Source organism: Pseudarthrobacter sp. As-47 (genome assembly GCF_058215595.1).
Map to the genome: position 1 here is coordinate 2,265,608 of NZ_CM177088.1, position 115,343 is coordinate 2,380,950.

The following is a 115,343-nucleotide window of genomic DNA, read 5'->3' on the forward strand; positions in this document are numbered from 1 at the left end:
GGGTCAGCGCTTGGATCCTATTCCGGCCCCTACCAGCGCTCCGACGCCAAGACCTAGCGCAAAACCGAGAAACGGGCTGTCGAAGACAGCCAGCCCAAGGGTGATGCCCACGGCGGCGCCAAGCAGGGAGCAGATCCAGAGCGGCTTGTTCACAGGGCTCCCCTTGTCATCGCCGCACCGGCGGCGTCAGCCGTCATAGGCCCTCTGGAGCTCCGCGATGTCCAGCTTCCCCATACCCAGCATGGCCTGCATCGCCCGCTGCGAGCCGTGCGGGTCGGGGCCGGCGATCAAGGACGGCAGGATCGACGGAACAATTTGCCATGACACTCCAAAGCGGTCCTTCAACCAGCCGCACTGGCTTTCGGAGCCGCCGTCGGTAAGTGCTTCCCAGTACCGGTCCACCGCGGACTGGTCCTCGCAGTCCACCACGAAGGAGACAGCTTCCGTGAAGCTGGAGCCCCGCGCACCGTTCAGCGCAGTGAATCCGCGGCCTTCTAGTTCAAAGTCGACGGCGATAGCCTCACCTGCCACACCCGGTCCGCCCTCCCCGAAGCGCGAAACGTTCAGGATTTTCGAATCGTCGAAGACCGAAGTGTAGAACTGTGCCGCTTCTTCCGCCTGGTTCTCGAACCAGAGGCAGGTACCGATTTTCCGTGGCATACGTGGCTCCCTTCCGGCTCGAGCCTAGTGCCGCATTCCACACCGCACAACGGCTGGCATTAGGCTCGAATCCATGAGTCCCCGCGCTGTTAAAGCTCCAAAGCCGCCCACCATGCCCCTGCTGCTCGGTGCCGCAGCAGCCGACGTCGTCCTGATCCTGGTGTTCGCAGCTGTGGGACGCGACGCACACCAGCGCGGCGACATTCTGGCCGGCGTCCTGCAGACGGCCTGGCCGTTCCTCGCGGGCGCGGCCCTGGGGTGGCTGGTGGCAAGGGCATGGCGGGACCCGTTGTCGGTGCGCCGGGCCGGGCTTGCCGTGTGGCTCGGCAGCGTGGCGGGCGGGATGACCCTGAGGGCCGTGACGGGGCAAACCGTAGTGCTCCCGTTCGTCATCGTTGCTTTGCTCAGCCTTGGAGTCTTGCTGGTTGGCTATCGTCTGCTGCTTGCAGGCGCGAGGCGACGCCGCCGTACGTAAGCGGCCGGACGCGGTGTGCTCCAGCAGCACCCCGGTGCTGATGTAATAGGCTGGCAGCAGAAGCCGGCCGGGCACTGCCACGGCGCAACAGATCCGAAAGGGTTCAACGTGATCACCGCATTCGTCCTGATCAAGACCGACGCTGCCCGCATCCCCGAGACGGCCGAGGAGATCTCGGCGATCGAGGGCATCAGCGAGGTATATTCCGTCACCGGCGAATGGGACCTCATTGCCGTCGCCCGCGTGCACCGGCACGAGGACCTGGCCGATGTCATTGCAGACCGGCTCTCGAAAGTGCCGGCAGTCGTCCACACCACGACGCATATTGCTTTTCGCGCCTACTCCCAGCATGACCTGGACGCGGCGTTTTCCCTGGGCTTCGAGCAGTAGGCAAGCCGCCCTCAGCGGGCGGTAAGGGAAACCCATTTCTCCAGGACAGCTGCGGCGGCGCCGGAATCAATCGATTCGGCTGCACGGACAAAGGCCGTCCTCATCCGGTCCAGGAAGGGCCCGTCGGCGTTTTCGTCGAAGGCCACCAGTCCAGCGGCAGCGTTAAGCAAAACGGCATCACGGGCGGGGCCTTCCTTGCCCGCAAGGACGTCCCGGACAACCGCCGCGTTCACTTCCGCGTTGCCGCCGCGAAGTTGCTCCACCGTTGCCAGGCTGATGCCAAGGTCCTGCGGCGAAAATGTCATTTCGCTCACAGCCCCGTTCCGAATCTCCCAGACGGTGGACGGCCCGGTGGTGGTGAGCTCATCGAGGCCGTCATTGCCCCGGAAAACCAGTCCCCTGCTCCCCCGCTGCGCCAGGACGCCCGCCACCAGCGGCGCCATCCTGGCGTTGGCGACGCCGACAGCTGAGGCCTGCACCTTGGCCGGGTTCGTGAGGGGGCCCAGGAAGTTGAACGCCGTGGGAACAGCCAGTTCCCGCCTGGGGACCGCGGTGTGGCGGAACGACGGATGGAACACCTGCGCAAAGCAGAAGGTGATCCCCGCCTCCTCGGCGTTGCGGGCAACCTCATCAATGGTCAGGTCCAACCGGACACCCAAGGCCTCCAGCACGTCGGCAGAACCGGACGACGACGACGCCGCACGGTTGCCGTGCTTGACGACCTTGGCGCCGGCGCCGGCAGCGACCAGGGCCGCCATCGTGGAGATGTTCACCGTGTTCAACTGGTCTCCGCCGGTGCCGACGATGTCGAGTTTTTCGCCCGAAATGCTGATGGGGTTTGCGTGGGCAAGCATGGCATCCACCAGGCCGGAGAGCTCCTCCACCGTCTCACCCTTGGCGCTGAGGGCGACAAGGAATCCCGCGATCTGCGCCGGCGTGGCCTCCCCGGACATGATGGTGTCCATCGCCCACGACGTATTGTCGGCAGTGAGATCTGTCCGGCTGATCAGTGCCGAGATCAGGCGGGGCCAAGAGTTGCCGGTCGGTGCGGAAGCCTGTGAAGTCACCTCCTGATGCTATCGAGCGTTGGCGCGGACTGACCAATATGAACCCCTGCGGGAACTTTTCCGCGCGAATTCGCGTCTTTGTAGAAAAAGTCCCCCGAAAAGGGCGGTTTGCGTTGGGCAGCACGGACTTTTACAGACATAATGTCTATGTGACATCTGCGACCCATGCCCCCAGTACCCCGGCGCACCCCACGCTGAACCGCCCCAACATGGTTTCCGTTGGAACCGTTGTGTGGCTGTCGAGTGAGTTGATGTTCTTTGCCGGTCTCTTCGCCATGTACTTCACACTGCGCTCCACAAGCGCACAGATGTGGGCGGACGAGACAGCCAAGCTCAACTTCCCCTTCGCGCTTGCCAACACGATTGTCCTCGTGGCCAGTTCGTTTACCTGCCAGATGGGCGTCTTCGCCGCCGAGCGCCTGCAGCCGCGAAGGACCGGGGGTGTGTTCCAGTTCGCCCGCTGGGGAATGAACGAATGGTTCACCCTGACCTTCCTCATGGGTGCCTTCTTCGTCGCCGGGCAGGCCACGGAGTACGCGATGCTGGTCTCTGAGCACGTATCGCTCTCCTCCAACGCCTACGGCTCCGCCTTCTACATGACCACCGGCTTCCACGGCCTGCACGTCATTGGCGGGCTCGTTGCCTTCCTGCTCATCATGGGCCGGTCTTTTGCCGCGAAGAAGTTCGGGCATTTCGAAGCGACTTCGGCGATTGTCACTTCTTACTACTGGCACTTCGTGGATGTCGTGTGGATCGGCCTCTTCCTGGTCATCTACGTACTCAAGTAGCCAGCTTTGATTCTTTTTCTACAAGAGGCAGAATTTCAGGTAGCGGCTCCCGGAGCCGGCGCAGGATCGAATAAAGGAACCACCACGTGAAGGCACTCTCACAAAAGCGGCGTCACCCACTTGCAGCAATAGCGCTGCTCCTGATGGGGCTCCTCATCACGGGTGGGCTCTACGCCGTGGCTACCACCGTCAACGAGGCCAAGGCTTCCACCACCTCCTACAGCGCCGACGACGTTGAGGAGGGCGGCAAGCTCTTCGCCGCCAACTGCGCCACGTGCCACGGCATGGGTGCCAGCGGCACCGATGCGGGTCCGTCGCTTGTTGGTGTGGGAGCAGCCGCTGTTGACTTCCAGGTGGGCACCGGCCGCATGCCGATGCAGATGAACGGTCCCCAGGCGATGAAGAAGCCTGTTCAGTTCAACGATGAGCAGACCAACCAGCTGTCAGCGTATGTCGCTTCCCTGGGCGCAGGCCCGGCGATTCCTGAAGAAAGCCTGCTTGACGAAGGCGGCGACGCCGCAGCCGGTGGCGAGCTCTTCCGCGTGAACTGCGCCATGTGCCACAACGCTGCCGCTGCCGGTGGCGCCCTGACCCGAGGTAAGTTCGCACCCGCCCTCGCAGATGTATCGGGTAAGCACATCTACGAGGCCATGGTGACGGGTCCCCAGAACATGCCCGTGTTCAGCGACTCCAACATCACTCCTGAAGACAAGCGCGACATCATCACCTTCCTGAAGCAGATCGAGACCACCGGTTCCCCGGGCGGTGCCGACCTTGGCTCTTTGGGGCCTGTGGCTGAAGGCCTGTTTGTCTGGGTCGCCGGCCTTGGCGTCATCATCGCTTTCACGATCTGGTTGACCTCCCGGACATCCTGACACCTGCGCCACCGCACACTTCTGCTGATCCGTCAGCAGCTTGATATTAGAAACTAACCCGGTATCCGCCGGGACGAGAGAAGGATGAGGCGAATTATGGGCAACCATAGTGACGGCAGTCCGAACCACTCGGGCACCGTAGCTACGGCTGGTCAGAATGAGGTGGAGAAGTTCCAGGATCCTGGAATTCCTCCGCACCGTTTGCGCCTGGCTGACACGGACCCGAAGGCCGCAAAGCGGGCAGAACGGCAGGTCGCCTTACTATTTGGCATCTCTGTTGTTGGAACCCTGATCTTCCTGGTGGCGTACTTCGCCATCGACCTGGGAGCCGAAGAGTCAAGCATTGCAACCATCCGGCTCCAGAACATGCTGCTGGGCCTGGGAACCGCGTTCGCGATGCTCGGCATCGGCACCGGCATCGTTCACTGGGCCAAGGCCCTGATGCCGGACCACGAAGTTTCCGAGGAACGCCACGCGATCCGTTACGAGGAGGACCGCCAGGCGGCTGTCCGCATCGTCGACGACATCGTTGAGGAGACGGGCATCAAGCGCCGTCCCCTTATCCGGAACACGCTCCTGGGTGCGGTTGCCCTTGCACCGCTGCCGGCAGTTGCCATCTTCGGCGACCTCGGTCCGCGTCCCGACGACAAGCTTGCCCACACCTTGTGGGCACCCCAGGAGGGCAAGCTCAAGCGGCTGGCTCGTGACCCCGACGGAACGCCCATCAAGGCATCCGACGTCACCATCGGTTCGGCGTTCCACGTCATCCCCGAAGGCCTCAATGACCTCCACGAGGGCAAGCTCAACGAAAAGGCCAAGGCCGTCGTGCTGCTCATGCGTCTCGACCCGGCATCCCTGAACCCGTCCGAGGGCCGCGAGGACTGGGGCTACAACGGGATCGTTGCATACTCCAAGATCTGCACCCATGTCGGTTGCCCTGTTGCTCTGTATGAGCAGCAGACGCACCACCTGCTGTGCCCGTGCCACCAGTCGACCTTCGACCTCACGCAAGAGTGCAAGGTAATCTTTGGCCCGGCCAGCCGGCCTCTCCCCCAGCTGCCCATCGCAGTTGATGACGAGGGCTACTTGGTCGCCACCAGCGACTTCAAAGAACCTGTAGGACCAAGTTACTGGGAGCGTGATATGCATGAGCGCAGCATCAACAGCTGAGCCCGCTTTCGTCGCCAAAACCAAGACAGGCCGGTTTACCGACTTTGTCGACCAGCGTGTTGGCGGTTCCGGAATCCTCCGCGAATTCGGCCGAAAGGTCTTCCCGGACCACTGGTCCTTCATGTTCGGCGAAGTGGCGCTGTACTCCTTCGTCATCCTCCTGCTGTCCGGTACGTTCCTGACGTTCTTCTTTGATCCGTCGATGGCGGAGACCCACTACGACGGTTCCTACGTCCCGTTGAAGGGCGTGGAGATGTCCGTGGCGTACAGCTCATCGCTGGATATCTCCTTCGATATCCGTGGCGGACTGTTCATGCGCCAGGTGCACCACTGGGCTGCCCTGCTGTTCGTAGCCTCCATCGCCGTGCACATGCTGAGGGTCTTCTTTACCGGAGCTTTCCGCAAGCCCCGCGAAATGAACTGGGTTGTGGGCAGCGTACTGCTCATCCTCGCCATGGCCGCCGGCTTCACCGGCTACTCCCTTCCCGATGACCTGCTCTCCGGCAACGGCCTGCGCATCATCGACGGCGTCATCAAGTCCATCCCGGTCATCGGTACCTACATCTCGTTCTTCCTCTTCGGCGGCGAGTTCCCGGGTACGGCTGTCATCGGCCGCCTTTACATGCTGCACATCCTGCTGGTTCCGGCACTGATCCTGCTGATGATTGTCCTCCACCTCTTCATGGTGGTGGTCCACAAGCACACCCAGTACCCCGGCCCCGGCCGCAACGACAACAACGTCGTCGGTTACCCGCTCGGACCTGTATATGCTGCCAAGGCCGGTGGATTCTTCTTCATTGTTTTTGGCGTCCTGGCGCTCATGGCAGGTTTCTTCACGATCAACCCGATCTGGAACTACGGCCCTTACGACCCCTCCCCCGTGTCCGCGGGTACCCAGCCTGACTGGTACATCGGATTCGTTGACGGCGCCCTGCGCCTGATGCCCGGGACCCTTGGGGACTGGCAGGTGGAGCAGACCTGGCTTGGCTTCGTCTTCTCGTTCAACGTCCTGCTGCCCGCCCTGGTACCGGCCGGAATCCTGTTCACCGTGATGTTCATGTACCCGTGGATTGAACGGTGGATCACCAAGGATGACCGTGAGCACCATGTGCTGGACCGCCCCCGCAACGCCCCCACACGGACCGCCATCGGTATGGCCGGCTTCGTCTGGTACTGCGTCATGTGGGCCGCGGCCGGCTCCGACCTCATCGCCACCCACTTCCACGTCTCACTGAACGACGTCACGTACTGGCTGCGCGCACTGTTCTTCATCGGCCCGATCATTGCCTTTATCGTGACCAAGCGCGTCGCCCTGGCCCTTCAGCGGAAGGACCGCGAAATCGCACTCCACGGACGGGAAACAGGACGCATCGTCCGGCTCCCGCACGGCGAGTTCATCGAGGTGCACGCACCGCTGGACGAGTACAAGCGCTACAAGCTGGTTGGCTTCGAGTCCCCTGAGGTCCTCCCCGCCGTACCCAACGAACACGGCGTGGTGACCCGCAAGGAAAAGCGCCGCGCGTTCCTCTCCAAGTGGTTCTTCGAGGACCGCGTCGCCCCGGCCACCCCAGCTGAGCTGGAAGCCGCCCATGGCCATGGCCACGAGGCAGTCGAGGCACCAGAAGCAGCAAAGAGCCTGTCCCACTAGGTTCTGCAATAGACAATGAAGGCCCGGTCCACGAGGACCGGGCCTTCATTGTTTAAGATCGTGCCGGAAGCGCAAAACTGTGTTCGGGCATCCCCTCAACCGTCGGAGGCGCCTAGTGGTTTCGAGCCCGGCGCGCACCGGGCCGCTGCAGCGGAACCCACAGCTTGTATCTGTCAGCGCGGTAGTATGACACGGAGTAGTCCACCATCGCCCGGGCAACAAAGGCGTGGCGCTGGATCTTCAGCAGGGGTGAGCCCACCTCCACGTTCAGCAGGCGGGCTGTGGAGGGCGACGCAGCCGTAGCCTCGATCATGTCCTCGCCCCACTCCATCACCAGGCCGAACTGTTCACTCAGGACGTTGTAGAGCGACGTGGGCGGTTCCCCGTCCAGCAGTCCCGGCACGCGGTGCGCGGGAATGAAGTTCTCATCGACACTCATCGGCTCACCGTCGGCCAGGAGCAGGCGGCGAAACCGCACCAGCGGCGTCCCTTCGTCCAACTGCAGTTCCCGTGCCAGGAACGCACTCGCAGCGATTTGCTCAAAGCTCAGCACCTTCGCGGCCGGCACCATCCCGCGCCGCTGCATCTCCTCGCTGTACGACGTCAGTTTGACCTGGAGATCCAGTTTTGGCCTGCGGACGAACGTCCCCAGTCCAACCACCCGCTCGATTACCTCTTCACCCACCAGGGCGTCGATGGCCTGCCTGACCGTCATCCGTGCCAGGCCGAAGCGCTCGGCAAGATCGCGCTCCGAGGGCAGGGCCGATCCGGGCGGGCAGGACTGTGCAATATAGGAACGCAGGATTTCACGGAGCTGCACGTAGATCGCTGTTCCACTGGTCCGGTCGATGTCACCGGTGATGGCTGCCGCGCTAGGAGCCATGGCGGGTCTCCCCTGGATTCGAATTCACCCTCCAATTTTAGGGCAGGTCTAGACCAGTGCGGTCCCTACGCCCGCCGCTTCGTGGAGCGGGACTCAGGGCAGCTATATTTGTCAGGAAAATGTCACCGGCGGCGGTGGACCGCCACAAAAGAGGAGTTTCCCTTGCCAGTACACAAGGCCGTGGTCAAAGCCTCGGTGGGCCTGCACGCCCGTCCCGCCGCTGTCTTCGTACGGGCTGTCACAGAAACAGGCCTGCCGGTCACTATTTCCAAAGACGGTGCCCGGCACGTGGATGCACGCTCGCTTCTGCAGGTGATGACGGCCGACTTCGAGCACGGCTGCGAAGTGGAATTGGGTGTCAGCGAAGCCGTGCTTGACGGGTCGCAGAGCCGCCGGGACGCTGAGGAGGCACTCCGCGTGCTCGGCAACCTCCTGGAGTCGCAGGGGGCCGCCTGAGGCGCGCTGGAGACACTGCAAACAACGACGTCGGGCCCCACCTTTAGGTGGGGCCCGACGTCGTTGTTTATGCTTCGGTGCTGCTAGTGGGCGTGGTCTCCACGGCTGTACTCGTAGACCCAGCCGATCAGCGCTACAACGGCCATGCCGGCCGCGATGTAGACAATCCAGAAGCCCACGGCAAGTCCCAGGAAGCCCGTAGCGCATGCAAGGCCCAAGAAGAGCGGCCACCAGCTCCAGGGGCTGAAGTGCCCCTGCTCGCCGGCACCTTCGTGGATCTCGGCGTCGCTGCGGTCCTCGGGACGGAGGCCTACGCGCTTGCCGGTGAACCCGAGGTATCCACCGATCATGCCGGCAAGGCCGCCCACGAGAAGGATGCCGAGGATGCCAACCCACTCGCCCCAGTTGGTGAGGAAACCGTACACCAGGGAGATCGGAACGAAGAAGAAGACTCCGGCACCAAAAATCCAGGATTCAATTTTCATTGTCAGTTGTCCCTCTGGTCGGCGTTTCCGAGCGTTTTGGCTGCGGGAGCGGGTGACTCAACGGTGTGGACCTGGCGAAGTTCAGGGTGGTGCAGGTCCAGTGCCGGGCGCTCCGAGCGGATCCGGGGCAGCGACGTGAAGTTGTGCCGCGGCGGCGGGCAGGACGTGGCCCATTCCAGGGAAGCACCGAAGCCCCAGGGATCATCCACCTGCACCTTCTCGGCGCTGCGCCAGGTGATGTACACGTTCCAGAAGAACGGGATCAGCGATGCACCCAGGACAAACGAGGCAACCGTGGAGAACTGGTTCATCCAGGTGAAGTTGTCTTCCACCAGGTAGTCGGCGTAGCGGCGGGGCATGCCCTCAACACCCAGCCAGTGCTGGATCAGGAAGGTGCCGTGGAAGCCCAGGAACAGGAGCCAGAAGTGGATCTTGCCAAGGCGTTCGTTGAGCATCTTGCCGGTGAACTTGGGCCACCAGAAGTAGAAGCCGGCGAACATCGCGAACACCACGGTGCCGAACACCACGTAGTGGAAGTGCGCCACCACGAAGTAGGAATCGGAGACGTGGAAGTCCAGCGGCGGGGAGGCCAGGATGATGCCGGTCAGGCCGCCGAAGAGGAACGTGACCAGGAAGCCGATGCTCCACAGCATGGGCGTCTCGAAGGTCAGCGAACCGCGCCACATGGTGCCGATCCAGTTGAAGAACTTCACGCCGGTGGGCACTGCGATCAGCATCGTCATGAACGCGAAGAACGGCAGCAGCACCGAGCCGGTCACGTACATATGGTGGGCCCAGACGGTGACGGACAGCGCGGCAATGGCTATGGTCGCGTAGACCAGGCCCTTGTAGCCGAAGATCGGCTTGCGGCTGAACACCGGGAAGATCTCGGACACGATACCGAAGAACGGCAGGGCGATGATGTACACCTCGGGGTGGCCGAAGAACCAGAACAGGTGCTGCCAGAGGACTGCGCCGCCGTTCTCCGGGTCGAAGATGTGGGCACCGAAGCGCCGGTCGGCACCAAGTGCGAACAGAGCAGCTGCCAGCGGCGGGAAAGCCATCAGGACCAGGATGGCCGTGACGAGGATGTTCCAGGTGAAGATCGGCATCCGCCACATGGTCATGCCCGGGGCACGCATGCAGATAACGGTGGTGATGAAGTTGACCGCACCCAGGATGGTTCCAAAGCCGGACAGCGCCAGGCCGAACACCCACAGGTCACCGCCGATGCCCGGACTGAAGGTGGTGTTGGACAGCGGCGCATAAGCGAACCAGCCGAAGGACGCTGCACCCTGCGGGGTGATGAAGCCGGACACCGCAATGGTGGAGCCGAAGAGGAAGAACCAGAAGGCCAGCGCATTCAGTCGCGGGAAGGCAACGTCAGGTGCGCCGATCTGCAATGGCATGATGACATTCGCGAAGCCGGCAAACAGCGGCGTTGCGAACATCAGCAGCATCACGGTGCCGTGCATCGTGAACAGCTGGTTGTACTGCTCCTTGGTCTGCAGGATCTGCATGCCGGGCTCGAACAGCTCAGCGCGGATGAGCAGGGCCATCACGCCGCCGAGGCAGAAGAACACGAAGGACGCGATCAGGTACATGTACCCGATGGTCTTGTGGTCGGTGGAGGTGATCCAGTTGACGACGATGCGCCCCTTGGACTTCGGAACCACGGGAGCTGGAAGGACTCCGGTGGGTGCGGATTGAGTGTACGTAGCCACGTCGCTCCCCTTACTTAATTTCGTTCACGTTCGGGTTGCGGTCGTACTCGACGCCGAGGAGACCCGTGTTGCCTGCTTCGCGCAGTTCGTCCATGTGGGCCTGGAATTCGGATTCCGACACCACCTTGACGCGGAACAGCATTTCGGAGTGGTACTCGCCGCAAAGTTCGGCACACTTGCCGTCGTAGGTGCCCTCTTTAGTGGGGGTGAACCTGATGTAGTTGGTCTTGCCCGGGATCATGTCACGCTTCTGCAGGAAGGCGGGAACCCAGAAGGAGTGGATGACGTCGCGTGCATTGAGCTCGAGGTCAACCGACTTGTTCACCGGCAGGTACAGCGTGGGGAGCTGTTCCTTGTCGATGGTGTTGCCGGTGAGGTTGGTCTGCACGCCTGCTTCGTAGACGTCCTCTTCGATGACGTCGCCGGCCTTGTAGTTGAAGTCCCAGGCCCACTGCTTGCCGCGGACGTCAACAACGACGTCGGCGGGCTCTGAGCGGTTGTCGATCGCCTGCTGGTCGCGGTCGGTGAAGTAGAAGAACACCACAACCATGAACAGCGGGATGGTCAGGTAAAAGACTTCCAGGGGGAGGTTGAAGCTGGTCTGCCGCGGGAACCCAACGGTGCCCTTGCGGCGGCGGTATGCGACCAGGCACCAGACGATCAGGCCCCAGGTAATGATGCCCACAACCAGGGCGGCAATCCATGAGTTGACCCAGAGGTCCATGATGCGGTCGGTGTTGCTGGTGGTGCCACGTTCCGTGGGCAGCCACCCTTTCTCTACCTCTGGCGAACATCCGGTCAAAACCAACGCGCCGGCAATTGCCAAGCTTGAGATCGTTGTGATCGTTTTGCGTCGGCTGCCGGTTCGGTTCTGCGAACTCACAGACGGCCCTTCCTACTTGTTGCTGCTGTCCGGGAAGACTCGGCCGCCCCGGGCACACTAAAAGTTTTACTACTCGGTGTAGAGCTTACCGCTCCGCCGGGCGTTTCGCCCACATGTCGGCGCCGTGCCCCCGTACCGATATTTTCGGCAGGTGGCCCGGCGCCGGCATCGGGCGAAATAACCGGCTTAGTGGAACGAATCCCCACAGGCACAGGAGCCGCCGGCGTTGGGGTTGTCGATGGTGAACCCCTGTTTGGAGATGGTGTCCTCGAAGTCAATGGACGCACCACTGAGGTAGGGAACGCTCATCTTGTCCACAACAACTTCGACGCCGTCGTAGTCCCGGACGGCGTCTCCGTCCAGGAGCCGCTCATCGAAGTACAGCTGGTAGATCAGCCCGGAGCAGCCGCCGGGCTGCACAGCAACCCGGAGGCGCAGGTCCGTACGGCCTTCCTGCTCGAGAAGGCTGCGTACCTTGCCTGCGGCGACGTCGGTCAGTTTGACCTCGTGGACGGGCAGTTCATCGCTGGCCGTGCTGGTGGTTCCGGTGCTGTTCTCATTTGTTGCGGTGCTCATTGGCCTACCTTCTTAGGACGGTCTGGCGGCGCCGCGCTGGCGGTGCCTGCCCCTACGGTTTCGGTATGGGCTATAGCTACATGCTACGCGGGGCGGACGTGTAGCTCTAACTCCTGACGTAACCATGGTTGGGCCCCTCTTGTTCCCGGGGAAAGCCCCTGATCCGGCCCCGGAGAGGTACCGGCAGCCGCCCCGCGGGAAGACCCTACAGCCCGTGTTCGTTGATCCGGGCGAGGAGCAGCGCCTCCGCCAGGATGGCTTTGCGGAAGTCGCCAAGGTGCAGCGACTCATTGGCGCTGTGAGCCCGGGAGTCCGGATCCTCAACCCCGGTCACGAGGATCTGCACGTCCGGGTACAGCTCCGTCAGGTCGGCGATGAAGGGAATGGAACCGCCTATGCCGGTTTCCACCGCGGGTACGCCCCAGGCCTCTCCCAGTGCCCACATCGCCAGCGAGGCCGCCGGCGAGGAGGTGTCGGTCAGGAACGGGTTTCCGCTCTCCCCCGGCGTGAAGGTGACCCGCGCTCCGAACGGAGCATTCGACTCCACATGCCTGCGCACGGCCTCCATCGCCTCCTCCGGATTCTGCCCCGGCGCCAGTCTTAGGCTGAACTTCGCCCGCGCGCGCGGCAACAGGGTGTTCGAGGCAGCGTCCACGGAAGGTGCGTCGAACCCGATGATGGAGAGGGCAGGCTTGGTCCAGAGCCGTGAGGCGATGCTCCCTGACCCGGCAAGCCGTACGCCGTCGAGCACTGATGCGTCAGCCCGGTAATCCTCCTCCGGAAGTTCCACGGCCGCCGTGTCCCTTGCCACCAGTCCCCCGATGGCGACATTTCCTTCGTCATCGTGCAACGTGGCAATGAGGCGGGACAGCAGGGTGGGTGCATCCAGCACGGGCCCGCCGTACATGCCCGAGTGCACGGCGTGCTCGAGGACCTGGACTTCGATGGTCCCGTCCACCAGGCCCCGCAGGCTGGTGGTCAAGGCCGGAATGCCGACTTTCCAGTTGCTCGAATCGGCGACCACGATGACATCGGCACGGAGCAGCTCACGGTTTTCCTCCAGGAATCTCCGGAAAGTGGGTGATCCTGCTTCTTCCTCGCCCTCAAAGAAGAACGTCACGCCGAGACCGAGCGAGCTGCCAAGTACCTCCGAAACTGCCGCATAGGCGGCGATGTGGGCCATGATCCCGGCTTTGTCGTCCGCTGCGCCCCGCCCGTACAGGCGCCCGTCCTTCTCGACGGCGGTGAATGGTTCGGTCTCCCACAGCCCGGTATCCCCCGTGGGCTGGACGTCGTGGTGCGCGTAAAGGAGGATCGTCGGCTTGCCGTCCCTGGCAGGCCTGCGGGCGACGACGGCGGGACCTCCCGGGGTGCCGTCCGGCTTGTCGCAGGCAAGGATCCGCACATTGTCCAGGCCGGCGCCGTGCAGCAGTTCGGCTACGGCTTCGGCACTGCGCTCCAGGGGCCCGCGGTCAAAACTTGGCCATGCAATGCCGGGGATGGCGACCAGCGCCTTAAGCCTTTCAAGGGTAGTGCCGAAGGACCTGTCGATGGCGGCACGGAGATCCTCCGTCGAGCTGTTTCCGGCAAAGCCCTGGGGTGGGTGGGCACTGGGATTCTGCGGCATAGCCGCGGGCGATGAAGTCATGCCAAAAACATTACCCGCGTCACATCCTCCGTTGTGGGGGCGCGGTGGGCCTTACAGCAAATCCTGGGCCTGCCGCAAGGTATTCTGTTCAGGTGTTCGGACGTAAAAAGGAAGCGCCCTCGGCGCAGCAAACAGTAGACCAACAAGCTGCAGAGGCGGCGGCGCGGGCCAACGGATTGAGCGGCAAGGGGGCCCCGACCCCCACCCGCAAGGCACAGGAAGCTGCCCGCAAGCGCCCGCTAGTCCCTGAGGACCGCAAGGCATCGAAGGCTGCCGAGCGCCAGGCCATCCAGGACCAGCGCCTCAAGATGCGCCAGGCGCTGGACACCGGCGACGAGAAATTCCTGCCGCTGCGTGACAAGGGCCCGCAGAAACGCTTTGCCCGTGACTACGTCGACGCGCGCTTCAGCCTCGGTGAATACCTCATGTTCGGTGCCCTGGTTTTCGTCCTGGTGTCGTTGGTGGTCCCGGCATCCAGCGACATGATGATTTACGTCCTGGGCGGGTTCTGGGTGATGTTCCTGGCCGTCTTTGTGGACGTGTTCATCCTGTCCCGCCAGCTCCGCAAGCGGCTGACGGCCAAGTTCGGCGAGGTGGAGCGCGGCACCGTCTGGTACGGCTCCATGCGGTCCCTGCAGTTCCGCAAACTCCGTCTTCCCAAGCCCCAGGTCAAGCGCGGGCAGTATCCCGCCTGACCGGTAACGGTCTTCATAAGCGCGAAACCCCGGCGGTCGATCCGCCGGGGTTTCGCGTTTAAAGGATGAGGGCGCGCAGGGCGCCGCGGTCCATGGGTCAGGACCGGGGCTTCCTCGCCAGTTCGCGGTTGATGCGTGCGGCCCAGAACGGCCCCTCATAGAGGAAAGCCGTGTAGCCCTGGACCAGCGTTGCCCCGGCGTCGAGCCTGTCCTGGACATCCTCCGCTGTTTCCACGCCGCCCACCGCCACCAGGGTGAGGGCGTCGCCCGTGACATCCTTCAGCCTGCGCAACACCTCGAGGGAACGCTTCTTCAGCGGGGCGCCGGAGAGCCCGCCCGCACCGCACTTCTCCACCTGGTCCGCCGGCGAGGCCAAACCGTCCCGGGCGATGGTGGTGTTGGTGGCGATGATGCCGTCCAGCTTGAGATCCAGCGCCAGGCGGGCGACGTCGTCGATATCCTCGTCGCTGAGGTCAGGCGCGATCTTCACGAGCAGGGGGACGTGGCGTCCGGCAGCCCGGTCAGCTTCTTCGCCCACGGCGGCCAGCAGCGGACGGAGCGACTGCACATCCTGGAGCAGGCGCAGCCCGGGTGTATTGGGCGAGCTCACGTTGACCACCAAGTAATCGGCGGCGGGTGCAAGGCTGCGGGCACTCACAAGATAGTCATCCACGGCGTCCGCCAGTTCCACCGCCTTGGTCTTGCCGATGTTGACACCGATGACGGGGCGCACGTCCGGGTGCCGGCGCTGCAGCGCAGCGCGGGCGGCCCTGAGCCGCGGGGCCACGGCCGTTGCGCCGTCGTTGTTGAAGCCCATCCGGTTGATGACGGCGCGGTCCTGGACCAGGCGGAAGAGCCGCGGCTTCTCGTTGCCGGGCTGGGCCTGGCCGGTGATGGTCCCTACCTCAACATGGCCGAACCCGAGCTCGGTCAGCGCCTCGATGCCGTGCCCTTCCTTGTCGAACCCGGCAGCAAGCCCGAACGGTGACGGAAAAGTCACGCCGAAAGCCGTGGTCTGCAGGGACGGTGCGGGGGCAGTGAGCTTTTCCAGGACCTTTCCCGCGCCGGAGCGGTGCGCCAGCCTGATGGCCTTGAACCCGATTTTGTGGGCGCGCTCGGCGTCCATCCATGAAAAGGCAAGCCTGAAGAATGTGGGGTAAACGCGCATGACTCTAGTTTTCCGCCTTGGAGGGCCCAGACCAAAATGGGCAGGTCAAACCGGCAGCGGATTAGCATAATCCCATGGAGTGGCAGCAGGACATCCTGGGCGAGGACTTTGAGTCACACGCCTTTCAGGCCATGGGACCGGACAGTGTGGAGCGCACGGCCACACTGGTCCGCTTTCGCCCTGCCGTGGCAGCGTTGACCTCCTCCCCCGGACGCCGCAGGGTGGTCCTTTTCCTGCATGGCTGGAGTGATTATTTCTTCAACGTAGACCTCGCCCGCTTCTGGTCATCGGCCGGGTACCACTTCTACGCACTGGACATGCACAACCACGGACGGAGCCTGCGGCCGGAGTCGCCGGGCGGCTATGTGTCGGACCTCGGGGATTATGACGCCGAAATCGACATGGCGTGCCGGCTGATCGCCCAGGACGGGGCAGACCTGTCCCTTACCCTTATGGGGCATTCGACGGGTGGGCTGGTGGCCGTGCTCTGGGCAAGCCGGCATCCAGGCCGGGTGGCACGGCTGGTCCTCAACAGCCCCTGGCTGGAGATGCACGGCAGTTCACTGGTGCGGCGTGCCACGGCGGGCATGGTGGGACCTGTGGCCCGGTTCCGGCCCGAAGCCGTGCTCAGGCTGCCGGAGCGGGGCTTTTACTGGCGGACCATCAGCAGTTCGGCCGACGGAGAGTGGACGCTGGATGACCGCTACCGTCCCCCCATGGCTTTTCCCGTGCGGGCGGGCTGGCTCAGTGCCGTCCTGGCCGGGCATTCACGGGTGGCGCGGGGACTCAACATCGAGGTCCCCATCCTCGTCCTGCTCTCCAGCGGCAGCGCCAACGGACTCTTCTGGTCTGAGGAGATGCGGCGGACGGATGCCGTCCTCGACGTCAACATTATTGCTGCCCGTGCCCTGACCCTGGGCCGGACCGTCACCGTGGAGCGGATCGACGGCGCCCTGCACGACGTGTTCCTCTCCCCCGCCGCCGTGCGCGCCGACGCGTACGCCCGGCTTGCGCGCTGGCTCCGGGCTTACGGGGACGGGGAGCCGGACCCATCCCTCAGCGGAGGCAGCGGATGACCGGCGCACAGGTGGGCAGGGATACGGACCCGGCCCTCTGGACTGCCGACATCCTGGGGCCGCGTTTCGAGCAGCGTGTCCTTCCCCTCGCCCCGGACGATGAGGGCGACGTCTGTGCAACGCTTGTCCGCTGCGTCGCCAGGGAGCCGGCGGCATTTCCGACGACGGCGGAGCAGCCTGCGGTTAACGCGGTGTTGTACGTCCACGGCTGGGCGGACTACTTCTTCCAGGAGGAGCTGGCAAAATACCTGACCGACGCCGGGTTCCCCTTCTACGCCGTGGACCTGCGCAAATTCGGCCGCAGCCTCCGGCCCTGGCAGACGCCGGGTTTCACTGATGACCTGGCGGTCTATGACGAGGACCTCGCCGCGGCCCTCGGGGCGATCAGGGAAGACCTCAAGGACCGCCTGGGCCCGGGGGTTGCACCCACTGTCCACGTCCTGGCGCATTCACTGGGCGGGCTGATTACCGCACTGTGGGCTGACCGCAACCCGACGGCGCTGGGCACCCTGATCCTGAACGCGCCGTGGCTGGAACTGCAGGGCAGCAGTATCATTCGCACAATTGCGATGCACCTGGTGGACCCGCTGTCCAGGGCCGACCCCCGGCGTCCCCTATGGCTCCCGGAGATGCCCGGCTACTGGCAGAGCGTCAGCAGCGAGGCCTACGGCGAGTGGCACCTCGACCCCCTGTGGCGGCCCAGGGCATCATTCCCCATCAGGGCCGGCTGGGCCAAGGCGGTGCTTGCCGGCCATGCCGCGGTGGAGCGCCGGCTGGACATCCGGGCCCCTGCGCTGGTCCTGCTCTCGCACCGGACCCGCATCCAGATCGAGTGGTCGGCGGAGATGATGGAGGCCGACGCCGTAATCGACGTCGAGGAAACAGCCCACCGCGCGCTGCGCCTGGGACGGCGGGTGGCGGTCTTCCGCTATCCGGGCGCCATCCACGACGTCTTCCTTTCCCGCCGCGGCGTACGGGAGGAGGCCTGCCGGGATCTGGCGGCGTGGCTCAGGGCCTACTCCGCCTGAATGCCGCCCCCTGCTTGGCCCGCGGGTCTTTGGGTACGCTGCCTGCGCGGCCTCGAACCTAAGAACCCGCAGGTGCGGCCGCGTCCACGGCCCCGCCGTAGCGGCGGTCCCGCTGGGCGTACTCCTCCACTGCCGCCCAGAGCGTGCGCCGGTCGACGTCGGGCCACAGGGTGTCCATAAAAACGAACTCGGCGTAGGCGGACTGCCACAGGAGGAAGTTGGAGAGCCGCTGCTCCCCCGAGCTGCGGAGGAACAGGTCCACGTCCGGCAGGTCCGGCTCGTCAAGGTACTTCTGGATGGTCCGTTCCGTGATGGCACCGGGTTTGAGCCTGCCGGCGGCCACCTCGGCCGCGATGGCGGAGACGGCATCCGTGATCTCCGCCCGGCCGCCGTAATTAACACACATGGTCAACGTGCAGGTGCTGTTGCCCGCCGTCAACTCCTCCGCCTCTTCAAGCTCGCGGATGACCGAACCCCACAGGCGGGGCCGCCGGCCCGACCACCGGACCCGGACGCCCCACTCGTCGAGCTGGTTCCGCTGCCGGCGCAGCACATCCTTGTTAAATCCCATCAGGAAGCGGACTTCCTCCGGGGACCGGCGCCAGTTCTCGGTGGAGAAGGCATACACGCTGACGTACTCGATGCCCAGCTCGATGGCACCTGCCATCACGTCCAGCAGTGCAGGCTCCCCTGCCTTGTGCCCTTCAATCCTGGGCAGGCCCCGCTGGTTGGCCCAGCGGCCGTTGCCATCCATCACGATCGCCACATGGCGGGGAATGAACTCAGCCGGGATGGAGGGCGCAACGGCCCCCGAAGGGTGCGGGTACGGTGCGACCACCGGGTGGGTGCGCTTCCTTGAGGCGGTGTTCTTTTTGCCGAGGGCCACTGTCAGCTACGCTCCACATGTTTAAGGGACTTCAGCACCCGTTCGAGGTGCCATTGCAGGTATGCGGCCACCAGGCCCGCGGCCTCTTTCCGGTGCACGGGAAGGGAGCCGTCCGCCGTAGTCCAGTTACCGGTCAGCAGCGCCGCGAGCAGCACCACAGTCTCCGGCGCCGGGGCCGGGGAACCAGGCGGCCTGCATCCGCTGCAGACCATTCCTCCCAGGGGAGCCGAAAATGCCGTGTGGGGGCCCGGCAGGCCGCACCGGGCGCAGTCCGTGAAGCTGGGTGCCCAGCCGCCGGTGGCCAGTGCCCGCAAAAGATAGGAGTCGAGGATCAGTCCGGCGGCATGTTCATCCCTGCTGAGGGACGCCAGCGCACCCACCAGAAGGTTGTACTGTGCTGTCCCGGCCTCGCCGTCCACGTCGGTCAGCTTCTCGGCTGTCTCGGTCATGGCCGCCGCCACCGTGTAACGGCCGTAGTCTGCGGCAATGTTGCCGCCGTAGGCGCCCTTGGCCACGGCCTGGGTCACGATGTCCAGGGTTTTGCCCGACACGAGCTGGAGGTCCGCCACCATAAACGGCTCAAGCCGCGCGCCGAAGCGGCTGCTGGTGCGGCGGACCCCTTTGGCGACCGCCCGGACCTGGCCATGGTGCTTGGTCAGCAGGGTGATGATCCGGTCCGCCTCACCCAGCTTGTGGGTGCGCAGCACCACGGCGTCGTCCCGGTACGCGCGGGAGGCGAAAGAGTGTTGGGCCACGCCTTCTATCTTCCCATTCTTTGCCGGCACAGCCGTGCCGCATGCTGCCGTGCCGCCGGAAGCGTCCGGCGGCACGGCAGTGCGGTGCTTAGGCCTGGGCGTCCCGGATGGCGCGGTTCACGGCGGAGATGACTGCCTTCAGGGAGGACATGCTGGTGTTGGCGTCGATGCCGACGCCCCAGAGCACCCGCTCCCCCACGGCGCATTCGACGTAGGCGGCGGCCATGGCGCTGCCGCCCTCGGACAGGGCGTGCTCGCTGTAGTCGAGCACACGGACGTCCACGCCGTCTTCCCGCAGGATGCCCAGCAGCGCTGCGATGGGACCGTTGCCCGTGCCGGTACGGCTGACCTGCACACCGTCAATGGTGAGGGAGGCGTGCAGCGTCATGCCGCCGTCGTCGTCCGTTTCCGTCTTGACGGCACCCAGGGCGTAGCGGCCCCACTGGCCGTCAGTCCTGCCGGAGGGCAGGTACTCGTCCTGGAAGACCTGCCACAGCTGGGCGCCGCTGACTTCGCCGCCCACCGTGTCCGTACGCTTCTGGATAACGCCGGAGAATTCGATCTGGGCGCGGCGCGGCAGGTCCAGGCTGTGCTCATTCTTGAGCAGGTAGGCGACGCCGCCCTTGCCGGACTGGGAATTGACCCTGATGACGGCCTCGTAGCTGCGTCCCAGGTCCTTGGGGTCGACGGGCAGGTACGGGACCTGCCAGGTGAAGTCGGCAACATCCTTGCCCGCGGCAGCGGCGTCCCGCTCGAGGGCCTCGAAGCCCTTCTTGATGGCGTCCTGGTGGGAGCCGGAGAACGCCGTGAACACGAGGTCGCCGCCGTAGGGTGAACGCTCCGGGACGGGCAGCTGGTTGCAGTACTCCACGGTCCGGCGGACGTCGTCGATATTCGAGAAGTCGATCATGGGGTCGATGCCCTGGACGAACATGTTCAGGCCCAGGGTGACCAGGTCCACGTTGCCGGTCCGCTCGCCGTTGCCGAACAGGCAGCCTTCGATCCGGTCCGCCCCGGCCATGTAGCCCAGCTCGGCGGCGGCGACGCCGGTACCACGGTCGTTGTGGGGGTGCAGGGAGAGGATGATTCCCTCGCGCGGGTGCAGGTGGCGGCTCATCCACTCGATGGAATCGGCATAGACGTTGGGCGTTGCCATTTCCACCGTGGCGGGCAGGTTGATGATGACCTGGCGGTCCGCGGACGCTTCGAAGACATCGGCGACGGCGTTGCATACCCGTACCGCGTACTCCAGCTCGGTCCCGGTGAAGGACTCCGGGGAGTACTCGTAGGTCACGTGCGTGTCCGCGAGGGTTTCCTCGTACTTCTTGCACAGCCGGGCGCCCTGGAGCGCAATGTCCAGGATTCCGTCCTCATCCTGGTTGAAGACCACGCGGCGCTGCAGCACGGAGGTGGAGTTGTAGAGGTGGACGATGGCCTGCCTGGCACCCACCAGCGACTCGTACGTGCGCTCGATCAGGTGCTCACGTGCCTGGGTCAGGACCTGGATGGTGACGTCCTCAGGAATGTGGTTGCCCTCGATCAGCTGGCGGACGAAGTCGAAGTCCGTCTGCGAAGCGGAGGGGAAGCCGACCTCGATCTCCTTGTAGCCCATCCGGACCAGCAGGTCGAACATCTTCATCTTGCGGGCCGGGCTCATCGGGTCGATCAGTGCCTGGTTGCCGTCGCGCAGGTCCACCGCGCACCAGCGGGGGGCCTTGGTAATAACCTTGTCCGGCCAGGTGCGGTCCGGCAGTTCAACCTTGATCTGGTCCTGGAACGGCGTGTAGCGGTGGGCGGGCATTCCTGAGGGCTTCTGTGCGTTTCGCATTACTATCGGGGCCTTTTCTGTGGTTCAACGTTGAAAGGGTGGCCGGGCAACACAAACTCCGCAGCGAGGGTGGGCCTTGCGCTAGATCGCGTCTGAGGCCTCGCCGCGGCAGCTAAGAAGAAGGAGCTCTGCACGCACCTTTTGAGGGTAACACGGGTGCGTAAGATGAAAGGGCACTACCGTCAGTAAAGTCCACCATGCAGACGCTGCGCGCTGTTCTTCCTGCCGCCGCTCTCCATCAGAAGGAGTTTCAGTGCCCATTTCGGGGATCGACCTGTCCACCATTGATCACACGGTCCGGCCGCAGGATGACCTTTACCAGCACGTCAACGGCGCATGGCTGAAGGCCACGGAAATTCCCGATGACCGGCCGCTCGAGGGCACCTTCACCGCCCTCCGGGACGGTTCCGAGATCGCAGTCCGCAACATTATTGAAGAAGCCGCGGCCAAGGGCGGTGCCGCCAGCGGGATTGAACGGAAAATCGGGGACCTTTACAGCAGCTTCATGGACGAGGCCACTGTTGAAGCGAAGGGCCTTGAACCGATCCGCCGGCGGCTTGAAGAGGTGTTCGCCACCACTTCCGTGGCGGACCTCGTGTCGCTGGCGGGCCGCCTGTTCCGGGCCGATGTCAGTGGGCTCTTCTACATCTACCCAGCACCGGATGCTGGCAACCCGGACCGGATTCTGCTGTATACCGGGCAGGGCGGCCTCGGATTGCCCGACGAGTCCTACTACCGGGAAGACAAGTTCGCGCCGATGGTCACCGCGTACGCCGCGCACGTGGAGACGATGCTCGGCCTGGCGGGCGTTGCCGATGCGGCGTCAGCCGCCGGGCGTGTGGTTGCCCTGGAGAGCAGGCTCGCGTCCCACCACTGGGACAACGTCACCCTTCGGGATCCTCAAAAGACGTACAACCTGAAAACGGCGGAGGAGGCATCAGCGCTGTTCCCGCTGCTGGCCACCTGGTTTGAAGCCGCCGGCATCGATGCCGGCAAGCGGCAGGAGATCGTGATGAGCACTCCTCCGTTCTTCGACGGCGCCGCTGCCCTCCTCGAGTCCGAGCCGCTGGCCCACTGGCAGGAATGGCTGGCGATGCGGGTGGTGGGTGCAGCCGCACCGTACCTTTCATCCGCTTTCGTGGACGCCAACTTCGCCTTCTACGGGACCACCCTCAGCGGCACCCCCCGGAACAAGGACCGCTGGAAGCGCGGGGTGGCCGTCGTCGAAGCGGCTTTGGGAGAAGCTGTGGGGCAGATCTACGTGGCCCGGCACTTCCCCGAGACCCACAAAGCCAGGATGCAGGCGCTCGTCGCCAACCTGACAGAGGCGTACCGCCAGAGCATCACGGCCGTCGGCTGGATGGGCGACGCCACGAAGGCCGAGGCGCTCCGGAAGCTGGAGGGCTTCCGGGCGAAGATCGGCTACCCGGACCAGTGGATTGACTACTCCGCGGTCGAGATCGACCCCACCGACCTCCTGGGCAACGTTGAGCGGGCGCACAACGCCGACGTCGACCGGCACCTCGACGAGGTGGGCAAGCCGGTGGACCGCAACAAGTGGCTGATGACCCCGCAGACGGTCAACGCCTACTACCACCCCATGATGAACGAGATCGTGTTCCCGGCAGCGATCCTGCAGCCCCCGTTCTTCACGGCCGACGCCGATGATGCCGTTAACTACGGCGGCATCGGCGCCGTCATCGGGCATGAGATCGGCCACGGATTTGATGACCAGGGGTCCCAGTTCGACGGCGGCGGGGCGCTGCGGAACTGGTGGACTGAAGAGGACCGGCAGGCGTTTGAAAAGCTCACCGCAAAACTGGTTGCCCAGTACGATGCACTTTCGCCCTACGCAGCCCCCGGACACACCGTCAACGGGCGCCTCACCCTGGGTGAGAACATTGGTGACCTGGCGGGCCTCGCGATTGCCTACAAGGCATACCTCATCAGCCTGGACGGGAAGGAACCGGACGTCCTGGACGGCCTGACCGGGGAGCAGCGCTTCTTCGCCTCCTGGGCGGCGGGCTGGCGCCAGGTCATCCGCCCCGAGGAAGCCATCCGCCGGCTGGCAACGGACCCGCACTCCCCCAACGAGTTCCGCACCAACGCCATCGCGAAAAACCTGGATGCTTTCCACGACGCCTTTGAGGTCTCGGAACAGGACGGCATGTGGATGCCACCGGAGGAGCGCGTCAGTATCTGGTAGCCGAACGCCAAAAGGCCGGCACGTCGAACTGCTCCCGGGAGCCGGGCTGAAACCCGGGTCCGACTCCTGGGGCGCAGTTTCACCTCCCGCTCCGCCGGAAACGGAGCTGTAACGGCTGAGCCGCGGGAATGAGCGCGCTTGGAGATCCGCGCGGACAGCCTTCTGCAGCGACGCGTGATCCGCCGGATAGCGGTGAAGGTGGCCGAGTGGGATAATTTGGTCATCCTTCGAAAAGGGGGCCATCATGGCCGGCCTTGGTGCTCTTCGCCCAGGCCGCCGCTCCCGGGCATCCACACCCCGGCTCCTGGCGGCTCTACTTGTGCTGGCGCTCGGCGTGCTGTTCGCCCCACCCGCACGAGCAGTCGACTACGGACACGACTTTTCGTGGCCACAGTGCCCAGGCGGTCTTCCGATGCCGCCGGAAGACACGGAGTTCGTGATCGTTGGGCTAACGCGTGGACTCGCGTTCACCGAGAACCCCTGCCTGGACGGGCAGTTCCAGTGGGTGCTCGACCAAGGCGTCCGGGCTCAGGCCTACGCAATGGCTACGTTCCCCACCGCCGCGCAGTACGACACCTACGGCGACGACGGCCCTTGGCCTGTAGACACCAGGCCGGACCGGCTGCGCAACGTCGGGTACGCCGAGGGTCGCGCGGCTCTTGCATCTCTCAACGAGGTGGGATGGCGGCCGGAGAGAATCTGGGTCGACGTCGAGCCCCGCCCGCAACAGCCCTGGCCCAGCTCGACAGCAGCACAACGGCAGGAGAACCGGTACGTCATCTCCGGGCTCCTGGCCGCACTGTCGCATGCCGGGTACCCACACGGGATCTACTCCTATGTGAGCGCTTGGGAGGCTATCACCGGATCGTGGCAGCTTCCCGACGTGCCCGTCTGGTCACCGGCAGGACATCTCGATTTCGCCAGTGAAGCGTCCGACCTCTGTGTGAACAACAGCTTCTCCGGCGGCACCGTCCACATCTCACAATGGACCGACGGCACCTACGACTATGACATGACGTGCATTGGGGTCTATCAGGCCCACGTCGCGACGATCGGCTGGCAGCCGAGCGTCCTGGACGGTGCCTCCGCAGGAACTACCGGACGGTCACTGCCAATGGAGGCGTTGCGGCTGTCGGTGGCAGGAGACCGACTCTCGGGCGACATTCTGTGGAGGGGGCATGTCCAGAACATCGGCTGGCAGCCGTGGACAACGTCGGCGGCCCCGATTGGAACCACGGGGCTCGGTCTGCGCCTTGAAGCGTTCGAGCTGCGGTTGACGGGGGATCTGGCCTCGCAGTACAGCATCAGGTATCGCGCCCACGTACAGAACATCGGCTGGCAGCCGTACGGGGTCGACGGAGCTACGGCTGGCACCGTCGGACAGGGTCGGCAGGTGGAGGCAGTTTCGATCGAGCTGGTTCCGAAGCTCGCACCGGCATTCACTGCCGTGTATGCCGCCCACGTTCAGAACCTCGGCTGGACGGCGGACGTTTCGGATGGGACCGTCGCCGGGACTACGGGCAGGTCCCTTCGGGTTGAGGCGTTGCACCTCACCGTGTCCAGCACGGCTTATTCCGGGGACATCGAGTGGCGGGGGCATGTGCAGTCGATCGGCTGGCAGCCGTGGACATCCTCGGCCACTCCGATTGGCACGGTTGGGCAGGGGCTACGCCTGGAAGCGTTTGAACTCAGGTTGACCGGTGAGATGGCGAACCATTACAAGATCCACTACCGCGCCCATGTGCAGGATGTGGGCTGGCAGTCATGGGTCGCTGACGGCAGAACGGCGGGCACATCAGGCCTGGGCAAGCGGATCGAGGCCGTCCAGATCCTCCTGGCGCCCAGGACCGGTGGCTAACCCTGGACGATCAGTGCCGGGTTGGCCTGCTGGCAGGACGCATCCTTCGCCGTCTGGTTGACGATATCGTCCGGGAGCGCGGCTGGAGCCCCGTAGGTGATCCCGGTGGTGAAGTCGGTGCCCAGGTAGACCTGGACACCCGCGATGTTGGGGGCGGGCACCATCTGCGCGGCAGGGATCCCCAGCACGGCGGCGACATCCGCAGCCACGTCCGCGAAGTCCGTGCCGTAGTACACCACCGACTGCTCCACCGCTGTGGCCTCGAACTGGCCGGCCTGGGTGAAGCCGCCCGAGATCAGGGCCTGCACGATTTCCTGTGCGCGGCCGGGAACCCCGGTGCCGTTGGCCACGGTGACGGGCTGTACGGCCTTGTCGTAAGGCGGCAGCGGAGGAGCCGTCTCGGTGGGGGCTGCCGTGGGGGGTGCGGAGGTTTCCGAAGGGGACGGGGAAGGCGCCGTCGGATCAGTCAGATCGACGTCCTGCCGGAGGGCGGCGAACAGCTGGGAACCGGCGGGCTCGGCGATCTGCAGCCTGTTGGGATCGGCCAGCGCCGGCGTGGTGGGCACGGCCACGAAGGCGACCTTGCTGATGTCGATGTCCTTGAGCCGGTTGCCGATGGTGAGCAGGCTCGGCACAGAGGCCAGCCCTTCATCCACGGTCAGGTTCTGGGTGACGACGTCGGCGATCTTAAGCATCCTGCCGGGATCGGACAACGTCCCGTCGTCCTTGATCTTGCGGGTCAGGGAGGACAGGAAGCCCTGCTGGGCCTTGATCCGGCCCAAATCGCCGCCGTCGGCAAAGGCGTGGCGCGTCCGCAGGAACGCGAGGGCCATTTCCCCCTGGACCGCTGACGTGCCCGCGGGCAGCCGAAGGCGCGAATCGGGATCGTAGACGGCGTCGCTGATGCAGACTTCGACGCCGCCGACGGCGTTGGACAGTTCCTTCACTGCGGTAAAGTCGGCCATCATAAAGTGGTCCACCTCCAGGCCGGTGAGCTGGTTGACGGTGTCCACTGCGCAGCCTATGCCGGCTTCGGCCATGGCCTCGTTGATCATCACGCCGCTGCGTGCGGGATAAACCTGGTTGGTTTCCTCATCCTTGCATTCCGGAATGTCCACCAGCAGGTCCCGGGGGAAACTGATCACGCTGACGCGCTTGTTGTCCTCGGAGATGTCCATCATCATCATGACGTCCGACTTGCCGTAGCCACGGGAATCGTCCGCGGTGCCGTACTCGGCGTTTTCACCGTCGCGCGTGTCCGAACCGAGAATCAGGATCTGCATCCGTCCGGTCGCGTCGCTCACCTGTTCGTTGTTGCCGCCGCCGGCGTTCAGCGGGGCCTTGGAGATGTTGTTCTGGAGCCGAAGGAACCAGAAACCGGCGAATGCAATGCCGCCAATCATGGCAACGGAAACGACGGCGGTAACAACCTTCAGCCACACCGGCATGCCGCGCAGGTGCCCCAGGTGGCGGGCGGCGCCAAGGGTGCCGCCTTCCGAGTGCCGGGACACGGGTCCCCCGGATGACACTTCAGCTCCGTCGTCGCGCTTCTCGCGGCCTAGCCCCACGTGGTGAACCTTCCTCTAAATTCGAAATCCGGCCCATTTTAGTGGTCGAGGCTGGGAAATTGCCGGGCGGTCCAGCGGCCGCGCCTTGTAAAGGGCTCAGAAGCCCAGCTTCACCAGCTGTTTAGGGTCCCGCTGCCAGTCCTTCGCCACCTTCACGTGGAGGTCCAGGTAGATGCGTGTACCCAGGAGCGCCTCGATGCCCTTGCGCGCATTGGTGCCCACCTCACGCAGACGGCTGCCGCCCTTGCCAATGATGATTGCTTTTTGGGAAGGACGCTCCACATAAAGGTTCACCCGCACGTCAAGCAGCGGGCTGTCGTCCGGCCGGTCCTCCCGGGGAACGATTTCTTCCACCACCACGGCGAGGGAGTGCGGCAGCTCATCCCGCACGCCTTCGAGGGCCGCTTCCCGGATAAGTTCCGCCACCATCACGGCTTCCGGCTCGTCGGTGAGTTCACCGTCCGGGTACAGCGGAGGAGACGGCGGCATATGGCTGATGAGGACGTCAGCGACGGTGTCCACCTGGAAGCCGTCAGTGGCGGAGACGGGAACGATGTCCTTCCACCCCTCCTCCCCCAGCACTTCCCGGCCGAGGGCGGCCACGGCCAGGAGCTGTTCCGTCAGGGCCTGGCGGTCCACAGTGTCGGCCTTGGTGACGATGGCGATCACGGGCTTGCGGCCCACGGCGGCCAGCTGCGCGGCGATGAACTTGTCGCCGGGGCCGATCTTTTCGTTGGCGGGGAGGCAGAACCCGATCGCATCCACCTCCGCCAGTGTGTCGGCAACGAGGTCGTTCAGGCGCTTGCCCAGGAGTGTGCGGGGGCGGTGCAGCCCCGGTGTGTCAACCAGGATCAGCTGCGCGTCCTGCCGGTGGACGATGCCGCGGATGGTGTGCCGGGTGGTCTGGGGCTTAGCGGACGTGATGGCCACCTTCTTGCCCACCAGCGCGTTAGTCAGGGTGGACTTGCCCGCGTTGGGCCGGCCTACCAGGACCGAGAACCCTGCGCGGAAACCACCGAAATCGTCGTGGCTTTCGCCCTTATTTTTCTTGCTCACGTGAAACTCCCTGCTGGGTTGCTTCCGCCTCTTGGAAGAGGTCCTCAAGGTCAGTGTCTTCTTTTGCCACCCGCGCCGCAATGATATGGCTGACGCGGTTGCGGCGGCCTTCCAGCCGGTCGGCCCGCAGGGACACGCCCTGCACTTCCACCGCGCTTCCCACGATGGGTACGCGGCCCAGCGCTTTTGCGAGCAGGCCGCCAACGGTGTCCACTTCATCATCATCGAGTTCGATGTCGAACAGCTCGCCCAGGTCATCGATGCCCATGCGGGCGCTGACCCGGTAGGATCCGTCGTCGAGCTCCACGGCCTCGGCACTTTCGGTGTCGTACTCGTCCACGATTTCACCCACGATTTCCTCGATGAGGTCCTCCAGGGTGACAAGTCCGGCAGTTCCGCCGTACTCGTCGATCACGATGGCAACATGCGTGGACTCCTTCTGGAGCTCCCGGAGCAGGTCGCTGACGGGCTTCGATTCCGGCACATACCGTACTTCCCGGGCGAGCGACTCCACCAGCGGCGGTTCCTCGTGGGGTGCCAGTTCGTGAATGACGGCGGCAACGTCCTTCAGGTAGATGATGCCGAGAATCTGGTCCGTGCTGTCGCCGATGACCGGGATCCTGGAGTAGCCGGAGCGGAGGAAGAGGGACATCGCCTGCCGCAGGCTGGACCCCGCTTCGATGGTGAGGATGTCCGTGCGCGGCACCATCACGGCACGGACAAGCGTGTCACCGAAATCGAAGACGGACTGGATCATTTCCGCCTCGGTGTCCTCGATCATGTCGGACTCGCTGGCACGTTCAACAAGTTCACGGAATTCCTGCTCGCTGAAGAACGCCTCGTCCCCGCCGGGGGCTCCGGGGGCAGCGGTACTGCCAAGCGTCACCAGCCAGCCTGGAATTGGCCCCAGGACCCAGGTCAGGAAGCGGATCATCGGAGCGGTGGAGCGCACCACGGCAGCGGAATGCAGCCTGCCAAGCTGGCGCGGAGAGACACCGACGATCACAAATCCCAGCAAGGCCATGATGCCGGTGGCGGCAAGGCCGGCAAGCCACACGTTGTCCAGCAGGCTGTAGAGCAGCACGGCGACGGCAACGGCGGACGCCATCTCGAACCAGATACGCCAGAAACGCAGCGCCCGGATGTGCGCCACCGGATGGGAGAGGATCTGCCGCAGGGCGGTCCCGCGGCTCTTCAGCAGGGCGTCTTCCGCGTCATGCCGCGGAATGAAGTTGAACGCCGCTTCGGCCGCAGTCAAGACGGCCGCAACAGCCAGGAAAGCCAAGGCCATTGCGACGAGGAGCAGAGGCGTCACTGGGTGGTCTCGGCGGGCGCTTCTTTGCCGGTGAAGCCGGACAGGAGCTCACGCTGGAGTCCGAACATCTCGGCCTTCTCCTCGGGTTCTGCATGGTCGTATCCCAGCAGGTGGAGGATCCCGTGCGTGGTGAGCAGGAGCATCTCGTCCTGCAGTGAGTGGCCGGCGTTCTTGGCCTGCACCCGCGCAACCTGCGGGCAGATGGCAATGTCGCCAAGCATGCCCTGGGGGGTGGGACGGTCCGGCGTCCCGGGAGTCAACTCGTCCATGGGTACGGACAGGACATCGGTGGAGCCGGGCTCATCCATGAGCTCGATGTGAAGCTTCTCCATCGCGGGCTCGTCCACCAGCAGGACGGACAGTTCAGCCTGCGGATGGATATACAGCTGTTCAAAGATGTACCGGGACAATGCCACGATTTCCGCTTCGTCCACCTGGACGCCGGATTCATTGTTGACCTCGATGCTCACGCGTGTTCCCCCCGTTTAGCGGCGCCGGCCGAATGTTTTACCCGGCTGCGCTGGGTTTCATCCCAGATGCTGTAAGCGTTGACGATGTCACCCACCAGCCTGTGCCTGACGACGTCTGCGGCGTCGAGGACCGAGAAGCTGACGCCCTCGATGCCCTGGAGGATCTCCTCCACGATGCGGAGTCCGGAGCGGGTGCCGAAGGGCAGGTCAACCTGGGTGACGTCCCCGGTGACCACCATCTTGGATCCGAAGCCAAGCCGGGTAAGGAACATCTTCATCTGCTCCGGCGTGGTGTTCTGGGCCTCGTCAAGAATGATGAAGGCGTCATTGAGCGTCCGGCCGCGCATGTAGGCGAGGGGCGCCACTTCAATGGTGCCTGCTGCCATCAGCCGGGGAATGGACTCGGGGTCCATCATGTCGTGCAGTGCATCGTAGAGCGGGCGCAGGTACGGATCGATCTTGTCGCTCAGGGTCCCGGGGAGGAAACCCAACCGCTCTCCCGCCTCAACGGCGGGGCGGGTCAGGATGATGCGGCTGACCTCTTTTTGCTGCAGTGCCTGGACAGCCTTTGCCATCGCGAGGTAGGTCTTGCCTGTACCTGCCGGACCTATGCCGAAAATCACCGTATTGGTGTCGATGGAGTCAACGTAGGTCTTCTGGTTCAGCGTCTTCGGGCGGATGGTTTTTCCGCGGCTGGACAGGATGTCGTGGGTCAGTACGTCAACGGGGTTTTGCAGGGACTGGGTACGGAGCAGTGCAACAAGCTGCTGCAGCACCGCCGGGCTGATCACCGTGCCGCGGGCCACGAGCCCCCGGACCTCGTGGAGGAGGCGCATGATGCGGGGAACGTCGCTGGCAGGCCCTGTAATCGAGAGCTCATTGCCCCGGACATGGAAGTTGACGGCCGGAAACTGTTCCTCGATATACCGCAGTGCCTCGTCATGGCTGCCCAGGGACTGGACCATCTGGTCGGAGTTGTCGAAAAGGACTACCTCGGTCCGGCTGCCGGGGAGGGAATGGGGAAATTCCCCCGCAGCGCCTTCTCCCGTGTTGAGCCGGCGCTTGCCATTCGCTGATTCAGTCATAGTGGTGGCCCGCAGGCCCGTGATCCCCTCAAAGTACCGGACAATTCCCGCTGCTGGCGGCCGGCGACAGGGCCCTTCGACGATGGACCGGTTGCGCCTCGACCAGCGATCCTTCCATCTTACGCCAGGACCCCATCAACCTCTGAAAAGGGGAACGGCAAGACCCTTCGGGAAGCCTGGACGGCGCCGCCCGTTCCGCCATTAGGTATCAACTTCATATCGGCCTCATATCGTTCCCGTTGCAGTTCCTCCCCGAGGCCCGTATCCGGCCTTTCAGCTCCGGGCCCTGTGCCATGCTGGAAATCCAGCCGCTGCTGGATTGCCGCTTGGGGAGCGGCCAGCCATTCATGGAAGGACAGGCAACAAACGTGCCGGAATCTGCTGCGCCCCGCAGGGCAGGACGACGTGGCGGCATTGTGCGCCCTGCCGTCCTGGCAGTGGTTCTCTTGGCGGCTCCGCTCCTGACGGGCTGCCTGGCCGAGCCGGACCCCTCCCCCACTACCCTTCTGGGCTCTGGCCCTGCCGCCACCGGCACCGCGCCTTCCACGAGCGCGCCGCTCGAAACCACGCAGTCGTCCAACAAGGCCCCGGTCTACTGGATTGGCCGGAGCAACAGCAGCATCTTCCTTTACCGGGAATTCAGGGATGTGCCTGAGCAGGAGAATCCGGTAACGAGGGCCCTGCGGGCCATGATGTCGGACAAGCCCCTTGACCCGGATTTCTTCACCCCCTGGCAGAATCCCGGCAAGCTGGCCACGTCCATCTCCGGCAAGGACGTCATCACGGTGGATGTGTCTGAGGACGCCTTCAACAGCAACCTCGACGCCGATATGGCCGGCCGCGCTGTCCAGCAACTTGTGTATACGGCCAGCGCTGCTGCGGCCAGTTCAGGGCTTATCGATTCCGGGCAGCAGATCCGCGTGCGGATCCTGGTGGACGGGCACACGGACTACGTTGCTTTCGGCCATATCCAGCTGGGTGACCTTATGACGAGGGCCGCCGGCATGGTGGCCCCAGTCTGGATCATTGATCCGCAGGAGAACTCAGAAGTGGCGGCCGGGAGCGTCAAGATCACCGGCCGCAGCACCCTGTCCGGAGGCAAGCTCCGCTGGCAGATCCTGCGGACGGAAGATGACGGAAGCAAGGTCCCGTTCCTGACTGGGGAGACGACGGCGGCCGCCGAGCCAGGGCAGGCAGGACTGTTTACGCTGGCCCTCACACTTCCGGCCGGGGACTACGAATTGAAGGTGGCACAGGCCGGTACCGGGGATCAGCCGGACCAGAATGAGGATTCGCGGGCTTTCAAGGTCCGGTAGCCTACCCGGCCGGGACACGCCTGGCTGGTCAGGGTGAGGGGGCGGTCCACCGGCCCAGGATGTCGCTGGCAAGCACGACGGCGGCCGGTCCGGCCGTTGACGAGCGCAGGACATGGTGCCCCAGCAGGGCGGTGACGGCGCCTTTCCCGCAGAGCCTGGTCACTTCCCTGGGGCTGATGCCGCCTTCCGGCCCGACGATCAGCAGCACTTCACGGGGTTCCGTTCCGTCCGCGACCAAAGAGGCTTCCAGAACCGCGCGCAGGGGGCGCACGGCGTCCTCATGCAGGATGACTGCCAGCCCCGCGGCCTCCACTAGGCCGGCCAGCGCGGCGGTGTCGACGGCGGGACGCACCTCGGGGACCCACGCGCGGCGCGCCTGCTTTGCTGCCGCCGCCACCACCGACTGCCACTTCGCGTGGGCTTTGGCCGCCCGGTCGCCCTTCCACCGCACAATGGACCGTTCGGACTGCCAGGGTATAACGGCGTCGATCCCGAGTTCAGTGCCCGTTTCGATGGCGAGTTCATCCCTGTCGCCCTTGGCCAGGGCCTGCACCAGCACCAGCCTCGTGGACGGCCGCTCCTCAACAGCCACTGAGGCGCACTCCACCTCCAGTCGTGCGGGCGTGGCCGCAAGCACCCGTCCGCTCATCCGCGTTCCGGCTCCGTCAACGATGTCGAGCGGCTCACCCGGGGTGAGCCGCTTGACCGTGACGGCGTGCCGCGCCTCGGTCCCCTCGAGGACGAAGACCTGCCCCGCCACCATGTGGTCCAGGGACCCGGGCGGGGTGAAAAAGACAGGGTTGCTCACCGCTACAGGTTACCGAGCCGGTCCCGGAGCTTGGCGAACATGCCGCCGCTGGCCGCAAGCTTGCCCTCTGTGATCTGTTCACCGCGCATCTTGGCCAGCTGCCGCAGGAGCTCTTCCTGTGCGGCATCAAGCTTGGCGGGCGTCTCAACCTGGAGATGCACTTTGAGGTCACCGCGGCCGTAACCGCGCAAGTGGGTGACGCCAAGTCCACGAAGAGTGATGATCTCACCGGACTGGGTCCCGGGCTTGACGTCGATTTCCTGTGGCCCGTCGAACGTTTCCAGGCTCACTTCGGTGCCCAGGGCGGCCGCCGTCATCGGAATGTGCAGGGTGGCGTGGAGATCGTCGTTGTCGCGTACGTAGGTGGCGTCGTTGTTCACGCGGATCTCAACGTAAAGGTCACCGGACGGTCCGCCGGCCGGGCCTGCCTCGCCCTGGCCGGAAAGCTGGATCCGCGTTCCGGTGGCAACGCCGGCGGGAACCTTGATGGTCAGCGAACGGCGGCTCCGGATGCGTCCCTGGCCGCTGCACTCGGTGCACGGGTCCTTGATGACGGTGCCGAAACCTTCGCAGGTTCCGCACGGGGCTGCCGTCATGACCTGTCCCAGGATGGAACGGACGGCGCGCTGGACCTGGCCGCTGCCGCCGCAAATGTCGCAGCGTTCAGGATGGCTGCCGGGCTGGCAACAGGAACCCTCACAGGTTGGGCACGTGACGGCGGTGTCCACATCGAGCTTCTTGTTCACACCGAAGACAGCGTCGCGGAGTTCGATCCGGACGCTGATGAGGGCGTCCTGCCCGCGCCGCACCCGGGAGGCCGGGCCGGTGGAACCGCCGGCACCAAAGAAGGTGTCGAAAATGTCCTGGAAAGCGAACCCCTGGCCGGCGTATCCGCCACCGCCGAAGCCGTTGTCCGTCCCGTTTTCGTTGCCCGTGGTGTCGTAGACCCGGCGTTTCTGGGGATCCGACAGGACTTCGTAGGCGTGGGTTACTGCCTTGAAGCGGTCCGACGCATCCTCACCCGGGTTGACGTCCGGGTGCAGGGTGCGTGCCAGCTTGCGGTAGGCCTTCTTGATCTCTTCTCCCGTGGCCTCCGGTGAGACTCCAAGGACGTCGTAGTGGCTGCTCAAAGTTCGTATCTCTTCCTTGTTGTACTGCCTGCAGTTGGACTGCTGGAAATGCTGTGGGTGTCCAGTGGTCCCGGCCGGGCCTCAGGGGCCCAGGATCCGGGAAAGGTAGCGGGCGACGGCCCTGACCGCGGCCATGGTGGTGGGATAGTCCATGCGTGTTGGTCCCAGAATGCCGATCTTTGCTGCGCTGTCCGGGCCGTAGCCGGTGGCCACCACCGATGCCTCGGCCAGTCCGTCGTAGGGATTCTCGCGGCCGATGCTGACAGCCACTCCGCGGTGGTCCTGCGCCATCTCGCTCAGCAGGCGGAGCATGACCACCTGCTCCTCCAGGGCTTCCAGCACCGGGCCGATGCTCAGTGGGAAGTCCACGTTGGACCGCGCCAAATTCGCTGTGCCGGCCATGACCATGCGTTCCTCGCGGCTGCTCTGCGCCAGGGCTTCCAGGCCGATAGCGAGGGCCTGCGCCGCCTGCCTTTGCCCCGGGGCAGCCGTGGCCACCACGGCAGGCAGGGACTGGGAGAGCTGGCTCAGCGGCGTTCCGGCAAGCGATCCGAGGAAGCGTGCCCGCAGGCCCGCCAAGGCGTCATCCCCCAGGTCCTGGCCGACGTCGATAACGCGCTGCTCCACCTTGCCGCTGTTGGCGATCAACACCACCAGCACCTTTCGCGGGGCGAGGAGGACAAATTCGATATGCCGGACCAGGGCCCTGCTCAAGTGAGGGTACTGGACCACGGCAACCTGGTTGGTCAGCTGGGACAGGAGCCGGACAGTGCGGTCCAGGACATCGTCCAGGTCGTCCGATCCTTCCAGCAGGGACTGGATGGCGCGGCGCTCCGCCGGGGAGAGCGGCTTGACGGCAGAGATCTGGTCCACGAAGAGCCGGTATCCCTTATCTGTCGGAATCCGCCCGGCGCTGGTGTGCGGGGCCGTGATCAGGCCCTCTTCCTCCAGTGCTGCCATGTCATTCCTGATGGTTGCGCTGGACACACCGAGATGATGGCGCTCCACCAGGGCTTTGGATCCCACGGGTTCGCGGGAATGGACGTAGTCCTCCACGATGGCACGGAGTACTTCAAGTTTGCGTGGCTCGCTCACACTCCACCTCCATCCAGGGTTGGGGCGGCAGCGCCGCCCGCGCTGTGCCGCCCATCGTTTAGCACTCGACATGCCCAAGTGCTAACAGTCTATTATGCCTCTGCCCGTTGCTAGCATTGGTACCGCTCCGGGCGAAATTCCGGACCTGTGATCGAGCGCTAGGCGGAGTGAATCAATGCATTACCAGAACTGGGGACCCCAGGACATGTCCGCTCCGTCCAGGGCTGCCCTGCCTGAAGTGCCTGTTGAGCGCGGAATGGTGCTGGAGGACGTCCAGTCCGGCTGGGTGGGCGCCGTGACCCGCGTGGAGAAGTCCGGCGGCATGCATGTGGTGGCACTCGAGGACAGGCGCGGCAAGTCCAGGTCTTTCCGCCTGGGGTTCGGCTTCCTCCTCGAAGGGCAGGCTATCAAGCTCCTCCCGCCGGCGCCCCGCCAAGCTCCCGCCGCTGCAGCCGGCCGGACAGCCTCGGGTTCGGTCCGGGTGGCCAGCCAGCGGGCGCAGGTCGCCAAGGCCAGCCGGATCTGGGTTGAGGGAAAGCACGACGCCGAACTGGTGGAAAAGGTCTGGGGAGACGACCTTCGGGTGGAAGGCATCGTCGTCGAACCCCTCCACGGCATCGACGACCTTGCCGGCGCGGTAGCCGAGTTCAGGCCCGGACCGGGCCGGCGCCTCGGAGTTTTGGTGGACCACCTGGTGCCGGACTCCAAGGAATCGCGCATCGCGGACGCCGTCATGGCCTCGCCGGGTGCTGCCGGGAACGTGCTGATCGTAGGCCACCCCTATGTGGACGTCTGGCAGGCGATCCGGCCGGCTGTCCTGGGCATCGAAAAATGGCCTGTGGTGCCGCGCGGGCAGGACTGGAAGACCGGTATCCTCGCCGCGTTCGGCTGGCCCCATGCCACCAAGGAGGACATCGGTCTCGGGTGGCAGAAGCTGCTGGGTGCGGTCCGCACCTACGCGGACCTGGAAGCCTCCCTGCTGGGGAGGGTAGAGGAAGTCATTGATTTCCTCACGGTTCCCTGACAGGTACCCCGTTGCCGCTGCGCCTGGAGCCCAAGGCAACTTCTGGGCGTCCAGCCAGTATTCTTGGTAGTGCGGAACCTGCGGTAGTTGCAGGCTGGCGCAACCTCTATGCACTCTTAGCCATCTCCATTGCACTTTCAGAAGGAACAGACTGTGGCAGAAAACGCACGCGATCACAGGGACACCCAGGGCGGCCAGGGCCGTTCGGAATACCATGGCGTTCCGGCGAATGCGCTGCCCCTGACAGCCAGCGAGGACCGGCAGTGGGCCACCATGGCCCATTTCGGCGGAATCCTGGGCTGCGTTCCGGCTCTGCTGATCTACCTGATTTTCCGGGACCGGGGCCCTTTCACGGCGCAGGAGTCCAAGGAAGCGCTCAACTTCAGCCTGCCGCCCACCATCGCTGCTGTGGTGGCGAACATCCTGGTGTTTGTTCCGGTGGTCGGCAACATTTTTGCCGTGATTGCCACCCTCATCTGGATCGCCTTGACCTGCTTCTCCGTGGCAGCCGGCATCCATGTCAACAAGGGCCAGCCGCACCGCTACCCGTACAACCTGCGCTGGATCAAGTAGTCCCCGCCGGCTCCCGGCACCGGTTCCCGGCCTACAAACTGCTAGTCCGGCAGGACCCGGCGCACCACCGCGTCCGCCAGCAGCCTGCCCTTCAGCGTGAGGACCAGCCATCCCGCGAAAGCGGCGGCAGGATCCACCAGTTCCTCCGCGATCAGCCCGGCGACCTCGCGCCGCCCTGTGGCGCCGAGCGAAGCGATCTCGAGGCCGGAGTGGAGGCGGACCTCAAGCATCACCCGCTCCATATTCCGGGTTTCCGAATCCAGGGTTTCCCTCCCCGCCGCCGGTGACATTCCTTGTGCAAGGCGTCCGGCGTAGGCAGTGGGGTGCTTGACGTTCCACCAGCGGACACCGCCCACGTGCGAGTGGGCTCCGGGCCCGATCCCCCACCAGTCGTCGCCGCGCCAGTAGGCGAGGTTGTGGCGGCAGGCCTGTCCGGGCGTGCGGGCCCAGTTGCTGACCTCGTACCAGGCAAGGCCTGCTTTGGTGATCAATTCATCGGCGAGCTCGTACTTGTCGGCGTGGTCGTCGTCGTCGATCCCCGGAACTTCACCACGGCGGATCTGTGCCGCGAGCTTGGTCCCGTCCTCGATAATCAGCGCGTAAGCGCTGATGTGGTCCGGCTGGTAGGACAGGGCGGTCTCGAGCGAGTACCGCCAATCGTCCAGCGACTCCCCCGGCGTGCCGTAGATGAGGTCCAGGCTGACGGCCAGCCCGGCGTCCCGGGCCCACTGCACTACCTGCGGCACGCGGCTGGGCGTGTGGGTCCGGTCAAGGACCTTGAGGACGTGCGGAACGGCTGACTGCATGCCGAACGAAATCCGGGTGAACCCGGCCTCCTTCAGGACGGCAAGGGATTCCGGGGTGACCGAGTCCGGGTTGGCCTCCGTAGTGACCTCGGCGCCGTCCTCGATGCCCCACTGGTCGATGGCGCGCCCCAGGATCAGGGCCAGGTCCTCCGCGGGGAGCAGGGTTGGCGTGCCGCCTCCGAAGAACACTGTGCTGAGCGGCCGCGCGGGGAGGCCGGATTCTGCAAGGATGCTGGCCGCCAGGGACACTTCCGAGGCCGCGGTGGCGGCATAGGCATCCTGCGAGGCGCCGCCACCGAGCTCCGTGGCGGTATAGGTGTTGAAGTCGCAGTAGCCGCAGCGGACGGCGCAGAACGGGATGTGAACATAGAGCCCGAATGCCCGGTCCGCCGCACCGTCGGCTGCCTGGCGGGGCAGCAGACCGTCCGACGGCGCCGGGTCGCCCAGGGGAAGAACGCTAGGCACTGCAGGGTCCTCCTGCACTGCCGGCCGCTGTAACCACTACTTCCTGGCCTTGTCCTTGGACTCGTCTGTGGTGAGCGCAGCGATGAAGGCTTCCTGGGGGACTTCGACGCGGCCCACCATCTTCATGCGCTTCTTGCCTTCCTTCTGCTTTTCCAGCAGTTTGCGCTTACGGGAGATGTCACCGCCGTAGCACTTGGCCAGGACGTCCTTGCGGATGGCGCGGATGCTTTCGCGGGCGATGATCCTGGAGCCGATGGCCGCCTGGATGGGCACCTCGAACTGCTGGCGGGGAATGAGCTCGCGCAGCTTGGTGGTCATCATGACGCCGTACGCGTAGGCCTTGTCGCGGTGGGTGATGGCGGAGAAGGCATCAACCTGCTCGCCCTGGAGCATGATGTCCACCTTGACAAGGTCGGCCACCTGGTCGCCGTCGGCCTTCCAGTCCAGGGAACCGTAGCCGCGGGTCTTGGACTTCAGGATGTCGAAGAAGTCGAACACGATCTCGGCCAGTGGAAGGCGGTACCGGATTTCCACCCGGTCCTCGGACAGGTAGTCCATGCCGCCCATCACACCGCGGCGGCTCTGGCAGAGCTCCATGATGGCTCCGACGAATTCGTTCGGGGCCAGGATGGTGGCGGCCACCATTGGCTCACGGACCTCGGAGATTTTGCCGGAGGGGTATTCGCTGGGGTTGGTCACGTGGACCACTTTCTTGTCCTCCAGCGTGACCTCGTATTCCACGTTGGGGGCGGTGGAGATCAGGTCCAGGTTGTACTCGCGCTCCAGCCGCTCGCGCGTGATTTCAAGGTGGAGCAGGCCCAGGAAGCCAACACGGAAGCCGAAGCCAAGGGCGGCGGACGTTTCGGGCTCGTAGACCAGGGCGGCGTCGTTGAGCATCAGCTTCTCCAGCGCATCGCGCAGCACCGGGTAGTCCGTGCCGTCCAGCGGGTACAGACCGGAGAAGACCATGGGCTTGGCATCCGCATAGCCGGGAAGCGAGTCCGCGGCAGGCTTGGCAAGGTTGGTCACGGTGTCGCCCACCTTGGACAGGCGGACATCCTTCACACCCGTGATGAGGTAGCCCACTTCTCCGACGCCCAGGCCCTTGGAGGGGGTTGGTTCCGGGGAGCTCACCCCGATCTCAAGGAGTTCGTGCGTGGCCCGGGTGGACATCATCTGGATGCGTTCGCGCGGGTGCAGCATGCCGTCCACCACCCTGACATAGGTGACCACGCCGCGGTAGGTGTCATACACCGAGTCGAAGATCATGGCGCGCGCAGGGGCATTGGCGTCGCCCTGGGGAGCCGGCAGGTCGCGGACGATCTTGTCCAGCAGCGCCTCCACGCCCATGCCGGTCTTGCCCGAAACGCGCAGGACGTCCTCCGGGTCTCCGCCGATCAGGCTGGCCAGCTCCGCCGCGTACTTCTCCGGCTGCGCTGCCGGGAGGTCGATCTTGTTCAGGACGGGGATGATCGTGAGGTTGTTTTCCATGGCCAGGTACAGGTTGGCGAGGGTCTGGGCCTCGATGCCCTGGGCAGCGTCCACGAGGAGGATCGCCCCTTCACATGCCGCGAGGGAGCGGGAGACCTCATACGTGAAGTCAACGTGTCCGGGTGTATCGATCATGTTCAGCGCGTAGCTGGTGCCGTCGAGTTCCCACGGCATGCGGACCGCCTGGGACTTGATGGTGATGCCGCGCTCGCGCTCAATGTCCATCCGGTCCAGGTACTGGGCCTTCATGTCCCGGGACTGGACCACGCCGGTGAACTGCAGCATCCGGTCGGCCAGTGTGGACTTACCGTGGTCAATGTGCGCGATGATACAGAAATTCCGAATAATGGCCGGATCTGTCGCGGCGGGCACCGGTGCGGTGCGGGCCATGGGAGACACGCAGGGGTCCTTACTCTTGGCATTCACACGGCCATCCGCCTGGGCGCGCCGTGGGCGGCCCGCGGGCTGGCCGCACATTTTCAACCTCCAGTGTCCCACGTCAAGGCCTGCCGCACCGCATCCTAAAGGGAGTTCCCGCCAGCATTCCTCCGCGCGGGAGGCCGCTATAGGGTGGCTGGATGGTTTTCAATCTCCGATCACTGCAGGACGCGGTCAGGACGGGCCTGCGAACACTCCACAAGGTGCGAAGCGCTGCAGGGGCAGCCGGCCGCCGCACCCCGGGCCGGCCTGGACCGGCTTCCGGCGACGGGCAGGTCCAGGGCAGGTCAAACGCCGCTGCTGGCTACCCCGGGGACTTCCACGGGAAATTCACTATCCGGTATGCGGCCAGGCCGGATGGTGAACCGGATCCCGGGGAAGTGGTGTGGGCGTGGGTGCCGTACGAGGAAGACCACAGCCGCGGGAAGGACCGTCCTGTGCTGCTGGTGGGCCGCAACGGCCGCTACCTGCTCGGACTGATGCTGACCAGCAGGGACCGTGTTCCCGATTCTGCGGCATCAGCGGATTACGTGGACATCGGAGTTGGCGGCTGGGACCGGCAGGGCCGGCCCAGCGAGGCCCGGCTGGACCGCGTCCTCCAGCTCCGCCCGGACGGCATCCGGCGGGAGGGTGCCGTGCTGGACCGTAACCGGTTCGATCGGGTGGCCTCCTCCCTGCGCCGGCGACACGGCTGGGCCTAAGCCCTGGAATGGCAAGAGCTGCCGCTGACCTGCTACTCTTTATAGCTGTGTGTCCGTGCAGGTCGACGGCCACTGATGGTTGGCCGCCATAGGTATCCCCACGCCGCTCAGTCAATGGCCAGCTTGAAAGCCCTCTAGACCATTTCCGCATTAAAAAGAGAGTTCACACGTGGCGAATATCAAGTCCCAGAAGAAGCGCATCCTCACCAACGAGAAGGCACGCCTGCGCAACAACGCAGTCAAGTCCGAGCTGAAGACGGCCATCCGCGCCGTCAACACCGCCGTTGAGTCCACGGACAAGGATGCAGCTGCTGCTGCCCTGGTAGCTGCCAGCCGCAAGCTGGACAAGGCTGTCAGCAAGGGTGTTCTGCACAAGAACAACGCAGCAAACCGCAAGTCGGCGATCTCCAAGAAGGTCAACGCACTGTAAGGTTTCCAGTTCGCTTGAACTGATGGTTGTGGCCGGCACCCTCGGGTGCCGGCCACACATCTTTAAGCGCAGCCCCCGCCCCTAAATCCTGGGCTGGTGCGCGGATCAGAGCCTTACAGGTGCGCGCAAGCCTGAGGACCTTCGCGGACAGGCGCCCGAGCAGGGGATCCCGCAGGCCTGCTGAAAGGTCAGCGGCCCTGGACGGACATGGCGATGACCGTGACCGCGTGCTCCACCGCGTAGACGGGGTCGCGGGAGAGGCCTTTGACCTGCGCGTCGGCTTCGGCGGTGGCCTGGATGGACCGGACAAGCCCCTCCGGCGTCCATCGCCTGACATCCCGTTGCGCCTGCTCAACCAGCCAGGGCTGCATGCCAAGCTCCGCGGCTATCTGGGCGGAGGATCCGGATGCGCCGGCAACCCTCGCAACCGTTCGAAGCTTTGCGGCCAGCGCTGCCACCAGCGGTACGGGATCCGCTCCCGTGGCGAGGGCATGGCGGAGCGTGGACAGGGCCAAGGGAGCATTGCCCGCCATGGCAGCATCAGCCACCTTGAAAGCTGTCGCCTCGATACGGCCGCCGTAGTAGCGGTCCACAACCTCCGAGGTGACGGTGGTTCCTGCATCCGCGATGAGCTGGCTGCACGCGGCGGCAAGTTCAGAAAGGTTGGCTCCCACCGCGTTGACCAGCGCCTGGACGGCGTCCTGCTCAATACGGCGGCCGCCGGCCTTGAATTCGGCCGCCACAAAGGCCACCTTGTCTGCGTCCTTCTTGAGGGGCTGGCAGTCCACCACGGGCCAGCCGCCCTTCTTTACGGCGTCCAGGAGCTTCTTCCCCCTGACTCCCCCGCCGTGCCGGAGAACCAGGACGGCATCGGGTTCCGTGTGTTCCACGTACCGGAGCGCATCGGCGAGGAAAGCGTCGTTCATGGCCTCGACGGCCTCCACCTCAATGAGCTTGCTCTCCCCGAAGAGCGAGGGGCTCACCTGCATCAGCAGGGTGCCCGGCTCATAGGCAGCCGCGTTGATGCGGCTGACCTCAACGTCCGGGGCTGCAGCCCGCACCTGCGCGCGGACGCGGTCCATGGCCCTGATGCCCAGGTACTCTTCCGGACCGCTGACCAGCACCACCGCTGCGGGTGTTACGTCCCGCCAGGTGGCAGCGTTTGATGCCGGGGAACGGGTTGCTCGCTTCTGCGCAGCGGCCATCGTGGGTTCCTTCCGGAAAGATTTGTGGAGTATCCCAGCCTGCCACGTCCCGCTCCCCGCTCCAAGCCGGGAGCGGGCCTCCGCGCCGGCTTCCGCTTCGATCGGGGCCCCTGCCGAAAGCCGTGGCGGTGGAGCGTCAGGACTGACCACGTCTCCATGACTTCGATAAGCGAAACGAGACGCCGGTGGCAGGACAGTACAAGCCGGCAGGCCTGGCGGGGCCGGGCACAAGCCCAGACGGTTCCATACGTCAGAACAGACAGGAACAGCATGGTCAGCAGCCCGTGAATGCCTTCCGGCCAGGGCAGCGATGCTCCCGGGAGCTGGGACGTGAACCTTGCCGTGGCGGCGACGCCGGCACTGAACGTTCCGGCCACCGCGATGAGGGCCGTTGCCGCCCACGGGGCAAGAACCATCAGTGGAACAGCTGCCGTCCCCAGCAGTGTCACAGGGGCCACCAGGGGTGAGGCAATGACATTGGCCAGCAGCGAGTAAGTAGAAAACTGGGGTTGCAGGAGCACGATCACGGGACCGCACAGCAGCTGCGCCGACAACGGGACGGCCACCGCCGCAGCCGCCCAGCGTGGAACGAACCCCGGCGTCCAATCGATGATGCGCCGGCCAAGGACAATGATTCCCAGGGTTGCCAGAACGGACAGGATGAATCCAAAACTGGATCCCAGTCCGGGTTCCGTCAGCAGCAGGCCGATCACCGCCAGGCACAGGAAACTGAGGCCGCGTCCGGACCGCCCACTTGCAAGCGATACGACAGCCACTGCGCCCATGAGGGCTGCCCGCAAAACGCTCGCGTCCGGCCCCACGAGGAGCACAAAGAGCCAGAGGCCGGCACCGGCCAGGGCAGCGGCGGCAAGGCGTGGCAGGCGCAGGCTCCGGCAGGCCAGCAGCAGGGCCCCAATGACCAGGCTGCAGTTGGCGCCGCTGACGGCCGTCAGGTGCGTCATGCCCACCGCCTTCATGGCAGTCTCCAGGCCCTCGTCCAGCGCTGTGGTATCTCCGGTGACCATGCCCGGCAGCAGGCCGCGGGGATCGGGGGCGAGGAAGGAGGACGCGGCCACGAACTGTTCCCGCAGTTCCTTGGCCGATCCCTCCAGGATTGGCACCCCGGTAGCCGGGCCTGGGCCTGAGGAGGCTGTGAGGATCCCCGCTTCCCGGGTTCCCTGCTCTGGTGGCCGAAGCTTTCCCGTTGCGCGGACCAGCTGCCCGGTCACCGCAGTGCCCCAGTCCCCGCCGCCCGTCACCACGAGCTGAGCCCTGGTCCGGAGCACGACGCCCCCGGTGCTGACCTCGCGGGTCCAGACCGGCACTGACCAGCGTTCCGGCGTTCCCGCCTGGCCTGGTGCTGTGAGCGCACGGGGGTTCCCGGCCACTTCGACGACGGCCACTACTGATTTCCCCGCCGCAACAGCCTCCGCCAGGGGCCCCTCGAACCGCTGGCTTGCTCCCGCGGCCGAGTGGGCAGCCGCGGCCGCTGCCAGGAAGAGTGCTGCCGCGCTGGTGGACAGGAAACTGCGCCGGGCGGGCGGGCGTTCTCTCCCGAGTGCCGTGCAGCGGAGTTTGCCAGGTGGGAAGAGATGCCTGCTCCGGCAGATCAAGAGCGTTCCCGCAGCAGCAAAAGCACAACAGAGTACCGCCAGGGCCACCGGGTGCAGCCAGAGCCCGGCGATGGAGGCTGCCCACACTGCCACCGCCGGAACGGCGAGGCGAACGTCAGTGCGGCGGCGTGGCGCCCCGCTGCCGGGGGCCGCGCCGTTCCCTACGGCCTCCGTCCCCGCTCCCTGCCAGGCTGAATCCCACATCCCGCCCCATTGCTCCTGGAGCCGGCGCCGGAAGGTGGCCGGACGTTCGAGATCCAGCCGCCGTCCTGGCTCTTTCCCGCGGCCCTCAGCCGTCCTGTTCCCGCCGTGCGGTGCGCTGCCTTCGGTGGACGCGGTGCTGCCCGCGTGTCCCGGCACGGCTGCAGGTGCCCTGACTGCAGACTCCACATACCTCTGCCAGGGGCTCGTCGGCGGCTTCTCCCTGCGGCTACCCATCAGATACCGCCCTCACCCGGGACACCTCATACCGTCACCAGCGGCAACAATGCCTCAAGCATCTTGGGACCGACGCCGTCCACTGCGTCCAGCTCCTCGACGCTCTTGAAAGCCCCATGCTCTGTGCGCCAGTCCACGATGCGTTGGGCAAGCACGGGTCCGACTTTCGGCAACGTATCCAGTTCCTCCATACTGGCCGTGTTGAGGTTGATTTTCCCTCCCGCAGCGTTTCCGGTGTTGCCGGCATCGGCCACACCGCCGCCGGGTTGCGGACCTCCGCCACCAGTACCTCCTGCAGGTAACGCCTCGCCTGCCCGCGGCACGTGGATCTTTTGGCCGTCCTCCACCATGACGGCCAGGTTCAGCCGGTCAAGGTCCGCGCCGGGGACTGCGCCTCCGGCGGCCGTGATGGCCTCGTGCACGCGGCTTCCCGCCGGCAGCCGAACCACTCCGGGGCTGGTCACCGCGCCGGCCACGTGGACCACCACCGCAGCGGCGGCTTCAGCCTTCGGGTCCCCGATGTCCGGCCCGCTGCCACCGGTCCCCTCATCTCCCGTGGCAGCAGCCTCGGCTGAGGGGCCGGCCGCAGGGGTGCCCGGGCTGACACCGCTGAGGGGGAGGATTTCCGGCTGGCTCGCTGCCGCCTGCCACCAGAACCACGCTGCGGCAGCCACGCCAAGGACACCGAGAAGAACCGCGAGGCGGGTGCCCAACCGCCAACGGAATGCCGGTCCCAGCGCAGTGGACGCCGGATCTGGATCCTGTCCGTTTTCACCGGCCGTCACCACATGGGAGGCGTCCGGTTCGTGGCCCCCGGAGCCCTTGTACTCGAAGATCTGATTCCCAACGGTCTCCAGCAACAGGCCGGACGGCGCCTCGCCGAGGGCTGCCTGCAGCCGGGTCCTGGCATGGCGCGCCGCATGGCCTGCTGTTCCAGCGTCCCGGCGTGACATAACTTCACGCTAGGGAACGCCGGGTTGAGGCAACAGGGCAAACGCCTGTTATGTGGAAAGCATCCCCGCCTCAAGAGTGCCGCATGGGATCGCCACCCGCGCTGGACGGAAAGCCATGCAGTCTGCCTAATCCTGTGCAGCTCCGGTCAACGTCCCGGATCGGGCAAATGACCGGCGGATACCCACGATCCTGACAGCGACTCCTGTCAGGACCAGGCCAATTCCGAGCGCCATCAAGATCCACACCGGTACAGAAGCGGCATCGATGTTCCGGTAGCACTCCGCCGCCAGCCCGGTGGTCCGCATCTGGATGTCGGCCTCTTCAGCAGCACTGCTTTGCGGAAGCAGCGGGCTGCCGCACAGCGGCCCCACTGTCTTCATTCCGATAACAAAACCCAGGATGTAGAAAGCGAACCCGACGGCGATTGTCAGAATCCAGCCGCGCCGCTGGCTCAGCTCCTGGTTGATGTCCACGGTCGAATTTCCCGGCGAGTCCCGAACCTCCATGTTCAGAGCCTAATGGAAGTTCCCCACGGAGACGCCGTACCGTATTTCCACAGGCCATGTGAGAGGTGTGAGAGGCATCCGTCCTGGAGGAAACGCTGGACCAGGCAGTGCAGCGCTTCACCGGAGCTCTTGCCGAGGCTGCGCCCCAGACCTCTTCAGCAAGGCGGGCGCAGCCAGCCGCCGGGCCGGTATCCGCTAAGTGGACAAACTTCCGGTTGCTGCCGGTTCCTCCCCCACAATGACAGCGAGCACCCCAAGCCCTGCGTGGGCAGCCAGTACAGCGGGGAGGGAGCTGGCCTGGGCCGGAGGGCACTGCGGCAAAGCGCGGGCCAACCGTTCGGCCAGGCCTTTGGCCTCGTCAGGGTTGCCAAAGTGGTGGACTGCGAGTCGGACGGCAGGGGCCGGACGGCCGCCGGCATCGGCGGCAACAATCTCTTCCAGGCGGGCAACAGCCTTTGCAGCCGACCGCACCTTCTCCAGCGGAACGATCTTCCCCCCGTCCACTGCCAGGATGGGCTTGATGGCCAGCATCGTTCCCAGCAGGGAGGCAGCGGGACCTATCCGTCCCCCGCGGCGCAGCTGCTCCAGGCTGGGAACGTAGAAATACACTTTGGTCCGCGCTGCCTGGTCGGCCGCGGCAGCGGCAACAGAGGCCGCGTCGCCGCCGTCGGCAGCTGCCCGGACACCCGCCTGGACCGCCATGCCCAGGGCCATCCCGACCGTCCGGGAATCCACCACCTCCACCGGGATACCGACACGGGCCGCTGCAAGCCTGGCCGCATCCGCCGTCCCCGACAGTTCACCGGAAATGTGGACAGACACCACCGCCTCGAAACCGCGTTGCTGGGCCGAGCGGTAGGCCTGCTCGAACTGGCCGGGTGACGGCCGCGAGGTCTTCACTGGCGTTCCGCTCGCCAGCGCCAGGGCAATGGTCTCGGAGATGTCGTCTTCGCCTTCACCGTAGATCTCATCCCCCACCATCACGGGCATCGGTATCACGGTCAGCCGGCCGTCACCGCTGAGTCCTGCAGTCCAGTCGGCCGGCAGCGCCGCCGCGGAGTCGGTCACCACGGCAGTGCGTACGACGGCGGCAGCCTGGGTTGCGGGGGCTTCCTGCCCGCGGCGGCGTGCCGGCAGGCGTGCACGGACCCAAGGCCAGGCGGCGTCACGGTCGGGCAAGGGGGCCTCCTGGGGTCACAGCGGGCCGCCGGAGGATACCGGCGGCCCGGTCCGGCCTAGGCCGGGACGATGTTGACCAGTTTAGGGGCGCGGACAATGATGGTGCGGATGCCGCGGCCGTCAAGGGCTCGCTGGACATTCCCGGAGGCCAGCGCCAGCTCCCGGAGCTCGTCCTCGGTCACGGAGGGGGGAACTTCCAGCCTGTCACGCACCTTGCCCTGAACCTGGACGACGGCGGTGACGGTGTCCTGCACCAGCAGGGACTTATCGTGGGCCGGCCAGCCCGCATTGGCCACCGAGGCGGGGTGCCCCAGCACGTTCCACATGTCCTCAGCCGTGTAGGGGGCGAACAGGCTCAGGATCACGGCAACCGCCTCGGCCGCCTCACGGACCGCAGGGTCCGTTCCGGCGCCGGGAGCTGAGTTGATCGTCTTGCGGGTGGCGTTGACCAGTTCCATCAGCTTGGCCACCACCACGTTGAACTTGTTGGCGTCCAGGAGTTCGGCGGCGTCGGCAATGGTCCGGTGCGTGACGGATCGCAGGGCGCGGTCGCCCGTGGTCACGTCGACGCCGGGTTCGCTTGCCACGTCCTGGGCGAGGCGCCAGGCGCGGGCCAGGAACTTTGCAGAGCCCGACGGCGAGACGTCCGCCCAGTCGACGTCGTCCTCCGGCGGGGAGGCAAAGATCATGGTCAGGCGCACGGCGTCCACGCCGTACTTGTCCAGCTGCTCACCGAGATCCACTCCATTGCCCAGCGACTTGCTCATCGCCTTGCCACCGTTGAGGACCTGGCCCTGGTTGAGCAGTGCCGTGAAGGGCTCGTTGGCCTCGATCAGGCCGAGGTCGTTGATGACCTTGGTGAAGAACCGGGCGTACAGCAGGTGCAGGATGGCATGTTCCACGCCGCCCACGTACTGGCCCACCGGCATCCAATCGTTGATCTTCTGCGGGTCGAAGGGGCCCTCGGTGTAGTGCGGCGAGACAAAGCGCAGGAAGTACCAGGACGAGTCCACAAAGGTGTCCATGGTGTCCGTGTCGCGTTTGGCCGGGCCGTGGCAGGTGGGGCACTCGACGTTGACCCAGGCCTCGGCCGCGGCCAGGGGCGAGGTGCCCTTCGGCGAGAGGTCCTCGCCGCGCAGGTCGGACGGCAGGGTGACGGGCAGCTGCTCGTCCGGGACGGGAACCTCGCCGCAGGACGGGCAGTGGATGATCGGGATGGGGGTACCCCAGAACCGCTGGCGGCTCAGCAGCCAGTCCCGCAGCCGGAAGTTGACGAACTTTTCGCCCGTGCCCTGCTGCTCCAGCATGGCGATCGCGGCCGGGATGGCTTCGGACTTGGGCAGGCCGTCGAGGTCGCCGGAGTTAATCAGGGTCCCCTCCCCTGCCGTGGCGGTGCCGGATGCGGCGGGGTCTTCCTCGCCGGTATCCAGGACTGCCCGCACGGGCAGGTCGAACTTCCGGGCGAAGTCCAGGTCGCGCTGGTCGTGGGCGGGGACGGCCATGATGGCACCGGTGCCATAATCAGCGAGGACGTAGTCCGCGGCCCACACCGGCAGCTTCTCGCCGTTCAGGGGGTTGACGGCGTACCGGCCGGTGAAGACGCCGGTCTTTTCGCGTTCGGTGGACTGGCGTTCGATTTCGGTGAGCGCCTTGACCTGTTCGCGGTATTCGTCCAGGGCTGCGGCGTGCTCGTCGGTGACGAGCTCGACGGCGAGCGGTGCGTCTGCGGCCACGACAAAGAACGTTGCGCCGTACAGGGTGTCCGGGCGGGTGGTGAAAACCGTGACCTCCTTGGCGGGCTTGCCGCCGTCGGCCTCGATCACGAAGTTGACGTGCGCGCCCTCGGACCGTCCGATCCAGTTCTTCTGCATGGCCAGCACGCGCTCCGGCCAATGCCCGCGCAGCTGTTCCATGTCATCGAGCAGCCGGTCCGCGTACTCGGTGATCTTGAAGTACCACTGGTTGAGGGACTTCTTGGTCACGGTGGTGCCGCACCGCTCGCAGGCCCCGTTGACAACCTGTTCGTTGGCCAGGACGGTCTGGTCCTTCGGGCACCAGTTGACCGGGGAGTTCTTCCGGTAGGCCAGGCCGCGCTCGTAGAACCGCTTGAACAGCCACTGCGTCCAGCGGTAGTACTCGGGGTCCGAGGTGTGCAGCCGCCGGGACCAGTCGGCAGAGATGGCGTAGCGCTTGAAGGAAGCCGCCTGGGTGTCGATATTGGCGTAGGTCCACTCGCTGGGGTGGGCATTGCGCTTGATGGCGGCGTTTTCGGCGGGCAGGCCAAAGGAGTCCCAGCCGATCGGGTGGAGGACGTCGTAGCCCTTCTGGCGCAGGTAGCGGGCTACGACGTCGCCCATGGCGAACGCTTCCGCGTGGCCCATGTGCAGGTCGCCGGACGGGTAGGGGAACATGTCCAGCACGTACCGGCGCTCGCGTGACCCGTCGTCGAGGGGCGTGAAGACCTTGAGGTCTTCCCACACCTGCGGCCATTTGGCCTCCATCGCCGCGAAGCTGTAGGTGCCCTCCTCGGGCACGTCCGCTGACACTGTTGCTGCTGTTCCGGTCTCTGTCTCCGGCTGAACGCCCACTGCTGCCCTCTTCTGTTCTGTTACGGCATCTGTGCTGCCATAACGGCCTGATCCCCCTGCTGCCACCGGGAAATGCTCCCGGACACACAAAAGCCCCTCGCCATGGAGGGGCTGCCGCACGCTATCCGTTGTTTCGGATACCGGGCGGCTGGCTAAGCAGAAGGATCGCACGCATGCAACCACTTTAGCGCACCCACAAAGTCTCCCGTCGCAAACGGGCGGCTGAAGCAGCAGCGAAGACCCTCTGTTCGTGGATAAGGGTGACTACAGCGAACGCAAGGAAGGCGGCCCCTCGCCCGGGTGTGGTGGGCACCGCGAAGCGGGCGGGGCAGGGGCCGCCTTCCTTGCGTGGTGAGACGGGGGCCGCCGCAACCACGAACTGCTGTCTAGCTGGCTACTTCACGTCCTCGTCGACCCAGTCCATGGATTTGGTGACGGCCTTCTTCCACAGCCGCAGCTGGCGGTCCTGCTCCGCCTGGTCCATCTGCGGTTCCCAGCGCTTGTCCTCGGACCAGTTGGCCGAGCACTCCCCCAGGTCCTTCCAGAAGCCGACCGCCAGGCCGGCTGCGTACGCCGCACCAAGGGCGGTGGTCTCCACAACCTTCGGCCGGATCACGGGAACGCCCAGGATGTCCGCCTGGAACTGCATCAGCGCATCATTGGCCACCATGCCGCCGTCGACCTTCAGCTCGGTGAGCGGAACGCCCGAGTCCGCGTTCACGGCGTCCAGCACCTCCCGGGTCTGGAAGGCGGTGGCTTCCAGCGCGGCGCGGGCAATGTGGTTCTTGTTCACGAACCGGGTCAGCCCAACGATCGCGCCGCGGGCATCCGAACGCCAGTATGGCGCGAAGAGGCCGGAGAAGGCGGGCACAATGTACACGCCGCCGTTGTCCTTCACCGACGCGGCGAGGGTTTCCACCTCGGGCGCGCTGCTGATCATGCCCAGGTTGTCCCGCAGCCACTGGATGAGCGAGCCGGTGACGGCGATGGAGCCTTCCAGGGCGTAGTGCGGCGCAGCATCGCCGAGCTTGTAGCCCACAGTCGTCAGCAGCCCGTTCTTGGAATGGACAATCTCCTCGCCGGTGTTGAAGATCAGGAAGCAGCCCGTGCCGTAGGTGTTCTTGGCCTCGCCGGCCTCGAAGGCAGCCTGGCCGAACGTGGCCGCCTGCTGGTCGCCGAGGATGCCGGCCACGGGGACCTCGCGCAGGAGCTGGGAGGTGTGCACGGTGCCATACACCTCCGAGGAGGACTTGATCTCCGGCATCATGGTCCGGGGAACACCGAAGATGCCGAGGATCTCGTCGTCCCATTGGAGGGTTTCCAGGTCCATGAACAGCGTGCGTGAGGCGTTGGTGACGTCGGTGACGTGGACTCCGCCGTTGACGCCGCCAGTCAGGTTCCACAGGACCCAGGAGTCGGTGTTGCCGAACACCAGGTCACCGGCTTCGGCCCTGGCGCGGGCGCCCTCCACGTTGTCGAGGATCCATTTGATCTTGGTACCTGAGAAGTAGGTGGCCAGCGGCAGCCCCACCTTTTGCTTGAAACGGTCCGGCCCGCCGTCCTTGGCGAGCTGATCCACAATGTCCTGCGTGCGGGTGTCCTGCCAGACGATGGCGTTGTAGACGGCCTCGCCTGTGGTCTTGTCCCACACCACGGCAGTTTCGCGCTGGTTGGTAATGCCGACGGCGGCAATATCGTGCCGTGTCAGGTTCGCCTTGGACAGTGCGGAGGCAATGACCTCCCGGGTGTTGTTCCAGATTTCAGCGGGGTTGTGCTCCACCCACCCGGCCTGCGGGAAAATCTGTTCGTGTTCCATCTGCCCCGAGGACACGATGCTGCCGCTGTGGTCGAAGATGATTGCCCGGCTGCTGGTGGTTCCCTGGTCAATGGCGATTACGTACTGGTTCATGATGGACGTCCTTGTCTATATGGGTGTTTAGGCAGGAGGAATTTCTTGATGGGTCAGGCTGCGGCGGTAACGATGATGGGGGCAATTTTGGCCACGATGCCGCCAAGGGCTCCGCCAACCAGCGGGCCCACTACCGGGATCCAGGAGTATCCCCAGTCGCTGGAGCCCTTGCCCTTGATGGGCAGCAGGGCGTGGGCGATGCGCGGACCGAGGTCACGGGCCGGGTTGATGGCGTAACCGGTGGGCCCGCCGAGTGACACGCCGATGCCGACGACGAGCAGTGCGACGGCCAGCGGGCCCAGGCCTGAGGGGGTTCCGCCAAGGGTGAGGATGACGAAGACCAGGACGAAGGTGCCGATGATCTCGGTAACCAGGTTCCAGGGAGTGGACCGGATGGCGGGCCCGGTGGAGAAGACGCCGAGCTTGCTGGCAACCTCGGGTTCCGCATCAAAGTGCTGCTTGTATGCGAGCCAGCAGACCACGGCGCCAAGGAAGGCGCCCAGCAGTTCGCCGCCGAAGTACGTCAGCGTGGAGGCGACATCTACTGGGACATCCGGCGCATATGGCCGCTTGCCTTCGACCAAGATGCCGAGCGTTACGGCGGGATTCAGGTGGGCACCGGATTTCGCGGCAACGAAGACGCCGGCGAACACGGCGATGCCCCATCCCCAGGTGACCATCAGGAACCCACCGCTGTTGCCTTTAGTCCCCCGTAGGGCAACGTTGGCGACGACGCCGCAACCCAGGAGGGTGAGCATCGCCGTTCCGAATACTTCGGAAAGGAAAACTATTCCAAGAGACATCTTTGACTCCTTATTTTCTGATGGAGGTCCTTCGCGGGTTGAAGGACCGTGGGCCGGGGCGGGTTGCCGCCCCGGCCGGCAGCCGGGTGCTAGGCGACCAGGCTGTGGGTTTCTACACGGTGGAACCTCTGCAGCACGTCCTGCGCGTGCTTGATCTCTGCCGCACGGACCTCGGCGTTCCAGCCAAGGGGTACCGACAGCACATCTGCCACTTCGTTGAGCAGTTCGCCCGTCACCAGGCCCCTGAAGGCCAGGGAGGTCCGGCGGATGAGGACGTCCACCAGGTGCCCCACCTGCTCGCGGGCCGCCATGAACTCAAGTTCACGGACGCTCAGTTCGCGGGTGGAGTGCAGCAGCCTGTCGGGCCCGGCGTCGAGGTACTCCATGACATCCTCGGCACGGGTCCCGTACCTGGTCAGGAGTACCGCGGTACGGTCGGCGTCACGGCCCGAAGCCATGTGCGCCTTGATCCACTTCTGCACGCCAGGCTCATCAGCGGGAAAGCCTGCGCCGCCGCCAATGGGGAGCTGTGCGGTGGAGACTTTGCGGGCCATCCCGATCTCGGCGAGCACGTCGTTGGCCAGGTGTTCGGCGAGGGCCCGAAAGGTGGTCCATTTGCCGCCCACCAGGCTCAGCACCACGGCGCCCTTTCCGTTCCCGTCCTGGACGGGTTCGCGGCGCTCGATGCGGTAGTCGCGGGAAACGAAGCCGGGCTGGGTGGCATCGTGGCGTGGCAGCGGCCGCACTCCTGAAAAGGTGTAGACGATCTGTTCACGCGTGACGGGGAGGTCCGGGAAGACGTGCCCGATCAGGTCGAAGAAGTACTCGATTTCCTCATCCGTGCAGACGGCATCCTTTGCCATGTCCGCGTCCACATCAGTGGTGCCCACCAGGACCCGGTCCCCCATGGGGTAGATCAGGACGATCCGTCCGTCCGTGTGCTCGAAGAAGATCTCCCGGCCGCGGCAGGCTTCCAGGAGCGCAGGGTTGTCCAGCACAATGTGGGAGCCCTTGGTGCCGCCCATGAATCTGGAGGCAGTTCCCATTGCTTCGTTGGTGAGGTCCACCCAGGCGCCCGTGGTGTTCACAATGACGTCGGCAGTGAAATCGAATTCCTCGCCCGTGAGTTCGTCCCGCAGCCGGACGGTGCTTCCCCTCCCCGTGCCCGGATTGGGTTTGCCGGTCATGGACTGCAGGGAAACATAGTTGCTGGCACGGGCCGTGTAGCCCTGGGCATTGCCTTCGCCCACAGCCGAGCGGCCGGCCTTCTCCCCGTCCTGGAGGACGTCCAGGGTCAGGCGCTCAGGGTTGTGCACGGACGCGTCAAAGTAAGTGGCGGTGTACTTGACGTCCGGGCGGAGTGCGGGAAGTTCCGCACGGGCCCGCTTGCCGCTGCGGAACTGGTGCCGCGGTACCGTGCCGCCGTCGCGGGAGAACGAATCGTAGAGGCTGAGGCCGAGCTTGATCAGGAAGGCGCCGCGCTCCTTCGGCTTGCCCTGCTGCTTGTGCGTCAGGAAGCGCAGGGGCGCGGACAGCACGCCGGAGAAGGTGCTGAAGATGGGAATGGTGGTCTGCAGCGGCTTCACATAGTGCGGAGCGATGCGGAGCAACCGGTTGCGCTCCACGACAGATTCCTGGACCAGGCGGAATTCGCCGTTTTCGAGGTAGCGGATGCCGCCGTGGATCATGTGGGAGGAGGCGCCGCTGGCTCCCTGGCAGTAGTCGCCGCGTTCCACGAGGGCAACGTCAACGCCCTGCAGCGCGAGGTCACGGAAAGTTCCTACGCCGTTGATGCCGCCGCCTACCACCAGCACCTTTGCATGCGGACGGCGCCGCAGATGGTGGACGGAACTGCGCTCAGCTCCCTGCTTCTCCGCAGGTGTTGCGGAAGGTCGGCCGGTTGAATCCTTGGGTCCCAAAACGACTCCCTTGGGCTTTGTGTGGCGCGGGCAACCGAGTGGGCGGGCCCGCCGTTCTCCACTATTGTTTGGACTAATGGAAAATGGAGTCAAGCACTATGCACAAACGTGCACAAGGGAGCGGTAATGGACCCGTCAAGGCACTCAGAAGCGCTGCGGGCTGCACAAATGTATTACCTGCAGGACCTGACCATGGATGCGATAGCCCGGGAACTCCGTACCTCCAGATCCACCGTGTCCCGGCTCCTGTCCTCGGCACGCGAATCGGGCCTGGTGCAGATCCAGATCCGCAATCCCCTGGATACCGGCCCGGAGCTTGAAGGCAGGATCCGGCAGCGCTACGGCGTGGATGTCCACGTGGTGCCGGTCCTGGAAACACTGAATGACGCCGAGACACTGGACAGGGTGGCCATGCAAGCAGCGCGCACCATCGGTCCCGTGGTGGACTCCAATGCGATCATCGGGGTGGCCTGGGGATCCACCCTGAGCGCCGTCAGCCGCCACCTCACCCGCAAGATCACCCACGACAGCGTCATCGTGCAGCTGAACGGCGCCGGCAACATGCACACCACCGGCATCACGTACGCCAGCGACATCATGCGGCGGTTCGGAAGCGCCTACGGGGCCCGGGTTGAACAGTTCCCCGTACCGGCCTTCTTTGACCATGCCGCCACAAAAACCGCCATGTGGAATGAGCGCAGCGTGCAACGGATCCTGGAACTCCAGGCGAAGATGAGCATTGCCATCTTCGGTGTGGGTTCCGTGGATGCGGACTACCCCAGCCACGTCTACGCCGGAGGGTACCTGGACGAGATGGACCTCAATATCCTGGCCACGTCCGACGTCGTGGGTGACGTTGCCACAGTCTTCTTCCGGGGCGACGGATCCTCCGACGGCATCATCCTGAACGAAAGGTCCACGGGCCCGGCCCTGGCAGAGCTGCGGCAGGTCCGTCGGAGGATCTGCGTGGTGTCCGGGGTTTCCAAGATCAAGGGGCTCCGCGGTGCCCTGGCCGCCGGCCTGGCCACCGACCTGATCCTGGATGAGGCCACAGCGCGGCGCCTGGTGGATTACGAGGGCCTCCCGGCGGCTAATGGGTAGAGTCGTGGCTATGAGAACCTCACCGCGGCTCAGCCTGAACAACGGCGTGCTGATCCACCAACTCGGCTTCGGGCTGTACAAGGTCCCGGCCGCGGATGCGGAAGGGCTCGTTGCCACCGCGCTCGCCGCCGGCTACCGCCACTTCGACACCGCGGCCATGTACGGCAACGAAACCGGCGTGGCCCGCGGGATCAGTTCCCAGCTGGGCGGGGATGCAGGCAGCGGAGGGTCGGGCGAACTCTTCCCGTCCCTGTCGAGACAAGACGTGTTCATCACCACCAAGGTGTGGAACGACCATCACGGCTACGACGCCACGCTGCGGGCCTTTGACGACTCCATGGTCAACCTTGGCCTCGATTACGTGGACATGTACCTCATCCACTGGCCCTGCGCCAGGCGCGGGCTGTTTCCCGATACATACCGGGCCCTGGAGACCCTGTACCGGGAAGGGAAGGTCCGGGCCATCGGGGTCAGCAACTTCCAGCCGGCCCATCTTGACCGGCTTCTCCAAACGGCAGAGGTGGTTCCCGCCGTCAACCAGATCGAGCTGCACCCGTGGCTGCAGCAGGCGGAACTGCGGACGCTGCATGACGGGCTCGGCATCAGGACGGAGGCCTGGAGCCCCCTGGGCCGCGGCCAGGTCCTCGCAGATCCCGTGGTCCGTGCCTGCGCCGCTGAACACGGCAAGACCCCGGCCCAGGTGATCCTGCGCTGGCACATGCAACTGGGCAACATTGCCATCCCCAAGGCCAGCACGGAGGCCCGGATCCGGGAAAACCTCAACATCTTCGACTTCGAGCTCTCGGACCGGGACATGGCTGCGCTTGCAGGGCTCGACCGGGGGCACCGCACCGGCTCGCACCCCGACCACGTCAACTAAGGCCACGCAGATGACCACAGCACACCCCGGGCCCGCCTCGCCCGCCTACTTCAGCCGCGGGCTTGCGGCCCGCACGTCGTCCTCTTCGGTGGAGATCGACGGCGGCAAAGTTGCGTTCTGGACCTACGAACCGCTGCATGCCGGTCCTGAAACGCGGACCATCCTGGTGATCCATGGCTTCCGCGGAGACCATCACGGACTCCTGCGCGTGGCAGACCAGCTTCCCGACATGCGCATCATCATGCCGGACCTGCCCGGCTTCGGCGACTCGGAAGCGTTTGCGTCCGGTGAGCATTCCGTTGAGCGGTACGGCTCGTTCATCACCGGGTTCATGGCAGCCCTCGGCCTGGGCCCGGACACGGTCCTGCTGGGCCACTCCTTCGGGTCCATCATTGCCGCGCACTTCGTGGCCTGCCACCCGGGAACCGTCAACCCGCTGATCCTCATCAACCCGATCGCCGCACCGGCCCTCGAGGGTCCGAAGGGTGTGATGACCCGGCTCGCGGTCCTCTACTACCGGCTTGCCGCGCGCCTTCCCCGGCAGCTGGGACTGGCTTTGCTGCGGAGCCCGCTGATTGTCAGGGTCATGAGTGAGACCATGGCCAAGACAGCCGACAGGGACCTGCGCCGTTTCATCCACGACCAGCACAATGCCTACTTCAGCGCTTTCGCCAGCCGTGACAGCCTCCTTGAGTCCTTTACCGCGTCGGTCAGCAGCCACGTGGCCGAGGTGGCCGGCCGGCTCACCCTTCCGGTGCTGCTGATCGCCGGCGAGAAGGACGAGATCGCGGTGCTCCCCGACCAGCACCGCCTGGCTGCGCTGCTGCCGGACGGCGAACTCAAGGTGATTCCCGGCGTCGGACACCTGATCCATTACGAAACCCCCGAACCGGCAGCCTCGTTCATCCGCAGCTTCCTTAAGGACCACCCCGCGTGAAGATTGTCATCGACGCACGTTTTACCCGGACCGACCACCACGACGGCATCAGCCGTTACGGGGCGAGCCTGATCGCAGCCACCGCGAAAATCGCGGACGTTTCGATGCTGGTCTCGGACGTCCGGCAGCTGCCCCTGCTCCCGGATGTTCCCTACACGCTGATCAGCAGCCCGTTGTCGCCCAGGGAACTGTTTGTGGCGCGAACCGTTAACGCGCTGGGCGCTGACGTGGTGGTGTGCCCCATGCAGACGATGGGCACCTGGGGCCGCAAGTACGGCCTGGTCCTGACGCTCCACGACCTTATCTACTACGAACACCCCGCCCCGCCGGGATTCCTGCCCGCACCCGTGAGGCTCCTTTGGCGGCTGTACCACAAGGCTTTCTGGCCCCAGCGCCTGCTCCTCAACCGGGCCGACACCGTAGCCACCATCAGCCGCACCACCGAAGCGCTGATCGCAAAGTACCGCCTGACCCGCCGTCCCGTGCGGATCATCAGCAATGCCCCCCAGCCGGAGCAGGAACACGGACCGCGCCCCGCTGGCGCCGGTGAAGACCGCGCGCTCGTCTACATGGGCTCCTTCATGCCGTACAAGAACGTGGAAACCATGGTGGCGGGGATGGCGGGCCTGCCCGGGTACACCCTCCACCTGCTCAGCCGCATCACGCCCCAACGCCGCGCCGAACTGGAACGCCTGGTTCCGCCAGGGGCACACGTGGTGTTCCACAACGGCGTCACGGACGAGCAGTATCACGGGTTCCTGCGCTCTGCTGCGGCGCTGGTCACCCTGTCCCGGGCTGAAGGCTACGGGCTTCCCCTGGTGGAGGCCATGGCACTCGGCACCCCCGTTATTGCCAGCGACATCCCCATCTTCCGGGAAGTCGGCGGGGACGCCGCGCTCTACGTTGATCCCGAGTCCCCGGAACAGTTTGCCGATGCCGTGCGCACGCTCCAGGACAACGGTCACTGGGAGGAATTGTCGCGGCGCTGCGTTGCGCGTGCACAGGAGTTCACCTGGGACGAGTCGGCACGACAGCTGGTGGAGGCGGCACACGAAATCATGGCCCGGCGCCGGGGCCGCGTTAGGGGACGCCCCTAAAGGACGTCGATGCCGTCCAGCCGGAGCTGGAAAGGCTCGCTGGAGCGTTTCGCAGCGGCCGCAGCCCTGGTGACCCGCAGGACGCGGGTGACGGCCGCAGCCTGTCCGTAGGGGAAAAAGAGCAGGGTGCGCACATCCTCCGCTGAACGGCGGGGCGACGGCGGACCACTGAGCACCACGGGTGCGGGCCCGGCGGTCCGCAAGGTGATCCCGCTGGAGGCAAGTTCCGCTGCCACGGCACCGGTGTAATGTTCGACGGCGGCGCGCGGCCCGGTGACGGAGGCGATGCGGACCGCGGGGGGAAGCTGCAGTTCCATCCGCAGGGAAAGTTCCCGTTCCGCATAACCCGCGGGGTCCCAGCGAAGCAGTGCGCCCACGGCAGCTGTATCCGCGGCCGTGACCACCACCAGCCCGCCGTCCGCCGCCGGACGCACCAGCGCGGCCGCGTTGAACCACCGCCGCACCGTATCCTCGCCGGCGCGCAGTGTCTCCCGGCGAAGGAGTGAATCACCGTCCAGGAGCAGTGCCGCCGCGTATCCCCCGTCGGCTACCGGTTCGGCACCCACCGTGGCCACCACCAGTGCCTTGACCGGACCCACCCCGGCCTTTACCTGGTCTCCCGAGGAAGTAACCACGGTCTTCCCGGGAAAGGCGCGGCCGAGTTCCTCAGCTGTCCTGATCACTCCGGTGGCACCTTTGCGCAGGCGCCTGCCGCCGCAGTGCACGCAGTGCCAGTCCGGCGCCGGGGTGGAGCACCAGCGGCATTGGGGCATGGCGGACGTGCCGCTGGCGCCCGCCACGGCCAGTGGTCCCTGGCAGCTGCCGCAGCGCGCCGGCTCCCGGCACATCTCACAGGCCAGCGACGGCGCATAACCGGCGCGGGCCACCTGGACCAGGACCGGTCCACGCTCCAACCCCTCCTTGGCGGCCCGCCACGCGGCGCCGGGCAGGCGGGCGATCCTGGCCAGCGGATCCCGCTCCTGTTCGAAGCTGTCAGCAGTGTTGACGATGCGCGGAACTGTCCTCCGGACGTCAGGGCGGCCGGCCTCGACCGCACGTGCCCAACCCGCCTCCACCAGCCGCTGGGCTTCCGTGCTTCGGGAGTGGCCTGCAAGGAGGCACGCGGCGTTTTCCTGCCCAGCCCGCAGGAGCAGCACCTCGCGGGCGTGCGCATACGGGGCGCGCTGCTCGATGTGGAGGTCGTCGCCGTCGTCCCAGCAGGCCACCAGGCCCAGGTCCCGGACCGGGGCAAAAGCTGCGGACCTGGTGCCGATGGCAACCCGGGCAGTCCCCGCCAGCAGCCGCAGGAAACTCCGGTAACGCGGGGTGGGACCGTGGTCGGCAGTCAGCCGGGCAACTGCGTCTTCGGGCAGCAGCCGGTGGAGCGCCTCTTCAAGGCGGTCAAGGTCGCGGTAATCGGGTACAACCACCACGGCGCCCCGCCCTGATGCGTACGCGGCGGCCACGGCCTCCGCCAGCAGCTGGGGCCACCCACCCGGACCGAATCCCTGCAGCGGGTTGAGCACGGCCCTGGGCGAACCGCCACCGGCCAGGTGCTGCAGGAAGGCCTGGCCGTTATGGTAGGCCGCCCATGCGCCCGGCAGGGCGTCCTGCGCGGGACCGGCCTGCAGGGCAGTGGCCTCGCGGGGTTCTGCCTGGTCCGGGACTGCCTGCCACTCCGGTTCCGCCGACGCGAACTCCTTGTCCAGCCTGGCCACCCTGGGCGGCACGGCGACGCGGAGGACATCGCTGACCGTCCCGGCGTAGCGGGCGGCGACGGAGTAAACCAGCTCCCGGACGGCCGGCGTCAACACCGGCACCGGGGACACAACCTTCGCCAACGGCACCAGGGTGTGTCCGGCGTCGGATTCCGCCACGCGTTCCATCAGGAACCCGTTGAGGTCCTGGCCGTTGAATTTGACCTTGACCCTGACGCCCGGCGTGGCGGCATGGTCCAGGGTGTCCGGAACCCCGTAATCGAAGAGCCGGTCCAGGTGCGGCAGGGAGGATTCCACCAGCACCCTGGCCACGGGCAGGTGCCCGACCAGCTGCGGCCCGGCAGGCCGGGCGGGGGCCGGAAAGCCCTGCAGCAGAGACGGCTGCACTGCACCGGGGAGACCCAGGGACGCCTGGACAGGCCTGTCAGCAGCGATTGCAGTAACCTCCCTTCGGCTCCCGGATGAACAAGCCCAGCCAAGCACATGGCACTGACATGTTGCCGGAGGCAAAATACAGGCAAAAGAATCAGGCAAAGATACAGGCCGGAAGCGGGCCTGCAGCCCGGGGCCTAGGCGTTGAAGAACGCCTTCAGGTCGTCCACGCGGTCCAGCCGCTCCCAGGTGAAGTCCGGTTCATCGCGGCCAAAGTGGCCGTGGGCGGCGGTCTTGGCGTAGATGGGCCGTTTCAGGTCCAGTGCGTCGATGATGGCGCGGGGGCGCAGGTCGAAAATCTCCGCGATGGCGGCGCTGATGCGGGCCGGATCAACCGTTTCCGTGCCGAATGTTTCCACGTACGTGCCCACCGGACGGGCCTGGCCGATGGCGTAGGCGATCTGGATTTCCGCACGCTTGGCCAGCCCTGCGGCCACCACGTTCTTGGCAACCCAGCGCATGGCGTACGCGGCAGAGCGGTCCACCTTTGACGGGTCCTTGCCCGAGAAGGCGCCGCCGCCGTGCCGGGCCATGCCCCCGTAGGTGTCCACGATGATCTTGCGCCCGGTCAGGCCGGCGTCGCCAACGGGGCCGCCGATGACGAACTCGCCGGCGGGGTTGAGGATGTTGCGGGCGCGGGAGAGGTCAAGGTTGGCCCCTGCCAGCACCGGCTTGATGACGAGGGCGGCGAGGTCCGCGCGGAGCTGGTCCAGGCTTGCGCCTTCGGCGTGCTGGCTGCTGATCACAACGGTTTCGACGGAGACCGGGACATCCTTGTCGTAGCCGACAGTCACCTGGGTCTTGCCGTCCGGGCGGAGGTAGGCCAGTTCGCCCGATTTGCGGACTTCGGTGAGCCGCTCGGACAGTCGGTGCGCAAGCCAGATGGGCACCGGCATGTGAGAGGGAGTTTCGTCGCTGGCGTAGCCGAACATCAGGCCCTGGTCGCCGGCGCCCTGGAGGTCGTAGTCGTCCTCCTGCCGCCCTTCGCGGGCTTCCAGCGAGTTGAACACGCCGCCGGCAATGTCGTTGGACTGCTGGCCGATGGACACGGACACGCCACAGCGGGCGCCATCGAAACCGTTGGCCGAGGAGTCGTAGCCGATGCCCAGGATGGTCTCGCGCACGATCTGGGGGATCTCGACGTAGGCATCAGTGGTGACTTCACCTGCAACGTGGACCAGGCCTGTGGTGGCCATGGTTTCCACCGCTACCCGCGATTCCGGGTCCGCAGCCAGCAGCGCATCCAGGATGGCATCACTGATCTGGTCGCAGATCTTGTCCGGATGGCCCTCGGTAACCGACTCGGAGGTGAAGAGCCGAAGCGCGTTGGGCGTGGCCCCGGACGTGTGGGGAAGGTGCAGCGGTAAAGTCACTCAACTACCTTACTGGTTGGAATACGGACACCCGCCAGGAGACATCAGGAGATGTCTTCGTGCTAAGCAGACGTGGCCTGAAACACACTCAGGTGCGGGGCGAAACGGAATTCAGTTCAGCGGAGATCCGGCTGATGATGGCTGCCGAAACCTCCGTCTTGGTCCCGGACGCCTCCTGTGGTTCGGAGCCGGAGCGGGCCAGGATGACCACCGAATTGGTGTCCTGCCCGAAGACCTTGTCCGTGCCCACATGGTTGACCACCAGGAGGTCGCAGCCTTTGCGCTGCAGCTTCGCCCGGGCGTGCGCCAGGACGTCACCGTCGCTGTCCCCGGTCTCAGCCGCAAAGCCGACGATCAGCTGCTGCCGCCTGCCCGGGGCCGCGCTGTTCCGGAGATCCACCAGTTCGTGCAGGATGTCCGGGTTGCGGACCAGCGTGATGACGGGGTCCTCCCGGTCGTCGCGCTTCTTGATCTTGGTGTCGGAGACGGCCGCGGGACGGAAGTCCGCCACCGCAGCGGACATGATAACTACGTCGGAGTCAGCTGCCGCGGCAAGGGCGGCTTCCCGCAGTTGCAGGGCTGTCTCCACAGGCACCACCTCGACGCCGGCCGGCGGGGGAACGTCCATATGGGCTGCGAGCAGGCGGACGGTTGCGCCGGCGTTCCGGGCTGCGACGGCCAAGGCGACTCCCTGCTTTCCGGAGGACCTGTTGCCCAGGAAGCGGACCGGATCCAGGGGCTCGCGGGTTCCGCCGGCGCTGATGGTGACGGTGCGTCCGGCCAGCGGCAGCTGGAAATCCGACTGCCCCTGCACCAGGGCCATGGCGGCGTCGAAAATGGCTTCCGGTTCGGGGAGCCTGCCCGGACCTGAATCGGCGCCCGTCAGCCGGCCGCTGGCGGGTTCCAGAACGGCTGCACCGCGGCTGCGCAACGTTTCGACGTTGGCCCGGGTTGCCGCGTGCTGCCACATTTCCGTGTGCATGGCGGGCGCGAACAGCACAGGGCCGCGGGCCATCAGCAGGGTGTTCGTCAGCAGGTCCCCGGCCTGTCCGGTGGCCGCCTTGGCCAGGAGGTCAGCGGTGGCCGGGGCGATGACGATCAGGTCAGCCTCGTGGCCCAGCCGGACGTGGTTGACCTGGTGGACGTCGTCGAAGACGCTGTTGCTGACCGGATTTCCGGACAGCGCCTCCCACGTGGCAGTGCCAACGAACCGGGTGGACGCCTCGGTGGGGATCACCGTGACGTTGTGGCCGGCTTCAGTAAAAAGCCGGAGGAGCGATGCCACCTTGTAAGCGGCAATCCCTCCCCCGACTCCGAGGACTATGCGCACGTGACCTCCGTCAACAGCAAGTCAGTTCGGCGGCAGTTTTACTCTGCAGCTTCGATCGGCGTGGAAACCAGCTTGCCCTCGTTGATCTCGCGCAGGGCGATCGACAGCGACTTCTCGTTCAGCTTGGTGTCAACCAGCGGGCCGACGTATTCGAAGAGGCCCTCATGCAGCTGGGCGTAGTAAGCGTTGATCTGACGAGCACGCTTGGCACCGAAAATCACCAGGCCGTACTTGGAGTCGGCTGCCTCGAGCAGCGAGTCGATCGGCGGGTTGATGATGCCTTCAAGGTTCGTGGACACGAATTCTCCAAAGTTCTAGCGGGCTGACGGTTCCGGCGCTCCATGCGGGTGCGGGGTCAGCCCCATGAGTGAAACAAGCTCGTCCGCTGCCCGGCGAACGTCGTCATTGATGACGGTGTAGTCGAACTCCGGTTCAGCAGCAAGTTCCAGTTTAGCGGTTTCCAGCCGGCGCTGCTGTTCCTCCGGGGTTTCCGTGCCGCGGCCCACAAGCCGGCGGACCATTTCGTCCCAGCTGGGCGGGGCCAGGAAGACAAATTGTGCATCCGGTACGGCCGCCTTCACCTGCCTGGCACCCTGGAGGTCTATTTCCAGGAGCACGGACCGGCCCTCGGCAATGGCCTGGTTGACGGTGCTTTTCAGGGTCCCGTACGTGTTCTGCCCGTGGACCACGGCCCATTCGAGGAGCTCGCCGTCAGCGACAAGCTGCTCGAACTCGTCCTTGGACTTGAAGAAGTAATGGACGCCGTCCTGTTCGCCGGGACGGGGTGCCCGGGTGGTGGCGGACACGGACAGCCACACCTCGGGATAGTTGTCGCGGATGTAAGTGGACACGGTGCCTTTGCCAACAGCCGTCGGACCAGCGAGGACTGTCAGTCCAGGTTTCTTGCTCACGTATTCCTTTGCCGGGGTTTGGGGGGTGGGCGGGCTTCGGCCCGCCCTAACTCTCGTCTATAAAATCTACCAGCGCGCGGCGCTGGTGGATGCCCAGCCCGCGGACCCTGCGGGACGCCGCTATCCCCAGCTGGTCCATGATGGCAGCGGCCCGCACCTTTCCGATGCCGGGAAGCGCCTCAAGGAGTTCGGAGACCCTCATCCGTGCGAGTGCCTCGTCCTGCAGCGCGGAGCTGATGATGTCCGCGGCAGACCTCTCGCCGTTTTTAAGGCTTTCCTTGGCCGCCGCACGGGTGGCCCTGGCTGCTGCTGCCTTGTTCAGGGCCTCAGCCCGTTCCGATGCGGATAACGGCCGCAGGACCATGGTGCACACCCCCGGATTCGGTGGACGGGTCCAGGGGCGACCGCCCTTGGACCTGTCCTGAAACTACCCTTTGGTGCTGTCCGAATCAATGCATCAGCTCAAACGGGCCACTATTCGCCGCGGAGTCCGTCCAGGGTCCGTTGCGCCGCGTCCCTCAGGCCGCGCTGTTCCGGCCCGGCAGACAGGATGTCCCTGCTCGAGGTGCCGAGGACCTGCGGGTAGGCGGCGCCGAACGTGGCGCGGAGGTCGGCGGGCGTGGCCCCCTGCGCTCCAAGGCCCGGGGCCAGGAGCGGTCCGCGCACAGCGGCCAGGTCCAGGTCCAGTTCGGTAAGGGCCGACCCCACGGTCGCACCCACCACCAGGCCCACGGAGCCGAGGTTTCCCTGGTAGCGGCGGTTTTCCGCCGCAGCCGACTGCGTGATCCTGCGGGCCACGGAGTCCGCTCCCCCGACGTGCTGGACGGAGGCGCCCTCGGGGTTGGACGTGAGCGCGAGGACGAAGACGCCGCGGCCGGTCCGGGCTGCCAGGTCCAGCGCGGGGCGCAGTGACTCGAAGCCAAGGTAGGGACTGAGCGTTACCGAGTCCGCCGCGAGGGGGGAATCGTCCCGGAGCCAGGCGTCGGCGTAGGCCGCCATGGTGGAGCCGATGTCACCGCGCTTGGCGTCGGCGATGGTGAGTACCTTCTCGTCGCGGGCTTCGGCAAGAAGCTCTTCAAGGACGGCCATCCCGGCGGAGCCATGGCGTTCGTACAGCGCCACCTGGGGCTTGATGGCGGCAGCGAGGGAACCCACGGCCTCCAAAACCGTCAGCGAAAAGCGCCTCAGCCCTGCGGCGTCGTCGTCCAGCCCCCAGCCCTTCAGCAGGGCTGGGTGCGGGTCGATGCCGACGCAGAGGGGCCCGCGGGCGGCCATGGCGGCACCCAGCCGGGAGCCGAACGACTCCCGGCCGGGTGCACCGGCGGACGGCACTGCCTGCTCAGGCATGCTGCAGGGCCGCCTTCTGGGACTCTGCCAGCGATGCGGCGTGCTCCTGCAGGCTGGTGACGGACCATTCGTAGGTCCGCATCGCCTCGATGGCCTGCACGGCGGCGTTGAACTCCGCCACCGTGGTGATGCAGGGAATGCCGATGGAGGTGGCCGCTGCCCGCAGTTCGTAGCCGTCGCTGCGGGCCTCCCCGCCGGACGGGGTGTTGAAGACCATGTCGATCTCGCCGGCGATGACGAGGTCTGCGATGGTGCCTTCGCCCTCGGCGCTGCTGCCCTCTGCCACCTTGCGGACAGGGGTGGCCTGGATGCCGTTGCGGCGCAGGACGTCCGCGGTGCCGCCGGTGGACACGATTTCGAAGCCCAGGTCGGAGAGCCTCTTGACACCCATGATCACGGAGCGCTTGTCGCGGTTGGCCACGGAGACAAAGATCTTGCCCTCGGTGGGCAGCGCGTTGTTGGCGGCCGCCTGGCTCTTGGCGAACGCGGTGTCGAAGTGCTTGTCGATGCCCATGACCTCGCCGGTGGAGCGCATTTCCGGGCCGAGCAGGGAGTCAACCACCTTGCCCTCCAGGGTACGGAAGCGGCTGAACGGCAGGACTGCCTCCTTGACGGACACCGGGGCATCCAGCGGAAGCGTGGACCCGTCGCCCACCTCGGGCAGCATCTTGTAGGCGCTGCGGAGCTGTCCGATGGTCACGCCGGTGCCGATCAGGGCAGCCGCTTTGGCCATCTGCACACCGGTCGCCTTGGAGACGAACGGCACCGTGCGGGACGCCCGGGGGTTGGCCTCAAGGACGTACAGGACGTCGGAGGCCAGGGCGAACTGGATGTTGATGAGCCCGCGGACGCCCACGCCCTCGGCGATGGCGCGCGTCGCCGTCCGTACCCGCTCCAGCACGTTGGTGCCCAGGGTGATGGGCGGCAGGACGCAGGCGGAGTCGCCGGAGTGGATGCCGGCTTCCTCGATGTGCTCCATGATGCCGCCCAGGTACATGTCGGTGCCGTCGAAGAGTGCGTCGACGTCGATTTCGACGGCGTCCTCCAGGAAGCGGTCGATCAGCACAGGGTGGTCCGGGGTGATCTCCGTGGCGTTGGCGATGTAGCGGGACAGGTTGGGCTCGTCGTAGACGATCTCCATGCCGCGGCCGCCCAGCACGTAGGACGGGCGGACCAGGACCGGGTACCCGATTTCGTCGGCGATCTTCTTGGCATCCTCGAAGGACACGGCGGTGCCGTTCTTCGGGGAGATCAGGCCCGCCTTGTCCAGGACGCGGGAGAACGCGCCGCGGTGCTCGGCCAGGTCGATGGCCTCCGGGGACGTTCCGAGGATGGGGACACCGGCATCTGCCAGCTGCTGGGCCAGCTTGAGCGGGGTCTGGCCGCCGAGCTGCACAAAGACGCCCATGACGCCGCCGGTGCGTTCCTCCGCCGCGATGACCTCCAGGACGTCCTCGAGCGTCAGGGGCTCGAAGTAGAGGCGGGTGGAGATGTCGTAGTCGGTGGAGACGGTCTCCGGGTTGCAGTTGACCATCACCGTCTCGTACCCGGCCTTGCGCAGCGCCATGGAGGCGTGGACGCAGGAGTAGTCGAACTCGATGCCCTGGCCGATCCGGTTGGGGCCGGAGCCGAGGATCAGGATGGACGGCTTGGAGTGCAGCGCAACCTCGTCCTCCTCGTCGTACGCCGAGTAGTGGTACGGCGTGTAGGCGGCGAATTCCGCCGCGCAGGTGTCCACGGTTTTGTAGACGGGGCGGATGCCCAGGGCCTGGCGGACGCCGCGGACCACGGCTTCGGAGTTGTGCGTGAGCGCGCCGATCTGCTCGTCGGAGAAGCCGTGGCGCTTGGCGCGCTTCAGCATCTCAGCCGTCAGCGCACCGGCCTGGCGGATTTCGCGGGAGATCTCATTGAGCAGCTGGAGCTGGTCAAGGAACCAGGGATCGATCTTGGTGGCCTCGAAGAGGTCCTCCACGCTGGCGCCGCCCAGGAGTGCGCGCTGGACCTGGTGCAGGCGTTCCGTGGTGGGGCGCTTCGCCTTCTCGATGAGCTCCGGCACCTCCCATTCGGGGACGGAGCTGAAGTCCAGCTGCGAGCCCTTCTGTTCGAGGGAGCGCAGGGCCTTCTGCAGGGCTTCGGTGAAGTTGCGGCCCATGGCCATGGCCTCACCCACCGACTTCATGGTGGTGGTCAGCGTGTTGTCAGCAGCCGGGAACTTCTCGAACGCGAACCGCGGAACCTTGACCACAACGTAGTCCAGGGTGGGTTCGAAGGACGCCGGGGTCTTCTGCGTGATGTCGTTGGGGATCTCGTCCAGCGTGTAGCCCAGCGAGAGCTTGGTGGCGATCTTGGCGATGGCAAAGCCGGTGGCCTTGGACGCCAGCGCCGAGGAGCGGGAGACGCGGGGGTTCATTTCGATGACCACCACGCGGCCGGTGGCGGGGTCGATGGCGAACTGGATGTTGCAGCCGCCGGTGTCCACGCCCACTTCACGGATGACGGCGATGGAGATGTCGCGCAGTCGCTGGTATTCGCGGTCGGTGAGGGTGAGGGCCGGTGCCACCGTGATGGAGTCGCCGGTGTGGACGCCTACTGGATCGAAGTTCTCGATGGAGCAGACCACCACGACGTTGTCGTTCTTGTCCCGCATCATCTCGAGCTCGTATTCCTTCCAGCCGAGGATGCTCTCTTCGAGCAGCACCTCGCTGGTGGGGCTGTACTGCAGGCCCTGTCCAACGATGCGGCGGAGGTCGTCCTCGTTGTAGGCGAGGCCGGAGCCCAGGCCGCCCATGGTGAAGGAGGGCCGGACCACCATGGGGTAGCCGAGGTCCTCGGCGGCTTTCAATGCCTCGTCCATGGTGTGGATGATGTGGCTGCGGGCGGACTCGGCGCCGCAGCGCTCCACCACGCCCTTGAACTTTTCGCGGTCCTCCCCGAGCTCAATGGCGGCGATGTTGGCGCCGATGAGTTCAACGTTGTACTTCTCAAGCACACCGTTCTTGTCCAGGGCGATGGCGGTGTTCAGCGCGGTTTGTCCGCCCAGGGTGGGCAGGACGGCGTCCGGGCGTTCCTTGGCGATGATCTTCTCCACTACCTCGGGGGTGATGGGTTCGATGTAGGTGGCGTCGGCGAACTCGGGGTCGGTCATGATGGTGGCCGGGTTGGAGTTGACCAGGATGACCCGCAGGCCTTCCTCCTTGAGGACGCGCAGCGCCTGGGTCCCGGAGTAGTCGAACTCGGCGGCCTGGCCGATGACGATCGGGCCGGAACCAATGACGAGGACGCTCTTGAGATCTGTACGTTTCGGCATTACTTCTTGTCCTCAGTCTTGTTGTCGGAATGATTCGGCGTTGCCGCGCCGGCTGGGTGCGCGGCGTCCACGGGCTCCTTGGACAGGTTCGCGGTCCTGCCGTCCCGGGTGCCCTCCATCAGCTCGATGAAGCGGTCGAACAGGTAGGCGGCGTCGTGCGGGCCGGCCGCGGCCTCGGGGTGGTACTGCACGGAGAAAGCGGGGATGTCCAGGCAGGCGAGCCCTTCCACGACGTCGTCGTTCAGGCTGACGTGGCTGACCTCCACGCGGCCGTACCGTTCCTCCGGAGCCTGGGTGGCGCCGTCGATCGGTGCGTCCACGGCAAAGCCGTGGTTCTGGGAGGTGATCTCCACCTTGCCGGTGCGGCGGTCCATGACGGGCTGGTTGATGCCGCGGTGGCCGTAACGGAGCTTGTAGGTGCCGAAGCCCAGTGCGCGGCCCAGGATCTGGTTGCCGAAGCAGATGCCGAAGTAGGGCAGCTTCTCGTCCAGGACGGAGCGGAGCAGCTTGACCTGGGCATCTGCCGTGGCGGGGTCGCCGGGGCCGTTGGACATAAAGAAGCCATCGGGGTTGACGGCCTTCACGTCTTCCAGCGTGGCGGTGGCGGGCAGCACGTGGACGCGGACGCCGCGCTCGGCGAAGCGGACCGGGGTCATGGCCTTGATGCCAAGGTCGATCGCCGCGATGGTGAACCGGGGGTCGCCTTCCCAGCCATGGTCCTTCGGCTCCACGACGTAGGCCTCGTCAACGCTGACTTCCTCGGCCAGCCGGGAGCCCTCCATGGGGGCGCTGGCCAGGACGGCGTCCACCAGTTCCTTGTCCGTGGCCTGGGCGGCCTCCCCGGAGAAGATGCCGGCGCGCATGGTCTTGTGCTCGCGCAGGTGCCGGGTGATCGCACGGGTATCCACGCCCTGGATCCCAACGATTCCCTGCTCCACCAGTTCCTCATCCAGTGAGCGCTCGGAGCGCCAGTTGGAGGGGCGGCGGGCGGCGTCGCGGACAATGTAGCCCGCAACCCAGATACGGCGGGACTCGGCGTCCTCGCTGTTCACGCCGGTGTTGCCGATGTGGGGTGCCGTCTGGACCACAAGCTGGCGTGCGTAGGAGGGGTCGGTGATGGTTTCCTGGTAGCCGGTCATGCCGGTGGCGAAGACCGCTTCTCCGAGGGCGGTTCCCGTGGCGCCGTAGCTGCTTCCGCGGAAAATGCGGCCGTCTTCAAGGACCAGCGCAGCTGGAGCGGAAACCGGGGCGTTTACTGCTGTGTTTGTTGTCACTGTCTTACTTTCCACTGTTGGCGTCAGCCGCCGGGGCTGAAGAAATCAATTCCTGAAGTGCTTCGAAGAGCCGGTCCTTGTCCGCCGCACGGCGGGTGCGGAAGCCGGAGTCCAGTTCGTGGCTGCCGTGTACCCAGGACAGGACCAGGAGTCCGTCCTTTTCCACGAACTTACCTGCCATGCCGCTGTCCTGCCGGACGCCGGTAAGTGATGCGGCCGGGATGTAGAGGGCCGGAGCGCCCGACCGGTCGAAAAGGACGCCGTGCGGATACAACTCGAGAATCGAGGTGGTCCTGATTCCCAGGCCGTGGACGGCGATCCGGTCAAGCCAGTCGCCGGCGGTGGTGGTGGCCACGTACTGCCCCTCGGCACCGGCGATCGGCTTGCCAGGTTCGGCGGGCACGGCAGGCAGCAGGCCGACGTCGGACTGGCGGCGGAGCCTGCTGCGCCAGCCGATGGCGAGGAGGACAAAGACGACGGCTATGACCGCCAGCATGGCCAGTCCCGGAAGGATTTTGTCCATCAGGCGACGCCTGCGGTTGCGTCGGGGTAGGGATACGGCGTGTTGAGTTCACCGTCAAGGACAGTGGGGTGCCCCTTGAAGAACGTGGCCACCACCTTGCCGGGCAGTTCCCTGCCCTTGAACGGCGAATTCCGGCCCATGGTGGCCATGCGGAACGGATCAACAGTCCAGCGGGCAGCGGGGTCCACCAGGATGACGTTGGCGGGCTCCCCCGCTTCCAGCGGGCGGCCCTGGTCAGCCAGCCGGCCGATCTTCGCCGCAGCGGTGGAGGTGACGCGGGCGAAGTCCGCCCACGTCATGAGGCCCGTTTCGATCATGGTGTGCTGGACCACGGAAAGGGCGGTTTCCAGGCCCGTCATGCCCATGGCTGCCTGCGCCCACTCGCACTCCTTGTGCTCGCTGGGGTGCGGTGCGTGGTCCGTACCAACGACGTCGATGGTGCCGTCCGCCAGGCCTGCGCGCAGCGCCTGGACGTCGGCGTCGGTGCGCAGCGGCGGATTGACCTTGAAGACGGGGTCGTAGCTGCGGACCAGGTCGTCGGTCAGCAGCAGGTGGTGCGGCGTCACCTCGGCCGTGACGTTGATCCCCCGCTCCTTGGCCCAGCGGATGATTTCCACGGAGCCGGCGGTGGAGACGTGGCAGACATGCAGCCGGGAGCCGACGTGCTGCGCCAGCAGGACGTCGCGGGCAATAATGCTTTCCTCGGCAACGGCGGGCCAGCCGGCGAGGCCAAGTACCGCGGACACCTCCCCCTCGTTCATCTGGGCGCCGGCGGTCAGGCGCGGCTCCTGCGCGTGCTGGGCCACCACGCCGTCGAACGCCTTGACGTACTCTAGCGCACGGCGCATCAGTACGGGATCGTGGACGCAGATGCCGTCGTCGGAGAACATGCGGACGCGTGCGCGGGAATCGGCCATGGCCCCCAGCTCGGCCAGCTGCTCGCCCGCCAGGCCCACGGTGACCGCACCCACCGGCCGCACGTCCACCCAGCCGGCTGCCCGGCCGAGGGTGTAGACCTGCTCCACAACGCCCGCGGTGTCTGCCACGGGAGTGCTGTTGGCCATGGCATGCACGGCGGTATACCCGCCCAAGGCCGCTGCGCGGGTACCCGTCTCCACGGTTTCGGCGTCCTCGCGGCCGGGCTCGCGGAGGTGCGTGTGCACGTCCACCATGCCGGGCAGGGCGACCAGGCCGGCAGCATCGATGACGGTCACGTCGTCGACGCTGCTTTCGGCGCTAAGGCCGGTTCCGGTTTCGGCGATGACGCCGTCGCGGATCAGCAGATCCGCCGGTTCGCCGCCCAGGATCGAGGCGCCGCGGATCAGGTAGGTTCCGGTGTTGGCGGCCATCAGTTGCTCTCCTTGGTGGAATGGGTGCCGGCGTACGCCAGGGCGGGGGTGGCGGCTGGTTCCCGGGTGTCCCCCGAAAGCAGCAGGTAGAGGGCGGCCATCCGCACCGAGACGCCGTTGCGGACCTGGGCCAGCACGGTGGATCGGGGCGAGTCGGCGGCAGCCGCGGAAATTTCCAGGCCACGGTTCATGGGGCCGGGATGCATGATGATGGTGTCCTTCATGCCCAGCGTGTCCAGGGCTTTCAGGCGGTTGTCATCGAATCCCCACCGCCGGGAGTACTCACGGGTGCTGGGGAAGAAGGATGCGTTCATGCGTTCGCCCTGGACACGCAGCATCATCACGGCGTCGACGCCCTGCTCAAGGGTGTCGTCCATGTCGTAGCTGACCTTGCACGGCCACTTTTCGACGCCGATGGGCAGCAGCGTGGGCGGCGCCACCAGGGTCACTTCCGCCCCGAGCGTACGGAGCAGCCAGACGTTGGAACGCGCAACCCTGGAGTGCAGGACGTCCCCGGCGATCGCAACCCGCATGCCCTTGAGGTCCGCGCCTTCGGAACCGGTGCCGGCCAGGCGAGCCCAGTGCCGGCGCATGGTGAACGCATCCAGCAGGGCCTGGGTGGGGTGTTCGTGGGTGCCGTCCCCGGCGTTGATCACGGCAGCGTCAATCCAGTCAGTGGCCGCGAGGCGGTGCGGTGCGCCGGAGGCCCAGTGACGGATGACGACGGCGTCCGCTCCCATGGCGGACAGCGTCTGGGCGGTGTCCTTCAGGGACTCACCCTTGGACACCGAGGAGCCTTTGGCCGCGAAGTTGATGACATCGGCACTGAGCCGCTTGGCGGCGGCTTCGAAGGAGATCCGGGTGCGGGTGGAGTCCTCGAAGAAGAGGTTCACCACGGTCCGGCCGCGGAGCGCCGGGAGCTTCTTGACCTCGCGGTCGCCTACCGCTGCCATCTCCTCGGCGGTGTCCAGGATACGGATTGCATTGGCGAGGCTGAGGTTTTCGGTGGAAAGCAGGTGCTTCATGAACGGCCCTCGATGACAACCTCGTTGACCGGCGTGCCGCCAGGGGCGGTGTCGGTCTCAGCCAGCCGGACCCGGACCTTTTCCGCTGATGATGTCGGCAGGTTCTTGCCCACGTGGTCGGCACGGATGGGGAGTTCGCGGTGGCCGCGGTCGATCAGCACGGCGAGCCGGACGATGCGCGGACGGCCAAGGTCGACGAGCGCGTCAAGGGCGGCGCGGATGGTGCGGCCGGAGTACAGGACGTCGTCAATGAGGACAACCACCTTGTTGTCGATGCCCGTCCGGGGCAGCTTGGTGGGATACGGGGGCCTTGTCCCCTGGTGGGAGAGGTCATCGCGGAACATCGTGACATCCAGCTGGCCAACAATGGCGGCGGCGTCAACGGTGCTGTCCGCGGCGGCGATTTTTTCGGCTAGGCGCAATGCCAGCGGGTAACCACGGCGCGGGATGCCCAGCAGGACGAGGTCCTGCGATCCCTTGTTGGCTTCAAGGATCTCATGGGCGATACGAGTGAGTGCCCGGTCGATGTCCGCCTGGCTGAGGACAACCCTGGCTGGAACCGGTGCGCTGGTGACAGAAGTCAACGCTCGTCTCCCCTTTCCCCGCCTCACAGGACGGAATTAAAAAAGGATCATGTGCGGTTCAAAATTACCACACGGGTTTCCGGGAGGCCGTGCCGGGAAGGCGCGGTGCTCATCACACTGCAGCCGCCGGGCGTGCTGTCCTTGGAGGCGCGGCGGCCCGCACCTAGGCTGTCGTTATGCCGACGAATCCGCGACTCCCTGCCTCCGGGCCACCCGACGATCCCCGGCTGCGGGGAACTGCGCCGCTCCCGGGAGAAGCAAACCCGAGCTGGATGGGACACGTGGAGCCCGGCAACTACCGTCCGGCACCGGGACACGTCGGCAGGCCAGTGGACGCGGTGGTGCCGCCGCAGGTCCAGGGAGCCGTGATGAAGCCCGCCCGGTCCCGGAGCGGGCTGGTGGGGTTGACCGTCGCCGGAGGCACCCTTGCCTTCCTCAGCCTGTTCCTGGTGATCCCGTTCCTGCTGTCAAACACCGGGCCGGCCGGGTTCCTGGTGGGATTCCTCGCGTCCCTGGTTCCGCTCTCGGTTGTTCTCCTGGCCGTGCACATCATCGACAAATGGGAACCTGAACCGAAGCGGCTCCTCTTCTTCGCTTTTACCTGGGGCTCCGCGGTATCCATCGCAGTAACCCTGCTCATCCAGCCGTTTTTTGTCCTGGCCTTCCAGTTTTCCGACGAGGCCGACCTTCAGGCCTACATGGCCACGGTGCAGGCGCCCATCGTGGAGGAGTTCGCAAAGTCCCTGGGACTGCTGATACTCCTCCTCATGGCAAGGAAGCACTTTGACGGACCGGTGGATGGCGTGGTGTTCGCGTTCACCATCGCAGGGGGTTTCGCATTCACGGAGAACATCCTGTATTTCGGCCGGGCCATAGCGGAGTCCGCGGATCCCGCCAGCGACTTTGCCCAGGTCTTCTTCCTCCGCGGCGTCATGTCGCCCTTTGCGCACGCCATCTTCACCGGCACCACGGGCCTGGTGATGGGGTTCGCCGCCCGGCGCTGGCATGCAGGTGCCTCGGTGGCAGCCTTCTTTGTGGGGCTGCTGCCGGCCATGTTCCTGCACAACCGCTGGAACAGCATGGGGCAGGGCTTCCTGGCGGAATACCTCATGGTCCAGGTGCCCATCTTTTTCCTCGCCGTGGGCGGCATCATCCTGTTGCGGGTGGCGGAGAAACGCCTGACCCGGCAGCGCCTGCTGGAGTACTCGGCCGCCGGCTGGTTCACGCCGGCCGAGGTGGAGCTGATGGCCACCCTGGGCGGCCGGCGCACTGCCCTGAACTGGGCTGGGAGCTACGGCAGGAAACAGCAGATGAGGGAATTCCTGAAGGCAGCCACCCGGCTGGCCAACACGCGCCAACGGATCCTGAGCGGGCGTGACGTGCAGCTGCACCAGGCTGAGGAGCGGCAGCAGCTGCAGCGCATCCTGGCCTTGCGGGCCGCCGTCGCACACTGAACCCACCGCGGTCCCTGCCATGCGGGGCTTAATACCAGAAGGACCGGCCTCCACATCCCGTGGCGGCCGGTCCTTCCTGCTGTTGCTGTGTGGTGCTGTTTCTTGCTGATGCTCAGGCGAGCAGCGACGGCTTCAGCTGCTGCAGGCGGCCCAGCAGGCCGTTGATGAACTGCGGCGATTCGTCGGTGGACAGGGTCTTCGCCAGCGCCACAGCTTCACTGACCGCGACGCCGTCCGGAACGTCGTCGTTGTACAGGAGCTCCCACGTGCCGATGCGCAGGATGATGCGGTCCACGGAGGGCATCCGCTCCAGGCTCCAGCCCTGGGAGTACGTCTCCAGGAACTCGTCGATGGCTGCCTGGTGGGAGACAACGCCCTCCACGATTTCGATGGTGTAGGGGTTGACCACCTGGTCAGTCTTTTCACGCCGCGAGCGGATCACGTCAAAAGCCGAAACCGAGCGCTGCTCGGCTTCGAAGAGAACATCAAGTGCCCTGTTGCGGGCTTTACCGCGGGCGCTCACTACTCGGTGACCCGGCCCAGGTAGCTGCCATCGCGGGTGTCCACCTTGACCTTGGTGTTGTTCTCGATGAACAGCGGGACCTGGATCTCGTAGCCCGTTTCCAGGGTGGCGGGCTTGGTGCCGGCAGAGGAGCGGTCGCCCTGCAGGCCCGGCTCGGTGTAGGTGATTTCGAGGACAACGCTCGGGGGCAGTTCAATGTACAGCGGAGTGCCCTCGTGGATGGCGATGTTCACCATCTGGTTCTCCAGCATGAAGTTCGTGGCGTCGCCCACGGTGGCGCCGGAGACAGTGATCTGGTCGTAGTCGGAGGTGTCCATGAACACGAAGTCCGCACCGTCCTGGTACAGGTACTGGTAGTCACGGCGGTCCACGGTGGCGGTTTCGATCTTGAGCCCGGCGTTGAACGTCTTGTCCACGACCTTGCCGGACATCACGTTGCGCATCTTGGTGCGGACGAACGCACCGCCCTTGCCAGGCTTGACGTGCTGGAATTCGATGATGTTCCAGAGCTGGCCCTCAAGCTTCAGGACCGTTCCGTTCTTGATGTCGTTAGTGGTTGCCACTGTTTCCTCTGGTTTCTCTGTCTGGTCGCGTTGTCAGACGTTGTATGCCGGGCGGACAGGCCCAACGGACTGCCAGCGCGTGTTTGTCAAAAATCGGGTGGTAAAAATTCAAGAACTATTCTACCGGTAAATTCCGGGCACCTTTCGGCCCCGCCCTCCAGCTTGGCCACAGGCGTCCTTCAGCCCCGCCCCAGGCAGGGTCAGCAGGCGAGTTCCAGCACGTCCCGTGCGCGCTGCAGCGCCACTGTGGACGAGTAGATCTGGGCAGCATCGGCGGACTGTGCCACCCGGAGGTCCAGTGCGCGTGCAAAGGATTCGACTGCTGCGGACATCTGCCCGGCGCTGTATTGGGTCTTGCCCAGGAACTGCCACACGAGGGCCTCGCGCGGTGTGCCCTGAACCTCGGCCAGGAGCTGGCGGAACAGCTCGACGGCCCGGTCCAGCCGGTTGGAGACGCGAAGGACTTCGGCCTCGAAGGTGCGCAGCCGGAAGGATTCCGGATCCTTGAAACGGGCTTCTGCGAGCAGTTCAGCAGCCTCGGACGCATGTCCTTCCACCAGGAGCACGAAGATGTGGTCGGCAGGGTCCGTGGATACCGCCAGCGCCTCGCGGCAGACATCCTGGTTCACAATTTCCGGAAGCAGCGATTCAGGGTTGATCCGGATGCCCGGGAAACCCGCGTCCGGCCAGTCCGCTGTTCCTCCCATGTCGCCCTGCATCAGGACGCAATTTCCTGGTAGGCCGCAAACAGCAGCGAGGTGTCGGGGACATCGAGGATCCCCGGCTTGGCCACGCCGTCCAGGACGACGAACCGCAGCAGGTCGCCGCGGGACTTCTTGTCCCGGCGCATGCCGTCCAACAGCCCCTGCCAGCGGTCCCGCCGGTACGTCACCGGAAGCCCCAGGCTCTCAAGGATGCTCCGGTGCCGGTCGGCGTCGGCATCGCTGAGGCGCCCTACGCTGCGGGCCAGTTCGGCGGCAAACATCATGCCCACCGAAACGGCCGCGCCGTGGCGCCATGAGTACCGCTCAACCAGTTCGATGGCGTGGCCCAGGGTGTGCCCGTAGTTCAGGATTTCCCGCAGCCCGGATTCCTTCAGGTCCTCGGAGACCACCTTGGCCTTGACGGCGATGGCACGTTCGATCAGTTCCCGGAGGACGGCGGACTGGGGATCCGCCACTGTCGCAGGGTCCTTTTCGACGAGGTCGAGGATGGCTGGATCAGCGATGAACCCGCACTTGATGACTTCCGCCATGCCGGAGATCATTTCGTTCCGCGGCAGCGTTTCCAGGGTGTCCAAATCAGCCAGTACCGCGGCCGGCGGGTGGAAGGCGCCTACGAGGTTCTTGCCCTCGGCAGTGTTGATTCCGGTCTTACCGCCCACGGACGCGTCCACCATGCCGAGCAGGCTGGTGGGCATGTGGATGACCTTGACGCCGCGCAGCCAGGTGGCGGCGACGAAACCGGCGAGGTCGGTTACCGCGCCTCCCCCGACGGCCACAATGGCGTCGGAACGGGTGAAGTCGTTCTGGCCAAGGACCTGCCAGCAGAAGGCGGCCACCTGGATGTGCTTGCCTTCTTCGGCGTCCGGGATTTCCGCGGTCAGGGAGGTGAATCCGGCTGCGGCGAGTTCGTCGCGGACTGTGTCACCGGTCAGCCGCAGCGCACGCGGATGGATGACGAGCACGCGGCGGACGCGCTCCCCCAGTAATCCGGGCAGGTCACCGAGCAGCCCCCGGCCGACGACGACGTCGTAGTGCTCCGCGGCGGAGCCGCCGGTGACGCTGATGACTGTTGATTGGGTGCTCACTTTTCAACTTCCTGTTTGGCAGCTGCGTAATCGCGCAGTGCTGCTTCGAGCCGGCCGCCCAGCTCGGAAACCGAGCCGTGGCGCACGTCCAGGGTGATGTCTGCAAGCCGCTCATAGACCGGCTTGCGGGTGGCGAACATGGCCGTCCAGCGGCCCATTGCGTCCCCTGCCAGCAGCGGGCGCCCGGAGTTGCGGGCAATGCGGCCGGCGACGGTTTGCGCGTCGCATTCGAGGTAGACAACGGTGCAGCGGCTGATCAACTGCTGCGTTCCGGAATCCAGCACCGCCCCGCCGCCAAGGGAGATGACGGAGACCGTATCGTCTGCGGCTTCGACGACGGCGGCCACTGTCCGGGCTTCGATCTCACGGAACGCGTGCTCTCCGCGGCCAGCAAAGATATCCGCAATGGATCCGTGCCCTGCAACGATAACAGCGTCCGTGTCCACGAAGGGAACTCCGAGCTGGAGCGCCAGCTGCTGCCCTATGGCCGATTTTCCGACCGCCATCGGCCCGATCAGGACGATGGGCCGCCCTGCGGGTCCGGTTTTGCTGCGATGGGGCACTTACTGGCCGATCGAGTCCAGGGACGCCGGGATGTTGTCCAGGTAACCCTTGATGTTGCGTGCGGTTTCGGCCACCGAATCGCCGCCGAACTTCTCGGTGACGGCCTCGGCCAGCACCAGGGCCACCATGGCTTCGGCCACAACCCCGGCAGCCGGAACGGCACATACGTCCGACCGCTGGTGGTGTGCCTTCGCGGGCTCCCCCGTGCTGACGTCGATGGTCTTCAGGGCGCGCGGTACGGTGGCGATGGGCTTCATGGCGGCGCGGACACGCAGGACGTCGCCGATGCTCATGCCGCCTTCGATTCCGCCGGCACGGTTGCTGGTACGGACGATCCGGCCGTCGCCGTCCCTGACGATTTCGTCGTGGGCTGCGGAGCCGCGGCGCGACGCGGTCAGGAAGCCGTCGCCGACTTCCACGCCCTTGATGGCCTGGATGCCCATCAGGGCCGCTGCAAGGCGGGAATCAAGCCGCCGGTCCCAGTGAACGTAGCTGCCCAGTCCCGGCGGAAGCCCATAGGCAAGGACCTCCACCACGCCGCCCAGGGTTTCGCCTTCCTTGTGCGCCGCATCAACCTCCGCCACCATGGCGTCCGAGGTTTCCCGGTCGAAGCAGCGCAGGGGGTCGGCATCAAGCGCAATGACGTCGGACGGCACGGGCAGCGGACGTCCTTCGGGAACCGTGACGCTGGCGATGCTGACGGTGTGGCTGACCAGCTCGATGCCGAGGTGCTTGAGGAACTGCGCAGCCACGGTGCCCATGGCCACCCGGGTTGCTGTTTCGCGCGCGCTGGCCCGCTCCAGGACGGGGCGGGCCTCGTCAAAGCCGTATTTCTGCATGCCGGTGAAGTCGGCGTGCCCGGGACGGGGACGGGTCAACGGCGCGTTCCGGGCCTGGTCCGCGAGAACTTCCGGATCCACCGGGTCCGCGGACATGATCTGCTCCCACTTGGGCCATTCGGTGTTTCCCACCTGGATGGCCACGGGTCCGCCCTGCGTCAGGCCGTGGCGGACACCGCCCAGAATGGTCACAACGTCCTGCTCGAACTTCATCCGTGCTCCGCGTCCGTAGCCAAGGCGGCGTCGGGCCAACGAGTCTGCGATATGCCCGCTGGTGATCTCCACACCGGCGGGGACGCCTTCAATAATTCCCATCAGAGCCGGACCATGGGATTCACCGGCAGTCAACCAACGCAACATAATTTCCATCCTGCCATGTATGGCGGTCACAACGCCCGTCGGGGAAGGCCGACTGCGTCACACATCACATCTATGACAGCTGCGTTAACTTCTTCGTCCCGGCGGGTGAAAAGGCGCACCTGCTCCACGGCCTGGTACAGGAGCATTTCCAGTCCGGGCACCACGCTTCCGCCCCCGGCCTGCCACACGGAGGCCAGCAGGCTGGGCCACGGATCATAGGCAACGTCCAGCAGGACGCCGGGCAGGCTGGTCTTGAGGGAAGCCAGTTCAGCCGCCAGTCCGTCCGCTGCCCGCGGCGGCAGGGTGGAAATCACGACGTCGGCCGCTGCGGTGGGACGGGCGGCTTCCGCAAGGGTGCGGATCTCCAAGGCGATGTCCAGGCTTTCCGCAGCGGCGCGGACCTCGGCGGTCCGGGACGTATCCCGGACGAAGACCCTGGCCTGGCCGGCCCCGAGGTCCTTGAGGGCCGCGACGGCCGAGGCCGCCGTTCCCCCTCCCCCGAGGATCACGGCGTCCGGGGCCGCGCCGGCGCCCGCGTGCTGCAGCGCCTTGACGATCCCGGCAACGTCGGTGTTGGAGCCAATGGTGCGCCGGACGCCGCCGTGCTCCTCAAACGAGACGGTGTTGACGACGCCCAGGGTCCTGGCCACGCCGCGGACTTCGTCCACCTGCCCGAGCATCGCCGTCTTCAACGGCATGGTGACCGAGAGGCCGCGCCAGCCCGGCTGATCCCGGATCTGCCCCATCAGGGACGGCAGCAGCTCTTCCGTGACGTCGATTGCCGTGTAGCTGATCCCGATCCCCAGCTGACCGTAGGCAGCCAGGTGCAGGGCCGGCGACTTCGAGTGGCTTATCGGATGGCCCAGGACGGCAGCCCGAAGGCTCACGTGCAACGTCCGACGTTGGCCGTGCACCAAGCGTTGTACTGCTCCACGTAGGCATTGTGCTCGGCGAGCGTCCGGGAGAACTTGGTCTCCTTGGTGTCCAGGTTGATGGTCACCCAGTACAGGTAGTCGTTCGTCTTGGGCCTGGCGGCAGCGTCAATCGCAGTCTTTCCCGGGGAGCCGATGGGTCCGGGCGGAAGGCCCGGATTCGCATAGGTGTTGTACGGGTTGGACTTGTCCTGGCGCTGTTCGTCAGTGAAGTTGTAGCTCTTGGTGCCCAGGCCGTAGGTCACGGCTGAATCCACCTGCAGGAAGCCTCCGGTCTGGTCGTTGGGCTTGAGCCGGTTGTAGATGGCACCTGCCACATCCCCGTACTCCGCCTGGCCGCCCTCGGCCTGAACGATGCTGGCGACGATCACGGCCTCGTACTGCTTGGCCGGGTCCGTGATGCCCTGCGACACGAGTTCGTCAGTTGTGATCTTGACCAGGGACTGGAGGATGTCCTTTGCCGGAGTGCCAAGGGGGAAGCGGTGCTCCCCGGGGGCCAGGTACCCCTCAAGGTTCTTGGCGTTGGCCGGAAGCCCGAACTGGGCAGGCTCGTTGCTGAGGGCCTGGAGGTCCTGGAAGGAGATTCCGGACCCCTGCGAGATCGCCTGCAAAGACTCACCGATGCGAAGTCCGGCGCTGAGGGCGAAGTAGATGACCTTGGTCTGGTCCTTGCCCAGGAGGACGTTCACGGCGTCGGAGTTCTTCATCTCCGACTTGAACGTGTAGTCACCCGGGGAAAGAATGCCGCCGGAGGCGCTGAAGCTCTGGAGGAACGTGTCGGCGTTGGCCACCACCCCCTCGTTTTCGAGCTTTGAGGCCACGGAGCGGGTGCCTTCACCGTTTTCGACGGTGACAACCACTTCGCCCGAACCGGGTCCCGGAAAGTCGCCGGGCTTGTCGCTGCCCAGCAGCGGCTTGAGGAACTGCGCTCCGACGGCGACAGCCGTGACGAAGACGGCGAGGGTCAGGAAAAGCGCCAGGAGCCGCCGGCGCCGGCGCACCTTCTTCGAGGGCTTGGCCACTACGGTTGCTGCGGCTGAGGCGGGAAGCAGTTCGTGGTGGTGCGCACCGTCGTCGTGCCCCTCTTCGTAGTGGGTCCCATCGTGCCCGTCCGCATAGAGCGTCCCGTCAAAGGGTCCATCGTGCTGGTGGACGCCGGCCGCGTAGCCGTGCCCGTCGGCGTAGCCGGGTTCTTCGTAGTGGGGTTCGTCGCTGTAGTGCACGCCTGCCGCGTGCTGGTGCCCTGCAAGGGCCGGCTCCCAGGAATCGTGCTGGGCGGGCTCCTGGCGATCGTCCTGGATGGACGGCGGGGCGGCAGGAGCAGCCGGAATCACGGGCTCTTCCACCCGGTCCTGCGGTGCCTGGTCTTCACGCAATGCTTCATCCTGACGCCGGGGGTCTGCTTCTGCGGCCGCGGGGGGTTCCGCGGGCAGGGGTGGAATGTCGTGGCCGGTCTCGTATGCCTGTTCCGGAACGGCATCGTGACCTCCGGTGTTGAGGGTCTTTTCCCTCGCACGGAGTTCCTTGCGGGTCAGCGGCCTTCCTGCCCCCGGGTCCAGAGGGCTGGAAGAGTCGTCAATGTTGGCAGGGCTCACTGGTGCCTTCCATTATCTGAAGATCGGTCCGTATCGCCGGGCGTGGCGGGCACCGTTTCCGGCCCGCTGCCTCCCATGTCCACGGAAGGGGGTGGCGCCGTCACGCGTGAGCCGACGTCCGCTCCCCTGGCTTTCTGCATGTCGATGGCGTGCTGAAGGATACCTGCCGCCGCGACCTGATCAACTACTTTACGGTGGTTCCTGCTGCTCATGCCAGCTTCGTGCAGGCTCCGGTGGGCGCTGACACTGCTGAGCCGTTCATCCACCAGGTTCACCGGCACCGCCAGGTTCCGGGCAGAGAGTTCGCCAACCAGCAGGCGGGCGTAGTCCGTGGCCATCATGGCAGAGGCACGTTCTTCACCCTTCATGGTGCGTGGCAGGCCTACGAATACCTGCACAGCGCCGAGTTCCTGGACCAGGTTGGCAATGACCCGGACGTCTGAGTTTTTCCTGGCGTTGCGGTCCAGTGTCTTGTAGGGCGTCGCCAGGATGGAATCGCGGTCGCAGATGGCAACCCCTACCCGGACGGTGCCGACGTCCACCCCCAGTTTGATGCCCTGGGGGTAGTCGCCGGCAGCAGCAGGATCGGTCATCGGAGGATTAGCGCCGCGAAATGGCGTCGACGACGGCAGAGAGGGCCTGGCCTACCTGGCCGGCGTCGGTTCCGCCGCCCTGGGCGACGTCGTCCTTTCCGCCGCCGCCACCGCCAAGGATCCCTGCGGCGAGGCGCACCAGGGCTCCTGCCTTGACCCCCGCTTCACGGGCGGCCTCGTTGGTGGCCACCAGGATGACGGGACGGTCGTTGGCGACGCCTGCCACTGCCACGGCCGCGGGTGCGGAGCCGAGGCGGTTCCGGAGGTCCAGGGCAAGGCCGCGCAGGTCGTCAGCGCCGCTGACCTGCCCTGCGTCATGGGCGATGACACTGACGCCGGAGGCGTCCTTGGCGCTGCTGACCAGCTGGGCCGCAGCGCCAGCCAGCTGCTCCTTGCGGAGGCGGTCCAGTTCCTTCTCTGTCGCCTTGAGCTTTGCCAGCGTGGCGGCGATCCGGTCCGCAAGCTGGCCGGACGGGACCTTCAGCATGTCGGTGAGCTCGGTGACCAGGGCACGCTCGGCCGCCAGGTGGCGGAACGCGTCCATGCCCACGAAAGCCTCCACCCGGCGGTTTCCGGACCCGACGGACTGCTCGCCCAGCAGGGAAAGGCTGCCAATCAGGGACGTGTTGGCAACATGGGTGCCGCCGCAAAGCTCGCGCGACCAGGCGCCGTCGATCTCAACGACCCGGACTTCGCTGCCGTAGTTCTCGCCAAAGAGCGCCATGGCGCCCAGGGCCTTGGCCTCGGCCAGGCCCATGACCTTGGTTTCCACGCGGAAGTTGTTCCGGATGGCCAGGTTGGAGACTTCCTCGATCTCGGACCGCGTCGCCGTGCTCAGCCCCTCGCCCCAGGCGAAGTCGAAGCGCAGGTAGCCGGCCTTGTTGTAGGAGCCGCGCTGGGTGGCCTCGGGGCCGAGGATCTGGTGGAGCGCGGCGTGCACGATGTGCGTGCCGGTGTGCGCTTGTTCAGCGGCGTGGCGGCGTTCGCGGTCGACGGCGGCACGGACCAGCGAGTCGGCCCCGATTTCGCCTTCGCGGACGATCGCCTTGTGGACGCTCAGGCCCTTCAGGGGGCGCTGGACGTCGAGCACCTCGACAACGAACCCGTCGCCGGTGATCAGGCCGGTGTCCGCGGCCTGGCCGCCTGCTTCGGCGTAGAAGGGCGTTTCGGAGAGCACCAGCTCGATTTCATCGCCGGTGGAGGCCTGCTGGACCGCACGGCCGCCGGTGAGGATTCCGCGGACGCGGGACTCGCCGTCGAGCTCGGTGTAGCCGGTGAAGACCGTCTCACCCTGGGCCAGGATGTCCTGGAAGGCGCTGAGGTCCGCGTGGCCGCCCTTCTTGCCCTTGGCGTCGGCCTGGGCGCGCTGGCGCTGTTCCTGCATGAGGCTGCGGAAGGCGGCCTCGTCCACGTTGAGCCCGGCCTCCTCTGCCATTTCCAGGGTCAGGTCGATGGGGAAACCGTACGTGTCGTGCAGGGCGAACGCGTCGGCACCGGACAGTGGCTTGTTGGCGGCCTTGGATTCCTTGACGGCGTCCTCAAGGCGTGCGGTTCCGGAGGCAATGGTCCGCAGGAAAGCCTTCTCTTCGGCGTATGCGATGCGGCTGATCCGGGCGAAGTCCGTGTCCACCACCGGGTAGACGCCCTTCATGGCATCGCGTGAGGCGGGAAGGAGTTCGGGCAGGCAGGCCTGTTCAACACCGAGGAGGCGCATGGAACGGACGGCACGGCGGATGAGCCGGCGCAGGACATAGCCGCGGCCCTCGTTGGAGGGAGTCACGCCGTCGGAGATCAGCATCAGGGCGGACCGGATGTGGTCGGCAACCACACGCATGCGGACGTCGTCCGTGTGGTGGGGGTCCTCGTCCGTTTCGGCGGACGTGTATTCCTTGCCGGAGAGTTCGGCAGCCTTGTCGATGACGGGGCGGACCTGGTCCGTCTCGTACATGTTCTCGACACCCTGCAGGATCATGGCCAGGCGTTCCATGCCAAGGCCGGTGTCGATGTTCCGCTTGGGCAGTTCGCCGACGACGTCGAAGTCTTCCTTCGAGCGGACGTTCTCGATCTGGTACTGCATGAACACAAGATTCCAGATTTCGATGTAGCGGGTTTCGTCAGCCAGCGGGCCGCCCTCAACGCCGTAGGCGGGGCCACGGTCGTAGTAGATTTCGGAGCAGGGTCCTGCGGGGCCGGGCTGCCCGGTGTGCCAGTAGTTGTCCGACTTGCCCATCTTCTGGATCCGCTCGGCGGGAACACCGGTGTTCTTGAGCCAGAGGTCCTTGGCCTCGTCGTCCTCTTCGTAGACCGTTACCCACAGCCGCTCGGGCGCCAGGCCGTAGCCGCCGTCGTCAACGCCCTTGGTCAGCAGCTCCCAGGCGAACTTGATGGCGTCTTCCTTGAAGTAGTCGCCGAAGGAAAAGTTGCCGCACATCTGGAAGAACGTTCCGTGGCGGGCGGTCTTGCCCACTTCCTCGATGTCACCGGTACGGATGCACTTCTGCACACTGACGGCGCGCGGGTAGGGTGCTTCCTCCCGGGCGGTCAGGTAGGGAATGAACGGCACCATGCCGGCAACCGTGAACAGCAGCGAGGGGTCGCTGGAGACCAGCGATGCGGAGGGAACCGCGGTGTGGCCCTTGCTGACAAAAAAGTCCACCCAGCGCTTTGTGATCTCCTGCGACTTCATGAGCTGTGTACTTACCCTTCTTGCTCCGCGCACTGTGCGTCGCGGAGGTTCTTTCGCTTGGCGGTCCCGTGGTGAACGGTGCCCGCCGTTGTGGTTCTAACGTGTGGGGGCCTGCCTGGTTCCGACTCATGGTGCCGGTCAGCAGGGTGGTCAGCGGCGGACGAGGTCCGCTGATTCGATGCCGAGGGCAGACCGGAGGTCGGTTTCCCGCTCGCGCATTCCGGCGCGGACGGCGTCTGCAAAGTCATAGACGCCGTCGGCCAGGCGGTTCACGGAGCGGTTGAGGCCCTCCGGGCCCAGCGTTGACTGCATACTGGCCTGCACTTCGGTCACCTTGCGGAAAGCGATCACTCCGATCGCCACGCCGATTCCCATCCAGATAAATCGATTCATTCTCTTCTCCCGGAATCTAGCGGCTGCGGCGGCCGGCGGCGGGCTTCCTGCGCCCGGCCAGGGCGGTACGGACACCGTAGCTGAAGGCTGCCACCTTGATCAGCGGCGACCCCACGGTGGCGGCCACAAGGGAGGACAGCGCGGAAAGGTTGGCGGACGCGTCCGAAACGTTGGACGAGATGCCGTCCACTTTCTTCAACTGCTGGTTGGTGGTGGAGACGGTGGCGGTGACTTCGTCCATAAGCGGCGTGGCGCCGTCGCTCAGGGACCGGATGGAGGTGCGGACCTCGTCCAGGACGCGGCCCAGCTTAAGGATGGGCACCGCAAGCAGCAGCACCAGGACTGCAAACACCCCGGCAGCGATCAGGCCGGCAATATCGCCACCAGACATAGACGTTCATCTCCTCGAAATTCTGTGGTTCGGTTGCATCCCGCCGGGTGCGCATGAAGCGCATTCCGCAGATGTCCCCCAAGTACCTTACATACAAAGAAGCCCGCGGCGCTTGCCACGGGCTTCTTTGGATACGCTGCTGGAATTTAGCGTGCGTAGAATTCGACGACCAGCTGCTCTTCGCAGGTCACGGGGACCTCGGAGCGCTTGGGACGGCGGACCAGGCGGGCCTGGAGGGCTTCCAGCTTGACGTCCAGGTAGGCCGGGACGGCAGGCAGGACGTCGCGGTGGGCGCCGGCTGCTGCAACCTGGAGCGGAACCATGGTTTCGCTGCGGCTGTGGACGTGGACCAGCTGGCCCTCGCCGACGCGGAACGACGGGCGGTCAACGCGGACGCCGTCAACCATGATGTGGCGGTGCACAACCAGCTGGCGGGCCTGGGCGATGGTGCGGGCGAAGCCGGCACGCAGGACCAGGGCGTCAAGGCGCATTTCGAGCAGCTCGATGAGGTTCTCACCGGTCAGGCCCTTGGTGCGGCGGGCTTCTTCGAAGGCACGGGTCATCTGTGCTTCGCGGATGCCGTACTGGGCGCGCAGACGCTGCTTTTCGCGCAGGCGTACGGCGTAGTCGGAGTCCTGCTTCTTGCGGGCACGGCCATGCTCACCGGGGCCGTACGGGCGGCGCTCCATGTACTTGGCGGCCTTGGGGGTCAGAGCGATGCCGAGGGACCGCGAGAGGCGGGCCTGACGGCGAGCACGAGTGTTGTTAGCCACTTGTGTCCTTCCAATATCTGCGGTGTGTCAGTGTTACTGGCCTCCACGATGGAGAGCATCGGCCAACCGCTGCCTTTTGCTACTGGGCGCAGGGCATAACCTTCTCAACGTGAAATTGGGGAGATTGTGCGTCCGTGCCTTGCCAGACAAACATCTACTTTACCACGGCAGTCACTTGCCCCGGACAATCCTGCGCAGCCGCTCCAGCCGCGTGGCGATGTCCCGCTCGGCGCCGTTGGCCGTGGGCTGGTAGTAGTCCTTCCCCACCAGGTCATCCGGCGGGTATTGCTGGGCAGCCACGCCGTGCGGGGCGTCGTGGGCGTATTTGTAGCCAAGGCCGTGCCCCAGCTGCTTGGACCCCGGGTAGTGGGCGTCCCTCAGGTGGGCCGGAATGCCGTTCCCCAGCCCTGCCCGGACATCGGCAATGGCCTTGTTGATGCCCATGTAGGCGGCGTTGGACTTGGGGGCCGTGGCCAGGTGCACCACGGCTTCGGCCAGGATGATCCGGCCCTCAGGCATTCCGATCAGCTGCACCGCCTGCGCCGCGGCCACGGCCGTCTGCAGCGCCGTGGGATCCGCCATCCCCACGTCTTCGGCGGCTGAGATCACAATCCGCCGGGCGATGAAGCGGGGGTCCTCCCCCGCCTCCAGCATGCGGGCCAAATAGTGCAGGGCGGCGTCGACGTCGGAGCCGCGGATGGACTTGATGAAGGCGCTGATGACGTCATAGTGCTGGTCACCCGCACGGTCGTACCGGACGGCGGCAACGTCAAGGGCGCGCTCGGTGTGTTTAAGTTCGACGGCGACGGGCCCGTCCCCGGCATCGTCGGCATCCCCGAACGCAACGCCTGCGGCTGCCTCCAAGGCCGTCAGGGCACGGCGCGCATCGCCTCCGGAAAGCCGTACGAGGTGGTCGAGTGCTTCCTCGCTGAGGCCCACCTTCCCGTTCAGCCCGCGGGGATCGGCGACGGCGCGCTGGATCAGTCCTTCAATGTCAGCGTCCGTCAGGGGACGGAGCGTCAGCAGCAGGGAACGGGACAGCAGCGGTGACACCACGGAAAACGATGGATTCTCTGTGGTGGCGGCAACCAGCACCACCCAGCGGTTTTCCACCCCGGGCAGCAGGGCGTCCTGCTGGGCCTTGTTGAAGCGGTGGATCTCGTCCAGGAACAGGACGGTGGTGGTCTTGTAGAGGTCGCGGGCCGTCAGGGCCTCGTCCATGACGCGCCGCACGTCCTTGACCCCGGCGGTAATCGCGGAGAGCTCCACGAACTTCCTGCCCCGTCCGCGGGCAATTACGTGGGCGAGGGTCGTTTTGCCGGTGCCCGGCGGGCCCCAGAGGATAAGGGAAGTAGGCCCTGCAGGGCCTGTTGTGTCTGCACCGGCTCCGGCGGCCAACTGGCGCAGGGGCGAGCCCTGCCCCAGGAGGTGCTGCTGGCCCACCACCTCGTCAAGGGTGCGGGGACGCATCCGGACGGCGAGCGGGCCCCGGGGGGAGGCGTTGGCTCCGGGCACTGCAGTCCGGCCGGGGGCAACGGAGGCGTCGTCGTCATCATCATTGCCGCGGCCGTGCCCGAAGAGATCTTCCACATAGATAGGCTACTTCCAGTTCACTTCCGGAATTTTCCCGGGAGTCCGGCAAGCCAGTAAAGGAACGCCCCATGTCCGCACGCACCACCGGCGGAGCCCGGCCGGCCTCCGTGCGCACGGCATTCATTCCCGGCAGCCGGCTGGCCGGATGGGCGGACAGGTTTGGCGCGGCCCATGGCGGATATCAGCTGAGGGATGACGACGACGGCCTCCGCCTCCTGGCCGCGGACGGCGCCGAAGCCCTCCTGCAGCCTCCCTGGCCGGCCGACGGGCGGCCGGGCCGGGACGAGGATGCGCTTGAGCGGCTTGCCTCCCTGGCGTCGCAGCCGCGGAGGCTGGGCCTGCTGCTGGCCAGGCGCGGAGGCTACGGCGTGGCGGTGGTCAGTGAGGGGCAAGTCCTCGCATCGAAGGTGGGGTCCACGTATGTGCAGTCCCGGACGGCCGCGGGCGGACAGTCGCAGCAGCGGTTCGCCCGGCGGCGGAGCAACCAGGCGGACGCCCTGGTGGAGGCAGTTGCCGAACAGGCCGCACGCATTTTCAGCGGTGGGCTTTTTGAGTACGTCGTTCCCGGGGGCGACAGGGCCCTGGCCGGCCTTGTCCTCCAGCACCCTGCCCTGAAGGACTTTGCCGCCATGCCCCGGCTGGCCTACCTTGACGTCCCGGATCCCAAGGCAGCAGTGCTGCGGAAAGCCGCCGCGGATTCGTGTGCCGTGCGGGTCCAGGTCACCGATGCTTCCTAGTCAGCAGCCTGTCAGCGCCCGGCGGGGCCGCTCCTGGCGGTAGAGATAGCGGCCCGCCTCCTCGAACCCCGCCTGTTGGTAGAGCTGCCGGGCGGCGGAGTTGGCAGCTGTGACCAGCAGCCAGAAGCTTTCCACGTGGCGGGCGGTCCCTTCGGACTGAAGCGCCTGGAGCACTGCTGCTGCGTAGCCCCGCCTGCGGTGCGCAGGCGACGTCGCCATGCAATAGATTCCTCCCGTGGCGCCCGCCAGGGCGAGGCGTCCGACGGCGGCCGGGGCGCCGTCGTCGTCCCTGGCGAGGGCATACAGTGCAGGGCACCCCGTCACGATCAGGCGCGCTGTCTCCCGCGCCTGTCCACCGCCCCGGCCGTCCACGCTCCACCAAAGGTGCAGCCACTCCTCGCTGGGCTCATCAAGGATCTCCACCCCGGCGCCCGCCGGATGCCCATCCTGGGGGCCGGCAGGCCGGGCCAGGATCAGCGTTTCGGACTGCCGCGTGAAGCCCTGGGCGTCCAGGAAGCGCTTCAGCCCGGAGTTGGCGGGGGTGTCCGCCATCTGGAAGATCAGCGGAAGGCGCCGCATCCGGTACCACCGCGCCGCCTCCAGCAAAGCCTCCTGCGGCCTGGGCGCGGGGTCCCGCGGCCACACCGAGTTGGCCCGCTGCGTGACGCCGTCCGCAGCCCGTAGGACCCACTCCCCCAGGTCGTGGCGGTCGGGTGCCGGCCAGGCGGCATCCATGAGTGCTTCGTAGGCGCGGGCGGGGTGGCTCGCACGGTGGGGCGCCACTGGGTCTCCTTTTGCGGACACGCGTGAAGGCCCCCCTTTCCAGGAGGGCCTTCACGTCAAACGGATACTGCCTACTTGCCCTCTTCCGGCTTCCTGGCCTCAGGCTTGAAGTCAACACCGGCTTCCTTGCGCTGCTGCGGCGTAATGGGAGCCGGGGCCGCGGTCAGGGGGTCGTAGCCGTTGCCGGTCTTGGGGAAGGCGATGACGTCGCGGATCGAATCCACACCTGACAGCAGTGCCACCACGCGGTCCCAGCCGAAGGCGATGCCGCCGTGAGGAGGCGCACCGAATTTGAAGCCTTCAAGCAGGAAGCCGAACTTCTCCTGCGCGTCCTGGTGGGAGAGGCCCATGACCTCGAAGACCCGTTCCTGCACGTCGCTCTGGTGGATACGGATGGAGCCGCCGCCGATTTCGTTGCCGTTGCAGACGATGTCGTAGGCGTACGCCAGCGCTGATTCGGGGTCCGTGTCGAAGCTGTCCATGTACTCGGGCTTGGGGGACGTGAACGCGTGGTGCACTGCGGTCCACTGGCCGGCGCCGACAGCAACGTCGCCGGAAGCCACAGCTGCGGCGGCCGGTTCGAACATCGGCGCGTCCACCACCCAGCAGAAGGCCCAGTCATCCGGGTTGATCAGGCCGGTGCGGTGGCCGATCTCAACACGGGCAGCACCCAGCAGGGCGCGCGCGGAGGACTTGTCTCCGGCGGCGAAGAAGATGCAGTCGCCAGGCTTGGCCCCTACGGCGTCCGCCAGTCCTGCTCGTTCCGCCTCGGTGAGGTTCTTGGCCACGGGGCCGGCCAGTTCGCCGTCTTCCTTGAAGAGGACGTAGGCCAGTCCCTTGTGCCCGCGCTGCTTGGCGAACTCCTGCCAGCCATCCAGGGTCCGGCGCGGCTGCGAGGCGCCGCCCGGCATCACTACGGCACCGACGTAGGGGGCCTTGAAAACACCGAAGTTGGTGTCCTTGAAGAATTCAGTCAGCTCAGTAAGCTCCACACCGAAACGGAGATCGGGCTTGTCCGAGCCGAAGCGTGCCATGGCGTCGTGGTACGTGATGCGCTGGATGGGCGTCGGAATCTCGACGTCGATGAGCTTCCACAGTGCCTTCACGATGTTCTCGCCCAGGGCGATGATGTCGTCCTGCTCAACGAAGCTCGCTTCGATGTCCAGCTGGGTGAACTCCGGCTGGCGGTCTGCGCGGAAATCCTCATCGCGGTAGCAGCGGGCAATCTGGTAGTACTTCTCGAAGCCGCCCACCTGCAGGAGCTGCTTGAACAGCTGGGGTGACTGCGGCAGCGCGTACCAGGAGCCCGGCGCCAGGCGTGCCGGCACAACGAAGTCACGGGCGCCCTCAGGCGTCGACCGCGTCAGCGTCGGCGTCTCAACCTCAACGAAGCCGTCCTGGTGCAGCAGTTCCCGGGCCACGCGGTTGGCTTCGGAGCGCAGGCGCAGGTTGCGGGCGGGGCCGGGGCGGCGGAGGTCCAGGTAGCGGTGCTTCAGGCGTGCTTCCTCGCCCACCTCGACGTGCTCGTCGATCTGGAACGGAAGGGGATCGGAGGTGTTGAGGATGGTGACCTTTTCGGCCATGACCTCGATCTCGCCGGTGGCCAGGGCGGGGTTCTCGTTACCCTCGGGCCGCTTGGAAACGGTGCCGATGACCTGCAGGACGTACTCGTTGCGCAGCCCGTGGAAGACTTCTTCCTCGCGGACCACCACCTGTGCCACACCGGACGCATCACGCAGGTCCACGAAGGCCACACCACCGTGATCACGGCGGCGGCCCACCCAGCCGGCCAGGGTTACGGTTTGTCCAATGTGCTCGGAACGAAGGGATCCGAGGTCATGTGTGCGCAGCACAGCACGCCTTTCTGCGGGGTTACGGCGGGAAGTCGATCTGGAAGTTAAATAGGATCGTTACGGGAACAATCCCGTTCGAGTTTACCCGCTGCAAAGGGACTGCCACCGCATGAGCGCACACCAGCAACTTCAACGCAGGCTCGGCACGTTTGACGCCACAGCCATCGGACTCGGCTCAATGCTGGGCGCCGGGGTGTTCGTTGTCTTCGCTCCTGCGGCCGCGCTGGCTGGCCAGTTACTGGCCCTGTCGGTGGCCATCGCCGGGGCGGTTGCCTACTGCAACGCGGTGGCGTCCGCCGCCCTCGCCGCAAAGTACCCCACCAGCGGCGGGACCTACGTCTACGGCCGTGAACAGCTTGGCGAGTGGCCGGGATTCCTTGCCGGCTGGGGCTTTGTCACAGGGAAGACCGCATCCTGCGCCGCGATGGCCCTGACGTTCGGCAGCTATGCCTGGCCCGGCTACGCAGTGCCGGCGGCCGTGGCCGCCGTGGTTGTCCTCACCGGCGTCAACCTGCTGGGCATCACCCGGACGGCCCTGCTCACACGGATCCTGCTGGGCATCGTCCTGGCCACCCTCGCCTTCGTGGCTATAGCCGCAGCCGTAGGGCCCCATCCCGTCCCCGGCCCGGGCGGCCCCGCGGGCGGCTCGTCGCCGGGCGGGGTGCTGCCGGCTGCCGGGCTGATGTTCTTCGCTTTTGCCGGCTACGCCCGGATCGCCACGCTGGGCGAGGAGGTCAAAGACCCTGCCCGGGCCATCCCGCGCGCAATCCTCGCCGCCCTGGCTGCCGCGTTCGCCATCTACCTGACCATGTCGCTGCTCCTGCTGAACCACCTGCCCGGCGGACAGCTCGCCACCACACGGACGCCGCTGCTGGACGCTGTCCTGGAGTCGCGGTTCCAGGGCGGTGCAGTACTGGTGCAGGTGGGCGCCGCCGCTGCCTGCCTGGGAGCCCTGCTGGCCCTGATCACGGGTGTTGGCCGCACCACCCTGGCCATGGCACGGGAACGCGACCTGCCCTCACCCCTGGCGAAGGTGGGGGGAAAGCACACCGTGCCTTATGCTGCCGAACTGGCGGTGGCCGCCGTCGTCATCCTGCTTCTGCTCACCACGGACGTTATGACAGTCGTGGGCTTCTCCAGCTTTGGCGTGCTGACCTACTACGCCGTGGCCAACGCCTCTGCTTACACCCTGGCGGCGCATCCAGGCTACGCACCCAAGTGGCTGAACGCCGTCGGCTTCGCAGCCTGCCTGCTGCTGGCCTTCACCCTTCCGCCGGCGTCGGTCCTGACCATGGTGGCCGTGCTGGCAGCCGGAGTGGCTGGGCGGTGGCTGGTCCTGCGCCTGCGGCACTAACACGTCCCCACCGCCCGGAGCGGGACCGTCGCGGGGCACTTTGGTCCGCACACAGGCCGTGTGCGGACCCATCGACGGCGGGTCTGTGCCAGGTGCCCCACGACGACGGCACCTGGCGCCGACGGGCAGCTAAACGGCTGCCGCAGCCGGCTCCGCCGCCGTGGACACCTGCACTGCCAGATCTTCGACCGGCGGAGTCCAGGTCTCCGGGGCTGCGACTACCTGCTCGCCGGTGCGGATGTCCTTGACCTGGTGCGTGCCGTCGTCGTCCGTGAACCAGACAAACGGGATGCCGCGCCGGTCCGCAAACTTGATCTGCTTGCCGAACTTTTCCGCCTTCGCGGCCACCTCGGTGGGGATGCCGCGGCTGCGCAGCTGGGCGGCGACGTCCTGCGCGGCGTCCCAGCTGTCATCGTGCGTCAGGGCCACAAGCACGGCAGTGGGAACCGACCGTGAAGCCCTGGCCAGGTCCTGGCTCAGGATGCGGGACACCAGCCGGGTGACGCCGATGGACAGTCCCACGCCCGGGAACTTCCGGTTGCCCTTCGACGCCAGCGCGTCATACCGGCCGCCGGAGCAGATGGAACCAAGCTGTTCGTGGCCAACCAGGACGGTTTCCACCACAGTTCCGGTGTAGTAGTCAAGGCCGCGGGCAATGCTGAGGTCAGCCACCACCTTGCCCGGGGCACGCTGGACGGCCGCGTCAATGACCTGTTCAAGCTCGCTGAGGCCCCCGTCAAGCAGATCGTTGCTGACGCCCAGCGCCCGGACCTGGGCCACGAACGAGGTGTCCTCGGTACGGATTCCCGCCAGTTGCAGGGCTTTCTGTGCCTGGTCGTCGGTGGCGCCCAGTTCAGACTTCAACAGTTCCGCGACTTTCGCGGGGCCGATCTTTTCGAGTTTGTCGATGCTCCGCAGCACGCCGGCTGTGTCATCCAGGCCAATGCCGCGGTAGAAGCCCTCGGCGAGCTTCCGGTTGTTGATGCGGAGGCGGAAGTCCGGAATGGGAAGGGCGCTGAGCGCCTCGGCGATCACCAGCGCGATCTCGACGTCGTAGCGGAACGGCAGGTCGCCGTCACCCACCACATCGATGTCCGCCTGGGTGAATTCGCGGGCCCGGCCTTCCTGCGGGCGTTCGCCGCGCCACACCTTCTGGATCTGGTAGCGCCGAAAGGGGAACGCCAGGTAGCCGGCGTTTTCGACGACGTAGCGGGCAAAGGGAACAGTCAGGTCGAAGTGCAGGGCAAGTGCGTGCGGGTCGGATTTGCCCTTTGCCTCGCCTTCGTCCTCCTGGAGGCGGCTGAGGCCGTACACCTCTTTGTCGATTTCCCCCTTGCGCAGCAGCTGGCCGACCGTTTCCACGGCCCGCGTTTCGATGGAGGAGAATCCGTGCAGCTCGAACACCCGGCGCAGGGTATCCAGCACATGGAGCTCCACCAGCCGCTCCTCGGGAAGCCACTCGGGGAATCCGGACAGGGAGGCGGTGCGTGCCATGGTGGAGTTTCTCCTCTTGGTGAACGGCGGCAGGGACGTGCGCGGCTATCCGGCCCGAAACGGGCGTACGACGGCGGCAGTCCAGCCGGTCATGCATAAACTATGTGCGGCAGTCAGTTTATGTCGTCGTCCGCCGGCATCTCCAATGCGGCGGACCGGCAGGCCCGGCGGCCACGCACCTGCGCATGCGGCCCACAGCCGTGCCGTGCAGCAGCCCGACTATGAGGAGGACCCTTGGCGGCCAGTTCACGCAGTGCCCGCGAAACGAAACGGCGCATCCAGCAGATGGAAGCCAAGCGGGAGATGCGGCGGGACCAGGAAGCCCGGCGCAAGCGCGACAATCTCATCGCCGCCGGTGCCGGGGCGGCCGCCGTTGTCCTCGCCGTCGTCCTCCAGCTCACTGCCTTTTCCGGCAATCCCTCCGAGGACGAGTTCGCTGCTGCAGAGGCCGGGCTGAGCAGCCCGTCCGCGTCGGCCGAGCCGTCCGCAAGCCCGTCCGCCCAGGCAACAAACGGCCCCAACATCCCCGCCGCGGACACCGCCGCAGGCCAGACCTTCACCGGCGAACTCGTCCTGAACGGCAGCCCGCTCGGCGTGCAGCTGAACGGGACGGACGCCCCGCAGGCAACCGCGGTCTTCAAATCGCTCAGCGACGAGGGTTATTTCAGCGGCAAGACCTGCCACCGCCTGACCACCGGAGAGACCTTCGGCGTCCTGCAGTGCGGCTCCCCCACCGGTGACGGCCAGGGAGACCCCGACTACACCTGGGGGCCGCTGGAGAACACGCCCGCGGACGGCACCTATCCGGCCGGAACCATCGCGGTGGCCCGGACGGGTAACAACGCGTACGGAAACGGCACCCAGTTCTTCATTGTCTACAAAGACACGGTCATCCCGTCGGACAGCGCCGGCGGCTACACCGTGGTTGGCAAGGTGACATCGGGGCTGGACGTGGTGGCCAACCTGGCTGCCGCCGGAATCACGCCGGGCAGCAGCGACACGGACGGCGCGCCCGTTGAACCAGTCACGATAGACTCGTTTTCTCTGAAGTAGGAAGCCCGGCCGGCACGGCCGCGGTGCAGTACGTGAGTATTTCCCTCCAAGCGAAAGACTTTTAGCGGTGACAGACAGTCAGAAATCCGACGAAACAGCAACAGACCTGACCGAAGCGGCGGCCCCCGCGGCTGACGTCGCAGGGACTGAGGCACCCGGCACCCCAGCAGTGGAAGCTCCTGAAGCCGGGGCAGCCGCAGAAGAACCCGCGGCAAGCGAGGCTGATCCTTCTGCTCCCGCGGAGGACACTCCCGCTGAAGAGGCTTCCGATCCTGCACCTGCCCCAGCACCGGCAACTGCACCAGCACCCTCACCGGCTCCTTCCCCCCGGTCAGCAGCTCCGTCGCCGGCCGCCTTCGCTTCCCGCCCCAAGCCTGCAGCTGCCGCTCCGGCGGCAGCGGCTGTTCCGGCAGCACCTGCCACCTCCCTGGCCGAAGCCTCGAAGTGGGGCCGGGTTGAAGGCGACGGGCATGTGTTCCTCACCATTGACGGCAGCGAGCACGCCGTAGGGCAGTACCCGGGCGTGAGCGACGACGAAGCCCTCGCCTACTTTGCGCGCAAATATGACGACGTCGTGGCACAGATTGTGCTGCTCGAACAGCGCGTCAGCTCCAAAGCGCCCAGCACGGACATGCAGAAAACCGTCACCCACCTGCGCGAGCAGCTTGCGGAGCGGAACATGGTGGGCGACCTGCGCGCAGCCGAGGCGCGGCTGCACAGGCTTTCAGAGCAGATCAGCGAGCTGGAGAAGGCCGAAAAAGCCGAGCACGACGCCGTCCGTGCGTCCGAACTGGCGGCCCGCGAGGCGATTGTTGCCGAAGCCGAGCAGATCTCCGGCCAGGACCCCGCTCAGACACAGTGGAAGACCTCCAGCGCCCGCATGAACGAACTCTTCGAGAGCTGGAAGGCAGCGCAGAAGAGCGGCGTGCGCCTGGGCCGCAGCAACGAGGACGCCCTGTGGAAGAGGTTCCGGGCGGCCCGGACCGTCTTCGACCGCCACCGCCGCGCCTACTTCTCCCAGCTGGACAGCAACAACTCCGCGGCCAAGTCCGCCAAGGAAAAGCTGATCGCCGAGGCTGAAGCACTGTCCACGTCCACCGACTGGGGTTTTGCCGCCGGCGAGTACCGCAGGCTGATGGACCAGTGGAAGGCGTCACCGCGCGCCAGCCGCAAGGAGGACGACGCACTCTGGGCCCGTTTCCGCGCGGCGCAGGATGTGTTCTTCACGAACCGGCAGGCCGCCAACGAGGAGATCGACCAGGAATACGCTGCCAACCTCACCGTCAAGGAAGCCCTCCTGCAGGAGGCCAACGCCATCCTTCCCGTGAAGGACCTGGCCGCGGCCAAGAAGGCGCTGCAGTCCGTCCGTGACCGCTGGGAAGAAGCAGGCAAGGTCCCGCGCGGCGACATGGGCCGCATCGAAGCCGGGTTGCGCAAGGTTGAGGATGCGGTCAGGAACGCCGAGGAAGAGCAGTGGCAGCGCTCCAACCCGGAGCGCAAGGCGCGCACCAACAGTGCGCTGTCCCAGCTGGAATCCGCGATCGCAAGCCTTCAGGACGACCTTGCCAAGGCGGAGAAGACCGGTGACCAGCGCAAGATCAAAGCGGCCCAGGAGGCCCTCGAGGCCCGCCAGGCCTGGCTCGACCAGATCCAGCGCTCGGCCAGCGAACTTTCCTAGGCCACCTTCCGGCTCGTCCGCCTGCTCCGCAGGCCGCCGTCCGGTGCAGGCCCGGCCCGGTTATCCACATAACCGGACCGGGCCTGTCCCCGTTAAGGCTCCGCGCGGCAGGATGGACGAATGGCGACTCCATCGGCTCCTCCGGGCAATGACCATCCAGCCGCAGCAGAGGCGGCAACACAACGTTTCCCGGAGCTCTATGTCCCGGAGATGCCCTTCGCCATGCCCGAACTGCAGGCCCTCGCCGCGGACGGACTCCTGGCCAGGCTGCACCACCGCGGCTACACACTGCCCGGAGTCGCCGCTTCCCCGCAGCTGCGTGCACGGGCTGCGGCGGGCGCTGTACCGCCGTCAGTCAGGCAGAGGGTGGTTGCCGGCCGCATGACAGCAGCCTGGATCTACGGTTGCGCGGCAGAGCCGGACAGGCTAGCGCTGCTGGTGGACGCCAAACGAAGGGTTTCAAGCCTCCGGAACACCCGTGGCTGCACACTGCACGAGGTGAAGCTTGGCCCGTTCGACGTTGTCAGCCTTGGCGGCCTGATGGTCTCCAGCCCGCTGCGGACCGCCCTGGACATTGCCCTGCACGTGGACGCCGGCAGGGCCATCCCCGCACTGGAGGGTTTGCTGGCGCGCCCCCAAAAGGACGTGCGCCTGCGCCTGCTCATCCTGGCCATCGAAGCGACACCCCGCGTGCCCCACAAACGGGCCGCCCTGGAAAAGCTCGCCGCCCTAGCTCCGGCGCTTGTTGCCCGTGGTCCGGTAGACGTCGAACACGCCGTCGATCCTGCGGACAGCGCTGAGGACGTGGCTCAGGTACTTGGGGTCGCCCATTTCGAAGGCAAACTTTGAAATCGCCACCCGGTCCGTGGAGGTGTGCACGCTGGCTGCCAGAATGTTCACATGGTTCTCGGACAACACGCGGGTGACGTCCGAGAGCAGTGACTTGCGGTCCAGCGCCTCCACCTGGATTTCAACCAGGAAGACGCTGGATTGCGTTGGCGCCCACTCCACGTCCACGATCCGGTCGGGCTGGTCCTTCAGGTCCGAGATGTTGGTGCAGTCCGTCCTGTGCACGGAGACTCCCGAGCCCCTGGTCACAAAACCGAGGATGGGATCCGGGGGGACGGGCGTGCAGCAGCGGGCCAGTTTGACCCAGACGTCGCCGACACCTCGCACCACCACGCCCGAGTCCGAGAAACGGGCTTTGGTGACCTGGGTGGGGATGCTGACTTCGGCGATGTCGTCGTCGGCGCTCTCATTGCCGCCAAGACTTTCGACCAGCTTTTCCATGACCGACTGGGCGGACGTATGTCCGTCGCCCACTCCGGCGTAGAGTCCCGAAATGTCAACGTACTTGAACTCTTCTGCCACGGCGGCGAGGGCCTCGTGGGTCATCAGCCTCTGCAGCGGAAGGTTCTGCTTCCGCATGGCACGGGTCAGCAGTTCCTTGCCGCGGTCAATCGCCTCTTCCCGGCGTTCCTTGCTGAACCACTGGCGGATCTTGTTCCGTGCCCGGGCGCTCTTGACGAAGTGTTGCCAGTCCTGGCTGGGCCCGGCGCCCTCGGCCTTGGAGGTGAAGATCTCCACCCAGTCGCCGTGGTTCAGTTCGCTGTTGAGCGGTACCAGTTTTCCGTTGACCCGGGCACCGATGGTCCGGTGGCCGACCTCGGTGTGGACAGCGTACGCGAAGTCCACCGGAGTGGACCCGGCGGGCAGCGCCATGACTTCGCCCTTGGGGGTGAAGACGAACACTTCCCGAGCGTTGATCTCGAAGCGGAGGGAGTCCAGGAATTCACCCGGATCCGAGGTTTCCTGCTGCCAGTCCACCAGGGACCGCAGCCAGCCCATGTCTCCGTCGCGGGGGCTTCCGGGACCAACCGCGGTCCGGTTGGGCTGGTCCTTGTACTTCCAGTGCGCAGCCACGCCGTACTCGGCGCGGCGGTGCATCTCATGGGTCCGGATCTGGATTTCCACCGGCTTGCCGCCGGGCCCGATCACCGTGGTGTGCAGTGACTGGTACATGTTGAACTTGGGCATCGCGATGTAATCCTTGAACCTGCCGGGCAGCGGGTTCCAGCGCGAGTGCATGGTGCCGAGGGCAGCGTAGCAGTCACGGACGGAGTCCACGAGGACACGCACGCCCATGAGGTCGTTGATGTCGTCAAAGTCCTTATCGCGGACGATCATCTTCTGGTAGATGGAGTAGTAGTGCTTGGGGCGGCCGGTGATGGTGGCCTTGATTTTGGCGGTACGGAGGTCTTCGGTGATCTGGTCGCGGATGACGCTCAGGCTCTTCTCCCGCTCGGGGGTCCTGTCCCCCACCATCCGGACGATCTCTTCGTAGACCTTCGGGTAGAGCGCAGCGAAGGAGAGATCCTCAAGCTCCCACTTGATGGTGTTCATGCCCAGCCTGTGCGCCAGGGGGGCAAAGATCTCCAGCGTCTCCCGTGCCTTCCGGGCGGACGATTCAGCGGAAACGAACCGCCAGGTCCGGGCGTTATGCAGCCGGTCCGCGAGTTTGATCATCAGGACACGGATGTCCTTGGCCATGGCAACAACCATTTTGCGGACAGTCTCGGACTGTGCCGCCTCACCGAAGCTGACCTTGTCCAGCTTGGTCACGCCGTCAACAAGCATGGCAACTTCGGGCCCGAAATCACGCTTCAAGTCAGCGAGGGTGTAGGGCGTGTCCTCCACCGTGTCGTGCAGCAAAGCCGCGGCCAGGGTGGTTCCACTCAGTCCAAGTTCAGCGAGGATGGTGGCCACGGCCACGGGATGCGTGATGTACGGATCGCCGCTCTTGCGCTTCTGCCCGCGGTGGCTTTGTTCCGCAACGTCGAAAGCCCGCTGGATGAGGTCGAAGTCCTCTTTGGGGTTGTTGGCCCGGACCGTCCTCAGCAGGGGCTCGAGGATGGGTGAGTACGTCGCCGTGCTGCGCCCTGTCAGCCGGGCGAGCCTGGAACGCGTGCGTTCCCTGCGGCCGGGAAAGGTGGGCCGGGAGCCGGAGTTGTCGACCGGAACCAGCGGGCCAGGGCGCGCGGACGAGGCCACCCCGGCCTGCGTACCGTTGGCAGCACCCTTGTCACCCTGTGCCGCTGGCGCTGACGCCGAACGCTCTTCCAATGAAGTACCCCTCACCACCGTTTTAATTACTTCAGTCTATTCCCCGCGGCGGTGAGAATTATAACCAGGGCCTTAAACGCGGACGGGCCGGCCGGCGTCAGGCTTCTGACGCCGGCCGGCCCGTCGGTGCACGGGTTATGCGGAGGCTGTTTCCACGGCTGAGGAGCCGGAAGCGGACCCTGCGCCGGCACCGGAGCGCCGGTGCTCAACACGCTTCGCCTGCCTCACGAGGTCGGGCTCGTTCTGGCGCAGCCAGGCATACAGCGGGGCTGCCACGAAGATGGTGGCCGCCGTGCCGATCAGGATCCCGACAAACAGTGCCAGCGAAAGGTCGCGCAGGGTACCTGCCCCCAGCAGCCCGGCGCCGATGAACAGAATGGCTCCCACGGGGAGGATCGCCACCATCATGGTGTTGATCGACCTGACGAGGGTCTGGTTCACGGCGAGGTTGACCTCTTCTGCGAACGTGCGGCGCGTGGACGCGTCCAGGTCGGCGGTGTTCTCGCGGATCTTGTCGAAGACCACCACCGTGTCGTAAAGGGAGTAGCTGAGCACGGTCAGGAACCCGATGATTGCCGACGGAGTGACCTCAAAGTCGCTGAGGGCGTAAACGCCTGCGGTGATGAACATCGTCACCGCCATGCCCGCAATGGCAGAGAGGGACATCTTCCACGTGCGGAAGTAGAGCGCCATCAGCACTGCGGCGAGGAGGACGAACACCACCAGGCCGATCAGGGCCTGCCTGGTGACGTCGGCGCCCCAGGTGGGTCCAACAAACGTCGAGGTCACCTCATTGTCAGTGACGCCGTACGCGCTTGTGAGTCCCTCCTTGATGCGGAGCGTCTCGTCGTCGGTCAGTTTGTCCGTCTGGATCCGCATGGTGGTGCCGGCAACGTTCGCCACGCGCGGCACGCTGCCCTGGACCACGTCGGTTACGGCTTTCTCCCCCAGGGCCGCATCCGTGGTCTGCACGTTGGAGACGGTGAATTCGGAGCCGCCGCGGAACTCGATGCCGAGGTTGAAGCCGCCCTTGGCCAGCGGAATGATGATGGACAGGACAACAGCCACCGCCGCGATGATGAACCAGAGTTTCTTGGCTCCCACAAAGTTGTAGGAGCGCTTTCCGGTGTAGAGCTCGTTGCCGAAGTTGGCGAAGCCTGACATTACTTGTTCTCCTTCGCTGAGGACTTCGAGGAACCCGCGAGCTGTTCCTGCTTCTCCGCCAGGCGGCGTTCGGCGATGGTCATCCTGCGTTCCGCCTCGGCGGCCGCACCGGCGTTCTTGGTCCGGACCGCGGCGGGCTTGTCTGCCGGGGTCCGGACGCGGCCGGCACCGCGGTACAGCGGAACGGCTCCGAGCCGCTTCGGATCAAGGCCGGACAGCCGGTGGCCCTCACCGAAGAACCGGGTGCGCGCCAGCATCTGCAGCGTCGGGTGCGTGAACATGAACACCACAATGAGGTCGGCAATGGCGGTCAGGCCCAGCGTGAACGCAAATCCGCGGACGTTGCCCACGGCCACAAAATAGAGAACCAGCGCGGCAAGCAGGTTGACGGCCTTGGACGCCAGCACGGTGCGCTTGGCCCGCTTCCAGCCGTTTTCGACGGCGGAGACCAGGCCGCGGCCCTCACGGAGCTCGTCCCGGATCCGCTCGAAGTAGACGATAAAGGAGTCCGCTGTCTGGCCGATTGCCACGATGAGGCCCGCCACGCCGGCCAGGGACAACCGGTAGTTTTCCGTCCAGCCCAGGATGGCGATGGCGAGGTACGTCAGGATGCCGGCGACCACCAGTGACGCGATGGTCACGAAACCGAGCGCCCGGTACTGGAACAGCGAGTACACCACCACCAGCAGGAGGCCGATGATGCCCGCCAGGAGGCCCATGCGCAGCTGTTCACCGCCGAGGGTGGCCGAAATCTGCTGCTCGCTCTGGATCTCGAAGCTGATGGGCAGGGCACCGAAGCGGAGCTGGTCGGACAGGGCCTTGGCGCTTTGCTCGGTGAACCCGCCGGTGATCTGCGGGCGGCCGTCGGTGATGACGGCGAGGGAGCGGGGCGCGGAGATGACCTGGTCATCCAGCACAATGGCGAACTGGGCCTTCGGATCGTTGCCCGCGTCGCCGCCGGCGGCAACGTAGAACTGGTTCAGGCGTTCGGTGACCTCTTTGAACCTTGCCGTGCCTTCATCGTCGAACTGGATGTTGACTGCCCAGTCATTGGTAACGGCACCCTGTGCGCCCTGCTGGAGCTGGAAGGAGGACGTGACGATGTTGCTGCCCTTCACCTCCACGGGACCAAGGATGTACTTGATCGCAGGGTTCGTGTCGGAAGCGGGCTCGCAGGTCACCAGCGGCTTGGCCGGATCGGAGCGTTCCCGCTTGTCCTGGGCCGGGTTGTCGCAGTCCAGGGTCTCAAACTCGCGGTAGATCTCCGGTGTGATCCAGTTGATGTCGCTGCTGTTGGCGGGTTCCGCCGTCGGCTTGGGCAGCTGGTCTTCAGGCGCCCGCTGCTCTTCCGGGACGGGAGCGCCGGCACCGGCGAGCAGCACCGGCCGGAAGTTCATGTCGGCGGAGGCCTGGATCAGGTCGCGCGTCTGGCTGGAGGGGGTGCCGGGAAGGCTGACCACCACATTGCGACCGGACTGGGTGCTGATCTCTGCTTCGGCAACACCCGAACCGTCAACGCGCTGGCGGATGATCGCCACGGCCTGGTTCAGCTGTTCCTCGTTGATGTCCGAACCGCCCTCGACCTTCGGCGCCAGGATCATCTGGGTGCCGCCTTCGAGGTCGAGCGCCAGCTTGGGCGCCCAGCTTGCCTGCCCGGCAAGGGTGCCGCCGGCCAGGACGGCAGTGAGTGTGGCGAGGAGTACACCGAGCCAGACCAGGACCCTGAGGCCTGGTTTCTTGGGGCCAGTTCGTGCCATTGTCGATCTTTCTCTTATTCACGGAGGAACCGCCGGTGCCTGCTGACGCTTGCACCGGCGGTGGTCCGCAGCGGTAGAGGTGTTGTGGAAGCAGCGGGGACTAGTTGTCCTTCTTGCCCTCGTCATTGAGGCGCTTCAGGGTTTCGTCCGGGGTCTCGGCTGCAGCGGGGGTGTTACCGTTGTCCGCGGCCGTCAGGGAAGAGGCATCATCCGGCACCTCAGTCGCAGCGGGTACCCCTGCTGCGGGTTCGATGATCTTGGTGACAGCCTGGCGGTGCACGGTGGCCAGGTTGCCCGGGGAGAGTTCCAGGGTGACCTTGTTTTCCTCGTCGTCGATGTCGACGATGCGGCCGAACAGGCCAAAGCTGGTCATGACCTCAACGCCGGGGGCGAACTGCGACTGAAGCGTTGCCTGCTGCTGCTGGGTCTTCTTGTTGCGGCGGAACATCATGAAGATGAAGATGCCGAGCATCACGAACAGCAGGATCGACATGATGTCGATGCCGCCGCCGGGCTGGGTAGTGGTGGTCTGGGCAGTGATGTGTCCGAACACGGGGAAGTTCCATTCTGTACGTGCATTGAGCTGTACTTGCATTGAGCCGGTTGACAGCGCCGTCCGCTTTGAACGAGTGGCCTGGCGAAGCTGCTTGCCATCCATCCGCGGGCTGCCGGTGGTGCTGCCCGCGGGAACAAAGACCCGAACGTGCCGAGCGTCATACCAGTCTAAAGGGAAAAGCTGAACGGAGCCTGCTATTGGCTTTAGGGGCCAGTCAGCCCGGGCTCAGGCGTCCTCTTCAGCCGGTTCAAACAGGTCCAGTTGCTCCTGGGCAAAGACACCCGACGGAATGGCATAGCCGAGGTGGGTCCAGGCCGGAGCCATGGCAATCCGGCCACGCGGGGTGCGGCCCAGCAGTCCCTCCCTGACCAGGAACGGCTCCGCCACGGTTTCCACGGTTTCGGTCTCCTCACCGACGGCGATGGCGAGCGTGGAGAGCCCCACCGGCCCGCCGCCGAACTTGGTGATCAGGGCTTCGAGGACTGCGCGGTCAAGGCGGTCCAGGCCTTTCTTGTCCACCTCATACATGTCCAGCGCGGCGGACGCCGCCCGGGCGTCGATCTGGTCGATTCCATGAACCAGGGCCCAGTCCCGGACACGCCGCAGCAGCCGGTTGGCAATACGGGGAGTGCCGCGGGAGCGCCCCGCGATTTCGGAGAACCCTGCCGAGTTGACCTTGAGGTCCAGCAGGCCGGCGGAGCGGCGCAGCACAAGTTCCAGCTCCGGCACGGAGTAGAACTCGAGGTGGCCGGTAAACCCGAACCTGTCCCGGAGGGGTCCCGGCAGCAGGCCCGCGCGGGTGGTGGCGCCCACCAGGGTGAAAGGCGGCAGCTCGAGCGGGATTGCGGTGGCACCTGCGCCCTTGCCCACCACGATGTCCACCCGGAAATCCTCCATGGCCATGTACAGCATCTCTTCGGCCGGCCTGGACATCCGGTGGATTTCGTCAAGGAACAGGACTTCGCCCTCGGAAAGGGAGGAAAGGATGGCAGCGAGGTCCCCCGCGTGCTGGATGGCAGGGCCGCTGCTGATCCGCAGGGGCGCGTTCATTTCGGACGCAACGATCATGGCGAGGGTTGTCTTGCCCAGACCCGGCGGGCCGGAGAAGAGTACGTGGTCCGCGCTGCGCCCGCGCATCCGGGAAGCCTGGAGCACCAGGGACAGCTGTTTCCGCACCCGGTGCTGGCCGACGAAGTCGTCCAGGTTCTTGGGCCGGAGGGCCGCCTCGATGGCCCGTTCCTCAGGCTCCTCCCCCGCGGCCACCAGTGACTGTTCAGCCACGGCTGCCTACGCGGTTGCCGGCCCGGGCTCCGTCCTGCCCCAGCCACCGGAGCGTGGTCCGCAGGATCTCCGGCACATTGCCGCGGAACGAGACCTCGGGATCATCTGCCAGTGCTTTGTCGATGCTGGAGGAAGCGTCCTTTTCGGACCAGCCGAGGCTCGTCATGGCGGCCACCACCTGCGGTTTCCAGGCGGCCTCGGCCGGAGTGGACGCCGCGGCCGTGCCCGCCGTGCCGTGCGGAACCAGCTTTCCTGCCAACTCCAGCACGATCCGCCCTGCGACTTTGGGACCGATGCCGGGAACTTTGGTGAACGTCTTGCTGTCCCCGGTGTGCGCGGCCACGCGGATCGCCTCCGGTTCGTGGACCGCCAGGACTGCCAGCGCCAGGCGCGGCCCTACCCCGCTCACACTGAGGAGGACATCGAAAACCTCCCGTTCGTCGTCGGACGCGAAGCCAAAGAGCGTGAGCGAATCCTCCCGGACGATCAGGGACGTGAAAAGCTGGCCTTCCTCGCCGGTGCGCAGCCTGCTGAGGGTCTGGGGCGTGGCGTTGACGCTCATGCCCGCCCCGTTAAGGTCAATCACGGCAGTGGAAAGACCCACATGCGCTACCGTTCCGCGAAGGAAACTGATCAAGGCCTGGCTCCTGGTGTCTTGCCGGGCTCCAGGGAGCAGGACCGGCTATCCGAACATATCTACGAATACCCTAGCAAGCCGGCAGGACATTCACCGGGCGCGGCGCGCCTTTGCTTCGGCTTCCGCCCATGCCCGCTGGGCCGGGGTCAGGGAAGAGCTGCCAGGGCCGGTAGTGGCGACGGCCGCCCCGCTCCCGGCCCGCCAGGCGTGGGTAATGGCCAGCGCCAGGGCGTCTGCGGCGTCCGCAGGCCGCGGCGGTGCATCCAGTCGCAGGATCTTGGTGACGAGCTTAGTCACCGCGTCCTTGTTCGAGGACCCGCTGCCGGTGACTGCGGCCTTGACTTCCGACGGCGTGTGCAGCGCCACCGGGATCCCCCGCCGGGCCGCTGCGGCGATTACCACCCCGGATGCCTGGGCCACGCCCATCACGGTACTGACGTTGAGCTGGGAAAAGACCCGCTCGACCGCGAGGACGTGCGGCTCGTGGCGGTCAAGCCATTCGTCGATGGCGAGGGCGATCACCAGGAGCCGCTGGTCCAGGCTGTCCTCGGGCGACGTTCCCACCACACCATAGGCAACCATGGTGGCCTGCCTGTTCCGCTCGACGTCGACAACGCCGATCCCGCAACGTGTCAGTCCGGGATCCACGCCCAGGACGCGCAGCGTCACAGGTGCAAGCGCCCGGCAGGCAGGCGGAGCGTCACTCAGAGTCCAGGGCGGCCTGGACGTCGTCGCTGAGGTCGGCGTTGCTGTAGACGTTCTGGACGTCGTCGAGGTCCTCAAGGGCGTCAACGAGCTTCATAAACTTCTTTGCGGCTTCCAGGTCCAGCGGCACTTCCATGGACGGAACGAATTCCGCCTCGTCGGTGTCGTACTCGATGCCTGCGTCCTTCAGGGCGTCACGGACGGCCTGGAGGTCCTTGGGGTCCGAGTGGATCTCAAAGGTGTCGCCGTTGTCCTTGACTTCCTCGGCACCGGCGTCCAGGACAGCCATCAGGACGTCGTCCTCGGTCAGGTCCTTCTTGGGCAGGGTCACCACACCCTTGCGGCTGAACAGGTAGCTCACCGAACCGGGATCGGCGATGGTGCCGCCGTTGCGGGAAATGGCAAGGCGCACCTCCGAGGCAGCGCGGTTCTTGTTGTCCGTAAGGCACTCGATGAGCAGCGCTGAACCCTGCGGGCCGCGGCATTCGTACATGATCTCGGTGTAGTCGACCACTTCACCGGTGAGCCCGGCGCCGCGCTTGATGGCACGGTCGATGTTGTCTGCCGGGACGGAGGTCTTCTTGGCCTTGGTGACGGCGAGCTCCAGGCCCGGGTTGCCCTGCAGGTCCGGTCCGCCCATGCGCGCAGCAACTTCGATGTTCTTGATCAGCTTGGCAAACGACTTGGCGCGGCGGCTGTCGAGGATGGCCTTCTTGTGCTTGGTCGTTGCCCATTTGGAGTGGCCTGACATGCTTTACGCTTCTCCTCTGATCATGCGGATAAAAAGTTCGTGTACGCGTTTCTCCCCAGTCACTTCCGGGTGGAAGGAGGTGGCCAGCAGGTGGCCGGAACGCACTGCAACAATTCTAGCCGTCCCCGGCAGCGGTGCGGCGTGGGACGCGTGCTCCGGGTCGGCGGGCTCAACCTGGGCGAGGACTTCGACGCCGGGACCAACGCGTTCCACCCACGGCCCGCGGATGAAGACGGCGTGGACAGGTGCAACACCGGAGGCGGTGGCGCTGAAGTCCAGTCCCTTGAAGTCAAGGTCTGTTTCAAAGGACTCGCGCTGCCGGCCGAAGGCGTTGCGGCGGACGGTGATATCCAGTCCCCCGAAGGTCTGCTGCGGAGCCCCGGAGAGGTCCGTCGCGGGATCGGCGATGTCGTTGGCAAGCAGGATCATCCCTGCGCATGAGCCGTAGACCGGCAGGCCCTCGGCGATGCGCTCCCGCAGCGGTCCGGCCAGTTCAAAGGCCCGTGCAAGTTTGTCGATGGCGGTGGATTCCCCGCCGGGGATGATGAGCCCGTCCAGGCCGTCGAGTTCCTTGGGCCGGCGGATGCCCACGGCCTCGGCACCGGCGGCTTCGATGGCCCGCAGGTGCTCGCGGAAATCGCCCTGGAGCGCCAGCACGCCGATCCGAAGGCCTGAACCCGGGCGCGCGGAAGCAGCCGAAAGGGAATTTGTCATCCATCCAGCATACGGGTTCGCCCTCCGCGGGCTCCGGCAGTGGCGGTGTCCGCGGCAGTTGCATGCCGTTGCTGGGATATATTCAAAACATGCTCTACTTCAGTGTTCCGCTCGGCAAACTGGTCCGCCGGGTATCCCGGCTTCGGGGTGGCGGCTCCGCCCTGCCCGGTCTGGTGGTTGAAAAAATCGACCCGGGCTTTATGCGGCGGACACTCAGCACCCTCCCTCACGGCGTCGCGGTGGTCAGCGGCACCAACGGCAAAACCACCACCACCAAAATGGTGGTGGAACTGCTGGAAAGCCAGGGCTTGAAGGTCTTTACCAACCGCACTGGGAGCAACTTCACCCGCGGCGTGGCTGCCGCCCTGCTCGGCGAGGTGGACTGGCGCGGCCGGCTGGATGCGGACGTCGCGGTGCTTGAACTGGACGAGGCCCACGCCGTGCACTTCGTCAACAGCGTTCCCCCGCGCTACTGCCTCCTGCTGAACGTCCTCCGCGACCAGCTGGACCGTTTCGGCGAAATCGACAAGACAGCCCAGCTCCTCCAGCACATCGCGGCGAAAACCACCGGAACGGTGGTGCTGAACCGCGAAGACCCCAGGGTTGCCCGGATTGCCGAATCGCTCACCGGACAGGACGTCAAATACTTTGGCCTGGACGATTCGCTCCTGAGCACTTTCCCCAACGACGACGACATGCGGACCGCTCCAGGAAGTCCCGCTCCGGCGGGACTGCCGGAGAAGCCTGCCGCCGACGTCGTACTCCGCAAGGTTGGCGCGGACACCGCTGAGTTTGAGTACGACGGCGCCACGGTCACCACGGGCATGAAGCTGCGGGGTGTCTACAACATTTTCAATGCGGCCGCGGCGCTGACGCTGGCGCGCAGCATCTGCGGCAGCGGCGCCGCCACGGCCAACCACGACGCCCTCCTCGAGGCGCTGTCCCGTGTGGCTCCCGCATTCGGACGAGGGGAAAGCCTCACCGTTGACGGCCAGCCCCTGGACCTGGTTTTGGTCAAGAATCCCAGCGGCTTCCGGCTCGGCCTGAAGTCGTTCCCCGCGGGCGGCTACGCCACCATGATCGCCATCAACGACAACTACGCGGACGGCCGGGACATGTCCTGGCTGTGGGACGTGGAATTTGAGTCCCTGCGGGAAGGCGGAGTGGACCAGCTCACCGGCTCACGGGCCTACGACATGGCACTGCGGCTGCAGTATGACGACGTGCCTATCGGCAATGTGGAGCCGGACATCACGCCGGCGCTTGCGGCCTTCATCAGGGAGGCCCAGGGAAAGCCCAAGCGTATCTTCTGCACGTACACGGCCATGCTGGCGATCCGCCGCGAACTGTCCAAAATCACCACCGTGGAGGTTGTCTCTTGAGCCAGGCAGGCACGGATTCCGCAACGGAAAACTCCGCGTGCAAGGGCACCCTGCGGGTGGTGCAGCTGTACCCCCGCGACATGAACATCTACGGCGACTGGGGCAACGCCCTGGTCCTGCAGCAGCGCATCCGCTGGCATGGCTACACCCCGGAGCTGCTCGAGTACAACGTGGGTGATCCGTTCCCGGACGATGTGGACATCATTGTGGGCGGCGGCGGCCAGGACAGCGGCCAGCTGGTCATCCAGGACGACCTCCAGGCCCGGGCCGGGGTACTCAAGGACCTTGCCGAGGACGGCGCGCCGATGCTCGTCATCTGCGGGCTGTACCAGCTCTTCGGGCATTTCTTCAAGACCCGCACCGGCGCCGTCATCCCGGGTATCGGCATCCTCGACGTCGAGACGCACGGCACCGAGGAGAGGCTGATTGGCAACGTCAAGGTTGCCACACCGGAGTTCGGGGAAGTGCTCGGCTACGAGAACCACAGCGGGCAGACAACCCTGGGCAGCGGCGTGCGGCCTTTGGGCTCCACTCCGAAGGGTATGGGCAACAACAGCAGTGACGGCCACGAGGGTGCCCGCTACCGCAACATCGTGGCCAGCTACTTGCACGGCTCGCTCCTGCCCAAGAACCCGGCCATCGCGGACTTCCTGATCCGCACGGCAGCTGAGCGCAAGTACGGCAGCTTTGTTCCCGGCCACCCCGACGACAGCTACGCGGAACTCGCACGCGAACACGCCGCACGCCGACCGCGCTGACCACACCGGCAAGCAGGGTTCCCGGGCGGGGCACATGCCCCCGCCGGCAGGTCACGGTTCGCGGGTGACCAGGAGTTCGTGCGCGCCGCCCGCCGCTGCGCCCATAGACTCCACCACGCCCGCGGTTCGTTGCCAGGTGGCGGCGTCGGCTTCCGGCCCGGCGCAGGGCCCCTGCGGCGCGTCCGACGCCACCGAACACCAGCGGTAGGGATCCCGGACAATAACGGAGGGGGCCCAGGCCAGGTCCGTTGCGCTCCACCTGCCGGAGGCGTCCTGGCCGAACTGCACCCGCACCAGCAGGCCCTCGTTGTTGACCACGTACCAGGGCGAGAGCTCGGTGACACCGTTGCCCAGGCCGTAGGCGATCCACGTGCCCTTGCAGTTCTCAATGGGGAGCACGGAATGCGTGTGGTGGCCGTAGACCAGGTTGAACTGGCCGCTGTCCACCAGGGCGTGCGCCACCTCCTGCTGCCGGGCGTTGGGTTCGCTGGCGTATTCGTCGCCTGCGTGCATGGCCGCCAGCACGATGTCCGCCCCCAGCGCCCTGGCCTTCTCCGCCTTGGCGATCATGGCAGGCGCATCCAGCATGTCTACTTGCCACGGATACTCGGGAAGCAGTCCGTTCAGCCCATAGGTGGCCTGGATCACCGCGATCTTCGCGGCGGCGGTCTGCATGACCAGGATCCCCTGCGACTCCCTTTCAGTCCGGTACGAACCCGTGTGTTTCAGGCCGGCGGCGTCCAGCTGGTCCAGGGTTCGCAGGAGCCCATCCGTCCCGCGGTCGATGGTGTGGTTGCTGGCCGTTGTGCAGGCCCCGTACCCCACCTCTTTTGTTGCTGCGATGATCTGCGGCGGGACGTTGAACGAGGGATAGGCCGAGAACGGGCCTTCCGGGCCGGCCACCGGCGTTTCCAGATGGCAGATGGCCAGGTCGCTGTTCCGGATGTACCGCCGCTGCCCCTCCAGCAGCGGCACGAAGTCCAGTCCGGGCTTGCCGGACGCCGCGGCGTCCTGCTGCGCCTGCTGCCACAGCTCTGCGTGGACAAGCATGTCGCCGGTCACCAGTACGGACGTGCATCGGAGCACCGGGCAGGCCGGCCCTTCGCCGGGCGTGGGAGTCGGTGCCGGAGTTGACGGGGCGGCGGGAGCGGGGCTGGCGCTGTCCTGGTTGCCGGGACCGGCGCCAACCGAACCGGGCCCTCCTGCCGGAGCCGCGGGCCCGGCCTGTTCGGCGGCCAGGCCGCAGCCTCCAAGCGCTGCAGTCATGAGCATCGCGGCTGCCAGTGCAAGGCCAGTGATGACGCGGCGAAAGTGCACCGGCCCCCTGCCGGTTGTGTTCCCCATAGAAGCATTCTAGGGAGGGGACCATGGCGTGGCTCACATTGAGAAGCGTGGCCTGCTGTGAAAGGTTTTACTTCATGACCAACCCCCTTTTGGCACCCAGTCCCCTGCCCTACGGACTTCCGCCCTTCGCGGAGATCAGCACCGCCGATTATGACGACGCCGTCCGGGCAGGTCTCCACGAGCACCTGGCTGAGCTCCAGGCCATCGTTGATGACACGGCCCCTGCCACGTTCGAGAACACGGCAGTGGCGATGGAACGCTCCGGCAGGCTTCTGGACCGGGCCGCTGCGTCCTTCTTCACGCTCGTTTCGGCCGATGCATCCCCGGAGATCCGGGACCTGGAAACGGCGCTGTCGCCGCTGCTCTCTGCGCACCAGGACGACGTTTTCCTCAACCGGGCACTGTACGAGCGCTTCGCCGCCATCGACACCGCCGGCTGTGATGCCGAGTCCGCGCGGCTTGTTGATGAGTACCTGAAGGAATTCCGGCAGTCCGGCATCCAGCTGGAAGGCCCTGCCCGGGAAAGGCTCAAGGAGGTTAACGCCGAGCTCTCCCGCCTGGGCACCGAATTCGGACAGCGCGTCAAGGAAGGAATGAAATCCGCTGCCCTGCTGCTGGACCACGCAGGCGAGCTGGCAGGACTGCCGGCCGACGACGTTGCCGCTGCCGCGGAGGCCGCCCGCGCCGCCGGACATGACGGCAAATTCCTGCTGACACTGATCCAGCCGACCAACCAGCCTGCCCTGTCCGCCCTCGAGAACCGCGGAGTCCGCCGTCGGCTGTTTGAAGCATCCGTGGCCCGGGGCAGCGGGGGCGGCAGCCTCGACGTGCTGGATTTAGCCACGTCAATGGCCCGGCTCCGCGCGGAAAAGGCGGCGCTTCTGGGCTTTGCCAACTACGCCGAACTGGTGGTGGACCGGCAGACAGCCCCGGACTTCGGGGCCGTCCAGTCCATGCTGAACCGCATGGCTCCGGCGGCGGTGCGGAACGCCGACGCCGAGGCCTCGGCACTGGCCGAGGCCGCGGGCCATCCGCTGGAGGCCTGGGACTGGGCCTTCTACTCCGCCAAGGTCCGGCGGGAACGCTACGACATTGACGAACAGGCACTCCGTCCCTATTTCGAGCTGGACCGGGTGCTGGCGGACGGGGTCTTCTTTGCCGCAACATCGCTCTTCGGCATCACATTCCACGAGCGGAAGGACCTTGCCGGCTACCACCCCGACGTCCGTATCTGGGAGGTCCGCGACGAGGACGGCATGGGGCTCGGGCTGTTCCTGGGTGACTACTACACCCGTGAGTCCAAGCGGGGTGGCGCCTGGATGAACTCGCTGGTGGAACAGTCTGCGCTGCTGGGAACAAAGCCGGTGGTCATCAACAATCTCAACATCTCCAAGCCGACTGCGGGCGAACCGACGCTCCTGACGCTGGACGAGCTGCGGACCACCTTCCATGAGTTCGGCCACGCGCTGCACGGGTTGTTGTCCAATGTGACCTATCCCCGGTTTTCCGGAACTTCCGTCCCCAGGGACTTCGTGGAATACCCGTCCCAGGTCAACGAGATGTGGATCATGTGGCCCGACGTGTTGCACAATTATGCGCGCCATCATGTGACGGGCGAACCGCTTCCGCAGGAGGTCGTTTCGAAACTGGACGCGTCACGGCTGTGGGGCGAAGGGTTTGCCACCACCGAGTACCTGGGAGCAGCGCTGCTGGACCTGGCCTGGCACGTCCTGGACGGCAACGGGGTTCCAGAGGATGCTGTTGCGTTTGAAGACAAAGCCCTGGCCGCCGCGGGCATCGCCCACGCCTTGATTCCGCCGCGCTACCGGACGGGCTATTTCCAGCATGTTTTTGCCGGTGCAGGGTATGCGGCCGGCTACTACTCCTACATTTGGAGCGAGGTCCTGGATGCGGAGACGGTGGACTGGTTCACCGAGAACGGCGGACTCACCCGGGCCAACGGCAACCGTTTCCGCCTGGAGCTCCTCTCGCGGGGCAACAGCCGCGACCCGCTGGAATCGTTCCGCATCCTTCGGGGCCGCGAAGCCACGCTGGAGCCCCTCCTGAAGCGCCGCGGCCTGGAGTAGCCCACATCGATTGCTCCGTACCTGCCGTTCTGAGGCCAGATAACGACATTTACGGAGCATTCGATTCAAAAAACGACGCCGGTCCCCCACCGAAGAAAGGTGAGGAACCGGCGTCGTTACTACTGAAAGCAAGGCGACGGGCGGTGCGGTCCGGCAGCGTGCGTAAAAGGAGCCCCGCCCCCAACTAGCGCCAGTATGGCGGCAGCGGGAGGCGGGGAATAGCACGCAGAGGATCGCGCCGTCCGGCGCCACAACGGAGAGAGATTTACCAGCCGCGCTCGGCAAGGCGGTGCGGCTGCGGGATCTCGTCGACATTGATGCCTACCATGGCTTCGCCCAGGCCGCGGGAGGCCTTGGCGATGACGTCGGGGTCGTCGTAGAAGGTGGTGGCCTTGACGACGGCGGCCGCGCGCTGGGCGGGGTTGCCGGACTTGAAGATGCCGGAGCCGACGAACACGCCGTCGGCGCCGAGCTGCATCATCATGGCGGCGTCGGCCGGGGTGGCGATGCCGCCGGCGGTGAACAGGACCACGGGAAGCTTGCCGGTGGAGGCTACTTCCTTGACCAGTTCGTACGGGGCCTGCAGTTCCTTGGCTGCCACGTAGAGCTCGTCCTCGGGCAGGGCCGCGAGCTTGAGCAGTTCCGCACGGATCTGGCGCATGTGCGTGGTGGCGTTGGAGACGTCGCCGGTGCCGGCCTCGCCCTTGGAGCGGATCATGGCCGCGCCTTCGTTGATGCGGCGCAGCGCCTCACCGAGGTTGGTGGCACCGCAGACGAAGGGAACGGTGAAGTTCCACTTGTCGATGTGGTTGGTGTAGTCGGCCGGGGTCAGGACCTCGGACTCGTCAATGTAGTCCACGCCGAGGGACTGCAGGACCTGGGCCTCGACGAAGTGGCCGATCCGGGCCTTCGCCATGACCGGCACGGACACGGCGTCGATGATCTTGTCGATCATGTCGGGGTCGGACATGCGGGACACGCCGCCCTGGGCGCGGATATCGGCCGGAACGCGTTCCAGCGCCATCACAGCAACGGCACCGGCGTCTTCGGCGATGCGGGCCTGCTCGACGTTGACGACGTCCATGATGACGCCGCCCTTGAGCATCTCAGCCATGCCCCGCTTTACGCGGTTGCTGCCCGTGACGCTGTTCGCGGACGTACCGGCCTCGCTGCTTACATCAGGTGTAGACACAAAAACCCCTATGGGTAGATAGATGACCTTCGCCGGTCGTGCAGGGCGGCACGGAGATGCCACGTGTACACACACCGGGTTGCCGGATCCATTGACCGGGCAGTCCTAATACTAGTCTCACCGCGGCCGGCCGGCTTAATTCGCGTTAATCGGCCGGCGAGGGTTCCGCAAGGGCCTGGCGGCGTACGGAGACCACACGCTGGACCACCGTGATGAAGCTGGCCACGGCGAGGAGCAGGAGCGTCACCAGCAGGACCACCTCCGGAAGTCCCAGGCCGGTGAAACCGGTGACAACCAGCACCGAAACGAGGCGCTCCGCCCTCTCGGCGATGCCGGTATTGGCGGTGAAGCCCAACGACTCCGCCTTGGCGCGGGCGTAGGAAACCACCATGCCCAGGACAAGGCACACCATGGCAGCCACGGCGATGGGGACATTGGCCCCGCCGGTGAAGAACCAGACGGCCAGGCCGGCGAACAGCGCGCCGTCGGCAATCCGGTCGAGGGTGGAGTCAAGGAAGTTCCCCCAGCGGCTTCCCACCTCCCGCATCCTGGCCATGATTCCGTCCAGGA

Annotated in this window: 104 protein-coding genes (1 of these 104 cut by a window edge); 30 read left to right on the forward strand and 74 right to left on the reverse strand. The window is 65.9% G+C overall.

Annotation, left to right across the window (positions count from 1 at the left end):
• Positions 1-3: 3 nt before the first annotated feature.
• Positions 4-153, reverse strand: coding sequence for a hypothetical protein (locus AC4BCK_RS10475; RefSeq protein WP_174174415.1), 150 nt, complete (start codon positions 151-153; stop codon positions 4-6).
• 33 nt (positions 154-186) lie between these two features.
• A complete protein-coding gene (locus tag AC4BCK_RS10480) occupies positions 187-660 on the reverse strand; it encodes a VOC family protein (RefSeq protein ID WP_251420101.1) in 474 nt (157 codons plus the stop codon).
• Between the two features lie 73 nt (positions 661-733).
• Between AC4BCK_RS10480 and AC4BCK_RS10485 the strand changes: the two genes are divergently transcribed.
• Both AC4BCK_RS10485 and AC4BCK_RS10490 read left to right on the forward strand, forming a co-directional pair.
• Positions 734-1,135, forward strand: coding sequence for a DUF3054 domain-containing protein (locus tag AC4BCK_RS10485; protein ID WP_174174411.1), 402 nt, complete (start codon positions 734-736; stop codon positions 1,133-1,135).
• Between the two features lie 108 nt (positions 1,136-1,243).
• Positions 1,244-1,525, forward strand: a complete 282-nt coding sequence (locus AC4BCK_RS10490) for an Lrp/AsnC family transcriptional regulator (protein ID WP_013601017.1) — start codon at positions 1,244-1,246, stop codon at positions 1,523-1,525.
• Positions 1,526-1,536: 11 nt separating this feature from the next.
• Here the strand turns inward: AC4BCK_RS10490 and trpD are convergent, their stop codons facing one another.
• Positions 1,537-2,592 carry an anthranilate phosphoribosyltransferase gene (gene trpD / locus AC4BCK_RS10495; protein WP_174174409.1) on the reverse strand — a complete coding sequence of 352 codons (1,056 nt, stop codon included), beginning with the start codon at positions 2,590-2,592 and terminating at the stop codon, positions 1,537-1,539.
• 113 nt (positions 2,593-2,705) lie between these two features.
• Here trpD and ctaE point away from each other — a divergent pair, with 113 nt between their 5' ends.
• From ctaE to qcrB, 4 genes are all read left to right on the forward strand, one after another.
• Positions 2,706-3,380, forward strand: coding sequence for an aa3-type cytochrome oxidase subunit III (ctaE, locus tag AC4BCK_RS10500; protein WP_217432071.1), 675 nt, complete (start codon positions 2,706-2,708; stop codon positions 3,378-3,380).
• A gap of 86 nt (positions 3,381-3,466) precedes the next feature.
• Entirely contained in the window at positions 3,467-4,255 is a 789-nt protein-coding gene (qcrC, locus tag AC4BCK_RS10505; RefSeq protein ID WP_174174407.1) for a cytochrome bc1 complex diheme cytochrome c subunit, read from the forward strand.
• Positions 4,256-4,351: 96 nt separating this feature from the next.
• Positions 4,352-5,425, forward strand: a complete 1,074-nt coding sequence (gene qcrA, locus AC4BCK_RS10510; protein ID WP_174174405.1) for a cytochrome bc1 complex Rieske iron-sulfur subunit — start codon at positions 4,352-4,354, stop codon at positions 5,423-5,425.
• Positions 5,403-7,073 (forward strand): cytochrome bc1 complex cytochrome b subunit, encoded by a 1,671-nt coding sequence (gene qcrB / locus AC4BCK_RS10515; RefSeq protein WP_174174403.1) that lies wholly within the window; start codon positions 5,403-5,405, stop codon positions 7,071-7,073. Before qcrA ends, qcrB begins: the two co-directional genes overlap by 23 nt.
• 112 nt (positions 7,074-7,185) lie before the next feature.
• Here qcrB and AC4BCK_RS10520 read toward each other — a convergent pair whose 3' ends face one another.
• A complete protein-coding gene (locus tag AC4BCK_RS10520; protein WP_174174401.1) occupies positions 7,186-7,956 on the reverse strand; it encodes a GntR family transcriptional regulator in 771 nt (256 codons plus the stop codon).
• 162 nt (positions 7,957-8,118) lie between these two features.
• Here AC4BCK_RS10520 and AC4BCK_RS10525 point away from each other — a divergent pair, with 162 nt between their 5' ends.
• On the forward strand, positions 8,119-8,412 hold the full coding sequence (locus AC4BCK_RS10525; protein WP_251420100.1) for an HPr family phosphocarrier protein: 294 nt from the start codon (positions 8,119-8,121) through the stop codon (positions 8,410-8,412).
• A gap of 83 nt (positions 8,413-8,495) precedes the next feature.
• On the opposite strand, the gene AC4BCK_RS10530 is transcribed toward AC4BCK_RS10525, so the two are convergent.
• The 5 genes from AC4BCK_RS10530 to AC4BCK_RS10550 form a co-directional block, all read right to left on the reverse strand.
• Positions 8,496-8,897, reverse strand: a complete 402-nt coding sequence (locus AC4BCK_RS10530; protein ID WP_066275919.1) for a cytochrome c oxidase subunit 4 — start codon at positions 8,895-8,897, stop codon at positions 8,496-8,498.
• 2 nt (positions 8,898-8,899) lie between these two features.
• Positions 8,900-10,621 (reverse strand): aa3-type cytochrome oxidase subunit I, encoded by a 1,722-nt coding sequence (ctaD, locus tag AC4BCK_RS10535; RefSeq protein WP_174174397.1) that lies wholly within the window; start codon positions 10,619-10,621, stop codon positions 8,900-8,902.
• Positions 10,622-10,631: 10 nt separating this feature from the next.
• Complete coding sequence (gene ctaC / locus AC4BCK_RS10540; protein ID WP_066275922.1) at positions 10,632-11,504, reverse strand: aa3-type cytochrome oxidase subunit II; 873 nt, start codon at positions 11,502-11,504, stop codon at positions 10,632-10,634.
• 186 nt (positions 11,505-11,690) lie between these two features.
• Positions 11,691-12,080 (reverse strand): HesB/IscA family protein, encoded by a 390-nt coding sequence (locus AC4BCK_RS10545; RefSeq protein WP_066275924.1) that lies wholly within the window; start codon positions 12,078-12,080, stop codon positions 11,691-11,693.
• A 205-nt stretch (positions 12,081-12,285) separates the two neighbouring features.
• Positions 12,286-13,728 (reverse strand): dipeptidase, encoded by a 1,443-nt coding sequence (locus AC4BCK_RS10550; RefSeq protein ID WP_400594802.1) that lies wholly within the window; start codon positions 13,726-13,728, stop codon positions 12,286-12,288.
• Positions 13,729-13,820: 92 nt separating this feature from the next.
• Here AC4BCK_RS10550 and AC4BCK_RS10555 point away from each other — a divergent pair, with 92 nt between their 5' ends.
• Positions 13,821-14,423 carry a DUF3043 domain-containing protein gene (locus AC4BCK_RS10555; protein ID WP_066275932.1) on the forward strand — a complete coding sequence of 201 codons (603 nt, stop codon included), beginning with the start codon at positions 13,821-13,823 and terminating at the stop codon, positions 14,421-14,423.
• 97 nt (positions 14,424-14,520) lie between these two features.
• Here AC4BCK_RS10555 and AC4BCK_RS10560 read toward each other — a convergent pair whose 3' ends face one another.
• The gene (locus AC4BCK_RS10560) at positions 14,521-15,591 is read right to left on the reverse strand and encodes a quinone-dependent dihydroorotate dehydrogenase (protein ID WP_174174393.1); all 1,071 of its coding nucleotides are present in this window, start codon (positions 15,589-15,591) and stop codon (positions 14,521-14,523) included.
• Positions 15,592-15,665: 74 nt separating this feature from the next.
• Between AC4BCK_RS10560 and AC4BCK_RS10565 the strand changes: the two genes are divergently transcribed.
• Complete coding sequence (locus tag AC4BCK_RS10565) at positions 15,666-16,667, forward strand: alpha/beta hydrolase (RefSeq protein ID WP_174174391.1); 1,002 nt, start codon at positions 15,666-15,668, stop codon at positions 16,665-16,667.
• On the forward strand, positions 16,664-17,695 hold the full coding sequence (locus AC4BCK_RS10570) for an alpha/beta hydrolase (RefSeq protein WP_490565907.1): 1,032 nt from the start codon (positions 16,664-16,666) through the stop codon (positions 17,693-17,695). Before AC4BCK_RS10565 ends, AC4BCK_RS10570 begins: the two co-directional genes overlap by 4 nt.
• A gap of 58 nt (positions 17,696-17,753) precedes the next feature.
• Here the strand turns inward: AC4BCK_RS10570 and AC4BCK_RS10575 are convergent, their stop codons facing one another.
• From AC4BCK_RS10575 to leuA, 3 genes are all read right to left on the reverse strand, one after another.
• On the reverse strand, positions 17,754-18,581 hold the full coding sequence (locus AC4BCK_RS10575) for an isoprenyl transferase (RefSeq protein WP_400594796.1): 828 nt from the start codon (positions 18,579-18,581) through the stop codon (positions 17,754-17,756).
• A 2-nt stretch (positions 18,582-18,583) separates the two neighbouring features.
• Positions 18,584-19,336 (reverse strand): DNA repair protein RecO, encoded by a 753-nt coding sequence (gene recO / locus AC4BCK_RS10580; RefSeq protein WP_310110760.1) that lies wholly within the window; start codon positions 19,334-19,336, stop codon positions 18,584-18,586.
• Between the two features lie 88 nt (positions 19,337-19,424).
• Entirely contained in the window at positions 19,425-21,164 is a 1,740-nt protein-coding gene (gene leuA, locus AC4BCK_RS10585; RefSeq protein ID WP_174174383.1) for a 2-isopropylmalate synthase, read from the reverse strand.
• A 253-nt stretch (positions 21,165-21,417) separates the two neighbouring features.
• On the opposite strand from leuA, the gene AC4BCK_RS10590 reads away from it, so the two are divergent.
• Both AC4BCK_RS10590 and AC4BCK_RS10595 read left to right on the forward strand, forming a co-directional pair.
• Entirely contained in the window at positions 21,418-23,370 is a 1,953-nt protein-coding gene (locus AC4BCK_RS10590; protein ID WP_400593951.1) for a M13 family metallopeptidase, read from the forward strand.
• A gap of 412 nt (positions 23,371-23,782) precedes the next feature.
• A complete protein-coding gene (locus AC4BCK_RS10595; protein ID WP_490565908.1) occupies positions 23,783-25,228 on the forward strand; it encodes a hypothetical protein in 1,446 nt (481 codons plus the stop codon).
• On the opposite strand, the gene AC4BCK_RS10600 is transcribed toward AC4BCK_RS10595, so the two are convergent.
• From AC4BCK_RS10600 to AC4BCK_RS10620, 5 genes are all read right to left on the reverse strand, one after another.
• Entirely contained in the window at positions 25,225-26,676 is a 1,452-nt protein-coding gene (locus AC4BCK_RS10600; protein ID WP_400576379.1) for an LCP family protein, read from the reverse strand. The genes AC4BCK_RS10595 and AC4BCK_RS10600 overlap by 4 nt on opposite strands.
• A 216-nt stretch (positions 26,677-26,892) precedes the next feature.
• A complete protein-coding gene (gene era, locus AC4BCK_RS10605; RefSeq protein ID WP_174174377.1) occupies positions 26,893-27,852 on the reverse strand; it encodes a GTPase Era in 960 nt (319 codons plus the stop codon).
• Positions 27,836-29,167: a hemolysin family protein gene (locus AC4BCK_RS10610; protein ID WP_366278810.1), complete on the reverse strand. Its 1,332-nt coding sequence runs from the start codon at positions 29,165-29,167 to the stop codon at positions 27,836-27,838. Before AC4BCK_RS10610 ends, era begins: the two co-directional genes overlap by 17 nt.
• Positions 29,164-29,637: an rRNA maturation RNase YbeY gene (ybeY, locus tag AC4BCK_RS10615; RefSeq protein WP_174174373.1), complete on the reverse strand. Its 474-nt coding sequence runs from the start codon at positions 29,635-29,637 to the stop codon at positions 29,164-29,166. The genes AC4BCK_RS10610 and ybeY overlap by 4 nt, the downstream gene beginning before the upstream one ends.
• Complete coding sequence (locus AC4BCK_RS10620) at positions 29,634-30,722, reverse strand: PhoH family protein (protein WP_066275962.1); 1,089 nt, start codon at positions 30,720-30,722, stop codon at positions 29,634-29,636. The genes ybeY and AC4BCK_RS10620 overlap by 4 nt, the downstream gene beginning before the upstream one ends.
• Positions 30,723-31,090: 368 nt before the next feature.
• Here AC4BCK_RS10620 and AC4BCK_RS10625 point away from each other — a divergent pair, with 368 nt between their 5' ends.
• Positions 31,091-32,038, forward strand: a complete 948-nt coding sequence (locus AC4BCK_RS10625) for a GerMN domain-containing protein (protein WP_310110777.1) — start codon at positions 31,091-31,093, stop codon at positions 32,036-32,038.
• Positions 32,039-32,066: 28 nt separating this feature from the next.
• Here AC4BCK_RS10625 and AC4BCK_RS10630 read toward each other — a convergent pair whose 3' ends face one another.
• The 3 genes from AC4BCK_RS10630 to hrcA all read right to left on the reverse strand — a co-directional run bounded on the left by AC4BCK_RS10630 (position 32,067) and on the right by hrcA (position 35,071).
• Positions 32,067-32,846, reverse strand: coding sequence for a 16S rRNA (uracil(1498)-N(3))-methyltransferase (locus AC4BCK_RS10630; protein WP_363958859.1), 780 nt, complete (start codon positions 32,844-32,846; stop codon positions 32,067-32,069).
• A 2-nt stretch (positions 32,847-32,848) separates the two neighbouring features.
• The gene (gene dnaJ / locus AC4BCK_RS10635; RefSeq protein WP_363958856.1) at positions 32,849-33,976 is read right to left on the reverse strand and encodes a molecular chaperone DnaJ; all 1,128 of its coding nucleotides are present in this window, start codon (positions 33,974-33,976) and stop codon (positions 32,849-32,851) included.
• A gap of 81 nt (positions 33,977-34,057) precedes the next feature.
• Complete coding sequence (gene hrcA / locus AC4BCK_RS10640) at positions 34,058-35,071, reverse strand: heat-inducible transcriptional repressor HrcA (RefSeq protein WP_174174364.1); 1,014 nt, start codon at positions 35,069-35,071, stop codon at positions 34,058-34,060.
• Positions 35,072-35,246: 175 nt separating this feature from the next.
• Between hrcA and AC4BCK_RS10645 the strand changes: the two genes are divergently transcribed.
• Positions 35,247-36,095, forward strand: coding sequence for a DUF3097 domain-containing protein (locus AC4BCK_RS10645; protein ID WP_174174362.1), 849 nt, complete (start codon positions 35,247-35,249; stop codon positions 36,093-36,095).
• 153 nt (positions 36,096-36,248) lie between these two features.
• A complete protein-coding gene (locus AC4BCK_RS10650) occupies positions 36,249-36,668 on the forward strand; it encodes a DUF4870 domain-containing protein (protein WP_066275976.1) in 420 nt (139 codons plus the stop codon).
• 41 nt (positions 36,669-36,709) lie between these two features.
• Here AC4BCK_RS10650 and hemW read toward each other — a convergent pair whose 3' ends face one another.
• Together hemW and lepA are read right to left on the reverse strand one after the other, a co-directional pair.
• Positions 36,710-37,939, reverse strand: coding sequence for a radical SAM family heme chaperone HemW (gene hemW / locus AC4BCK_RS10655; protein WP_490565909.1), 1,230 nt, complete (start codon positions 37,937-37,939; stop codon positions 36,710-36,712).
• 36 nt (positions 37,940-37,975) lie between these two features.
• Positions 37,976-39,829, reverse strand: a complete 1,854-nt coding sequence (gene lepA, locus AC4BCK_RS10660; protein ID WP_174174358.1) for a translation elongation factor 4 — start codon at positions 39,827-39,829, stop codon at positions 37,976-37,978.
• 179 nt (positions 39,830-40,008) lie between these two features.
• Here lepA and AC4BCK_RS10665 point away from each other — a divergent pair, with 179 nt between their 5' ends.
• Positions 40,009-40,569 (forward strand): type II toxin-antitoxin system PemK/MazF family toxin, encoded by a 561-nt coding sequence (locus AC4BCK_RS10665; protein WP_310110797.1) that lies wholly within the window; start codon positions 40,009-40,011, stop codon positions 40,567-40,569.
• 169 nt (positions 40,570-40,738) lie between these two features.
• On the forward strand, positions 40,739-40,999 hold the full coding sequence (gene rpsT / locus AC4BCK_RS10670) for a 30S ribosomal protein S20 (RefSeq protein ID WP_011692086.1): 261 nt from the start codon (positions 40,739-40,741) through the stop codon (positions 40,997-40,999).
• Positions 41,000-41,187: 188 nt separating this feature from the next.
• Here the strand turns inward: rpsT and holA are convergent, their stop codons facing one another.
• The 9 genes from holA to AC4BCK_RS10715 all read right to left on the reverse strand — a co-directional run bounded on the left by holA (position 41,188) and on the right by AC4BCK_RS10715 (position 54,113).
• The gene (gene holA / locus AC4BCK_RS10675; protein ID WP_174174354.1) at positions 41,188-42,204 is read right to left on the reverse strand and encodes a DNA polymerase III subunit delta; all 1,017 of its coding nucleotides are present in this window, start codon (positions 42,202-42,204) and stop codon (positions 41,188-41,190) included.
• On the reverse strand, positions 42,138-44,255 hold the full coding sequence (locus AC4BCK_RS10680; protein ID WP_490565910.1) for a ComEC/Rec2 family competence protein: 2,118 nt from the start codon (positions 44,253-44,255) through the stop codon (positions 42,138-42,140). Before AC4BCK_RS10680 ends, holA begins: the two co-directional genes overlap by 67 nt.
• Positions 44,256-44,281: 26 nt before the next feature.
• The gene (locus AC4BCK_RS10685; RefSeq protein ID WP_400512616.1) at positions 44,282-45,208 is read right to left on the reverse strand and encodes a ComEA family DNA-binding protein; all 927 of its coding nucleotides are present in this window, start codon (positions 45,206-45,208) and stop codon (positions 44,282-44,284) included.
• A gap of 126 nt (positions 45,209-45,334) precedes the next feature.
• Positions 45,335-45,715, reverse strand: coding sequence for a hypothetical protein (locus AC4BCK_RS10690; protein ID WP_174174346.1), 381 nt, complete (start codon positions 45,713-45,715; stop codon positions 45,335-45,337).
• Positions 45,716-45,910: 195 nt separating this feature from the next.
• Positions 45,911-46,894 (reverse strand): DegV family protein, encoded by a 984-nt coding sequence (locus AC4BCK_RS10695; RefSeq protein ID WP_174174344.1) that lies wholly within the window; start codon positions 46,892-46,894, stop codon positions 45,911-45,913.
• Positions 46,895-46,950: 56 nt separating this feature from the next.
• Positions 46,951-49,482 (reverse strand): leucine--tRNA ligase, encoded by a 2,532-nt coding sequence (gene leuS / locus AC4BCK_RS10700; RefSeq protein WP_174174342.1) that lies wholly within the window; start codon positions 49,480-49,482, stop codon positions 46,951-46,953.
• Between the two features lie 394 nt (positions 49,483-49,876).
• Positions 49,877-51,391 (reverse strand): glycerol kinase GlpK, encoded by a 1,515-nt coding sequence (glpK, locus tag AC4BCK_RS10705; protein ID WP_174174340.1) that lies wholly within the window; start codon positions 51,389-51,391, stop codon positions 49,877-49,879.
• Between the two features lie 53 nt (positions 51,392-51,444).
• Positions 51,445-52,194 (reverse strand): MIP/aquaporin family protein, encoded by a 750-nt coding sequence (locus tag AC4BCK_RS10710; RefSeq protein ID WP_363936048.1) that lies wholly within the window; start codon positions 52,192-52,194, stop codon positions 51,445-51,447.
• A gap of 89 nt (positions 52,195-52,283) precedes the next feature.
• The gene (locus tag AC4BCK_RS10715) at positions 52,284-54,113 is read right to left on the reverse strand and encodes a glycerol-3-phosphate dehydrogenase/oxidase (RefSeq protein WP_363936050.1); all 1,830 of its coding nucleotides are present in this window, start codon (positions 54,111-54,113) and stop codon (positions 52,284-52,286) included.
• 126 nt (positions 54,114-54,239) lie between these two features.
• Here AC4BCK_RS10715 and AC4BCK_RS10720 point away from each other — a divergent pair, with 126 nt between their 5' ends.
• The 4 genes from AC4BCK_RS10720 to AC4BCK_RS10735 are packed head-to-tail and all read left to right on the forward strand — an operon-like array spanning position 54,240 to position 58,128.
• Positions 54,240-55,214: a sugar-binding transcriptional regulator gene (locus tag AC4BCK_RS10720; RefSeq protein WP_174174334.1), complete on the forward strand. Its 975-nt coding sequence runs from the start codon at positions 54,240-54,242 to the stop codon at positions 55,212-55,214.
• Between the two features lie 10 nt (positions 55,215-55,224).
• Positions 55,225-56,094, forward strand: coding sequence for an aldo/keto reductase (locus AC4BCK_RS10725; RefSeq protein WP_174174331.1), 870 nt, complete (start codon positions 55,225-55,227; stop codon positions 56,092-56,094).
• Between the two features lie 10 nt (positions 56,095-56,104).
• Positions 56,105-57,031: an alpha/beta fold hydrolase gene (locus AC4BCK_RS10730; RefSeq protein WP_363936053.1), complete on the forward strand. Its 927-nt coding sequence runs from the start codon at positions 56,105-56,107 to the stop codon at positions 57,029-57,031.
• Complete coding sequence (locus tag AC4BCK_RS10735) at positions 57,028-58,128, forward strand: glycosyltransferase family 4 protein (protein ID WP_490565911.1); 1,101 nt, start codon at positions 57,028-57,030, stop codon at positions 58,126-58,128. Before AC4BCK_RS10730 ends, AC4BCK_RS10735 begins: the two co-directional genes overlap by 4 nt.
• On the opposite strand, the gene AC4BCK_RS10740 is transcribed toward AC4BCK_RS10735, so the two are convergent.
• The 13 genes from AC4BCK_RS10740 to pyrR all read right to left on the reverse strand — a co-directional run bounded on the left by AC4BCK_RS10740 (position 58,125) and on the right by pyrR (position 73,301).
• Positions 58,125-60,233 (reverse strand): primosomal protein N', encoded by a 2,109-nt coding sequence (locus AC4BCK_RS10740; protein ID WP_490565912.1) that lies wholly within the window; start codon positions 60,231-60,233, stop codon positions 58,125-58,127. The genes AC4BCK_RS10735 and AC4BCK_RS10740 overlap by 4 nt on opposite strands.
• A 182-nt stretch (positions 60,234-60,415) precedes the next feature.
• Entirely contained in the window at positions 60,416-61,651 is a 1,236-nt protein-coding gene (gene metK / locus AC4BCK_RS10745; RefSeq protein ID WP_377087665.1) for a methionine adenosyltransferase, read from the reverse strand.
• A gap of 88 nt (positions 61,652-61,739) precedes the next feature.
• The gene (gene coaBC / locus AC4BCK_RS10750) at positions 61,740-62,981 is read right to left on the reverse strand and encodes a bifunctional phosphopantothenoylcysteine decarboxylase/phosphopantothenate--cysteine ligase CoaBC (RefSeq protein WP_174174322.1); all 1,242 of its coding nucleotides are present in this window, start codon (positions 62,979-62,981) and stop codon (positions 61,740-61,742) included.
• 38 nt (positions 62,982-63,019) lie between these two features.
• Positions 63,020-63,280, reverse strand: a complete 261-nt coding sequence (gene rpoZ / locus AC4BCK_RS10755) for a DNA-directed RNA polymerase subunit omega (protein WP_003800778.1) — start codon at positions 63,278-63,280, stop codon at positions 63,020-63,022.
• Between the two features lie 15 nt (positions 63,281-63,295).
• A complete protein-coding gene (gene gmk / locus AC4BCK_RS10760; protein WP_174174320.1) occupies positions 63,296-63,892 on the reverse strand; it encodes a guanylate kinase in 597 nt (198 codons plus the stop codon).
• A 46-nt stretch (positions 63,893-63,938) separates the two neighbouring features.
• The gene (gene mihF / locus AC4BCK_RS10765) at positions 63,939-64,256 is read right to left on the reverse strand and encodes an integration host factor, actinobacterial type (RefSeq protein ID WP_174174766.1); all 318 of its coding nucleotides are present in this window, start codon (positions 64,254-64,256) and stop codon (positions 63,939-63,941) included.
• 110 nt (positions 64,257-64,366) lie between these two features.
• Positions 64,367-65,239: an orotidine-5'-phosphate decarboxylase gene (gene pyrF / locus AC4BCK_RS10770; protein ID WP_366286142.1), complete on the reverse strand. Its 873-nt coding sequence runs from the start codon at positions 65,237-65,239 to the stop codon at positions 64,367-64,369.
• Entirely contained in the window at positions 65,232-68,546 is a 3,315-nt protein-coding gene (gene carB, locus AC4BCK_RS10775; protein ID WP_174174316.1) for a carbamoyl-phosphate synthase large subunit, read from the reverse strand. The genes pyrF and carB overlap by 8 nt, the downstream gene beginning before the upstream one ends.
• Entirely contained in the window at positions 68,546-69,820 is a 1,275-nt protein-coding gene (carA, locus tag AC4BCK_RS10780) for a glutamine-hydrolyzing carbamoyl-phosphate synthase small subunit (RefSeq protein WP_490565913.1), read from the reverse strand. Before carA ends, carB begins: the two co-directional genes overlap by 1 nt.
• Before the next feature lie 4 nt (positions 69,821-69,824).
• Positions 69,825-70,343, reverse strand: coding sequence for a PH-like domain-containing protein (locus AC4BCK_RS10785; protein ID WP_490565914.1), 519 nt, complete (start codon positions 70,341-70,343; stop codon positions 69,825-69,827).
• Complete coding sequence (locus tag AC4BCK_RS10790; protein ID WP_490565915.1) at positions 70,343-71,692, reverse strand: dihydroorotase; 1,350 nt, start codon at positions 71,690-71,692, stop codon at positions 70,343-70,345. Before AC4BCK_RS10790 ends, AC4BCK_RS10785 begins: the two co-directional genes overlap by 1 nt.
• Positions 71,692-72,717, reverse strand: a complete 1,026-nt coding sequence (locus tag AC4BCK_RS10795; protein ID WP_174174302.1) for an aspartate carbamoyltransferase catalytic subunit — start codon at positions 72,715-72,717, stop codon at positions 71,692-71,694. The genes AC4BCK_RS10790 and AC4BCK_RS10795 overlap by 1 nt, the downstream gene beginning before the upstream one ends.
• On the reverse strand, positions 72,714-73,301 hold the full coding sequence (gene pyrR, locus AC4BCK_RS10800) for a bifunctional pyr operon transcriptional regulator/uracil phosphoribosyltransferase PyrR (RefSeq protein ID WP_174174300.1): 588 nt from the start codon (positions 73,299-73,301) through the stop codon (positions 72,714-72,716). Before pyrR ends, AC4BCK_RS10795 begins: the two co-directional genes overlap by 4 nt.
• Positions 73,302-73,477: 176 nt before the next feature.
• Here pyrR and AC4BCK_RS10805 point away from each other — a divergent pair, with 176 nt between their 5' ends.
• Positions 73,478-74,755 (forward strand): PrsW family intramembrane metalloprotease, encoded by a 1,278-nt coding sequence (locus AC4BCK_RS10805; RefSeq protein ID WP_364320362.1) that lies wholly within the window; start codon positions 73,478-73,480, stop codon positions 74,753-74,755.
• Positions 74,756-74,867: 112 nt separating this feature from the next.
• Here the strand turns inward: AC4BCK_RS10805 and nusB are convergent, their stop codons facing one another.
• The 14 genes from nusB to AC4BCK_RS10875 form a co-directional block, all read right to left on the reverse strand.
• The gene (gene nusB / locus AC4BCK_RS10810; protein WP_066276198.1) at positions 74,868-75,278 is read right to left on the reverse strand and encodes a transcription antitermination factor NusB; all 411 of its coding nucleotides are present in this window, start codon (positions 75,276-75,278) and stop codon (positions 74,868-74,870) included.
• Positions 75,278-75,841, reverse strand: coding sequence for an elongation factor P (efp, locus tag AC4BCK_RS10815; protein ID WP_050054941.1), 564 nt, complete (start codon positions 75,839-75,841; stop codon positions 75,278-75,280). The genes nusB and efp overlap by 1 nt, the downstream gene beginning before the upstream one ends.
• A gap of 200 nt (positions 75,842-76,041) precedes the next feature.
• Complete coding sequence (locus AC4BCK_RS10820) at positions 76,042-76,560, reverse strand: tetratricopeptide repeat protein (protein WP_363936071.1); 519 nt, start codon at positions 76,558-76,560, stop codon at positions 76,042-76,044.
• On the reverse strand, positions 76,560-77,651 hold the full coding sequence (gene aroB / locus AC4BCK_RS10825; RefSeq protein WP_174174294.1) for a 3-dehydroquinate synthase: 1,092 nt from the start codon (positions 77,649-77,651) through the stop codon (positions 76,560-76,562). Before aroB ends, AC4BCK_RS10820 begins: the two co-directional genes overlap by 1 nt.
• Positions 77,648-78,214 carry a shikimate kinase gene (locus AC4BCK_RS10830; protein ID WP_174174291.1) on the reverse strand — a complete coding sequence of 189 codons (567 nt, stop codon included), beginning with the start codon at positions 78,212-78,214 and terminating at the stop codon, positions 77,648-77,650. Before AC4BCK_RS10830 ends, aroB begins: the two co-directional genes overlap by 4 nt.
• Positions 78,215-79,414: a chorismate synthase gene (gene aroC / locus AC4BCK_RS10835; RefSeq protein ID WP_251420072.1), complete on the reverse strand. Its 1,200-nt coding sequence runs from the start codon at positions 79,412-79,414 to the stop codon at positions 78,215-78,217.
• A gap of 26 nt (positions 79,415-79,440) precedes the next feature.
• The gene (locus AC4BCK_RS10840; RefSeq protein WP_363936075.1) at positions 79,441-80,301 is read right to left on the reverse strand and encodes a shikimate dehydrogenase; all 861 of its coding nucleotides are present in this window, start codon (positions 80,299-80,301) and stop codon (positions 79,441-79,443) included.
• The gene (mltG, locus tag AC4BCK_RS10845; RefSeq protein WP_490565916.1) at positions 80,298-81,941 is read right to left on the reverse strand and encodes an endolytic transglycosylase MltG; all 1,644 of its coding nucleotides are present in this window, start codon (positions 81,939-81,941) and stop codon (positions 80,298-80,300) included. Before mltG ends, AC4BCK_RS10840 begins: the two co-directional genes overlap by 4 nt.
• Positions 81,938-82,534 (reverse strand): Holliday junction resolvase RuvX, encoded by a 597-nt coding sequence (gene ruvX, locus AC4BCK_RS10850; protein ID WP_174174275.1) that lies wholly within the window; start codon positions 82,532-82,534, stop codon positions 81,938-81,940. Before ruvX ends, mltG begins: the two co-directional genes overlap by 4 nt.
• Before the next feature lie 7 nt (positions 82,535-82,541).
• Positions 82,542-85,220, reverse strand: coding sequence for an alanine--tRNA ligase (gene alaS / locus AC4BCK_RS10855; protein WP_472531647.1), 2,679 nt, complete (start codon positions 85,218-85,220; stop codon positions 82,542-82,544).
• Positions 85,221-85,370: 150 nt separating this feature from the next.
• Positions 85,371-85,613, reverse strand: a complete 243-nt coding sequence (locus AC4BCK_RS10860; protein WP_490565917.1) for a hypothetical protein — start codon at positions 85,611-85,613, stop codon at positions 85,371-85,373.
• 16 nt (positions 85,614-85,629) lie between these two features.
• Complete coding sequence (locus AC4BCK_RS10865; RefSeq protein WP_251420068.1) at positions 85,630-86,004, reverse strand: DUF948 domain-containing protein; 375 nt, start codon at positions 86,002-86,004, stop codon at positions 85,630-85,632.
• Positions 86,005-86,150: 146 nt separating this feature from the next.
• Complete coding sequence (gene rpsD, locus AC4BCK_RS10870) at positions 86,151-86,777, reverse strand: 30S ribosomal protein S4 (RefSeq protein WP_066276228.1); 627 nt, start codon at positions 86,775-86,777, stop codon at positions 86,151-86,153.
• 171 nt (positions 86,778-86,948) lie between these two features.
• Positions 86,949-88,367, reverse strand: coding sequence for a replication-associated recombination protein A (locus tag AC4BCK_RS10875; protein ID WP_174174265.1), 1,419 nt, complete (start codon positions 88,365-88,367; stop codon positions 86,949-86,951).
• A 71-nt stretch (positions 88,368-88,438) separates the two neighbouring features.
• Here AC4BCK_RS10875 and AC4BCK_RS10880 point away from each other — a divergent pair, with 71 nt between their 5' ends.
• Positions 88,439-89,107, forward strand: a complete 669-nt coding sequence (locus AC4BCK_RS10880) for an acVLRF1 family peptidyl-tRNA hydrolase (protein ID WP_490565918.1) — start codon at positions 88,439-88,441, stop codon at positions 89,105-89,107.
• Here the strand turns inward: AC4BCK_RS10880 and AC4BCK_RS10885 are convergent, their stop codons facing one another.
• Positions 89,108-89,842 (reverse strand): GNAT family N-acetyltransferase, encoded by a 735-nt coding sequence (locus AC4BCK_RS10885; protein ID WP_490566907.1) that lies wholly within the window; start codon positions 89,840-89,842, stop codon positions 89,108-89,110.
• A gap of 119 nt (positions 89,843-89,961) precedes the next feature.
• Positions 89,962-91,743, reverse strand: a complete 1,782-nt coding sequence (gene aspS / locus AC4BCK_RS10890) for an aspartate--tRNA ligase (RefSeq protein ID WP_363959421.1) — start codon at positions 91,741-91,743, stop codon at positions 89,962-89,964.
• Positions 91,744-91,852: 109 nt separating this feature from the next.
• On the opposite strand from aspS, the gene AC4BCK_RS10895 reads away from it, so the two are divergent.
• Positions 91,853-93,097, forward strand: coding sequence for an APC family permease (locus AC4BCK_RS10895; protein ID WP_490565919.1), 1,245 nt, complete (start codon positions 91,853-91,855; stop codon positions 93,095-93,097).
• A gap of 129 nt (positions 93,098-93,226) precedes the next feature.
• Here AC4BCK_RS10895 and hisS read toward each other — a convergent pair whose 3' ends face one another.
• Positions 93,227-94,591, reverse strand: coding sequence for a histidine--tRNA ligase (gene hisS, locus AC4BCK_RS10900; protein ID WP_490565920.1), 1,365 nt, complete (start codon positions 94,589-94,591; stop codon positions 93,227-93,229).
• A 234-nt stretch (positions 94,592-94,825) separates the two neighbouring features.
• Between hisS and AC4BCK_RS10905 the strand changes: the two genes are divergently transcribed.
• The 3 genes from AC4BCK_RS10905 (at position 94,826) to AC4BCK_RS10915 (ending at position 98,171) form a co-directional block, all read left to right on the forward strand.
• Positions 94,826-95,644, forward strand: a complete 819-nt coding sequence (locus tag AC4BCK_RS10905; RefSeq protein ID WP_251425562.1) for a peptidylprolyl isomerase — start codon at positions 94,826-94,828, stop codon at positions 95,642-95,644.
• Between the two features lie 67 nt (positions 95,645-95,711).
• Positions 95,712-97,322 carry a DUF349 domain-containing protein gene (locus tag AC4BCK_RS10910; RefSeq protein WP_490565921.1) on the forward strand — a complete coding sequence of 537 codons (1,611 nt, stop codon included), beginning with the start codon at positions 95,712-95,714 and terminating at the stop codon, positions 97,320-97,322.
• A 120-nt stretch (positions 97,323-97,442) separates the two neighbouring features.
• On the forward strand, positions 97,443-98,171 hold the full coding sequence (locus AC4BCK_RS10915) for a type IV toxin-antitoxin system AbiEi family antitoxin (protein ID WP_251425558.1): 729 nt from the start codon (positions 97,443-97,445) through the stop codon (positions 98,169-98,171).
• On the opposite strand, the gene AC4BCK_RS10920 is transcribed toward AC4BCK_RS10915, so the two are convergent.
• The 9 genes from AC4BCK_RS10920 to pdxT form a co-directional block, all read right to left on the reverse strand.
• Positions 98,052-100,445 carry a RelA/SpoT family protein gene (locus AC4BCK_RS10920; RefSeq protein ID WP_174181106.1) on the reverse strand — a complete coding sequence of 798 codons (2,394 nt, stop codon included), beginning with the start codon at positions 100,443-100,445 and terminating at the stop codon, positions 98,052-98,054. The genes AC4BCK_RS10915 and AC4BCK_RS10920 overlap by 120 nt on opposite strands.
• Before the next feature lie 135 nt (positions 100,446-100,580).
• Entirely contained in the window at positions 100,581-101,609 is a 1,029-nt protein-coding gene (secF, locus tag AC4BCK_RS10925; RefSeq protein ID WP_174181108.1) for a protein translocase subunit SecF, read from the reverse strand.
• Positions 101,609-103,366 carry a protein translocase subunit SecD gene (gene secD / locus AC4BCK_RS10930; protein ID WP_174181110.1) on the reverse strand — a complete coding sequence of 586 codons (1,758 nt, stop codon included), beginning with the start codon at positions 103,364-103,366 and terminating at the stop codon, positions 101,609-101,611. Before secD ends, secF begins: the two co-directional genes overlap by 1 nt.
• 100 nt (positions 103,367-103,466) lie before the next feature.
• On the reverse strand, positions 103,467-103,859 hold the full coding sequence (gene yajC, locus AC4BCK_RS10935; RefSeq protein ID WP_174181192.1) for a preprotein translocase subunit YajC: 393 nt from the start codon (positions 103,857-103,859) through the stop codon (positions 103,467-103,469).
• 288 nt (positions 103,860-104,147) lie between these two features.
• On the reverse strand, positions 104,148-105,203 hold the full coding sequence (gene ruvB, locus AC4BCK_RS10940; protein ID WP_363959428.1) for a Holliday junction branch migration DNA helicase RuvB: 1,056 nt from the start codon (positions 105,201-105,203) through the stop codon (positions 104,148-104,150).
• Positions 105,196-105,840 carry a Holliday junction branch migration protein RuvA gene (ruvA, locus tag AC4BCK_RS10945; protein WP_174181114.1) on the reverse strand — a complete coding sequence of 215 codons (645 nt, stop codon included), beginning with the start codon at positions 105,838-105,840 and terminating at the stop codon, positions 105,196-105,198. Before ruvA ends, ruvB begins: the two co-directional genes overlap by 8 nt.
• Before the next feature lie 90 nt (positions 105,841-105,930).
• A complete protein-coding gene (gene ruvC / locus AC4BCK_RS10950; protein WP_174181116.1) occupies positions 105,931-106,509 on the reverse strand; it encodes a crossover junction endodeoxyribonuclease RuvC in 579 nt (192 codons plus the stop codon).
• 31 nt (positions 106,510-106,540) lie between these two features.
• On the reverse strand, positions 106,541-107,296 hold the full coding sequence (locus AC4BCK_RS10955) for a YebC/PmpR family DNA-binding transcriptional regulator (RefSeq protein ID WP_104185953.1): 756 nt from the start codon (positions 107,294-107,296) through the stop codon (positions 106,541-106,543).
• 3 nt (positions 107,297-107,299) lie between these two features.
• Complete coding sequence (pdxT, locus tag AC4BCK_RS10960) at positions 107,300-108,010, reverse strand: pyridoxal 5'-phosphate synthase glutaminase subunit PdxT (protein ID WP_174181118.1); 711 nt, start codon at positions 108,008-108,010, stop codon at positions 107,300-107,302.
• 89 nt (positions 108,011-108,099) lie between these two features.
• On the opposite strand from pdxT, the gene AC4BCK_RS10965 reads away from it, so the two are divergent.
• Both AC4BCK_RS10965 and AC4BCK_RS10970 read left to right on the forward strand, forming a co-directional pair.
• Positions 108,100-109,392 carry a Mur ligase family protein gene (locus AC4BCK_RS10965; protein WP_174181120.1) on the forward strand — a complete coding sequence of 431 codons (1,293 nt, stop codon included), beginning with the start codon at positions 108,100-108,102 and terminating at the stop codon, positions 109,390-109,392.
• 80 nt (positions 109,393-109,472) lie between these two features.
• Complete coding sequence (locus AC4BCK_RS10970) at positions 109,473-110,150, forward strand: type 1 glutamine amidotransferase (RefSeq protein ID WP_246256471.1); 678 nt, start codon at positions 109,473-109,475, stop codon at positions 110,148-110,150.
• Between the two features lie 51 nt (positions 110,151-110,201).
• On the opposite strand, the gene AC4BCK_RS10975 is transcribed toward AC4BCK_RS10970, so the two are convergent.
• The gene (locus AC4BCK_RS10975; protein WP_490565922.1) at positions 110,202-111,494 is read right to left on the reverse strand and encodes a CapA family protein; all 1,293 of its coding nucleotides are present in this window, start codon (positions 111,492-111,494) and stop codon (positions 110,202-110,204) included.
• Between the two features lie 74 nt (positions 111,495-111,568).
• Here AC4BCK_RS10975 and AC4BCK_RS10980 point away from each other — a divergent pair, with 74 nt between their 5' ends.
• Positions 111,569-113,581: a M3 family metallopeptidase gene (locus tag AC4BCK_RS10980; protein ID WP_310112685.1), complete on the forward strand. Its 2,013-nt coding sequence runs from the start codon at positions 111,569-111,571 to the stop codon at positions 113,579-113,581.
• 265 nt (positions 113,582-113,846) lie between these two features.
• Here the strand turns inward: AC4BCK_RS10980 and pdxS are convergent, their stop codons facing one another.
• Positions 113,847-114,773, reverse strand: coding sequence for a pyridoxal 5'-phosphate synthase lyase subunit PdxS (pdxS, locus tag AC4BCK_RS10985; RefSeq protein ID WP_174181126.1), 927 nt, complete (start codon positions 114,771-114,773; stop codon positions 113,847-113,849).
• A 145-nt stretch (positions 114,774-114,918) separates the two neighbouring features.
• Positions 114,919-115,343 carry the 3' portion of a phosphatidylinositol phosphate synthase gene (pgsA, locus tag AC4BCK_RS10990; protein ID WP_174181128.1) on the reverse strand. The gene runs 199 nt beyond the window's last position, so only the last 425 of its 624 coding nucleotides appear in the window; its start codon lies off the right edge, out of view — the gene reads right to left on this strand; its stop codon occupies positions 114,919-114,921.

Coding starts and splice junctions, on each gene's coding strand:
- AC4BCK_RS10790 (WP_490565915.1), bottom strand. CDS start 71,692: ATGGCCGCCAACACCGGAACCTACCTGATCCGCGGCGCCTCGATCCTG.
- AC4BCK_RS10860 (WP_490565917.1), bottom strand. CDS start 85,613: ATGAATCGATTTATCTGGATGGGAATCGGCGTGGCGATCGGAGTGATC.
- AC4BCK_RS10795 (WP_174174302.1), bottom strand. CDS start 72,717: ATGAAGCACCTGCTTTCCACCGAAAACCTCAGCCTCGCCAATGCAATC.
- AC4BCK_RS10565 (WP_174174391.1), top strand. CDS start 15,666: ATGGAGTGGCAGCAGGACATCCTGGGCGAGGACTTTGAGTCACACGCC.
- qcrA (WP_174174405.1), top strand. CDS start 4,352: ATGGGCAACCATAGTGACGGCAGTCCGAACCACTCGGGCACCGTAGCT.
- AC4BCK_RS10690 (WP_174174346.1), bottom strand. CDS start 45,715: ATGGAGGTTCGGGACTCGCCGGGAAATTCGACCGTGGACATCAACCAG.
- holA (WP_174174354.1), bottom strand. CDS start 42,204: ATGGCCGCTGCGCAGAAGCGAGCAACCCGTTCCCCGGCATCAAACGCT.
- aroC (WP_251420072.1), bottom strand. CDS start 79,414: ATGTTGCGTTGGTTGACTGCCGGTGAATCCCATGGTCCGGCTCTGATG.
- AC4BCK_RS10600 (WP_400576379.1), bottom strand. CDS start 26,676: ATGCCGGTGTGGCTGAAGGTTGTTACCGCCGTCGTTTCCGTTGCCATG.
- AC4BCK_RS10895 (WP_490565919.1), top strand. CDS start 91,853: ATGAGCGCACACCAGCAACTTCAACGCAGGCTCGGCACGTTTGACGCC.
- carB (WP_174174316.1), bottom strand. CDS start 68,546: ATGCCGAAACGTACAGATCTCAAGAGCGTCCTCGTCATTGGTTCCGGC.
- AC4BCK_RS10805 (WP_364320362.1), top strand. CDS start 73,478: ATGCCGACGAATCCGCGACTCCCTGCCTCCGGGCCACCCGACGATCCC.
- AC4BCK_RS10710 (WP_363936048.1), bottom strand. CDS start 52,194: ATGTCTCTTGGAATAGTTTTCCTTTCCGAAGTATTCGGAACGGCGATG.
- AC4BCK_RS10965 (WP_174181120.1), top strand. CDS start 108,100: ATGCTCTACTTCAGTGTTCCGCTCGGCAAACTGGTCCGCCGGGTATCC.
- AC4BCK_RS10865 (WP_251420068.1), bottom strand. CDS start 86,004: ATGTCTGGTGGCGATATTGCCGGCCTGATCGCTGCCGGGGTGTTTGCA.
- AC4BCK_RS10685 (WP_400512616.1), bottom strand. CDS start 45,208: ATGTCACGCCGGGACGCTGGAACAGCAGGCCATGCGGCGCGCCATGCC.
- AC4BCK_RS10975 (WP_490565922.1), bottom strand. CDS start 111,494: ATGGGGAACACAACCGGCAGGGGGCCGGTGCACTTTCGCCGCGTCATC.
- AC4BCK_RS10665 (WP_310110797.1), top strand. CDS start 40,009: ATGGTTTTCAATCTCCGATCACTGCAGGACGCGGTCAGGACGGGCCTG.
- alaS (WP_472531647.1), bottom strand. CDS start 85,220: ATGAAGTCGCAGGAGATCACAAAGCGCTGGGTGGACTTTTTTGTCAGC.
- AC4BCK_RS10520 (WP_174174401.1), bottom strand. CDS start 7,956: ATGGCTCCTAGCGCGGCAGCCATCACCGGTGACATCGACCGGACCAGT.
- AC4BCK_RS10880 (WP_490565918.1), top strand. CDS start 88,439: ATGTCCGCACGCACCACCGGCGGAGCCCGGCCGGCCTCCGTGCGCACG.
- AC4BCK_RS10915 (WP_251425558.1), top strand. CDS start 97,443: ATGGCGACTCCATCGGCTCCTCCGGGCAATGACCATCCAGCCGCAGCA.
- AC4BCK_RS10980 (WP_310112685.1), top strand. CDS start 111,569: ATGACCAACCCCCTTTTGGCACCCAGTCCCCTGCCCTACGGACTTCCG.
- AC4BCK_RS10545 (WP_066275924.1), bottom strand. CDS start 12,080: ATGAGCACCGCAACAAATGAGAACAGCACCGGAACCACCAGCACGGCC.
- glpK (WP_174174340.1), bottom strand. CDS start 51,391: ATGAACCAGTACGTAATCGCCATTGACCAGGGAACCACCAGCAGCCGG.
- hisS (WP_490565920.1), bottom strand. CDS start 94,591: ATGGCACGCACCGCCTCCCTGTCCGGATTCCCCGAGTGGCTTCCCGAG.
- AC4BCK_RS10820 (WP_363936071.1), bottom strand. CDS start 76,560: ATGCAGGGCGACATGGGAGGAACAGCGGACTGGCCGGACGCGGGTTTC.
- pyrF (WP_366286142.1), bottom strand. CDS start 65,239: ATGCCTGAGCAGGCAGTGCCGTCCGCCGGTGCACCCGGCCGGGAGTCG.
- yajC (WP_174181192.1), bottom strand. CDS start 103,859: ATGTCGATCCTGCTGTTCGTGATGCTCGGCATCTTCATCTTCATGATG.
- AC4BCK_RS10955 (WP_104185953.1), bottom strand. CDS start 107,296: ATGTCAGGCCACTCCAAATGGGCAACGACCAAGCACAAGAAGGCCATC.
- AC4BCK_RS10725 (WP_174174331.1), top strand. CDS start 55,225: ATGAGAACCTCACCGCGGCTCAGCCTGAACAACGGCGTGCTGATCCAC.
- AC4BCK_RS10885 (WP_490566907.1), bottom strand. CDS start 89,842: ATGGATGCCGCCTGGCCGGCACCCGACCGCCACGACCTGGGGGAGTGG.
- leuA (WP_174174383.1), bottom strand. CDS start 21,164: ATGCGAAACGCACAGAAGCCCTCAGGAATGCCCGCCCACCGCTACACG.
- AC4BCK_RS10530 (WP_066275919.1), bottom strand. CDS start 8,897: ATGAAAATTGAATCCTGGATTTTTGGTGCCGGAGTCTTCTTCTTCGTT.
- AC4BCK_RS10720 (WP_174174334.1), top strand. CDS start 54,240: ATGGACCCGTCAAGGCACTCAGAAGCGCTGCGGGCTGCACAAATGTAT.
- AC4BCK_RS10560 (WP_174174393.1), bottom strand. CDS start 15,591: ATGCGCGTTTACCCCACATTCTTCAGGCTTGCCTTTTCATGGATGGAC.
- AC4BCK_RS10645 (WP_174174362.1), top strand. CDS start 35,247: ATGCATTACCAGAACTGGGGACCCCAGGACATGTCCGCTCCGTCCAGG.
- ruvX (WP_174174275.1), bottom strand. CDS start 82,534: ATGACCGATCCTGCTGCTGCCGGCGACTACCCCCAGGGCATCAAACTG.
- AC4BCK_RS10595 (WP_490565908.1), top strand. CDS start 23,783: ATGCCGCCGGAAGACACGGAGTTCGTGATCGTTGGGCTAACGCGTGGA.
- mihF (WP_174174766.1), bottom strand. CDS start 64,256: ATGGTCCTGCGGCCGTTATCCGCATCGGAACGGGCTGAGGCCCTGAAC.
- secD (WP_174181110.1), bottom strand. CDS start 103,366: ATGGCACGAACTGGCCCCAAGAAACCAGGCCTCAGGGTCCTGGTCTGG.
- secF (WP_174181108.1), bottom strand. CDS start 101,609: ATGTCAGGCTTCGCCAACTTCGGCAACGAGCTCTACACCGGAAAGCGC.
- AC4BCK_RS10570 (WP_490565907.1), top strand. CDS start 16,664: ATGACCGGCGCACAGGTGGGCAGGGATACGGACCCGGCCCTCTGGACT.
- AC4BCK_RS10730 (WP_363936053.1), top strand. CDS start 56,105: ATGACCACAGCACACCCCGGGCCCGCCTCGCCCGCCTACTTCAGCCGC.
- AC4BCK_RS10485 (WP_174174411.1), top strand. CDS start 734: ATGAGTCCCCGCGCTGTTAAAGCTCCAAAGCCGCCCACCATGCCCCTG.
- qcrB (WP_174174403.1), top strand. CDS start 5,403: ATGAGCGCAGCATCAACAGCTGAGCCCGCTTTCGTCGCCAAAACCAAG.
- AC4BCK_RS10550 (WP_400594802.1), bottom strand. CDS start 13,728: ATGACTTCATCGCCCGCGGCTATGCCGCAGAATCCCAGTGCCCACCCA.
- AC4BCK_RS10620 (WP_066275962.1), bottom strand. CDS start 30,722: ATGACTGAATCAGCGAATGGCAAGCGCCGGCTCAACACGGGAGAAGGC.
- AC4BCK_RS10970 (WP_246256471.1), top strand. CDS start 109,473: ATGAACATCTACGGCGACTGGGGCAACGCCCTGGTCCTGCAGCAGCGC.
- AC4BCK_RS10785 (WP_490565914.1), bottom strand. CDS start 70,343: ATGGACAAAATCCTTCCGGGACTGGCCATGCTGGCGGTCATAGCCGTC.
- AC4BCK_RS10480 (WP_251420101.1), bottom strand. CDS start 660: ATGCCACGGAAAATCGGTACCTGCCTCTGGTTCGAGAACCAGGCGGAA.
- AC4BCK_RS10680 (WP_490565910.1), bottom strand. CDS start 44,255: ATGGGTAGCCGCAGGGAGAAGCCGCCGACGAGCCCCTGGCAGAGGTAT.
- pdxT (WP_174181118.1), bottom strand. CDS start 108,010: ATGACAAATTCCCTTTCGGCTGCTTCCGCGCGCCCGGGTTCAGGCCTT.